94 protein-coding genes and 5 pseudogenes (1 of these 99 running past the window's edge) are annotated in these 115,343 nt (G+C 36.2%); 54 read left to right on the top strand and 45 right to left on the bottom strand.

Features of this window, described 5'->3' with window-relative positions; genetic code table 11:
* The 6 genes from F6K15_RS09975 to F6K15_RS09950 form a co-directional block, all read left to right on the top strand.
* A protein-coding gene (locus F6K15_RS09975) for a phycobilisome rod-core linker polypeptide (protein ID WP_293060352.1) crosses the window boundary here: on the top strand, positions 1-76 show its final stretch. Its footprint begins 686 nt before the window's first position; only the last 76 of its 762 coding nucleotides appear in the window; its start codon lies off the left edge, out of view; the stop codon is at positions 74-76.
* Between the two features lie 241 nt (positions 77-317).
* A complete protein-coding gene (locus tag F6K15_RS09970) occupies positions 318-860 on the top strand; it encodes a phycobiliprotein lyase (RefSeq protein ID WP_293060351.1) in 543 nt (180 codons plus the stop codon).
* Positions 861-1,462: 602 nt separating this feature from the next.
* Positions 1,463-2,083 carry a chromophore lyase CpcT/CpeT gene (locus F6K15_RS09965; RefSeq protein WP_293060350.1) on the top strand — a complete coding sequence of 207 codons (621 nt, stop codon included), beginning with the start codon at positions 1,463-1,465 and terminating at the stop codon, positions 2,081-2,083.
* A gap of 44 nt (positions 2,084-2,127) precedes the next feature.
* A complete protein-coding gene (locus F6K15_RS09960; RefSeq protein ID WP_293060349.1) occupies positions 2,128-2,433 on the top strand; it encodes a CpeR family transcriptional regulator in 306 nt (101 codons plus the stop codon).
* 898 nt (positions 2,434-3,331) lie between these two features.
* Positions 3,332-4,786, top strand: a complete 1,455-nt coding sequence (locus F6K15_RS09955; protein ID WP_293060348.1) for a hypothetical protein — start codon at positions 3,332-3,334, stop codon at positions 4,784-4,786.
* 1,309 nt (positions 4,787-6,095) lie between these two features.
* Complete coding sequence (locus F6K15_RS09950; protein ID WP_293060347.1) at positions 6,096-7,301, top strand: glycine betaine/L-proline ABC transporter ATP-binding protein; 1,206 nt, start codon at positions 6,096-6,098, stop codon at positions 7,299-7,301.
* A gap of 1,081 nt (positions 7,302-8,382) precedes the next feature.
* Here the strand turns inward: F6K15_RS09950 and F6K15_RS09945 are convergent.
* The gene (locus F6K15_RS09945; protein WP_293060346.1) at positions 8,383-9,744 is read right to left on the bottom strand and encodes an NB-ARC domain-containing protein; all 1,362 of its coding nucleotides are present in this window, start codon (positions 9,742-9,744) and stop codon (positions 8,383-8,385) included.
* 298 nt (positions 9,745-10,042) lie between these two features.
* On the opposite strand from F6K15_RS09945, the gene F6K15_RS38230 reads away from it, so the two are divergent.
* The 7 genes from F6K15_RS38230 (at position 10,043) to proX (ending at position 14,927) form a co-directional block, all read left to right on the top strand.
* Entirely contained in the window at positions 10,043-10,423 is a 381-nt protein-coding gene (locus tag F6K15_RS38230; RefSeq protein ID WP_363267640.1) for a helix-turn-helix domain-containing protein, read from the top strand.
* A gap of 122 nt (positions 10,424-10,545) precedes the next feature.
* Positions 10,546-10,818 carry a transposase gene (locus F6K15_RS38225; protein ID WP_363267638.1) on the top strand — a complete coding sequence of 91 codons (273 nt, stop codon included), beginning with the start codon at positions 10,546-10,548 and terminating at the stop codon, positions 10,816-10,818.
* Positions 10,799-11,230 (top strand): RNA-guided endonuclease TnpB family protein, encoded by a 432-nt coding sequence (locus tag F6K15_RS38220; protein ID WP_363267636.1) that lies wholly within the window; start codon positions 10,799-10,801, stop codon positions 11,228-11,230. Before F6K15_RS38225 ends, F6K15_RS38220 begins: the two co-directional genes overlap by 20 nt.
* 46 nt (positions 11,231-11,276) lie before the next feature.
* Positions 11,277-11,795: a GTPase family protein gene (locus tag F6K15_RS09935; RefSeq protein WP_293060344.1), complete on the top strand. Its 519-nt coding sequence runs from the start codon at positions 11,277-11,279 to the stop codon at positions 11,793-11,795.
* Positions 11,796-11,990: 195 nt separating this feature from the next.
* Positions 11,991-12,419, top strand: coding sequence for a hypothetical protein (locus tag F6K15_RS09930; protein ID WP_293060343.1), 429 nt, complete (start codon positions 11,991-11,993; stop codon positions 12,417-12,419).
* Between the two features lie 349 nt (positions 12,420-12,768).
* Entirely contained in the window at positions 12,769-12,909 is a 141-nt protein-coding gene (locus F6K15_RS09925) for a hypothetical protein (RefSeq protein WP_293060342.1), read from the top strand.
* Between the two features lie 29 nt (positions 12,910-12,938).
* Positions 12,939-14,927 carry a glycine betaine/L-proline ABC transporter substrate-binding protein ProX gene (gene proX, locus F6K15_RS09920; protein ID WP_293060341.1) on the top strand — a complete coding sequence of 663 codons (1,989 nt, stop codon included), beginning with the start codon at positions 12,939-12,941 and terminating at the stop codon, positions 14,925-14,927.
* A 168-nt stretch (positions 14,928-15,095) separates the two neighbouring features.
* Here proX and F6K15_RS09915 read toward each other — a convergent pair whose 3' ends face one another.
* Both F6K15_RS09915 and F6K15_RS09910 read right to left on the bottom strand, forming a co-directional pair.
* Entirely contained in the window at positions 15,096-16,274 is a 1,179-nt protein-coding gene (locus F6K15_RS09915) for an RRXRR domain-containing protein (RefSeq protein WP_293060340.1), read from the bottom strand.
* A 171-nt stretch (positions 16,275-16,445) separates the two neighbouring features.
* On the bottom strand, positions 16,446-17,039 hold the full coding sequence (locus F6K15_RS09910) for a phycobiliprotein lyase (RefSeq protein WP_293060339.1): 594 nt from the start codon (positions 17,037-17,039) through the stop codon (positions 16,446-16,448).
* Positions 17,040-17,208: 169 nt separating this feature from the next.
* Between F6K15_RS09910 and F6K15_RS09905 the strand changes: the two genes are divergently transcribed.
* From F6K15_RS09905 to F6K15_RS09890, 5 genes are all read left to right on the top strand, one after another.
* Positions 17,209-17,598, top strand: a complete 390-nt coding sequence (locus F6K15_RS09905; RefSeq protein WP_363267632.1) for a helix-turn-helix domain-containing protein — start codon at positions 17,209-17,211, stop codon at positions 17,596-17,598.
* A 200-nt stretch (positions 17,599-17,798) separates the two neighbouring features.
* A complete protein-coding gene (locus F6K15_RS09900; protein WP_293060338.1) occupies positions 17,799-17,951 on the top strand; it encodes a hypothetical protein in 153 nt (50 codons plus the stop codon).
* A 309-nt stretch (positions 17,952-18,260) separates the two neighbouring features.
* Positions 18,261-18,398, top strand: a complete 138-nt coding sequence (locus F6K15_RS38215) for a zinc ribbon domain-containing protein (RefSeq protein WP_363267630.1) — start codon at positions 18,261-18,263, stop codon at positions 18,396-18,398.
* 646 nt (positions 18,399-19,044) lie between these two features.
* Positions 19,045-19,449, top strand: a complete 405-nt coding sequence (locus tag F6K15_RS09895) for a nuclear transport factor 2 family protein (protein ID WP_293060337.1) — start codon at positions 19,045-19,047, stop codon at positions 19,447-19,449.
* Between the two features lie 262 nt (positions 19,450-19,711).
* Positions 19,712-19,921, top strand: a complete 210-nt coding sequence (locus F6K15_RS09890; RefSeq protein WP_293060335.1) for a hypothetical protein — start codon at positions 19,712-19,714, stop codon at positions 19,919-19,921.
* A gap of 283 nt (positions 19,922-20,204) precedes the next feature.
* On the opposite strand, the gene F6K15_RS09885 is transcribed toward F6K15_RS09890, so the two are convergent.
* A complete protein-coding gene (locus tag F6K15_RS09885) occupies positions 20,205-20,573 on the bottom strand; it encodes a hypothetical protein (protein WP_293060334.1) in 369 nt (122 codons plus the stop codon).
* Positions 20,574-21,381: 808 nt separating this feature from the next.
* Positions 21,382-22,461, bottom strand: coding sequence for an HlyD family efflux transporter periplasmic adaptor subunit (locus F6K15_RS09880; protein WP_293060333.1), 1,080 nt, complete (start codon positions 22,459-22,461; stop codon positions 21,382-21,384).
* 893 nt (positions 22,462-23,354) lie between these two features.
* On the opposite strand from F6K15_RS09880, the gene F6K15_RS09875 reads away from it, so the two are divergent.
* The 3 genes from F6K15_RS09875 (at position 23,355) to F6K15_RS09865 (ending at position 24,762) form a co-directional block, all read left to right on the top strand.
* Positions 23,355-23,570, top strand: a complete 216-nt coding sequence (locus F6K15_RS09875) for a hypothetical protein (protein WP_293060332.1) — start codon at positions 23,355-23,357, stop codon at positions 23,568-23,570.
* Between the two features lie 588 nt (positions 23,571-24,158).
* A complete protein-coding gene (locus F6K15_RS09870; RefSeq protein ID WP_293060331.1) occupies positions 24,159-24,347 on the top strand; it encodes a hypothetical protein in 189 nt (62 codons plus the stop codon).
* A 196-nt stretch (positions 24,348-24,543) separates the two neighbouring features.
* Positions 24,544-24,762 (top strand): hypothetical protein, encoded by a 219-nt coding sequence (locus tag F6K15_RS09865; protein WP_293060330.1) that lies wholly within the window; start codon positions 24,544-24,546, stop codon positions 24,760-24,762.
* A gap of 638 nt (positions 24,763-25,400) precedes the next feature.
* Here the strand turns inward: F6K15_RS09865 and F6K15_RS09860 are convergent.
* Positions 25,401-25,598 carry a hypothetical protein gene (locus F6K15_RS09860; RefSeq protein WP_293060329.1) on the bottom strand — a complete coding sequence of 66 codons (198 nt, stop codon included), beginning with the start codon at positions 25,596-25,598 and terminating at the stop codon, positions 25,401-25,403.
* Positions 25,599-26,137: 539 nt separating this feature from the next.
* The gene (locus F6K15_RS09855) at positions 26,138-28,696 is read right to left on the bottom strand and encodes a glycogen/starch/alpha-glucan phosphorylase (protein ID WP_293060328.1); all 2,559 of its coding nucleotides are present in this window, start codon (positions 28,694-28,696) and stop codon (positions 26,138-26,140) included.
* Between the two features lie 898 nt (positions 28,697-29,594).
* Here F6K15_RS09855 and F6K15_RS09850 point away from each other — a divergent pair.
* Positions 29,595-30,635, top strand: a complete 1,041-nt coding sequence (locus F6K15_RS09850; RefSeq protein WP_293060326.1) for an ATP-binding protein — start codon at positions 29,595-29,597, stop codon at positions 30,633-30,635.
* Positions 30,628-33,156, top strand: coding sequence for a S8 family peptidase (locus F6K15_RS09845; RefSeq protein ID WP_293060325.1), 2,529 nt, complete (start codon positions 30,628-30,630; stop codon positions 33,154-33,156). Before F6K15_RS09850 ends, F6K15_RS09845 begins: the two co-directional genes overlap by 8 nt.
* Before the next feature lie 317 nt (positions 33,157-33,473).
* Here F6K15_RS09845 and acnB read toward each other — a convergent pair whose 3' ends face one another.
* A complete protein-coding gene (gene acnB, locus F6K15_RS09840; protein ID WP_293060324.1) occupies positions 33,474-36,083 on the bottom strand; it encodes a bifunctional aconitate hydratase 2/2-methylisocitrate dehydratase in 2,610 nt (869 codons plus the stop codon).
* 1,328 nt (positions 36,084-37,411) lie between these two features.
* On the opposite strand from acnB, the gene F6K15_RS09835 reads away from it, so the two are divergent.
* Entirely contained in the window at positions 37,412-41,548 is a 4,137-nt protein-coding gene (locus F6K15_RS09835) for a PAS domain S-box protein (RefSeq protein ID WP_293060322.1), read from the top strand.
* Positions 41,549-42,009: 461 nt separating this feature from the next.
* Complete coding sequence (locus F6K15_RS09830) at positions 42,010-42,705, top strand: diacylglycerol/polyprenol kinase family protein (RefSeq protein WP_293060827.1); 696 nt, start codon at positions 42,010-42,012, stop codon at positions 42,703-42,705.
* Between the two features lie 674 nt (positions 42,706-43,379).
* On the opposite strand, the gene F6K15_RS09825 is transcribed toward F6K15_RS09830, so the two are convergent.
* Positions 43,380-43,529, bottom strand: a complete 150-nt coding sequence (locus F6K15_RS09825) for a hypothetical protein (protein ID WP_293060321.1) — start codon at positions 43,527-43,529, stop codon at positions 43,380-43,382.
* A 693-nt stretch (positions 43,530-44,222) separates the two neighbouring features.
* Here F6K15_RS09825 and F6K15_RS09820 point away from each other — a divergent pair.
* The 6 genes from F6K15_RS09820 (at position 44,223) to F6K15_RS09795 (ending at position 49,389) form a co-directional block, all read left to right on the top strand.
* Positions 44,223-45,596, top strand: coding sequence for a nicotinate phosphoribosyltransferase (locus tag F6K15_RS09820; protein WP_293060320.1), 1,374 nt, complete (start codon positions 44,223-44,225; stop codon positions 45,594-45,596).
* 168 nt (positions 45,597-45,764) lie between these two features.
* Complete coding sequence (locus tag F6K15_RS09815) at positions 45,765-45,926, top strand: hypothetical protein (protein WP_293060319.1); 162 nt, start codon at positions 45,765-45,767, stop codon at positions 45,924-45,926.
* A 381-nt stretch (positions 45,927-46,307) separates the two neighbouring features.
* The gene (locus F6K15_RS09810; RefSeq protein WP_293060318.1) at positions 46,308-47,246 is read left to right on the top strand and encodes an ADP-ribosylglycohydrolase family protein; all 939 of its coding nucleotides are present in this window, start codon (positions 46,308-46,310) and stop codon (positions 47,244-47,246) included.
* A 525-nt stretch (positions 47,247-47,771) separates the two neighbouring features.
* Positions 47,772-47,912, top strand: a complete 141-nt coding sequence (locus tag F6K15_RS09805) for a hypothetical protein (protein WP_293060317.1) — start codon at positions 47,772-47,774, stop codon at positions 47,910-47,912.
* A 182-nt stretch (positions 47,913-48,094) separates the two neighbouring features.
* Positions 48,095-48,685, top strand: coding sequence for a nicotinate-nucleotide adenylyltransferase (locus tag F6K15_RS09800; protein WP_293060312.1), 591 nt, complete (start codon positions 48,095-48,097; stop codon positions 48,683-48,685).
* Positions 48,655-49,389 carry an NUDIX domain-containing protein gene (locus tag F6K15_RS09795; RefSeq protein ID WP_293060311.1) on the top strand — a complete coding sequence of 245 codons (735 nt, stop codon included), beginning with the start codon at positions 48,655-48,657 and terminating at the stop codon, positions 49,387-49,389. Before F6K15_RS09800 ends, F6K15_RS09795 begins: the two co-directional genes overlap by 31 nt.
* Positions 49,390-49,468: 79 nt before the next feature.
* Here F6K15_RS09795 and F6K15_RS09790 read toward each other — a convergent pair whose 3' ends face one another.
* The 4 genes from F6K15_RS09790 to F6K15_RS09775 all read right to left on the bottom strand — a co-directional run bounded on the left by F6K15_RS09790 (position 49,469) and on the right by F6K15_RS09775 (position 54,268).
* The gene (locus F6K15_RS09790) at positions 49,469-50,473 is read right to left on the bottom strand and encodes a hypothetical protein (RefSeq protein ID WP_293060310.1); all 1,005 of its coding nucleotides are present in this window, start codon (positions 50,471-50,473) and stop codon (positions 49,469-49,471) included.
* A gap of 278 nt (positions 50,474-50,751) precedes the next feature.
* The gene (locus tag F6K15_RS09785; RefSeq protein ID WP_124145563.1) at positions 50,752-51,057 is read right to left on the bottom strand and encodes a CD225/dispanin family protein; all 306 of its coding nucleotides are present in this window, start codon (positions 51,055-51,057) and stop codon (positions 50,752-50,754) included.
* A gap of 18 nt (positions 51,058-51,075) precedes the next feature.
* Entirely contained in the window at positions 51,076-53,049 is a 1,974-nt protein-coding gene (locus F6K15_RS09780; protein ID WP_293060309.1) for a hypothetical protein, read from the bottom strand.
* Between the two features lie 13 nt (positions 53,050-53,062).
* Positions 53,063-54,268, bottom strand: coding sequence for a hypothetical protein (locus tag F6K15_RS09775; protein ID WP_293060308.1), 1,206 nt, complete (start codon positions 54,266-54,268; stop codon positions 53,063-53,065).
* Positions 54,269-54,835: 567 nt separating this feature from the next.
* Between F6K15_RS09775 and F6K15_RS09770 the strand changes: the two genes are divergently transcribed.
* Entirely contained in the window at positions 54,836-55,714 is an 879-nt protein-coding gene (locus tag F6K15_RS09770) for a phosphodiester glycosidase family protein (protein ID WP_293060307.1), read from the top strand.
* Between the two features lie 263 nt (positions 55,715-55,977).
* On the opposite strand, the gene F6K15_RS09765 is transcribed toward F6K15_RS09770, so the two are convergent.
* From F6K15_RS09765 to F6K15_RS09710, 13 genes and pseudogenes are all read right to left on the bottom strand, one after another.
* A complete protein-coding gene (locus tag F6K15_RS09765; RefSeq protein WP_293060305.1) occupies positions 55,978-56,940 on the bottom strand; it encodes a transposase in 963 nt (320 codons plus the stop codon).
* A 183-nt stretch (positions 56,941-57,123) separates the two neighbouring features.
* Positions 57,124-57,381: a DUF5615 family PIN-like protein gene (locus F6K15_RS09760; protein ID WP_293060303.1), complete on the bottom strand. Its 258-nt coding sequence runs from the start codon at positions 57,379-57,381 to the stop codon at positions 57,124-57,126.
* Positions 57,378-57,608, bottom strand: a pseudogene (locus F6K15_RS09755) (DUF433 domain-containing protein). The gene F6K15_RS09760 and the pseudogene F6K15_RS09755 overlap by 4 nt, the downstream one beginning before the upstream one ends.
* Before the next feature lie 169 nt (positions 57,609-57,777).
* Complete coding sequence (locus F6K15_RS09750; RefSeq protein WP_363267620.1) at positions 57,778-58,254, bottom strand: DUF29 family protein; 477 nt, start codon at positions 58,252-58,254, stop codon at positions 57,778-57,780.
* A 239-nt stretch (positions 58,255-58,493) separates the two neighbouring features.
* Complete coding sequence (locus F6K15_RS09745) at positions 58,494-58,706, bottom strand: hypothetical protein (protein WP_293060301.1); 213 nt, start codon at positions 58,704-58,706, stop codon at positions 58,494-58,496.
* 3 nt (positions 58,707-58,709) lie between these two features.
* Positions 58,710-58,982: a BrnT family toxin gene (locus F6K15_RS09740; protein WP_293060300.1), complete on the bottom strand. Its 273-nt coding sequence runs from the start codon at positions 58,980-58,982 to the stop codon at positions 58,710-58,712.
* A 181-nt stretch (positions 58,983-59,163) separates the two neighbouring features.
* Entirely contained in the window at positions 59,164-60,531 is a 1,368-nt protein-coding gene (locus tag F6K15_RS09735; RefSeq protein WP_293060299.1) for a UDP-glucose/GDP-mannose dehydrogenase family protein, read from the bottom strand.
* Between the two features lie 528 nt (positions 60,532-61,059).
* Positions 61,060-61,491 (bottom strand): annotated as a pseudogene (locus F6K15_RS39050) (GDP-mannose 4,6-dehydratase); the annotation flags it as partial.
* Between the two features lie 3 nt (positions 61,492-61,494).
* Positions 61,495-62,769: pseudogene (locus tag F6K15_RS09730) on the bottom strand (NAD-dependent dehydratase); the annotation flags it as partial.
* Positions 62,770-63,288 (bottom strand): annotated as a pseudogene (locus F6K15_RS09725) (GDP-mannose 4,6-dehydratase); the annotation flags it as partial.
* Between the two features lie 138 nt (positions 63,289-63,426).
* Positions 63,427-64,209 carry a transposase gene (locus F6K15_RS09720; protein ID WP_293060823.1) on the bottom strand — a complete coding sequence of 261 codons (783 nt, stop codon included), beginning with the start codon at positions 64,207-64,209 and terminating at the stop codon, positions 63,427-63,429.
* Between the two features lie 85 nt (positions 64,210-64,294).
* Complete coding sequence (locus F6K15_RS09715) at positions 64,295-64,663, bottom strand: transposase (RefSeq protein WP_293060298.1); 369 nt, start codon at positions 64,661-64,663, stop codon at positions 64,295-64,297.
* Positions 64,664-64,872: 209 nt separating this feature from the next.
* On the bottom strand, positions 64,873-65,037 hold the full coding sequence (locus F6K15_RS09710; RefSeq protein WP_293060297.1) for a hypothetical protein: 165 nt from the start codon (positions 65,035-65,037) through the stop codon (positions 64,873-64,875).
* A gap of 123 nt (positions 65,038-65,160) precedes the next feature.
* Between F6K15_RS09710 and F6K15_RS09705 the strand changes: the two genes are divergently transcribed.
* The 3 genes from F6K15_RS09705 (at position 65,161) to F6K15_RS09695 (ending at position 69,140) form a co-directional block, all read left to right on the top strand.
* The gene (locus F6K15_RS09705) at positions 65,161-65,466 is read left to right on the top strand and encodes a hypothetical protein (protein ID WP_293060295.1); all 306 of its coding nucleotides are present in this window, start codon (positions 65,161-65,163) and stop codon (positions 65,464-65,466) included.
* A 64-nt stretch (positions 65,467-65,530) separates the two neighbouring features.
* Positions 65,531-67,879 (top strand): NB-ARC domain-containing protein, encoded by a 2,349-nt coding sequence (locus F6K15_RS09700; protein ID WP_293060294.1) that lies wholly within the window; start codon positions 65,531-65,533, stop codon positions 67,877-67,879.
* Between the two features lies 1 nt (position 67,880).
* Entirely contained in the window at positions 67,881-69,140 is a 1,260-nt protein-coding gene (locus F6K15_RS09695) for a tetratricopeptide repeat protein (protein WP_293060293.1), read from the top strand.
* Between the two features lie 22 nt (positions 69,141-69,162).
* Here the strand turns inward: F6K15_RS09695 and F6K15_RS09690 are convergent, their stop codons facing one another.
* Both F6K15_RS09690 and lepA read right to left on the bottom strand, forming a co-directional pair.
* Positions 69,163-70,257, bottom strand: a complete 1,095-nt coding sequence (locus F6K15_RS09690; protein WP_293060292.1) for a hypothetical protein — start codon at positions 70,255-70,257, stop codon at positions 69,163-69,165.
* A 336-nt stretch (positions 70,258-70,593) separates the two neighbouring features.
* Complete coding sequence (gene lepA / locus F6K15_RS09685; protein ID WP_293060291.1) at positions 70,594-72,399, bottom strand: translation elongation factor 4; 1,806 nt, start codon at positions 72,397-72,399, stop codon at positions 70,594-70,596.
* A 777-nt stretch (positions 72,400-73,176) separates the two neighbouring features.
* Between lepA and F6K15_RS09680 the strand changes: the two genes are divergently transcribed.
* From F6K15_RS09680 to F6K15_RS09665, 4 genes are all read left to right on the top strand, one after another.
* Positions 73,177-73,326 carry a zinc ribbon domain-containing protein gene (locus F6K15_RS09680; RefSeq protein WP_293060290.1) on the top strand — a complete coding sequence of 50 codons (150 nt, stop codon included), beginning with the start codon at positions 73,177-73,179 and terminating at the stop codon, positions 73,324-73,326.
* Positions 73,327-73,701: 375 nt separating this feature from the next.
* Complete coding sequence (locus tag F6K15_RS09675) at positions 73,702-73,929, top strand: hypothetical protein (protein ID WP_124145555.1); 228 nt, start codon at positions 73,702-73,704, stop codon at positions 73,927-73,929.
* A 103-nt stretch (positions 73,930-74,032) separates the two neighbouring features.
* Positions 74,033-74,506, top strand: a complete 474-nt coding sequence (locus F6K15_RS09670) for a J domain-containing protein (RefSeq protein WP_293060289.1) — start codon at positions 74,033-74,035, stop codon at positions 74,504-74,506.
* A 185-nt stretch (positions 74,507-74,691) separates the two neighbouring features.
* A complete protein-coding gene (locus F6K15_RS09665; protein ID WP_293060288.1) occupies positions 74,692-74,964 on the top strand; it encodes a DUF3143 domain-containing protein in 273 nt (90 codons plus the stop codon).
* An 80-nt stretch (positions 74,965-75,044) separates the two neighbouring features.
* Here F6K15_RS09665 and F6K15_RS09660 read toward each other — a convergent pair whose 3' ends face one another.
* From F6K15_RS09660 to lysA, 3 genes are all read right to left on the bottom strand, one after another.
* On the bottom strand, positions 75,045-75,791 hold the full coding sequence (locus F6K15_RS09660) for an isoprenyl transferase (protein WP_293060287.1): 747 nt from the start codon (positions 75,789-75,791) through the stop codon (positions 75,045-75,047).
* Positions 75,788-76,705 carry a diadenylate cyclase CdaA gene (gene cdaA / locus F6K15_RS09655; RefSeq protein ID WP_293060286.1) on the bottom strand — a complete coding sequence of 306 codons (918 nt, stop codon included), beginning with the start codon at positions 76,703-76,705 and terminating at the stop codon, positions 75,788-75,790. The genes F6K15_RS09660 and cdaA overlap by 4 nt, the downstream gene beginning before the upstream one ends.
* Positions 76,706-77,468: 763 nt before the next feature.
* Positions 77,469-78,875, bottom strand: coding sequence for a diaminopimelate decarboxylase (lysA, locus tag F6K15_RS09650; protein ID WP_293060285.1), 1,407 nt, complete (start codon positions 78,873-78,875; stop codon positions 77,469-77,471).
* Positions 78,876-78,983: 108 nt separating this feature from the next.
* On the opposite strand from lysA, the gene rimI reads away from it, so the two are divergent.
* From rimI to F6K15_RS09635, 3 genes are all read left to right on the top strand, one after another.
* Positions 78,984-79,610: a ribosomal protein S18-alanine N-acetyltransferase gene (rimI, locus tag F6K15_RS09645; RefSeq protein WP_293060284.1), complete on the top strand. Its 627-nt coding sequence runs from the start codon at positions 78,984-78,986 to the stop codon at positions 79,608-79,610.
* 351 nt (positions 79,611-79,961) lie between these two features.
* A complete protein-coding gene (locus tag F6K15_RS09640; RefSeq protein ID WP_363267743.1) occupies positions 79,962-80,450 on the top strand; it encodes an IS200/IS605 family accessory protein TnpB-related protein in 489 nt (162 codons plus the stop codon).
* Positions 80,451-80,660: 210 nt separating this feature from the next.
* Positions 80,661-83,129 carry an ATP-dependent Clp protease ATP-binding subunit gene (locus tag F6K15_RS09635; RefSeq protein WP_293060283.1) on the top strand — a complete coding sequence of 823 codons (2,469 nt, stop codon included), beginning with the start codon at positions 80,661-80,663 and terminating at the stop codon, positions 83,127-83,129.
* Between the two features lie 139 nt (positions 83,130-83,268).
* Here F6K15_RS09635 and F6K15_RS09630 read toward each other — a convergent pair whose 3' ends face one another.
* From F6K15_RS09630 to F6K15_RS09605, 6 genes are all read right to left on the bottom strand, one after another.
* Entirely contained in the window at positions 83,269-84,615 is a 1,347-nt protein-coding gene (locus tag F6K15_RS09630) for an arylsulfotransferase family protein (RefSeq protein ID WP_293060282.1), read from the bottom strand.
* 366 nt (positions 84,616-84,981) lie between these two features.
* Positions 84,982-86,403 (bottom strand): arylsulfotransferase family protein, encoded by a 1,422-nt coding sequence (locus tag F6K15_RS09625; RefSeq protein WP_293060281.1) that lies wholly within the window; start codon positions 86,401-86,403, stop codon positions 84,982-84,984.
* Positions 86,404-86,477: 74 nt separating this feature from the next.
* On the bottom strand, positions 86,478-87,974 hold the full coding sequence (locus F6K15_RS09620; RefSeq protein ID WP_293060279.1) for a sulfotransferase: 1,497 nt from the start codon (positions 87,972-87,974) through the stop codon (positions 86,478-86,480).
* Positions 87,971-88,228 (bottom strand): hypothetical protein, encoded by a 258-nt coding sequence (locus tag F6K15_RS09615; RefSeq protein ID WP_293060278.1) that lies wholly within the window; start codon positions 88,226-88,228, stop codon positions 87,971-87,973. The genes F6K15_RS09620 and F6K15_RS09615 overlap by 4 nt, the downstream gene beginning before the upstream one ends.
* 140 nt (positions 88,229-88,368) lie before the next feature.
* Positions 88,369-89,763 carry an arylsulfotransferase family protein gene (locus F6K15_RS09610; protein WP_293060277.1) on the bottom strand — a complete coding sequence of 465 codons (1,395 nt, stop codon included), beginning with the start codon at positions 89,761-89,763 and terminating at the stop codon, positions 88,369-88,371.
* Positions 89,764-89,856: 93 nt separating this feature from the next.
* Positions 89,857-90,588 carry a 4'-phosphopantetheinyl transferase superfamily protein gene (locus F6K15_RS09605; protein ID WP_293060276.1) on the bottom strand — a complete coding sequence of 244 codons (732 nt, stop codon included), beginning with the start codon at positions 90,586-90,588 and terminating at the stop codon, positions 89,857-89,859.
* A 653-nt stretch (positions 90,589-91,241) separates the two neighbouring features.
* On the opposite strand from F6K15_RS09605, the gene F6K15_RS09600 reads away from it, so the two are divergent.
* From F6K15_RS09600 to F6K15_RS09585, 4 genes are all read left to right on the top strand, one after another.
* Positions 91,242-91,940, top strand: a complete 699-nt coding sequence (locus tag F6K15_RS09600; RefSeq protein WP_293060275.1) for a lipoate--protein ligase family protein — start codon at positions 91,242-91,244, stop codon at positions 91,938-91,940.
* A gap of 854 nt (positions 91,941-92,794) precedes the next feature.
* On the top strand, positions 92,795-93,313 hold the full coding sequence (locus F6K15_RS09595) for a hypothetical protein (protein ID WP_293060274.1): 519 nt from the start codon (positions 92,795-92,797) through the stop codon (positions 93,311-93,313).
* A 221-nt stretch (positions 93,314-93,534) separates the two neighbouring features.
* Positions 93,535-94,131: a Uma2 family endonuclease gene (locus F6K15_RS09590; protein WP_293060273.1), complete on the top strand. Its 597-nt coding sequence runs from the start codon at positions 93,535-93,537 to the stop codon at positions 94,129-94,131.
* A 1,265-nt stretch (positions 94,132-95,396) separates the two neighbouring features.
* Positions 95,397-95,999: a hypothetical protein gene (locus F6K15_RS09585; protein ID WP_293060272.1), complete on the top strand. Its 603-nt coding sequence runs from the start codon at positions 95,397-95,399 to the stop codon at positions 95,997-95,999.
* 218 nt (positions 96,000-96,217) lie between these two features.
* On the opposite strand, the gene F6K15_RS09580 is transcribed toward F6K15_RS09585, so the two are convergent.
* From F6K15_RS09580 to F6K15_RS09565, 3 genes and pseudogenes are all read right to left on the bottom strand, one after another.
* The gene (locus tag F6K15_RS09580) at positions 96,218-97,435 is read right to left on the bottom strand and encodes a glutathione S-transferase family protein (protein WP_293060270.1); all 1,218 of its coding nucleotides are present in this window, start codon (positions 97,433-97,435) and stop codon (positions 96,218-96,220) included.
* Positions 97,374-97,559, bottom strand: a complete 186-nt coding sequence (locus tag F6K15_RS09575) for a hypothetical protein (RefSeq protein ID WP_293060269.1) — start codon at positions 97,557-97,559, stop codon at positions 97,374-97,376. The genes F6K15_RS09580 and F6K15_RS09575 overlap by 62 nt, the downstream gene beginning before the upstream one ends.
* Positions 97,552-98,687: pseudogene (locus tag F6K15_RS09565) on the bottom strand (RNA-guided endonuclease InsQ/TnpB family protein). The gene F6K15_RS09575 and the pseudogene F6K15_RS09565 overlap by 8 nt, the downstream one beginning before the upstream one ends.
* A 303-nt stretch (positions 98,688-98,990) precedes the next feature.
* Here F6K15_RS09565 and F6K15_RS09560 point away from each other — a divergent pair.
* Positions 98,991-100,178, top strand: coding sequence for a hypothetical protein (locus F6K15_RS09560; RefSeq protein WP_293060267.1), 1,188 nt, complete (start codon positions 98,991-98,993; stop codon positions 100,176-100,178).
* A 1,567-nt stretch (positions 100,179-101,745) separates the two neighbouring features.
* Here F6K15_RS09560 and F6K15_RS09555 read toward each other — a convergent pair.
* Positions 101,746-102,684, bottom strand: a complete 939-nt coding sequence (locus F6K15_RS09555) for a glycosyltransferase family 2 protein (protein WP_293060266.1) — start codon at positions 102,682-102,684, stop codon at positions 101,746-101,748.
* 396 nt (positions 102,685-103,080) lie between these two features.
* Here F6K15_RS09555 and F6K15_RS38210 point away from each other — a divergent pair, with 396 nt between their 5' ends.
* Both F6K15_RS38210 and F6K15_RS09545 read left to right on the top strand, forming a co-directional pair.
* Positions 103,081-104,073, top strand: coding sequence for a TenA family protein (locus tag F6K15_RS38210; RefSeq protein ID WP_363267607.1), 993 nt, complete (start codon positions 103,081-103,083; stop codon positions 104,071-104,073).
* Between the two features lie 431 nt (positions 104,074-104,504).
* Positions 104,505-104,921: a hypothetical protein gene (locus F6K15_RS09545; RefSeq protein WP_293060265.1), complete on the top strand. Its 417-nt coding sequence runs from the start codon at positions 104,505-104,507 to the stop codon at positions 104,919-104,921.
* Positions 104,922-105,464: 543 nt separating this feature from the next.
* Here the strand turns inward: F6K15_RS09545 and F6K15_RS09540 are convergent.
* On the bottom strand, positions 105,465-106,772 hold the full coding sequence (locus tag F6K15_RS09540) for a pentapeptide repeat-containing protein (RefSeq protein WP_293060264.1): 1,308 nt from the start codon (positions 106,770-106,772) through the stop codon (positions 105,465-105,467).
* A gap of 640 nt (positions 106,773-107,412) precedes the next feature.
* On the opposite strand from F6K15_RS09540, the gene def reads away from it, so the two are divergent.
* The 4 genes from def (at position 107,413) to F6K15_RS09520 (ending at position 110,342) form a co-directional block, all read left to right on the top strand.
* The gene (gene def / locus F6K15_RS09535; protein ID WP_293060262.1) at positions 107,413-107,979 is read left to right on the top strand and encodes a peptide deformylase; all 567 of its coding nucleotides are present in this window, start codon (positions 107,413-107,415) and stop codon (positions 107,977-107,979) included.
* A gap of 115 nt (positions 107,980-108,094) precedes the next feature.
* Positions 108,095-108,295: a hypothetical protein gene (locus F6K15_RS09530; protein ID WP_202221930.1), complete on the top strand. Its 201-nt coding sequence runs from the start codon at positions 108,095-108,097 to the stop codon at positions 108,293-108,295.
* A 469-nt stretch (positions 108,296-108,764) separates the two neighbouring features.
* Positions 108,765-110,129, top strand: a complete 1,365-nt coding sequence (locus tag F6K15_RS09525; RefSeq protein WP_293060259.1) for a PrsW family glutamic-type intramembrane protease — start codon at positions 108,765-108,767, stop codon at positions 110,127-110,129.
* A 24-nt stretch (positions 110,130-110,153) separates the two neighbouring features.
* Positions 110,154-110,342, top strand: a complete 189-nt coding sequence (locus F6K15_RS09520; RefSeq protein ID WP_293060258.1) for a hypothetical protein — start codon at positions 110,154-110,156, stop codon at positions 110,340-110,342.
* A gap of 328 nt (positions 110,343-110,670) precedes the next feature.
* On the opposite strand, the gene F6K15_RS09515 is transcribed toward F6K15_RS09520, so the two are convergent.
* Positions 110,671-111,084, bottom strand: coding sequence for an NUDIX domain-containing protein (locus tag F6K15_RS09515; protein ID WP_293060256.1), 414 nt, complete (start codon positions 111,082-111,084; stop codon positions 110,671-110,673).
* A gap of 883 nt (positions 111,085-111,967) precedes the next feature.
* Between F6K15_RS09515 and F6K15_RS09510 the strand changes: the two genes are divergently transcribed.
* Entirely contained in the window at positions 111,968-112,114 is a 147-nt protein-coding gene (locus F6K15_RS09510) for a hypothetical protein (protein WP_293060254.1), read from the top strand.
* 376 nt (positions 112,115-112,490) lie between these two features.
* On the opposite strand, the gene F6K15_RS09505 is transcribed toward F6K15_RS09510, so the two are convergent.
* Entirely contained in the window at positions 112,491-112,682 is a 192-nt protein-coding gene (locus F6K15_RS09505) for a hypothetical protein (protein WP_293060252.1), read from the bottom strand.
* Between the two features lie 13 nt (positions 112,683-112,695).
* On the bottom strand, positions 112,696-114,864 hold the full coding sequence (locus F6K15_RS09500) for a hypothetical protein (RefSeq protein ID WP_293060250.1): 2,169 nt from the start codon (positions 114,862-114,864) through the stop codon (positions 112,696-112,698).
* Positions 114,865-115,343 lie beyond the last annotated feature (479 nt).

Genomic DNA, 115,343 nt, shown 5'->3' with positions numbered 1-115,343 from the left:
CGAGCAGCTAACTTCAAAAATCAACAGTATTCAGAGAACAGGTGGTAAAATCCTGAAAATTACTGAAGTTGGTTAACAAGCTATCAGCTATCAGCTATCAGCTAAAATCGGCAGGTTAGGCGTCCCCCACACTTATTTGAAAAAGCGCGTGGTGTTCGTTTTCTGGTGGTTTGTAGACGCGGAGCGTCTACTCTTAAGTATATCCCATAATACGCCTTGAGAGCTGACCGCTGACCGCTGACTGCTAACTGCTATTTTCAGAGGGACCTGTTTTAAACTAACAGGTTCCTGATTAAATATTATTCAAGATAGGAAGAATGGATGTTGTAGAATTTGTTGAACGCTCTATAGGATGCTGGCGATCGCAACGTAGTGGCCATAATTTAGCATTTAGTCATTTTGAGGAAGTCCGGTCCACGATAGATATTGTCTCTTTACCAAAAACGGCTCCAGAAGTTATAGAATTGTGTAAGTCTAGTGAAGTAGATATTGCTCAAGCTGTTTCTCCTTTTCAGATGAGTTGGCAAGGAGAATCTGACTGGGATGATGATGAAGTTATTGAAGGTAGTTGTGTATTAGTGCCAATACCCGAGCTGGATAATCTCAAAAAAGGAAAGTTATTACGTTCTCAAGGTTATGCAGAAACTATTGCTGCGGTGGGAGAATATCAAATTACTGAAGATGGTACTTTTATTCTACATACAGAATATGACCGTGCTGCTGCAGAAGAAAAAATTTGGTTTGGTACTCCCAATCTCAGGTTTCGAGTATCTTTGATTAAAACGAGTGATGGTAATGGTGTGTTAACTGCCTCTTTTTCATCAGAAATTCGTTCTTTGTCAACTCAGGAAAAATCATGAGTCTTGTCTATCACGGTTAATATCATATCCGGTTGAATACTTATAAATAAACGACTGAGGAGTCAGTAGTCAGGAGGGAAGAAACAAGAGTCGGAAAAGGAGAAAGTTTTTTGGTCGTGTAAGCGGAACGGAGTTCTATCACACTCTTATCCGGACATGATATAAGTGGCTAAAAACCAGAATAAGGTAGGTTAGCAAAATAGATTTAACCAAAATTCACCTAAGTTTTTAAGGTTTTCCCAAAAGTCATTTTTCATTAATTGATAATTGATAATTACCTCTGGTTAAAACCGTTACGGAATTGAATATAAGGAAATATTATTTCTTTTTTTCCCTTAAAAGGGGAGGATTTAAACCAGAATTATTTAATTATTCGGTAATTAAATTTGCCCAGATACTTAATATTTAATATCTATAATCTTATTTTGTTCAGATAAGGTACAAAATATGAAATTATATAGAACAGGTAGTCTAAAAATTTCATCATTTACCTAACCTAGCCTAGATTATACATACTTTAAAAAAATATAATTTTACTCAGTTAGCCAGAATTGGCGGTCGAATAAAAAAAGAATTATGAAGAAAAAAAGGGAAGGTAAAATATGATTATTTCCCATACAGAAAATCAGACAAAATCAAACAATATTATTACTCTAGCTAGTTGGATGGCAGGAGGCTTTAGTAATCAAAAACAAGCTTCTACAAATCGAGTTCTTTATGCTCATATTCATGTTTATTTCCGACCTTTGCCATATCAATTTTTTTCTGGCATAGGTTTTTATTCAGAGCAAGTTTATGATTATGACCTTTGGAGTCCATATCGTCAAGGAGTTCATAAACTTATAGATAAAGGCGACCATATTTATATAGAAAATTATCGCCTCAAAGACCCTATTCTCTATGCAGGTGCAGCAAGAGAGCTGGAGATTTTACATACTATTACTCCAGAAAATATAGAACGTCGTTATCATTGCTCAATGGTTTTTAAACGAGATGGAGAAAAATTTTTAGGGAGTGTTGAACCTGGAAATAAATGTTTAATTAATAAGAGAGGATGTGAGACTTATCTAGTTAGTGAAGTAGAATTAACTGAGCAAACATGGGAAAGTTTAGATAAAGGGATGGATGTTAATAAACACAAACAGGTTTGGGGGTCTAAAGCAGGAAAGTTAAAGTTTGAAAAAAAAATAAGTTTTGCTGATGAATTACCCATAAAAAATTGAAGGCAACAAATTATGAAACAGTCTTGAGGGAGGACTAATAAAAAATGTTGCCACCAGTAGCAGAAAAAAAAATGCAAAGCTGGATTAGAAGCAGACATTTAATCTGTTCAGGAAACTTTTTCTTGTTTGAGACAGTAGAATATTCTACAGTTGATAGGTTCGCAGAATGTGTTCAAACATTGGGCGGAAGTTTGATATCTGTCAAACCTATTAAGAAAATTTGGATTGGTAATCATAGAAAAGTAGTTCTTTATCAAGCAAAAGCAAGTCTCCATACACCCCACCACGATTTGAAACAATACTGGGTCAAGAACGGCGGTTTTTATACAAGGTTTGATGAACGGGGTTAGATTCAACAATTAATAATTAATAATTAATAATTAATAATTAATTATTAACAATTAACAATTACCTTTCTTTTAAAACAGATAGGATTAACTCAAAGGAAAATTTTTCTTTTCTTGGTCGATGGTCGGCCAGCGCAGGTTTCGGAGCCATCCCACCCTACTAGCGCGTCAAGCTTGAAATAGTGTTTTAGGAAAATTCTCCAAACCTTAGTCATAGCAAGAATTATACTCAAAAATTTAATACACCATTTTCAGCTTGACACGCCACTACGGGAAGCTCTGCCTTTTCTTACGGAATACTGCGCAAAAATGACGGCGACTTCCATTAGCGGAACTTTGCCCTAGCAAAACGATCGCTTTTTATCCTCTCGTTGACGATCCATAATGGGACTTAAACAAAATAGAGCCAGAAAACAGGCTCAAATATAGACGGGCAAAGGCTTTTACGTCAAAAAGGTATAAATCCTGAATAAGCACGGGTTCTAGCCATTTTTAGAGCATCGACGTAATTCCCTTGTCTAGAGTGGCTTTGACGCATTTTTTCGACCAGAAAATGTTTAAGTACCAATAAGCAATTTTTCCTTCTGCCTTCTGCTTTATGACTTCTGCCTTCTGCTTTATGAGTTATGACTTCGTTAAGGGAATACCATTCAACCCACCCTACGGGAAGCTCTGCCTTTTCCTACGGAATACTGCGCAAAAATGACGGCGACTTCCATTAGCGGAACTTTGCCCTAGCAAAACGACCGCTTTTTATCCTCTCATTGACTATCCATAAGCAATTTTTCCTTCTGCCTTCTGCTTTCTGACTTATGACTTCTGCTTTCTGACTTATGACTTCGTTAAGGGAATACCATTCAACGGTATACTAGAAAAAGTATGGTGGCCAAGGAGATTTATAATGGCAAGAAAACGTAGTGGTGCCACCTCATATTCAGAAAGCAAGGTTAAAGTCGGTGTGTCTCTGACTCCTACTAGCGCTGAGAGGCTAAAGGAGGTAGCAACTGGGCTTGGTTTATCCAGGTCTGAGTTAATTGAGCGCATTGCTAGAGGAGACCTTGCAATTTTGAGAGAGGCGGCACAGATCCAAGGAAATCTGGATAATCAATCGGAGACAGTAAATAATGCTCTGAAGACAAATGAAGTATCTGATGAAAAATTGGATATAGTGACAGTTCCAGAACCATTAGTTGAGTCTGTAGAAACACAAAATCAGTTATCGGAAAGTTATCAAGCTTTACAACAAGAGTTGGCATCTCAGATGGCACAGGTTAAACATTTGGAAGACCAAATGACTACTATGGTGTCAAGAGAAAGTTATGAAACTTTGCACAAACAATTAGAAGAAGACAAAAAAGCAATCTTAGAGTCTCAAGCACAACTAGCTCAACTCAAGCAACTAGAAGAGCAAGTAGCTTTGATGGTATCTCAGGAAAGTTATCAAAGTATCCAGCAAGAATCTCAAGCACAACTAGCTCAACTAAAACAACTAGAAGAGCAAATAGCTTTGATGGTATCTAGGGAAGTATATGATTCTTTGCAAGACCAATCACAGGAGCAAATAGATCGTCTTGGGAAACTAGAATCTCAGATAGCCTCCATGGTATCTCAGGAAGTTTATGGGAATCTTCAGCAAGAGTCACAAGAGCAAATTGCTCAATTAAAAGAGCAAATAGCTTTGATGGTATCTAGGGAAGTATATGATTCTTTGCAAGACCAATCACAGGAGCAAATAGATCGTCTTGGGCAACTAGAATCTCAGATAGCCTCCATGGTGTCAAAGGAAGTTTATGATACTATCCAGCAAGAGTCACAAGAGCAGCAAACTCAACTTCAAAAACTAGAATCTCAAATAGCTTCAATGGTCTTGCTGGAAAGTTATGAAACCCTGCAAAATCAGTCACAAGAACAGCAAAATAAGTTGCAACATCTAGAAGCACAAATTACCACAATGGTTTCTAGAGAAGCTTATGAGACTTTGCAAAATCAGTCACAAGAACAGCAAAATAAGTTGCAAAGTTTTGAAGAACAGACTGATTTAATGGTGTCAAAAGAAAATTATGAAGCTTTGCAGCACCAGTTAAAGGAGCAACTCAATAAGTTGCAATATCTTGAATCTATAGTTGGTTCAATGGTATCACAGGAAACTTATGAAGCCTTAGAAAAACAGTCAGAATTGCAAAAAGAAATAATTGCAGATTACCAAAATAAACTGACTAAATTGCAACAAGAATTTCACGATCAAGTAGAGACAATACAGGCTTCAAGAAAGCAAATTTATGAGTTACAAACTACATCTATGATGGCAGAAAATCACATCCTTAATAGATGGCAAAATCGTACTTTTTCTAGATAATATCAAAGAAATATTATTCTTTTGATCGACTCCAAAATTTGAAATTTTAAGTTGGGAAAATTAAGAATAAATCAGGGAGAAGAAGGTAATTATTTATTTCCCAAGCGACAAATACTCTCCGCCAATTATTAATTGTAATTGATGAATGTAGAGATTAAATCTTTAATATTCTACAAGAAAGAGCGGAGAGAACCTAAGTCGCATCCATAATGGTTTATAAATATCTGGTGCAAAAGGAGAAATATTTTAGTTATCTAGGCGATTAGTTATACCATTTCTCAAAAATTTTTCTACATTTTATTGAGCAGGAGACCCATCCCCAACCCCTCCCAGGAGCTATCCCTGATAAGGAACTCCTGAAACCCTTGTAGGAGGGTGGGGAAGAGGGGGAAGAGGGGGAAGAGGGGGGAGTAAGAATTTTGTCTACAGTCCTCACACTTGCGTGTATTTTTCAATACAATTTTCTCCCGAAAAAGCCGCTTCCAGACTAACCCATAACTTGTCTGTTTTGTCAAGTTTTATGTTAAGAAAGATGTTTATAAAGCATAGTCCCAGGAGGGGGAGTAGGTAGGGACGTTGCATGCAACGTCCGTACAGGGATAAAGGGATAATTCATTAATGGATAATGGATAATTGATAATTGATAATTACCTCGGGTTTTAACCGTTACGGAATTGAATATCAGGAGATATTATTTCTTCTCTTGGTTGATTGGATATGGCGAGGGGACCTCGCCATCCCTCAACCGCTTTTTTCCCCTTAAAAGGGGAGGCTTCAAGGCGCGAATTATTTAATTATTAATTATTAATTATTAATTATTCATTCGGTAAAAATAATAATAATTAATGCACTCCTAGAGTACTAATTATCAAAAAGCTGATAAGGCTAGTGTTAATTAATTAATAATTGAAGTGCTATCTAAGTTAAGCATTAATGCATTTGTAATTGGTATTATCTAGGAGAGAAGTAAAAATTTTGCTTTGTCTGAGTTTTAAGCTTTTGATATGTCTGCGTCCTTTGCTTCGACTTATATAAAATAGTGAAATATTTAAAATGAAAAAAAGGTATCAAACTATATATCTAATATTAGATAAAGTTTGCTCAACTAATTATCTAGATGCCTAAATCATCTATGGACAGAAATATTGACTTTCGTTTTTGAATATTATTTTAGTAAAGTTATTTTTTTTAAAGTAGCAAATATACAAAAATTATTTTGAATTGCTTTTTGATCTACAAAACCATTGGAAAGTACTAAAATATAACTAATTAATTTATGTTAACTTAGAATCAATGATTACATAAAAATATGCAACCCAAAATAATTATAAAAAATCTAATCAAAATTTATGGCAAAAAACATCTTGCTGCTCTTAAATTGTTTCGAGAAGGTAAAACAAGAGATTATATACTGCAATCTACAGGTAATGTATTAGGATTGGCCGATATATCTCTTGAGATTAATCAAGGGGAAATATTTGTGCTAATGGGGTTATCCGGTTCAGGAAAATCTACCCTGGCTCGATGTATTAATCGTTTGATTCATCCCACTAGCGGACATATTTATATTGATGATGAAGATGTTGCTCATGCTGATGAGACACGAATGCGAGACATACGACTCAATAAAGTCTCAATGGTGTTTCAACGCTTTGGGTTGTTTCCTCATAAAACAGTCGCGGAAAATGTAGAGTATGGACTAAAGGTGCGGGGAGCTGAACGAATTAATCGCCGCCAGAAAGCACTAGAAACATTAGAGGTTGTGGGTTTAGCTAAATGGGCAGATTATAAACCAACCTCTTTGAGTGGGGGAATGCAGCAACGAGTGGGTTTGGCCCGTGCTTTAGCTACTGATGCAGAAATTTTATTAATGGACGAAGCTTTTAGTGCCCTTGACCCATTGACTAGAGGAGAGATGCAGGATGAGTTATTGCGACTCCAGAAAGAATTACACAAAACTATTGTGTTTATTAGTCACGATATTCAAGAGGCTTTGAAACTGGGCGATCGAATTGCTGTAATGAAAGCAGGGGCAATTGTTCAGTTGGGGACACCAGAAGAATTACTCACTCAACCAAAAAATGATTATATTACTGCTTTTATCCAAGAGGTAAATCCTGCCCAATTTATTACAGTGGGTTCTATTATTAATAAAACTGTTTCTCTGAGTATTGGCCAAGATTCTGTTGGTTCTGGGCTGAAAAAAATGTTAGACCATAATCTCCAAGTTATGTATGTGGTCGATAGACAGAATAAACCTGTTGGTTTGGTCAAAAAAGAACATTTAGAAACGAGTCTCAAGCAGGAAAAGGAAGATATTATGGCAATTATAGAAACTGATTTTCCTATAATCGATGCTTCTGTTCATCTAGAAAATATTTTTCACCTTTACAAACAAGGATTTCCTGTAGCGGTAGTTGATGAAGAAAAAGAGTTTAAAGGTATGGTAGAAGCTTCTGATGTAGTTACAAGTTTGAGGAGAAAAATTACTCTAGAAAAATCAACTACTCCTTAACAAATTTCTTGAAAGCTCTTCAAGAAAAAGAAAGGGTAGTCTTGCATCCGTAATGTTGAAGAACAAAATTTGGTATTTATCCAAATATTTCTTCTCCCAGATATTCAACAGTTTTTTGAGAGTAAGTCGTGAAAAAATTATAGCTCTCCCTAACTTTTACTATTACTATGTACAACCACAAAAGAGTATTAAAGAATATTGTAGGGGCGAATGGCCATTCGCCCTGATGCATTGTATGATGATCGATGCAATTATATTACTCCGAAGCCAACGGATTTGATATGATGCCAAAATACTATCCAAAGTAAATTGAGAAATTAGGCAAAAACACTATATCTAGTAAATAAAAACTATAACGTTTTATATATGTAGCGTTGAGAACTCAAAAAATCATCTGTTTTCAGAACTGATGCCAAAATACTATCCAAAGTAAATGGAGAAATTAGGCAAAAACACTATATCTAGTAAATAAAAACTATAACGTTTTATATATGTAGCGTTGAGAACTCAAAAAATCATCTGTTTTCAGAACTGATGCCAAAATACTATCCAAAGTAATATGGAGAAATTAGGGAAAAACACTATATCTAGTAAATAAAAACTATAACGTCTTATATATGTAGCGTTGAGAACTCAAAAAATCATCTGTTTTCAGAACTGATGCCAAAATACGATCCAAAGTAAATGGAGAAATTAGGGAAAAACACTATATCTAGTAAATAAAAACTATAACGTCTTATATATGTAGCGTTGAGAACTCAAAAAATCATCTGTTTTCAGAACTGATGCCAAAATACGATCCAAAGTAAATGGAGAAATTAGGGAAAAACACTATATCTAGTAAATAAAAACTATAACGTCTTATATATGTAGCGTTGAAAACTCAAAAAATCATCTGTTTTCAGAACTGATGCCAAAATACGATCCAAAGTAAATGGAGAAATTAGGCAAAAACACTATATCTAGTAAATAAAAACTATAACGTCTTATATATGTACTGTAATGTCTTTTTTCTCGTCAAACATTATCTAGATAGATGAGAGTCCTCACCCTCGCAAGAACCCTGCCTATTTTTTTATTGTTAACTAACCAAAAATTTTATGGCATATTCTCGAACAATAGGAGATAAATTAAATAAAATTTCATTTGTTTCAGTTTTTTGGAGTAAATAGCGTCTTGCCAAGGATCTTAATCCATTAATTAAATCTATTGATGATAATGATAAACTTTGTTTTAAATATTCTCTTGATACAGGTTCATTATGTTTGCTTATTTCTCGAATAATCTCTTGTTCAATAGGTGATAATCTAGAGAATCTTTCGGCGACTTTTAACCTTATTTCTTCTATCAAAAGTAAACCTTCCTCAGTTAAAAAATTAGATACATTACCTCGAAACATATCTTTGATTACACCAACAATAGATTCTAAATAAACCGGATTACCCTCATATAAATTAATCAGCTTTGACCATGATTCTTCATTTTGCAAGCCATACTTTTTGAGGTTAATATTTTCTATTCCTGATAATTCTAAACATTTAATAGGATATAATTCTTCGTCTAAGCACAGCATTTCTTGGCATTTTTCTTGACTAATTAAAATTAAGCTGCTTTGATGTTCAATTTCTACTAGCTTTTGGAAAAAATGTTTATAGTTTTGATATTGCTGTTGGTACTGTCCGGCAAATTCTCCTCTAATAAATAATTCTTGTACATCATCAAGGATAATTAAGCATCTTTTCTGCTGTAAGAGATTAAAAAATTCAGTTAACTGATTTTCAGTTTTAATAGTAATACTTTGATAGACCTTAATATTTGTTAAAATCTCAGCGATCGCTTGATATAAAAATGGAGAAATTTTGATACTTTTCCAGAGAATTATATCAAATAGGTGTTGATTTAGATAGATAAAATGTCTGACTAGGGTACTTTTTCCTATTCCACTTATTCCTAATACTGAGATGAGACGAATATTTTGATTAGTTAACCAATTAGATAGAGTTTGAATTTCTGTTTCGCGACTATAAAAATTGATGATTTTAGGAGCTAGGGTTAAATCTTGATAGGTTGTATTTTCGGTCTTTTTTTCTTCGTGATCTACTGGTTCAGCTTCAGTTAATTGACGATTATTTGAACACCAAGTAATCTCAGTGTTTATTAACCCAACAAACTGAGGAGAACTTATAACTCTTTCTATTGTCCAACAAAAATTATATTTATTAACATTTTCTCCCTCTAATTGTGCAGATAAAATTTTATATAATTTGCGACTCACATCTCCAATATAGTTTGAATTTTTATACCCAGATTCCTCCGCAATTTTACTGTAAGTCTTACCTTCCCACAATCCTTTAACGACAGATTTTTCTAAGTCATCCAGATGTTTTCCAGTTTGTTTCTCCACTAATCTATCTACTAATTGTAAAACTTCTGTAATAATCATATAATTTAGATAAACTAATAGTCTTAATTATTATAACTTTAGGGTAAGGCAATAAAATCAGAGTTTTTCAGGTTTTGAATTAATATTTTGTTACCAAAAATTCCATAAAATCAGTTTTTTTCAGTTGGCATTCTTGAGAAAAGGTGACTTATCCTCTAACAGAGATGCAACTTTAAGAAGCAGAAAAAATATGGATTCACCAAAAAAGTGGGTCTAAAGTCTTGCCCTTCTAGGGCGACTTTTTATAGATGAAAATAGTAACAAGTATGCTATCATATTATTAGTTTAGATCGGAATTATGAAAGCTAGATTTAGGTATCGTATTTATCCCACAACGGGACAAAAACACCAATTAGCCAAGCTATTTGGTTGTGTCCGTGTGGTTTGGAATGATAGTCTAACTTGCTGCCGAGAAAAGTATAAATCAGGAGAAAAGAAACCCATTAATTCTGAGCTACAAAAGCTTTTTATTACATCTGCTAAAAAAACTGAAAATAGAGAGTGGTTATCAGAGGTTTCTGCTATACCATTGCAGCAATCTTTGAATGATTTAAACCAGGCTTATCAAAACTTTTTTAAATCAACTAAAGGCCAGAGAAAAGGTAGACCTATTAAACCTCCTATATTCAAAAGTAAAAAATCAAAGCAAACTGCTAGGTTTACACTCGTGAGGGTTTAAAATTGGTCAACATAAAGTTTATTTAGCTAAGATTGGAAAGCTGAAAATAGTATCGCCTGTGAGAGTTACCTGCTCCTCCATCATCAGTAACAGTAATTAAAGATTCAGCCCATAGATACTTCTTGAGTTTTGTAGTAGAAATACAACCAGAAATTTTACCTAAAACTGATAATTCAGTAGGTATAGATTTAGGTATTAAAACCTTTGCTACACTTAGTGACGGTACAAAGGTTGATGCTCCTAAACCACTTAAGAAACGAATTAAGAAGTTAAGAAAGTTAAGTAAGTCATTATCTCATAAAACTAAAGGCTCTAAAAGGTATGAAAAAGCAAGGGTTAGAGTAGCTAAATTCCATGCCAAGCTGAAAGATACGCTTGACAGATTTTCTACATAAATTATCTACTGAAATAATTCGTGAAAACCAAACAATTGTTTTAGAAGATTTAAACGTTTCTGGTATGGTGAAAAACCGTAAATTATCCAAGGCAATTTCAGATTTAGGATGGAGACAATTCAGAACATTCCTAGATGGAATTGCTGAAAAATATGGTCGTGATTTTAGAGTAATTAGTCGTTGGGAGCCTACTTCTCAAATTTGCTCAAATTGTGGCTTTAAAGGTGGAAAATTAGACCTTCAGGTGCGAGAATGGGAGTGTCTAAACTGTGGCAGCAAACACGATAGAGACGAAAACGCAGCGATAAACATATTAGTCGCCGGAGGGCATTCGGAGACGAAAAACGGACGTGGAGGCAAGCGTAAGACTAGCGTCAAGATAGCAGCAGTCTGTGAAACGTCAACCCACTGAAGAACTACGGTTCAGTAGGAATCTCCGCGCCTTCAGGCCGGAGAGGATGTCAAGAGGCTTAGTTCAAAGTTTAGCAACAGACCTTCTGGGCGACCAGAAAATGTCAGATGAGGATTTTGAGAAAATCTACAATATCATTGAAGAAAAAGTTGATAATGAACCACCTCCTCGTTTTGCTTTTATTGGTGAAACAGGAGTAGGAAAATCCTCTACCCTCAATGCACTTTTTAATGCAGGTTTTGATGTTAGCCATACTGAAGCTTGTACTCAGGAGGCGAGAGGAGTGGAAATCTCGTTGAGTGAAGTTGAAGGTGTTAATGGAGCTTTAGTAGCTTATGATATGCCGGGATTAGGTGAGAGTCAATTAAAACAAAGAGAGCATATTGCACTTTACGAAAAAGTCTTAAAAGATGTCGATGTTGCTTTGTGGATTTTAGACGCACAAAATCGGGCGATCGCTTCTGTGCAGCAATATTTAGAAAGAGAATTGAGGGAAATTCATCTTTGGGGTCGAATTGCAGTGCCTGGTTTTCAGATCTTCACGCTCAAAAAGTTAGTATTTTAGGCGCATAGTTGGGCAGAAAAATCACTCTTACAATTCTTACTCCTAACCTCCTCGCTCATTCCCTTTTCTCCTGTCTCCTGTCTTCCCCTCCTGGGAGGGGTTAGGGGTGGGTTGTCTCCTACCCTCACCCATAAGACTTTTTCAGCAAACCCTATGTAGAGGTCAAGTTTTTGATTTTTATTCACACCAAGAATTATGAGTGAATGGATAGCATTTCTCTTTCCTAAATGCCCTAGTTGTGGTAAACAATGGGGTAAAAATTATCATAGAGGTTGTACTTTTAACGGTCAATTATTAGTTGAACCCTATAAAAGACAAGTTAAATGTGAATCTTGCAGGGATAACTGGCATATTCTTGATAGTAAATTCTACTGTTCTTGTGGGTATCAATTTTATGCCTCAGAAGTAGAAGATGCTCTCTCAACTACTCAATTATTAAGACAACGCTTACTACAAAAAATAAACGAAATGGATAGTTTTGAAAGAACTATTGCCTCTAAATCTCAAAATTCATTTCAGCAATGGGTTCATAATATTAGTTATGATATTGCAAAAGCCTTGAGTACAACAGTATCAAAAGCTCAAGAAGTAATTAAAAACTTTTTTGATAAGTGGTCATTTTAGCTAGTATCTCCACATAAAAATTCTGATGAAACAAATAGTAAATATTTAGGGTTTGCTGAAAAAGTCTTATGGGTGAGGGTAGGAGACAGGAGACAACCCCACCCTCGCCCCTCCCCCTCCCAACCCACCCCTAACCCCTCCCAGGAGGGGAGGGGAAGACAGGAGAAATGGGAATGAGCGAAGAGGTAGGAGTTAAGAATTGTCTCTCAATTTTTCTGCCATAATCATCCTAAGATACTAGCTTTTTGAGCTTTTTCTACCGAAAACAGGCGCACTTTTTTCAACTCTAAAACGCTAAAACCAATATCAGTAAATACTTTTAGAATTAATCAGCAAACCCTATTTATACTTGCCTAGAAAATATTTTTACTTTGACAAACAAGAATTTCCCCTAGCAGTGGTTAAGCACAAAAAAAAAGAATTTCAAGTTATGGTAGAAGCAGTTGATGTACTTACAAGTTTGGGGCAACCAAATCAAAATTTGGATTAAACCAAACATTACTAGGAGCATAGTCAATTGTGTTGATTTTGAATTATTTGCCTCACTACTTCATAGCTGAAACTCAAGGAGACTTAGAAAAAGTATTAAATCCTTTCCAGTTTTACACTTTACCCCTAGACGAATGGGTTAACAATACTGTTAATTTTATAGTTGATAACTTTCGTCCCCTCTTTCAAACTATCAGCTTACCCATAAAAAATACTCTGGAAATAGTTAAATCTGGTTTTATTGCTATTCCCCCCTTGATTTTTCTCATAATTATTGCCCTTCTAGTCTGGCAACTAGCAGGAAGAAAAATAGCCATTTACAGCATTATCGCTCTTTGTATAATTGGTTTTTGTGGTGCTTGGGAAGCAGCAATGGTTTCCCTGGCCCTGGTTCTAACAGCCGTAATATTTTGTATGCTGGTAGGTATTCCTTTAGGTATTATTAGTGCCATTAGCGATCGCTTCAACAAAATATTACGTCCCCTCCTAGATGCGATGCAAACTCTTCCCAGTTTCGTCTACCTAGTACCTGTAGTAATGTTATTTGGGATTGGAGAAGTTTCCGGCATTATTGCCACATTTGTTTTTGCAGTCCCCCCTCTAATTCGTCTGACAAATCTGGGCATTAGGCAAGTATCTCCAGAAGCAGTAGAAGCAGCTTTAGCTTTTGGCTCAACTCCCCAACAAGTTTTATTAGAAGTACAAATTCCTTTAGCTTTGCCTACTATTTTGGCTGGCACAAATCAAGCAATTTTGTTGGCCTTATCAATGTCAGTTGTCACCTCAATGATTGGGGTAGAGGGATTAGGACAAATGGTATTGCAAGGTCTCGGTCGTTTAAATGTCGGACTAGCTGCTGTAGGTGGTTTGGGTATTGTTTTAATTGCGGTGATGCTCGACCGTATCACTCAAGCTATTAGTCAGGGAAATGTTCTTTCTTGGCAAGAGCGAGGTTTAATTGGATGGTGCCGGTCTCGTGGCTTTTCCAAAAAAAAAGGCACAACTCTAGGGATAAGTATTTTGGTTGCTTTGCTGGTTGGTGTTACTAGCTGGCAATTAATGTCCCAAACTACTATAAACTCAAAAAATGAAGCATTGCCAGGGAATGGAGTAATTGTCCGTTCTACTTCTGGTCTGGAAACATCCGGTATATTTGTGACAGAGATTGTGAATATTGGGCTGGAGAAATTAGGCTATCAGGTGAAAAGACCAAAACAATTGAATGTTCCGGCAATGCACATTGCTGTTAGTAATAATGATGTGGACTTTACTGGTGTCCATTGGCAAGTTGCCCACAAAGAATTTTTTGACAAGAATGGTGGGGAAGATAAGTTAGAACGGGTTGGAACACTTATTTCTGATTGTCAAGCGGGGTATCAGATAGATAAACAAACGGCTGAGAAATATAATATTACTGATTTATCACAACTCAAAGATCCAAAAATTGCTAAACTTTTTGATTCAGATGGTGATGGTAAGGCAAATTTAATAGGTTGTACTGCTGGTTGGATATGTGAAAGAGTAATAAATCATCATCTACAGGTTTACGGACTTGAAGATACTGTTGAGCAGATTGAAGGAGATTATTCTTCTTTAATGGTAGATACTTTGACCCGTTATCGGCAAGGTAAACCTATTCTTTATTTTACTTGGACTCCTCATTGGTTAGCTTCAATTTTAAAAGTTGAGGAGGATGTGGAATGGTTGGGTGTTCCTTTTACATCCTTATTAGAAAGTCAGGGAGACTTGACTGAAAAAGATACTTCAGTGAATGGAAAAAATCTTGGTGTTCCAGTCGATAGAGTCGGGATATTAGCAAATAAGAATTTTTTGCAGGATAATCCAGTTGCGAAAAGTTTATTTGAACAGATCCAAATTCCGCTTCAGGATGTCAACCTCCAACAAGAAAAAGTTAAAAATGGGGAGAATAAACCTGTAGATATTCGCCGTCATGCTGAAGAATGGGTTGTCAATCATCAAGAATTATTTAATAGTTGGTTATCAGTAGCTTTGAAATAAGTAAGGTTAAGGTTATAACACGATGATCGATATTAATTGGATATACTGGATTATTTCAGAATATTAACTTAAATTTCTTGCAACATTCTTGTCAACAATCCGGGATACTGGGAATCCCTATCCCTTGAGTGCAAGTCCGAAAAGCAGCTGGTGTGGCTTGAGTTGCCCTTACGCTACACATAACTTGTTCGACCTCCGAATGAGCCTTACTTTACTTGGTGCGTATTGTCCTAACCGTTTCGAGTTGTGGTCATACACACTGATATTTTTGGACTTGGCTGTCTGGGTATAACCACCTACCCAGCCAATCACTGTTTCACCAGACTTGGTAGCCATGACTCGATCGCCACAGCGCACATCAAATGGGGTAATGGTTCCACCCTTACGCTTGCGTTTTCCTCCCTTGTCAGCCTTGTCAAAATGCAATGCTCTACGAAAGTATTCAGGTCTAGCGATCGTCCTGAATGGTGCAGAGGTAATGGTGACAGACCCAATCCATGTATGCAAGTCGTAGCCAATCTTGGGTACCAGTCCAAACCTAATGAACTCTGTAGCAGCTAGGGCTATCCCATCTACTGCATGAGACTCTGGTGTTTGAGCCTTCTTGTCTTTGATTTTTGTCAGTTCCAAATGCTTGCGGATTTGACTTGTACCATTACCATTTTTCTGCCAGCCTAAGACGGTCTTAACTGTTGCAATAGACTGCAATTGCTTTATCGCCCATTTCTGCCCGACCATCACAGGAGAGAACCCTTTGCCAGAACGCGCTCCCCTCCTACCGCTAGTTAAATCTACATCGGCTTTGATGACCTCATAAACGATGCTGCCTACTGGATAGATTTTGGATAGCTCACTCACTATCCTGAGATCCATCTCCCTTGCAGCTCGAATTGATGGAGCTATCTTGCCATCACGCCTACGGTTATCAAACCGCTTCTGGCGGTGGGCACGTTGCTCGAAAGGGATTTTCCGATTAATCCGTTGGCCACGCCTCACTCGACGATGAAGGGCACGACCACGAGCATTTTTGATAACTTTTCCGTTCTTGATCGTGGCTGCACCTATCCGTTCTTTTACCCGCTGAAACGGCAGAACCAGGTGAGCTAAATAAAGGGTGGCTTTGGCCGACTGTACGGCAATATTTGTGTAGGACTTGCCTGGGTCTACCCCTATTGTTACCTTCTGAACCTTGCGACCTGATGGCTCAACGACTAAGCGGACGTAGTAAATGCCAGCATCATTCCAGTGTCCTGTGGCTTTGCCATCTCTTACCCAACGACGTGCCCGTGATGCTTTGGTGGACATCGCTGGCGTACCGTCTGGGTTTTGTACAGGAACTCTAGTCATTTTGGAGATAATCCTAAATTAGTTGTATGTCCCTATGACCCCCTAATACGTTGTGTCTCGCAGCTACGCGATGCCTCTACCCAAAGAAGCCCACAGGTAATCCAGACTAGGGAAATATCTGGAGGTGTGCGTATTAGGCTTGGTCTAACCACCTCTTCGTTGGGTATTGGGTTACCCAAGCTCCGTCGCTTTAGCGCGGAGAAGGTGACTCATTGCTTCTAATTGTTTGCGAGTAATACAACGACGTTCGGAACAATAGGCCATCAAATTAACACCATTCATCATTCGCACTGTACTAACTCTGACTCGAAAATCATCTGTCAGAAACCAACAACGTTCTTGTCCTTGATTTCTTTCATATTCTGTATCAATTGTCAAGACTCCATCTTTAGCAAAATGATATCTACCCACTACAGGAATACCTTCAACATAACCACGATTACGCAAAAATTTTCCAGTTAAGCCTGTTTCCGAATCAGGAATATCTACTAAAATAGCAGCATAATTTGGATTAGGTTCATCATTATCTAAATTATCTTGCCAGTTAAAACTTGCACCACCTGTTGCTAAAGCTGGATTGACATTTTGTTGTTCACAAACTTCCAAAATTTTCGGGTCATCTTTTGTTAAAACTTTGACGATAAAATTAGATTTTCCTGACTCATCTTGAACAGAATCAAAATGATGGACAGTACGTTGAGAAAACCATATTCCCTCACTTTTGAGAAAAAAATCCATCATTGTCATTGGTGGTGTAAATTTCATTTTTTTTACCTCTAAAGTTTTGTTAAAATCTAAGATATTTTTAGCTAAATTGGCAGCAAATTGAATAAGTCAGATGCCCATTCAATTTGCATACCATCCCAGCAGAAGCTTTCGCCCTGGTTAAAAAACCTGTATTATGATATTGCAATAACCCCGGAAATTTTCCACAATGCGCACTGCCTACCAATATAAATTAAGGTCCAAAAAAGAACAAATAGCCACAATAGAAATGTGGTTGGAATTGTTGCGTCGGCAGTACAACTATCGGTTAAGCGAGCGGTTCTCGTGGTGGTCAGAAAACCGTTGTCCAATTAACGCTTGCCTCTTAGTGATGCCTATTCCTCAACTCAGAGATCATCCAGATTATTACTCTCAAAAACGAGATTTGGTCAATACCAAAGATAAGTTTCCTGAGTATAAGCTAATTCATTCTCAGGTTTTGCAAGACTGCGTAAAACGGGTACAACTGGCCTTTGATAGATGGTTTAAAGCAGACAAAAATGGACATAAATTAGGGAAACCAAGGTTTAATGGAATTGGACGTTACCTTAATAATTAATAATTAATAATTAATAATTAAATAATTCGCGCCTTGAAGCCTCCCCTTTTAATAGGAAAAAAGCGGTATCCGGATGGCTAGGAAACCTGCGCTGTCCTCCAATTGACCAAGAGAAAATAAAGTTTAATATTTCAATTCACGTATGCTTTCCTGCGGAATGCTGCGCAAACAGGCAGAGGTACTGATAACTGATAACTGAAATGACTTTATCCCTAGAAGAAAAATCAGTTCCAGCTTTAACAAGTAAAGTTGAACCTACATTAAAAAACACTCTGGGAATTGATATGGGGCTGAATAAATTCTTAGTAACAAGTGAAGGAGAGTCTATCCCCATCCCTCAATACTATCGCTAATCTCAGAAACGATTAAATACTCTACAAAAACGTTGATCTCGAAATAAAAAAGGTAGTAAAAGATGGTTAAAAGCTCTTCTAGTTGTTGCTAAACAACATAAAAAGGTAGCCGATCGACGTAAAGATTTCCACTTTAAAACAGCAAATGAGTTGTTATCAAAAACTGAAGTTATCGCCCATGTAGACGCGGAGCAGCGTGCCGGAGGCAAACTTAAATATAAAAGGGCAAGCATTGACTCGTTTGAGTAAGTCAATTAATGATGCGTTTGGGGAGACAATTTCTAACTATTTTAACTGTCAAAGCCGGAAATGCTGGAGGTGAAAACCATAGCAGTGAACCCCAGAAATACTAGCCAAGATTGCTCAAATTGTGGAAAAAAAGTACCTAAAGAATTAAACATACGAACCTCACGGGGTGACAAGCGCCTCAAAAGCATTGTGGGGTAAGAGTTTAAAAGATATAATCCCTTTAAAAAATTAAATGTTTTTCTCATAATAATTATTCTCATAAAGGGTTCGCGATCGCGAAACNAGTAAATCTCGGAAGGCAGGTGCTATGTTAGCGCAGCTCCTCTGTCAAGAGGAAACAGAAAACCCCTAACAGTGATGCTCGGGAATCCCGCGCTGTCTCGTGAGAGCAGCGTCGGGAGGATGTCAATAAAGGAAGCAGAAGTCATAGTTTCAAACTTTTTATCTATTTTGAAACTTTTCACAAATCAATTAAATTATTAAATATCATAAATTAGACAAAATCAGGTTATTAGACATCTGGTAAAAATCCAAAATAAAATCAATTCTCACACATAAATTATCAATTATTTCTCCCTACTGCCTACTTCCTACTGCCTACTCCCTCTTTTGAAAGAGATGTCTATTAAAGATATTTTATAGGATGTAAAATTCAACCCTCACCTCATCTCCCCTCAACCCTGTCTCCCCCTCTACATAAAAGGATGCTCTATAACCGAATTTAGGACTATATTCTTAATCTGCGTATCTGGCCATGAAAAAAATTTGATAGTAACTAATTATCTCAACTTGGTATCATAAATTATGATTTAGACGACAAACACCGATTCAAAAAAACTCGAAAATGACAAAAGAAACTATCCAAACAGTGGTCAATTCTTATTTTACAAATATGGCAGCGATGAATGCCGAAGCATGGGCAGAAAACTTTGCTGAAGACGGTGTTATCTATGACCCTGTAGGTAAACCACCCAGTAATGTACAGTCAGATTATCAGAAATTCTTTGGGCTATTATCAATGATTTTTGCCAAACTAGAATTGACACCAAATAATATATTTATTGTAGATAATGGGGCTGCAGTTAAATGGACGATGCAGGGAGTGGGAAAAAATGGTAATCAGGGAGTTGCAGAAGGAATTAGTATATTTGAAATTAATGAAAATGGTAAAATTAAACAAGTATCTTCTTATTGGGATGATGCTGCAATGATGGCTCAAATCAAAGGTGATTCAACAATTAATAATTAACAATTACCTCTCCTGGAAAACGGATAGGATTGACGCACTACCGAAAATTTTTTCTTTTGTCTTGGTCGATTTGAGGCCAGCGAGGAGACCTAGCCATCCCTCGACCACTTTTCTCCTTTAAAGGAGAGGCTTTAAACCTTAATTATTCGGTAAGAAGGTATTAGGTTTTAGGTGGTTATTTTAAGAATCTGTGTTTAGCTGGCGCACAACGAAGGTTACCAGTGACTGTTGGCTTGAATTTGGTATTATCTATAACAATATTATGGCGATCAAGAACGCGATCGCGAAAAACGTCAGCAGCTTTCTTGATACTCTAGCCAGCATTGCCGTGAATGATCGAGTTTACATTGATGAGTCGGGAATAGACCAGCCAGACGATGATGGATATGGTGGGTGTGAATTAGGTGAACACTTTCATGCTCTCAAGTCCGGTCAACGTCGAGGGCGAGTCAATATGCTGGCAGGTTTATGAGTTCCTCCGAGACGCAATGGAAGCTGTTCAATGAGAAGCTGTGCTGCAACCTTAGTGACTACTGCTATAGTAGGATTCAATAACGTTTTGAGCGATTATTAGCCAGTAAATGTATATTATTCTTATGTTTACTACTCCCCCACTCCCCTAATCCCCCACTCCCCCGCTCAAGAAAACCTCGATCAAAAATGAGGAACTGATTTTCTCAGTTCCCCATCTGTTATTTCTATTTGAATCTATAATTTGCAAAGTATTCCCAAAAAGTTGAGTAAATCAATTATTTCTAAATTCCTAATTCTAGTTTGAATCCTTCTTCTCGTTTATCCCCTTCTAGGGTATTTTCGAGAGGGTTTTCTGATTTAGGCCGATCTGAGTTTACAGGAATTGAGACTCCTGGTATCACTTCTACGTTTTGTTGTTGACGACGCAGTTCATAAGGTTTAATTCCATTTGTAGGAGAGTTACTAGATTTTGGATCATCAGTATATGTGCTGTAATTATCTTTATTAATGGATCTGCCTTCTACCGTTTTCAGAGAGTCTCCAGAAAGAGTTGTTTCCCCAATTTGAGGATTATTTGATTGTGCTCTAGTAGTAGGAGTATAAGATAGCAAGATTGCACCAATACCTAAGATAGTAATGATTGTCTTCATTATCAATTTTCTTTTATTGTTGTGTAGGGTTTATATTCTTTATTGTACTATCTAATTCTTGAAAATACTAGGAAAATTTTTTCTAAATGTAGAAATAATATTTCAGTATAACTACTAAACTTATTTTAATTTTAATGTAAAAAATAATCTACGCACAAATGCTTATAGTTATTGATCAAGACTATTTTATCGTCAAAAAGTTATATTTTTTTAGATAAATTAGTCACTTATTACTTTCTTTAAGAAAAACATTAAATTAAACTTAAAATATTTAACAAAAACAACTGTTGAAGTTACAACTTTACTTTGTACGATACCTAATTAGTATTTCAGGAATGGGAGATAATAATTATAGTAAAGAATTTAATTTTAAATCCAGATGAAAAATTATTTGTCAAGTTACTTCTGAACTTTACTGATAAATTTATCAAACATAAATGTTAAAAAAATAGTAGGTATTAGAGAAGTATTTTTAACAATTCTTTATGGCAAAAAGTAGGAAAAGGTGTAAAGTAGTAACGAGAGTGATTAATCTATAAAATTACTAGATAAATTGATATTAATTATACCAAAAATTTTCAGATTATTCGCTAGTAATATTTATGATATCAAATTCGCTTAATTTGGTATCAAAAAATGTTCCATCTGAGCGCCATTGCCAAATCTTTCTTGATCTCCCCATCTTTCCATCTCCCTATCACCCCATCACCCCATCACCCCACCCTCTTTATCTAATTACACCAATGCTACCGGATTTGATATGACTCCTCATCCTCCTCTCTCTACCCAACAGAAAGGAAATAAAAACTTAAAAATCGCTTAACAGTCTAATCTTTCTGAGAACAAAAGTTAACACCGTTTCTTGCGAAGTAATTATATCAGCTCGACTTTCCATTCCTGGTTGGATTGGATATTGACGATCGCTCCTAACTAGGTAAGGTTTTTCAGGTTCTATAGTCACTTCATAATAAGCTTCACGAAATGCTTCTGAGGTGATAGCATCTGGAGAAATTGAATTGACAGTTCCTTTGAGAATACCATAGTCCGGAAAAGGATATGCTGAAATCCTCATTTGCACAGGTTGACCGACTTTTACCCTAGCAATATCTGCTGCTGTTACTTTGCCTTTAAATACTAAAGGTGCATTACTAGGAACAATCTGAGCGATCGCTGCTCCTGATTCTACAGTTTGCCCAGGATTACGCAAAGATAGCTGAAAGATAGTACCATCTACAGGGACTCGAATTACACTATTATCAAGTTTAATATCTACTTTTTCTAGTTCTCTGGTACCTGCAGTCAAATCTTTAATTAATTTTGTCCGCTTCACAATGAGGTCTCGTCGATCCTTAGCAAATTGTTGAGCAACTGTAGGTAAAGATCGAGATAAATCTAAAATGGCTGACTCAACAACTCTATTATCTATTTTATTGTTTGCTGTTGTACTTGATTTAGATTTCTGAAAAGTCTGAGGTTTTGCGGTACCTAAAATTTGAACTTCTAGAGCAGAAATTTGTTGATTTATCTGTTCTAATTCTACCTCACACTGTTTGATTTTTTCCTGTAGTTGATTTTTTTGGCGATTAAGTGCAGATTCATCTATGCGGGCGATCGCCTCTCCCATTTCAACAGCTTGATTTTCATTTACTTCTATACTTTCAACTTTACCTTCTGTAAGCGTCTGAACAATTCTTACGTCTCCTGTTGGTCGAGCAATTGCTTCAGTTCTTACAGTAGGATTGTATTTTACTACACTCATTAGAGCAATAGCTACACCAAATGTTCCTACTAAAAACATTCCTCCTATTTTGCTCCAAGGGTTTAGAGGAGGGAGAAATTCATCACTTTCTAGAGGTTGTAGTTCTACATAATCAGAATTATTTAACATAATTGATATTCACTTACTAAATTGAAAAAGGTGGTAGGTTTTAGATGAAAAAGCTGACCGCATCGCCTAATATCTAATAGGCAAGGGAAGTCTAGCAACGATAATTATTTTTAAGCTAAATTGACAGATGAGCTACTTTTGTTAACGACCTTAATAATATTCCTGTTAACAACTTGACTTTCTGGTTAAAGTTCAATATTCTGTAGCAATTTTATCTATAGCAAGGAACGAGTTGGTGTTTGACTTATGTTGATGATGAACCGTAAGACAGAGAAATACTTTCCCACTGTTGTCTTTTCCCTGCTATAGTTACAGCGGTTTCCTTTGCTATGAGTTACAGTCCAATCTTTTTAGCTTTTGACTTCTGACTTCTGCCTTAAAACAAGGTGTACCTCATTACACCGAGAAGTGCTGTAAATGTCTATTAGTATTCCTGGGTATAGTTGGATAAAAAATCCCTTAAAAAAAGGGAAATAGGTTGCAAGAGTTTCAGATTGTTTATTTTACTGGGAATTTCTGACAAATTATTTAGAGAATTGCTATATCAGGTTAGGGTAATAAGTAATATAGAGTTTTACATACGAATCCTCTACAATAAATGTAGATAGTATTGTTTTTTGAATTTGGTATGACAAATTATTGATAACTGCCATATATAATTTATTCTCTAATAATTTTTGCAGATTTGTTTCAACTTCATCCGGATAGAATGAAAACTTGAAGAAATTATGATTAAAGTCAACACTTAACAATAACCCGATCGTCGAAGTATACAAAACTCCGGACACTGCAGATTATTTTGGAATTATCAAGTACAATTCCTTCATAAATTCAATAACTCAGCAAAAATTACTACTATTTCATTAAAATTATTAACCATGAGGAAGTTAATTATGCAAGAACTTCAAAAAAAGCAACTTTTTACAGAACTGAATTATGAAGAATCTACCCAAATAAATGGTGGTTACAATGAAAATTATCAATATCGCCGTAATTTTTTAGGTTTTCAACTTTGTCCTCGCAGTTATTATGGTGATAACCGCTACTCTTCTGACTACCAACGTTATAATTCTAATTACTATAAAGGGAATATAAAAGGCTACTACTAAAGTATTTTTTTGTGTCTATACCTCTATGAGTTAAAGCACAATTAATTTTAACTTTATAGTAACTATCGAGTAGTGAAGTACTATTCTATAGTGCTGATTATTCTGCTGCCAAAAAATATTTACCTCCAATACCTCCATTGCACTTTTAAATATGTATAACCCTTATGGGAGCTATTAAGCATCTCCTCCAAAAGAGAGAATAGCAAATTTCCACCTTTTTACCTTCTCGAGCTGCTGAGTGATGAGTTCTGACTCTGGCAGCCAAAAACCTGTACCTTTGCAAAGATACCAAATGGTTTCTATATAGCATTTTTAATATTTGCTTATATCAAGTCTCATTAATTAGTGATAATAAAAATGTTTTCCCTGATAAATTTATCCCTATTCCCTATTCCCTGTTTCCTGTTCCCTAAATTTTTTATTGTAGGTATTCAAAGAGACATTATATTAATCATTTTTGATTGGAATTAACTAAGATAAATAGTGATCCGGATATTACAAACTTATGAAGAATACTTAACTGTAATTCCTGCTATACATAGGAATTATTAAACATGACGAATGTAATTAAAATTGAGGAAAATCTTCATGCAAGAAACAAAAAATAATCAACTCTTTACTGAAATTTCTTCAGAAGAGTCTGCCACTATTAATGGTGGTCATGGCTACTATAGTCGTCGGCATTATAGTTATGGCCATCGTAATTATTACCGTAGTCGGCCTGTACGTTACTACCCCCGTCGTCGCTACTATAGGTCTGGGTATAACTGCTACTAATTTCAACTTATGAGTTGAATTCAAAAGCATTTTTAAAGTGCTTTTTAGCAAGCTCTAAGGAGTCGCTAATCAAAAAAAAATATCCTGATGCTGGAGTTCAGCAACGAAAAATACAATTAGAAACAACAAGATAGTTAAATAAATATCGATGATTTTTAACCATCTTGTAAACACAATTAATCAAGAGGATAATCTTATGCAAGAAACTCAAAACACTGAATTATTTTCTGAGCTTTCTTCCGAAGAATCTGCCACTATTAATGGCGGTCATTATTTCGATGATTGTTACGGTTATGGTCGTTCTCGACGTTATTATCGTCGCCCTGTTAGTTATCACTACCGTAGTTACCACTATAGTCGTCCTGTACGTTACAGCTACGGTTATCGCAGTTATGGACGTTACGATTGCGACTAAAAATTAGCTCTCTAATTCCAACTTTTTAAGTCTAATTTATAGTTAAATTAAATTTAGCACCTATAGTTTTATAGGTGCTTTTTTATAACAATTGAATTCTGAGTACTGGAATTTAGACTAAATAGTTGAATAGATTTTCAAAGAAAAGAGGTACAAAGTTTTATTGCTCTAGGGAACACCGGATCTGGGAACAGGAAACAGGAAATACAGGAATAAATAGTCTTATAACTGTACCTCACTATCTTCAAAAGTGCTGTAAGCGCCTGGGCAACTGCTATACCTACTTCCCCTCTTAATTGCGGATGTCGCAATAGTCATTTCATTTTCTCAAGCACTAATTATCAGGTGTGTGGAGAGAAAATATTTACTTTCCCTCTCTGTTGCAGATGTCGCAATAGTCATTTCATTTCGTTAAGTACCGGTGTGGAGGGGAAATATTTACTTTCCCTCTCTGTTGCGGATGTCGCAATAGTCATTTCATTTCGTTGAGCACCAGAGGAAAAATATTTACTTTCCCTCTCTGTTGCGAATGTCGCAATAGTCATTTCATTTTCTCAAGCACCAATGATCAGGTGTGTGGAGAGAAAATATTTACTTTCCCTCTCTGTTGCGAATGTCGCAATAGTCATTTCATTTTCTCAAGCACCAGAGGAAAAATATCTACTTCCCCTCTCTGTTGCGAATGTCGCAATAGTCATTTCATTTCGTTGAGCACCGGAGAAGAAATATTTACTTTCCCTCTCTGTTGCGAATGTCGCAATAGTCATTTCATTTCGTTGAGCACCGGAGAAGAAATATTTACTTTCCCTCTCTGTTGCAGATGTCGCAATAGTCATTTCATTTCGTTAAGTACCGGTGTGGAGGGGAAATATTTACTTTCCCTCTCTGTTGCGAATGTCGCAATAGTCATTTCATTTTCTCAAGCACCGGAGGAGAAATATTTACTTTCCCTCTCTGTTGCGAATGTCGCAATAGTCATTTCATTTTCTCAAGCACCGGAGGAGAAATATTTACTTTCCCTCTCTGTTGCAGATGTCGCAATAGTCATTTCATTTTCTCAAGCACCGGTGTGGAGGGGAAATATTTACTTTCCCTCTCTGTTGCGGATGTCGCAATAGTCATTTCATTTTCTCAAGCACCGGAGGAGAAATATTTACTTTCCCTCTCTGTTGCGAATGTCGCAATAGTCATTTCATTTTCTCAAGCACCAAGGAGCGGGTGTGTGGAGGAAAAATATCTACTTCCCTTCTTTGTTGCGGATATCGCAATAGTCATTTCATTTCGTTAAGCACCGATGTGTGGAGGGGAAATGATGTAACAAACCCATACTGACACTTATGTTTTCAATCTAGGTTTGTTATATCTATTGAAGACGTTAAATTTGACAATAACGTTGTAAACCTGCTGTTTCCTGACTATATGCTTCCATATCAATTTTCACAGGTTCGACATTCCAAATTTCCTGACAATATTCATTGATAGTACGGTCAGCAGAAAATTTGCCCATATTAATAGAGTTAATAATCGACATCCGAGTCCAATATTCAGGGTTACGATAAGCCTGATTAACTCTTTCCTGACAATCAATATAAGTCTGATAATCAGCAAACAACATATATTCATCTTTTCCTAGTAAAGATTCTACAATTGGATGGAATAAATGTGGTTTGCCTGGTGAGAAATAACCAGAAGCAATACGGTCAATAACCTGCCGTAATTCTTGGTTAGAAGTATAGTATTGCTCTGGATTATATCCCTGATATTTTAATGCTTTAACCTCTTCAACATTCAATCCAAATAGGAAGAAATTTTCAGCACCAACAGCTTCGCGAATCTCAATATTTGCCCCATCAAGAGTACCAATAGTTAAAGCACCATTTAGGGAAAATTTCATATTGCCAGTACCAGAAGCTTCCTTTCCTGCAGTAGAAATTTGCTCAGAAAGATCGGCTGCTGGATAAATTCGCTGACCAATAGATACAGAGAAATTAGGTACAAAAACTACCTTGAGGCGATCGCGTACATCTGGGTCATTATTTACTATTTCCCCTACAGCATTAATCAATTTAATGATTAATTTTGCCATATAATAACCTGGTGCTGCCTTCGCGCCAAAAATGAAAGTGCGATGCAAAATATCCACATCTGGATTCTGTTTAATCCGATTATAAAGGGTAATAATATGCAGCACACTCAACAGTTGACGTTTATATTCATGGAGTCGTTTTACCTGAATATCAAACAGAGAATTAGGATTAACTACAATTCCTATTTCTTGGTAAATATAAGCAGCCAAATCTTGTTTATTTTCATGTTTAATCTGACTCCAATTATTGCGAAATTCAGGGTCATCAATAAACCGCTCAAGCTGCTTAATTTCCTCTAAATTTTTAATCCAATTTTTGCCAATTTTATCTGTAATTAGTAATGCCAATTTCGGGTTACTAATTAACAACCAACGACGAGGAGTAATACCATTAGTTTTATTTGTAAATTTCTCCGGCCAAAATTCGTAGAAATCTCTCAAAACATCTGTTTTCAACAGTTGAGTATGCAATGCTGCCACACCATTTATAGCATGAGCGCCAGCACAAGCTAAATGAGCCATTCGCACGCGTTTTTCAGGAAATTCTTCGATCAGTGACATCCGTGCCAACCGCCCATCATCTCCCGGATAACGTTTCTTAACTTTTTCTAGGAAACGAAAATTAATTTCATAGATAATTTCGAGATGTCGTGGTAGCAGAGTTGCGAACATACTGACAGGCCAACGCTCTAGAGCTTCTGACAGAAGTGTATGGTTAGTATAGCCAAAGGTATTTTGAGTAATATTCCAAGCTTTTTCCCACTCAATATTATGCTCGTCTATTAACAGGCGCATTAATTCAGCGACCCCTATAGAAGGGTGAGTATCATTGAGCTGAATGGCTGCTTTTTCGTGAAAATTGTCTAAATTTTGATTCCGTGACAAGTGAGTACGAATGATATCTTGCAGAGAACAACTAACGAAGAAATACTGTTGCTCTAAGCGCAACATTTTGCCTTGAAATATATTATCGTTGGGGTAGAGAACTTTAGAAATATTTTCAGAGAAAGTTTTGTCTTCGACGGCGCGGTTATAGTCACCGGAGTCAAAAATTTGCAGGTCAAATTCATTACTTGCTTTGGCACTCCAGAGGCGTAGAGTATTAACTGTGTTGGTATTGTACCCAGGCACAAGAGTATCGTAGGGCATTCCAATAACTGTGCGTGCAGGTATCCATCTAACCCGATAGTTGCCTTGCTTGTCTGGGTATGCTTCTGTGTAACCGCCGAATTTAATTTCTACTTGGTCTTCATGGCGAGGAATTTCCCAAGGGTTGCCCAGACTTAACCATTTATCTGGCTGTTCAACTTGATAGCCGTTTTGAATTTGTTGTTTGAAAATGCCAAATTCATAACGAATACCGTAGCCTACTGCCGGAATTTCTAGGGTGGCGAGGGAGTCGAGGAAACAAGCGGCTAGACGACCTAAACCGCCATTACCTAAACCGGGTTCTGGTTCTTTTTCGATTAAGTCATCAAGTTTAAGACATGATTCTTCGAGAGCTTGACTCGCAACTTCCCAACAACCTACATTGACTAGGTTTTTAGCTAGTTGGCGACCCATCAGAAATTCAGCCGAGAGATAGCATACTGTTTTGACGTTTTGATGGAAGTATGTTTTTGTGGTTTTGAGCCAACGGTGCAACAAGCGATCGCGCACTGTATATGCTAAGGCCATATAATAATTATAGGTGGTAGCAAATTCTATATCTTTCCCCTGTAAATAATATAAGTTATCGGCGATCGCTCGTTTGATGGTATCGAGACTAGTGCCTGTACGATCATCTTCTACTTGAATTTTTACTTTTTCTGTGTAGGATGTACTCTGATTTTGGTGTACTTCTTGCATAATTCTATAATTTGGTAATCTGACAATTTATTTACAACATTCAAAGCAAATTTACAGGGCTTTTTAAGAATTAGTTCAGTCCCCATATTCTGGTGAAAAGCTCTATTTTTAGTTAACTTTTCATTTAGTATCTGGTAGTTTTTTTATGTTTTAATAATACACCCATTTGATTACCTTTCATAGAGATTAAGTTTCGTTATTTTAATTTCTTTTTATATTAAATCAAAAAGATTTTAGTATAATGTAATAATTTTTCCAGAAAATTTAGTCTGATTTGATTTATTGACAAATTTTTAATTTTTGTAAACTTTAAAGAAAAGATAAAATATTAGATAAATTTAAAGATAATAGAGTATTCTAGCGAGATTTTAAATTAAAAAAAAGAAAACAGAGAATCAAAAATAGAATAACTGAATAGTTAGTACCTTTTTACCTATAAGTAATATGACTTATCGTTCAGTTGATCCTATAGAATTAGTAGAAATAGCACAATTAAATTAAAATGATATCGGGAGAAATGATTGATTTTTTCTACTATTAAATATTTCCATAAAAGATGGAACAGGGAACACAGTAACGCACATCATTAATATCAGATACAAAAATTACTTATAGTGGAATTTTTTTGTTGCCTTTTATCGCTGACAGCATCAGTATAAATAGACTTAATTCAAATTAGATGATAGGATTATTGTCAATATAATTTAAGGATAATATCGATAAAAATTCAGAAACTAGAGTATCGCGATCGCGAATATGATTTGCATCTTGAAAATGTATAATTTATTTTTTTTATATAAAAATAGTTGATGATTAATTCAAGGGATGTTATAATAACTATTATATAATTAAAAATTTTAGTGACTTGATTGATTACTAAATACTTGGATTAAAACAAATGGCAAGAGGTGACATCATAAGAAAACTATTTAGGAGCTTCTCACAAGAGAATAGAGAAGAATTTTATGCTGTTGCTAAACAACTGATTCAAGAAGAAAAAGATAAACACCATATTTTACTAGCTCAGGATTTAGAAAGAATACTCCAATCAAATTATCCTAGAAAATTGGTATCTAATACTTCACCTTGGAATGTCTATCCTGAAGTGCCCAAAGATAAAGATACAGGTTTACCTCTAATAGTTATTTCTAGATATGAACTAGGATGGGAAAATGTAGTTTTATATCCTGAAAATCAGGAAATATTAGAAAGAATAATTCAAGAAAATAGAAAGCGAGAAATTATCTATTCTCACGGTTTAAAACCTAGTTCAAAATTATTATTTTGTGGTCCCCCTGGCTGTGGAAAAACTTTAACAGCAAAAGTTTTATCAAGTATGCTTAATCTACCACTGGTTTATGTAAGTCTTCCGGCTGTATTTTCATCTTATCTGGGAGAAACAGGGGTGAATTTAAAAAAAATATTTGATTATGTTCATAATGGAGAATGGGTTGTTTTATTGGATGAATTTGACGCAATTGCTAAGGATAGAAATTCGCCCAATGAACATGGAGAAATACAACGTCTAGTTAATAGTCTTCTGCAATTAATAGATCAATCTAATGAGCAAAGTATTTTCATTGCCGCAACAAATCATCAATCACTTTTAGACCCTGCTATATGGAGGAGATTTGATGAGGTACTTTTTTTTGATAAACCTAATTCTGAGCTAAGGTATTTATTATTAAAAAAAAACTTGTCTAGTATTCAGTATAAAGATATAGACTTAGAAAAATTTGCTGCAAGTCTCAAAGGTTGTGCAGGAGCAGATATAGAAAGAATTTGTGCAAATGCGATAAAATCTGTGATTTTACGGAGTGAGCGTTATCTAACAGAAAAAGATATGGAAATAGCAGTTAGCCATTATTTAGAAAGAAAAGGTATAGTGGAAAAGTCGATAAAATTTATGGAATTAGACATGAAAGGAGAAAATGAATAGTCAATTTGAGCATCTACAACTACCAAGAACTAATATAGAATTACCGAAACGTATCAAAGGTGGTGGAGGTGGAAATAAAAGAGATAACCGTGATATTCACGGTAGAAAGCTATTAGCTGAAGTATCAACAATTATCGAAAGACCTGTTAAAGAATATGCTCCTTTTGGTATTAATCCAAAACTTATATTTAAGCTCAAACTAAGAAGTGAATATAGTTTGCAAGATAAACAGGTGACTGGTTCAGGACTTAATATCCTAGAAAAAGGTAGCAAGTCAGATGAAGCTATTGTTGTTTTTTCTTCAGATGATAATTTAACTGAATTTAGGCGAAGATTAGAATCTTATAGTGGCTTAATTAATGATAGTCCTGAATATGGATATTTAGATGCTATTGAAGAATTAGTACGTCTAGAACCACAGGATAGAATCGGACCTTTGTTAAAATTAGAACCATTAGAACATGGTGAATTAGTACCTCTTGACCTTGAACTATGGCATACGGGTATACTAAAAGAAATGCAAGATTATATAAATAATTTGAATGAATTTTTAAGCAGTTTTGAAGAATATCCAGGCATGAGAGTTACTGATAGATATATTGGTGAATATATGTGTATAGCTCGTATGAAAATTCGACAGGAAGTTTTAGAGATTCTGTTAGCAGAAGACGCAGTTAAGGAAATAGATAGAAGACCAAAACCAGCATTTGAAAATTCCAGTCAACTTAGCATCTCCATATCAGAATTTCCAGAAGTTATTTCTCCTCCTCTAGATGTAGATGCTTGTGGGATATTAGTCATAGATTCAGGTGTGCAAAGAGGGCATCCATTAATTGCTCAAGCTTTGGGTGATACAGAAGTTTTTTCTGACTCTAATCATAGTTTTATTACTGGAGGCCCTGATGATGGAGATATCAAAAATGGTGGGCATGGTACAGGAGTTTTTGGAGTTGCTCTTTATGGCGATCTTTTCAAATGTCTTGAAGAGAAAAATTTTCAACCTCAAGTTTGGTTATTTTCAGCTCGTGTGACTAATGAAAATAACGAGTATGATCCAGATTTATTACTAGAAAACCAATTAGAAAAAGCAGTTGCATATTTCATTGATAACTATCCTAATTGTAAAGTTATTAATATTTCCTTGGGAAATAGAGATTCAGTTTATCGAGATGGTCATAAACAATTTCTTCTAGCTGCTAAAATTGATGAAATTGCCTATCGTTTACAACATAAAAATATTTTATTTGTTATTTCTGCTGGTAATTTTTATTATCAACCAGAATCTGACGAACTTCTACGACAAAAATATCCAAGTTATCTCTTCAGTGAAAATTCACAAATTATAGAACCTGCTACTGCGGCGATCGCTTTAACAGTAGGTTCTTTATCTATGGGAAAAGGCAGCTTAGAGTATGCAGAAGATGCAAGTAGAAATGCTATTGCTAAGGTAGAAGGATATCCCTCACCATTCACAAGAATTGGATTTGGTGTAGATGGGATGGTTAAACCTGAATTAGTTGATTTTGGAGGAGATTTTGTTTTAGATAGAAGTCGAATTATTGACAATGAGAAAGGCGTTTCAATTTTGACATTAAACAAAAATTTTCAAGGTTCACAATCACTTTTTAGAGTATATTGTGGAACCAGTTTTGCTGCTCCTCGTGTGGCTAATTTAGCAGCTCGGTTGTTTACAAAATTTCCCAATGCTTCCTCTAACTTAATCAGAGCATTAATTGCTGATTCAGCAGATATTCCTGAAGAAATTCCTGATGATTTTCAGGATGATGAAAAACAACAATTAAAGGTATATGGATATGGGCAGCCAAATTTTGAAAAAGCTGCATATTCAACTGAAAATGGAGTAGTTTTATTAGAAGATAATAGACAAATACCTGTGGGTAAGTTTCATATTTATGAGATACCTCCCCTTCCTGAAGTGTTAATAGAGAGTAAATCTTTTTCCAACTCTTTTGTAAAACAGTCAAAATCAATAGGAGATTTACTCGAATCTATACCTGAAAGATTTGCTGTTGGTCCTGTTATTGAAGTTACCGCCATTAAAATTGATGGTGATTTTGTTACCTTAAGACCACCAGGAGATAAACCTAGTATATATATATCCAAGTATTTCGAGGGTGGCAGTTGTCCGTATCTAAAAATTTATGATTATACCAAAAACACCTGGTTTGATTTAGGAACAGTTTTGTATAACAGACACAATAAAGATTTACAGGGAGAAGAAATTCATATTCTTGGCAATAGCAATATTACTAAACTTAGACTTGAAGAAAGAGAAAAGGAAATAACGTTTATTGATTCAATTACTATTAAATATGTAGATACTCACGATGGCATGGAACACGAGGTAAATTTAAACGAACCTAATTTGAATTCCACAGATGGTGTCTATATGCAGCTTTTTGAAGGAGATTCATTTGAGATTGACTTAACTACTCTCATTCCATCTGAGTCTTCCGATATTAGGCTTAAAATAAATGGGTATTATCAACCTACAATTTAGTAAGATTATTAAGATACCTCTTTATGTTGAGTTGTCAAAAAATGCTACTTAATTATACTGCTTCAATATCAAAATAAAGGGCGGGAGTTAACCCACCCTCAACTTACTTAATTTACAGAATAATTAAGATTTAAAGCCTCTCCTTTAAAGGAGAAAAAAAGTCAATCTTCTCCTCGAAAACAAGAGGTATAGTCATTTAACTTTAGATTGATACAAAGCTTTCTTGTTCTGAGGAAGTTTCAGACGAAAAAACGTCTCATTTTTAAGTTAAACAACTATAATTATTCATTATTCATTATTCATTATTCATTGTTGAACTACTTCCCAACACCTACTGGCATTCCCAAAATATCCTCAATCTTCGGCATCTCCTCCAACGGAATAACCCGACCTTCATCCTCAAAACCAGCAATTTGATCGAAATTCAAATACCGATACAAATCTGCCGCAAACGGATCGACTTTCTCTTTCATAATCTCCAAATACTCATCCACACTAGGTATCCGACCCAACAGCGCACAAACCGCCGCCAACTCAGCAGAACCCAAATAAACACGAGCGCCTTTACCCATACGATTATTAAAATTCCTGGTGGAAGTCGAGAACACCGTCACCCCATTTTCAACCCGTGCTTGATTTCCCATACACAAAGAACATCCAGGCATTTCCGTCCGCGCACCAGCAGCAGCAAACACCCCATACATTCCTTCCTCGCGCAACTGTTTCTCATCCATCCGAGTTGGCGGACAAATCCACAATACACCTTTGACTCGCCCTGCACCTTCCAATACTTTCGCAGCAGCGCGATAATGACCAATATTCGTCATGCAGGAACCAATAAACACTTCATCAATTTTATCCCCCGCACATTCCGACATCAATTTAATATTATCGGGGTCATTGGGTGCCGCCACAATAGGTTCCTTAATTTCGTTCAAATCTACCTCAATAATTTCCGCATATTCTGCATCTGCATCCCCAGACATTAATTCTGGGTTTGCCAACCATTGCTCCATCTTAGCAACTCGACGCATAATAGTCCGTGCATCTGGATAACCCCGCGCCACCATATTTTTCAACAACGTAATATTAGAACGCAGATACTCAGAAACAGTCTCCGTACCCAACTTAATTGTCGAACCAGCACAAGAACGTTCCGCAGTAGCATCAGTCAATTCAAAAGCTTGCTCAACCTTCAAATCTGGCAAACCTTCCATTTCCATAATTCGTCCGGAGAACACATTTTTCTTGTTCTCTAGCGCAACAGTTAACAACCCTTTTTGAATTGCTACATAGGGAATAGCATTCACAATATCCCGCAATGTTACGCCCGGTTGTAACTTACCCTTAAACCTGACCAAAACAGATTCTGGCATATCCAACGGCATTAAACCCAGAGCTGCTGCAAAAGCTACCAAACCAGAACCAGCAGGAAAAGAAATTCCCAGAGGAAAACGGGTATGAGAGTCGCCACCAGTTCCCACCGTATCCGGTAATAACATCCGGTTTAACCAAGAGTGAATAATTCCATCTCCCGGACGCAACGCTACTCCACCGCGAGCAGAAAAGAAATCTGGTAACTCTTTATGAGTCTTAATATCAACTGGTTTGGGATAAGCAGCAGTATGACAGAAACTCTGCATTACTAAGTCGGAGCTGAAGCCTAAACAGGCGAGTTCTTTCATTTCATCCCTGGTCATAGGTCCGGTGGTATCTTGAGAACCCACTGTTGTCATCAATGGTTCGCAAGCTGTTCCCGGACGAACTCCTGGTAAACCACAAGCTTTACCGACCATTTTTTGTGCTAAGGTAAAGCCTTTACCTGTATCTTCAGGCATTTGGGGACGGGTAAATGCAGTACTGGTCTCTAATCCCAGAGCGTTGCGAGTTTTGTCGGTGAGGGTACGCCCAATTAATAAGGGAATACGCCCACCAGCTTGCACTTCGTCAAAGATAGTTTCTGGTTTGAGAGTGAATGTGGAAATTATTTCTCCTGCTTCGTTGGTTATTTCGCCTTTGTAGGGATGAATAGTTATTACCATTCCTGTTTCCATTTTGGTAACATCACATTCGATGGGTAATGCGCCAGAGTCTTCAGCAGTATTGAAGAAAATAGGAGCAATTTTACCACCGAGAATATATCCACCAGAGTGCTTATTGGGAATATGGGGAATGTCTTCTCCAATATGCCATAACACTGAGTTACAGGCAGATTTTCGGGATGAACCAGTACCGACAACATCTCCAACGTAGGCGACTGGATGACCTTTTTGTTTTAATTCCGCAATAGTTTTCAACCCTTCCGGCATTTTTGACTCTAGCATAGCTAATGCGTGGAGTGGGATGTCAGGACGGGTGGTAGCATGGGGGGCCGGTGAAAGGTCGTCGGTGTTGGTTTCCCCAGGAACTTTGAAGACAGTGACTTTTATTGTTTCTGGGAGTTGGGGGCGAGTGGTAAACCATTCTGCTGCTGCCCAAGAATCTACTACTTGTTTGGCGTAGGGGTTGGTTTGTGCCAATTCTATAACATCGTTGAAGGCATCGTAGACTAGCAGAATTTTGCTTAAAGCTTTAGCTGCTGTATTTGCTAGTTCAGAATTTTCTGATTTGAGTAGCTCAATCAGAGATTGGACGTTATAACCGCCAACCATTGTTCCTAATAGTTCCACTGCGTAGGTGGGGGAAATTAGGGGACTGGTAATTTCTCCTTTGGCAATACCTGTGAGAAATCCTGCTTTGACATAAGCTGCTTCATCTACTCCAGGGGGGACGCGATCGCGCAGTAATGCCATTAACTTTTCTTCTTTTCCCGTAGGTGGATTTTTCAGCAGTTCACATAATTCTGATGTTTGTTGGGCATCTAGTGGCAGTGGTGGAATTCCTAAATCTGCCCGTTGTTTAACGTGATTGTCATAGTTGTCTAACATTGTTCAGGTGTCCTCCTGGTTTACATTGTCATTTTAGATATTTTTTTCAGGGATTTAGTATGATGCAATATCCCACCAATACAATATAGAATGGTAACGCAACTAAAAAAACAGTGGATTTTAATACTTCATCATTGCTTTTCCAGTTGTCTTTTTTATAGAAACTATTGTCTATAAGATTATTGTCGCTACGCTCCAGAGATTCTTCTTGTAGAAGACCTTGGTTAGAATCTTTACAATTAGTAGGGCTTAAATCCGAGGGCGAATATTAAACCATTACCTAAAATCTATTTACCTTCTTCATCAAAACTTTATAGAACCCCCGATCGTATCTTCATAAATACACACGTTTTTTTAGCAAGGAGACAGGAGACAGGAGACAGGAGACAGGAGACAGGAGACAGGAGACAGGAGGTAACCCACCCCTAACCCCTCCCAGGAGGGGAAGAGGGAAGATGTGGGGAGAAATAATACAAAAAACACTCCTTCAGATGATTTTCGGTCAAAATTGATGCGCGAAAAGACTTGACTACCATAATTATATAGCTATCAAATGGGTTCTATATAAATAGAGTTTGCTGAATAAAATTGTAATCAATATCTGTAAAGACTTCCAGGGTTTTTTATTATCAAAAAGTGCAAGGTTTTTGGCTCAATTTGTCTCAAAATGCTAATATTTTTCCCCTGACAATGCCAAAAATTTGGCCGTAGCAGATAGTCTAAACTGTTGCCTTTCGGAGCTGTTGCCTGTTGCCTATCATCACCATTAGACTAGTGAAGCGCAAACCCTAAATAGTTGATCTAGACTATATTTGTGTGCTGTGAATCTATTTACTTTCTTCATCAAAACTTTATATGAATAGTTGTTCTAGACAATATTTGTGTGCTATGGCTAATTTTCGATTGCTACCGATATGAAATTATTTGTGTGAGTAATTGCCTTTTTTGTGGCCGTGGCTTACATAGCTAATCTTGTCATATTATTTACCTACTTTAATATTCACAAATCTTTATCAAACATATTAAAAAAAATTTACAAATTACTTTAAAATTTAATTATAAAGATTAAAATAAGTTGGTACTGAAATACTGACAATATATTACAAGATTATTGTCAGGTATCAATTGGGGTGTGATAATTTTTTCAGGTGCTATTTGATTTGAAAATGTAATAAATGCAACTTTATAGAATTAGGGAACGCTAATTATTTCAGATCAATAGTATAACAGAGTTAGCAAAGAAATCAGAAAAGACAATCAACATAAAATAGTCATAATACAAATTTATAAATAAATTCAAAAGTTAAAATATAGGTTTTAAGTAAGATATGAAAAAAAGAGAAAATGAAGAATTGTGGAAGGATATTGCTGAAGTAATGCCAGTAGCAATAGTAATTAGCCATGCAGTTGATGGTTTGATACTTTTCCATAACAAACTCTTTGAATTCACCTTTGGAGTTCCTGGTAAAAAATTAATCGGTCGTCCCAAATCAGATTTTTACTGTAATCCCCAAGAATGTGAATTGTTGTTCGCAAATCTGCATCAAGGAGGTGTAGTGCGAGACCGCGAAGTGTACTTAAAAAAAGCAGATGGCACACCATTTTGGGCTCAGACATCAATGCATTCCATCAAGTTTAATGGGGAAACGGCAATACTGTCAATATTTTTGGACATCTCGGAAAGCAAATTTGCCCAACAGTCACTAAAAAGACAAGCTTTAACTTTTGAGAATATCTATGATGGGGTAATTCTTACGGATATTCATGGTCATATTATTGATTGGAACCCAGCAGCAACTAGAATGTTTGGCTATAGCAAAACTGAAGTTTTGGGTAAGACTCCAGCTTTTTTACACAAACCACAAGAAGCTGCTGTATTAACTCAGCAAATTCTTAAAAAGATGAAGGAAGATGGTCGCTGGGTAGGAGAAATAAACTTTATTCGCAAAGATGGCAGTGAAGGCGTATGTGAAACTATAGTTGTGCCGATGCTAGATAAATCTCATCGGATAGTTGCAACTATAGGAGTTAACCGAGATCTTACAGAGCAAAAGCAAGCGCAAGTAAATGAAGATCTACTCTTAGATTGCCTCAAATCTCGCGAACGTCAACAAGCAGCAGTAGCATTGTTAGGGCAAAAAGCTATAGCAACATCAGATTATCATACACTGCTTGATACAGCAGCCACTATAGTTGCCAAAACTTTAAATGTAAAATTTAGCAAAGTTCTAGAGTTGTTACCAGGAAATAATGCTCTGCTCCTCCGTGCTGGAGTAGGTTGGAAAAAAGGATTGGTTGGTAAAGCTACAATTACTGCTGCCAGAGAAAAGTCTCAAGCTGGTTATACTCTTTTTGTTAACAAACCAGTTATTATCAAAGACTTGCCTGTGGAAACTAGCTTTTCAGGTTGTCCTCTCCTACATAACCATCACATAGTTAGTGGTGCTACTCTGATCATACCTAACTTGAAAATTAAAGCATATAAAACAACCGATGCCGATCCTACTCACAAAGCTTGGGGTATTTTGGGGGTTCATAGTTGTGAACATCGAGAATTTACCCAGGATGAAATATACTTTCTCGAAGCGATCGCCAATATTTTAGCAACTGCCATTGAGCGTCATGCGAATGAGGAACACTTGGAACTGATGAAGCGGGCTCTTGATAGTAGTAACAATGGCATCGTGATCACTGATGCTACTCAGCCAGATAATCCCATTATTTATGTTAATCCTAGTTTCCAACGGATCACAGGTTATAAAACTGAAGAACTAATTGGAAAAAATTGTCGATTTTTGCAGGGAAAATCAACAAATCAGCTAGCAATTTCTAAGTTAAGAAATGCGATTTTACATGGTCAAGAATGTCATGTGATTTTGCAAAATTCACGGAAAGATGGCACAAATTTTTGGAATGAACTCTTCGTTGCACCAGTTTACAACTCTCAACAGCATTTAACACATTTTATTGGTATTCAAACAGATGTTACGGAAAGATTCCGTTGGGAAGCAGAATTATTTATTAAGTCCCAAGCTTTAGAAAAATTTAGTTCTAGTCTCAAGCAACTACATAGAATTGCTACTTGTAATTACAATAATATAGAAGAACTCTTTGCTGATTATCTCCAAGCTGGTTGTGAAATTTTCGGCACGGATACTGGCGTTATTGGTGAAGTAAAGGAGGAATTATATATGATCACAGCTGTACAATCAAAACAGGATTATTTTGTACCAGGAAGAAAATTTAATTTATGCGATACCTTCTGTAATAGAGTACTTAAAGAACAAAGAACAATCTCTATTGATGAGTTAGAACCCTCAGAAGCAAAAAGTATGCCAATAAAAGTATATATTTGTACTCCAATATTTGTAAATCATCAAATCTATGGTACTTTATGTTTCTTATCTCCCCAAGCAAGAATAAAAGAATTTGAATACTACGAAGAAGAAATTATTGAATTAATGGCTCAAGGCATTGGCAAATTTATTACAGCTCATCAAATAGAGTTGGAACGTCAGCAAGCTGAAGTGTTACTCCGAGAAAGCGAAAAACGTTACCGTCGTTTAGTAGAATATTCACCAGAAGCGATATCAGTAGTTTGGATGGAAAAAATTGTCTATATCAATACTGCTGGCGCTCATTTACTTGGAGCAAAATCTCCAACAGAAATTATCGGTCAATTGATCTGGAAATTTATTCACCCAGACTACATAGAAGTAGAGAAACAGAGACTGCAAAAAGTTCAGCACCAAAGACAACAAACACATTTAGAAGAAGAAAAGTTAATCACCCTGAATGGAGAAATTATAGATGTCGAAATAACTGGAATACCCTATACTTATTATGACGATGCAGCAGTGCAGATAATTATTAGAGATATCACTCAACGCAAACAAGCACAGCAAAAACTGCTCCATGATGCCCTTCATGATGCACTGACAGGTTTACCAAACCGTACCTTATTATTTGATAGATTAGAACAAGCACTGCGTAGGTCTAGACAACATTTAGATTATGAGTTTGTTGTTCTGTTTCTAGATTTAGATCGGTTTAAAGTAATTAACGACAGCTTAGGACATTATATAGGAGATCAACTATTAATAGCGATCGCCAAGATACTCCAGAGTTGTATTAAAGCATCTGACACTCTGGCGAGATTAGGAGGAGACGAATTCACAATATTATTAGAATATCCACCGGACATTAGCTATGCTGCCAGAGTAGCTCATAAAATTAATCAAAAACTTGCCAAACCTGTTTATATTGAAGGACATGAAATTTTTACTACAGCTAGTATTGGCATTGTTCACAGTCGTGGAAATTTTGCTAATCATACCGATGAAAATCATCCCCCTATTTGTCCTATCTACAACAACCCAGAAGACTTACTACGAGATGCAGACATTGCTATGTATAGGGCTAAAGCTTCTGGTAAAGCAAGACATGAAGTATTTGATTTGATCATGCACGACCAAGCTATATCCTTGCTGGAGCTAGAAAATGACCTCCGACGAGCTGTAGAAATGATTAAACAAGATCCAGCTAATTCTCAATTTGTCTTAAATTACCAGCCAATTATTTGTTTATCTACAGGTAAAATTACAGGTTTTGAAGCTTTGATACGTTGGCATCATCCAAATAAAGGCTTGATTTCTCCAGGACAGTTTATTCCTCTGGCAGAAGAAACTGGTTTAATTGTTCCTCTAGGAATGTGGGTATTACGAGCTGCTTGTAATCAATTAACTATTTGGCAGCAAGAGTTCTTTGGGCATAAGCATCAAGAAAACAATTGTCAGTTTATAGTTAATAACACTCAAGAAATATCCTCAACATCTAACTGTTTATCCCAAGTTAACAATGGCAATGGTAATGGCAATGGCAAATGTTATACTAATTGCCCTGCGTTTAATTCTACTTGTGAATTTCCTAACGACAATTTGACCATGAGTGTTAATCTTTCTAGTAATCAAATTTCACAACCAAATTTAGTAGAAGAAATTGAGGAAATTTTGCAAGCAACAGACTGTAAACCTAATTGTTTGAAACTTGAAATTACCGAAACAGTGATTATGGAAAATGTGATTTTAGCAACCACAGTATTGAATCAATTGAAAAATCGAAATATTAAATTATCAATTGACGACTTTGGTACAGGTTATTCATCATTAAGTTATCTACACCAATTCCCAATTAATAGTCTAAAAATTGATCGCTCTTTTGTTAGTCCATTAGACTCGGATGTTACTGGTCAGTCATTAAAAATTGTCAGTGCCATTACTGCACTAGCTCATAATTTAGGTTTAGACATAGTTGCAGAAGGAATAGAAACTCAAGAGCAAATGCAACAACTAAAGCAGCTTAAATGTGAAAAAGGACAAGGATATTTATTTTCAAAGCCAGTAGATAGTTACCAAGCAACTAAACTACTTCATAATTTTAACTATCATCAAATATTGCATTTGTAAGCATTTCCTGCGGAATGCTGCGCAAACAGCGGTCAGCAGTCAGCTATCAGCTATCAGCTCTTAGAAGTAATTATTGATTAGAAATAGGCGTGGAAATTAAAAATAAAATCAATTATTATCCATAAATTGTCAATTATTTCTCCCTGTTTCCTGTTCCCTCTTTTATCAAAATAACATGGGTCGCGCAACCCCGCCTTTTAAGGCGCAATATTTTTGGAGAGTTGCTCACGCATCCCCTACTTCCCCTCCCAGGAGGGGAGGGGTTAGGGGTTAGGGGTGGGTTAACTTCTGTACGGGCGAATGGCCATTCGCCCCTTCTGACTTGGGGACTTCTGACTTCGTTAAGGAGATGTCTACTACTCACATTGCTGATAGCTGAATGTTTACGATATTTTGCATAAGTCCTGATATTATTTGGTAATATTATTTCTGATGAATTAAGTTAATAATTTATATAATTAATAGTGGCAATAATCAGTACATTTCCCAATATTTTTATCCAAGTTTTTCTAGTCGGAGCATGGTTAGGAATTATTTTAATTTTTGCTGAAGTACTTAACCGCTTTGCCAAAGTAGACCCAGAAATATCACGAAAAGTAGTTCATATTGGCACAGGTAATGTAATTCTATTAGCTTGGTGGTTACAAATTCCTGCCTGGATAGGTATTATGGCTGGAATTCTTTCAGCAGCGATCGCTTTAATTTCCTACCGACTTCCCATTCTTCCTAGTGTTAATAGTGTGGGACGCAAAAGTTTAGGCACATTTTTCTATGCAGTTAGCATTGGCATTCTTATCGGTTGCTTTTGGTTGATCGAACAACCTCAATATGCCGCTCTGGGTATTTTAATTATGGCTTGGGGCGATGGTTTAGCTGCTGTTATTGGTCAAAATTTTGGCAAACATCCTTATCAAGTTTGGGGAATGAAGAAAAGTTGGGAGGGTTCCCTAACTATGTGTTTGGTTAGTTATACTATTTGTAGTTTGATTCTTTTGGCAGTACAAGGCAATATTTGGCAAACCTGGGTAGTTGCTATTCCTGTGGCGTTAGGTGCTACTGCTTTGGAGACTCTATCAAAAATTGGCATTGATAATTTAACTGTGCCACTGGGTAGTGCTGCTCTATGCTTTGTGCTAAATCAATTTTTATGGAGGTAGGGAATAGTTCAACAATTAATAATTAATAATTAATAATTAACAATGACCTCTCCTTGAAAAGAAGAGGATTGACTCAAAGAAAAATTTTTTCTCTCTTGGTCGATTGGATATGGTTAGGAAACCCATCCATCCCACCCTACGGGAAGCTGCGCTTTATATGTTGCGTAGCAAAACGACCGCTTGTTTCTCCTTTAAAGGAGAGGCTTTAAACATTCTTAGGTAGCGCGGTGGTAGGTGTAAATTTCAGAAGAAACACTGGAACTGGCGGAAATTTGAGATATTTCTTCAACTAATTTCTCAAAATGTTATTGAATTCTGCTAATTACTTAATTGTTGAAGTTTTGCATAAATTATAGAATTTGGGGATTTAAACCCAAGCTTTTCCTGACGGAATGCTCCGTAAACAGATACCTAATTATATGGGCAAATTTTTAGGCTGATAGCTGTTAACGTAGTTCCTCCGGAGGAGGCTAGCTGATAGCTAGTAGCTAGTTAAAACTAATAAAATCAAGCCTCATTAAATAACCATAATCAATTTTGTTTCCGGTGAAACTTGAGGGATGTTGTATACAAAGTCCCTACATTATGGTTAATTAGTTGTGACTTGATATTATTAGTTCTGACAAAATTTATTTTTTTTCTACTAAGCTAAAAATTTTACTGAACCTTTTGTATTAATCTGCCCAATTAGGTCCGTGATAAGGGTCTCCTTCAAAAGGATTTACACCAGTCATTGGATACATATCATCGCTAGGACCAAAAATGCGACTAATTGCTTCTGATATGTAAACAACAGCCTTTTCAATAGATTGGAAAATACTCATAATTGTTACCCCTTTTTTGTCAATCAAACTTTGATTTCCTCAACACTTTTATTCTAGCTGCTTCTTCTCTGATTTGATGATCGTTATAACATTTGTTTAAAGGTTGTATTATTTCGCAACTACTTCCGACAGGGATCGAGATAAAATGTAAATAATTTAGGTATTATCTTTAGAATAATTTACTTTAAACTTGTATTATCTTAGGTAAAAAAACTCACACAATTACCCATGTTATCCTTAAACTGTAGTATAACATTTTGACTCCAAAAATATTAAATGCGCTACCGATTATAATTAAAGTTACTATATTTATCGCCAATAAATTTTGATATACAGCCTTATCTGGCTAGAAATAACTTTATGAAGTGAAATAAGTAGAAGATTTACTAATAGTTTTACAGACAATTATCAAAATCACCTGGACAGATATAGTAATTTTTACTATAATTAACTAGCTATCAGCTATCAGCATTTTCCGTACCGGAATGCTCCGCAAACAGTTAGCCTCTTGTAGAGGAACTGCGTTAACAGCTTTTTGACCTTGGGTTTATACCCCGGCAACTAATGTGCCAGATGGTTGAGTCGGGGTTGAAATCTCCGACGAGGGCGTAAAAAACAGTCAATCATGCTGACCGCTGACCGCTGACTGCTGACTGCTATTTAAAATCAAGAGTTTAGTTAGGAAGTTGTCCAATGACACAAGAAGACCGAGAACTTTCTCTCTCACCAGAAGATTACAGTTTGTTAACAGACCTCTACCAACTAACAATGGCAGCTTGTTATATTGGGGAGGAAATAGACCAACGGCAAGCTAATTTTGAAGTATTTGTGCGAAGACTCCCGGTAGGTTTTGGCTATCTCATTGCCATGGGTTTAGCACAAGTATTAGACTATTTAGAAAAATTTCGATTTAACCCCGCACAAATTAAGGCTTTAAAGTCAACTGGGATATTTGCCAATGTGCCCGATAAATTTTGGTCGGTTTTGGCAGAAGCTAAATTTACTGGAGATGTATGGGCAGTACCAGAAGGAACAGCCATATTTCCGAACCAACCTCTATTGCGGATAGAAGCTCCACTTTGGCAAGGACAGTTAGTGGAAACATATCTATTGAATACTCTCAACTACCAAACTTTAATTGCCACCAAAGCAGCTAGAATGCGGGATATTGCAGGTAATGATGCAAAGTTATTTGAATTTGGCACTAGACGCGCATTTAGTCCCCAAGCTAGTGTTTGGGCGGCTCGTGCTGCTTTAGCAGGTGGGATGGATGCTACTTCTAATGTTTTGGCAGCTTTGAAATTAGGTCGCAAACCTGTAGGTACAATGGCTCATGCTTTGGTGATGGCAATATCTGCTGTTGAGGGTACGGAGGAGGATGCTTTTCATGCTTTTCAACGATATTTTCCTGAAGCACCCCTATTGATTGATACTTACGATACATCGGCAGCTACCCGCTTATTAGCACAACGAGTTAAGCAAGGTGATATGCAGGTGAGTGGGGTAAGGTTAGATTCAGGAAATTTAGGCCAATTATCTCAGGAGGTACGATCGCTACTACCAGAAGTGACAATTTTTGCTAGTGGAGATATAGATGAGTGGGAAATAGCTAGACTTCAGCGGGAGAATGCTTGTATAGATGGGTATGGTATTGGTACTAAGTTGGTAACTGGTGTTCCTGTCAATGGAGTTTATAAATTGGTAGAAATAGATGGCATCCCGGTGATGAAAAATTCTACGGGGAAAGTCAGTTATCCTGGTCGAAAACAAATATATAGATATCTGGAAAATGGTCAATTGAAACAGGATTATTTGGGATTAATGGACGAAGATGTATCGAATCAAACAGAACATCAGACTGATTCTTTCATAAAATTAATGGTACAAGTAGTTCATAATGGAAAAATAGTGCAAAAATCAGAAAATCTAGAAGCGATCGCTAAACGTACCGCTGCTTCTGTTGCTAGTTTACCTCCAGAAATTCGTAGTCTAGAAAATCCTAATTTGTTACCAATGAAAATTTCTGATAATTTACAAGAACTTACGCAAAAAACTCGGCGTTGCTGAAGCGCGTGTATAACATTAATCTTAACTACTTAGGAGTCAGGAGTCAGGAGGAAAGAAAGAATAAGTAAAGAGTAGTGGAAGGAGAAAGTTTTTTTTTAGCTGGCGCACAACGCACATTAACGCTATGCGACAGGTCAAGGGCAGCATTCCGCATCGAAAACACGGAGTGTGGAACGGAGTTCTATTCCGCTCTTATCCAGACATAATATCATAACCTCAAATCACCAACGCCAAAAACTCAAGCTAATATCATGTCCGGTAGCATTGGTATTGTATAGCGAAAGTAAGGAAGAAGGAAGAAGGAAGAGGGAAGAAGGCTTAAAAGCTTGAAAAAACTTAAATTTCCTGTAGATATTCACCCTTGGTTTTACACAAACAATAAAGTGCAGATATGATATAAAATACTTAAAAAATAAATATTAAGAGAAAATGAGGAAAATGTTCTATTGAAGCGATATACCAAATTCCTACTCCGTTTCTAGTGTTCGAGCTTGAATTTATACCTACCACCTAAGAACTTTACGACTACTAATTAAACAAACATGATATTAAAAATAATCACTAACTACTAAATATCTCCAAAAATCAAAAATAAAATCAATTATTATCCATAAATTATCAATTATTTCCCCGACTCCCGACTCCCGACTCCCTCTTTAATATCTAATGAAAAGCACTGTAAAACAATTTAACTTCAATTGATATAAAACTATGAATAATTCCCAAGTATTATCAGGTTTAATGGGCGTGTGTATTGGAGATGCTTTAGGCGTACCTGTCGAATTTTCCAGTCGCAACGAAAGAACAATTAAACCTGTTACAGAAATGATTGGTTATGGCGCACATAATCAACCACCGGGTACCTGGTCAGATGATAGTTCAATGACATTGTGTTTAGCTGAATGTCTATGTGAAGGATTTGATTTAGAAGCGATCGCTCGCTCTTTTTATCGGTGGCGTTATGAAGATTATTGGACTCCTCATGGTAAAGTTTTTGATATTGGAGGTACCACTGCTGGAGCTATTTCTCGGATTAAAAAAGGTGTCTCACCAATAGAAGCTGGAGGTAAAGAAGATAGGAATAATGGCAATGGTTCGCTAATGAGAATTTTACCCCTAGTGTATAACTATAAAAACGTTGAATTTCCAGAGTTAATTCAGCAAGTTCATGATTGTTCTTGTATAACTCATGGTCATTTAAGGTCACAAATGGCTTGCGGTATTTATATCAGTATAGCTATTTGTTTATTACAAGGTTTAGAAGTAAAGAAAGCATATTTACAAGGAATTGAAAATATTAAACAAATATACTCACAAGAAAAGTATGCAGGAGAGATATCTCGTTTCCGAAAAGTATTGGATGGAGAAATTGAATCTCTACCTGTAACCAGAATTCATGCAGGTGGTTATGTATTGGATACATTGGAAGCTTCTTTATGGTGTTTATTAACTACAAATTCTTTTGCCGAAGCCGTTCTCAAAGCAGTAAATTTAGGAGAAGATACAGATACAACTGGAGCCGTAACAGGAGGTTTAGCAGGAATTTATTATGGTATAGAAAATATGCCAAATGAATGGATAGAAGTTATTGCTAGAAAAGATGATATAGTCAATTTAGCGACTCGTTTAGAAACTGCTATAGCAATGTAAGCATTCAGCGGTCAGCTATCAGCTATCAGCTAAGGAAGAAGGAAGAAGGAAAAAACTGATTTAATAGCAAATACATAACTTATAACTTCTCTGTTTAGTCAAGTTTTATCTTAAGAAAGATGTTTATAAAGCATAGTTTTAAGAGCAGAGTTTTATTGCGTTCGAGCTGACAGCTAATAGCTATTTGCGCAGCATTCCGCAGTAAATACTTACATAGCCATCAGGAATCAGATGTGAGAATTGAGGTGTTAAGATATAGCAGTTATCTGATTCATATATTCTTTTCTTCCCTCCATACCTATTCCCTATTTCTTATTCCCTAAAATAGCTGTTATAAAAACAGTAAATTTAGGAGAAGATACAGATACAAATGGAGCCTTCATTAATTGATAATGGATAATTATTTCTGGTTAAAACTGTTCTTGATTTAATATAAGGAAATATCCTAGCACTTTTTTCCCCTTGAAAAGGGAGGCTAATAAAGCTGAATTATTTAATTAATAATTATTAATTATTAATTATTCGATGACAGGAGGTTTAGCAGGAATTTATTATGGTATAGAAAATATGCCAAATGAGTGGATAGAAATTATTGCTAGAAAAGATGATATAGTCAATTTAGCGACTCGTTTAGAAACTGCTATAGCCATCAGGAATCAGATGTGAGAATTGAGGTGTTGCTTGAAAGTATAGAATAGAGCAGTTATCTTATTCTTATGTATTCGTTTCTTCCCTATTCCCTATTCCCTATTCCCTAAAACAAAAGTCTCCAGTATCTCACAACTAAAATCATATTGCTATATATTAGAAAAATGTCCGACTTAGGAACTTATATAAAATCAAAAAAAATGACTCAAATTGCTTTATTTGGTACCAGTGCCGATCCACCAACATCCGGACATGAAACAATTATTAAATGGCTTTCCCAAAACTTCGACAAAGTAATAGTTTGGGCATCAGATAATCCCTTTAAATCACATCAAACACCCCTCAAACAACGTTCGGCAATGTTATCAATTTTGATTGAAAATATTGACTCTAATAAAAACAATATTTCTCTCAATTCAGAATTAAGTAGTCGTCGTACTATAGAAACTGTTGAACGTGCTAGAAAAAAATGGCATAATGCTGAATTTACTTTAGTAGTAGGTTCAGATTTAGTTAAACAATTACCAAGTTGGTATAAAATAGAAGAACTTTTGCAGAAAGTAGGATTATTAGTTGTACCTCGAAAAGGTATTACAATAGAAGAGGCAGATTTGCAAAAGTTAAGAGAACTAAATACAGGAGTAAAAATAGCTTCTTTAGAAGTTCCTAATGTTTCCTCATCTGCATATCGCGAGGAAGGAGACCCAGCAATTATTACGCCTCCCATTAAAGATTATATATATCGGGAGCATTTGTACAAATGCCAGGACGCGACTATAGAAAAAGTGTAAATGATCAAAATAATAAAGCAGATTTTAAAGTAGGAGTAGATAACGTAATTTTTTCCGTCGATACTCAACAAAACCGTCTATTGGTTTTATTAGTAATGCGACAAAAAGAACCATTTATTAACTACTGGAGTTTGCCAGGTACATTAGTAATACAAGGAGAATCTCTAGAAGCAGCAGCTTACAGAATTTTAGCGGAAAAAATTAAGGTAAAAAATCTATATTTAGAGCAATTATATACTTTTGGCGGTCCTGGTCGTGACCCCAGAGAATCTATTTATAATTGTCGATATTTATCAGTTAGTTATTTTGCTCTAGTTAGATTTGAAGAAGCAGAATTAATTGCCGATGGAGTCACAGGTATTGCTTGGTATCCTCTGGAACAAATTCCTCAGTTAGCATTTGACCATCAACAAATTATTGAATATGGATATCTTAGATTAAGAAATAAACTTGAATATAGTCCTGTTGCTTTTGATGTTTTACCAGAGCAGTTTACTTTGGGGGAATTATATCAACTTTATACAACTATTTTAGGAGACAATTTTTCAGATTATTCTAATTTTCGTGCCAGACTATTAAAGTTAGGTTTCTTATCTGATACTGGGGTAAAAACATCACGGGGTGCAGGTAGACCTGCTAGTCTTTATCGGTTTGATTCAAAAGCATTTGCTTTGGTAAAAGATAAACCTTTAATGTTTATTTGATGGAGGTAGGAAATTTAGAAAAAATTGAGACCTCGAAGCAATCTCTTCAACTTTAGGATAGGATATCTATGGGATTGTTTCAGGAATTTCTTTGACATTCCTTTTTATTTATAATTTTTGCGCTGATATTAATGTACTTAACAATTTCCTGGTTGCTAAGTTGAGCGATCGCTAAATCAAGTGGATGTTCTTCTAGCTTTAAGATATTTCCATAGAGGTTAATGGTATACTTTTCCAAGTCATTGAGTTTTTCTCTTTTTATCAAATATTGCCATTGTTCGTTGGATTTTAGTTCTAATTTAGCATCAAGGAGTATTGTTGCATCTGGGTACTCTTTTTGTAGATTATTGAGAACATCATCTATATTATTTTTACTCTCTAATCTTATATTTTTATACTCAATAGTGGTGCAGTCATATACTATCTTTGTTCCCCAAATTTCACTTCTGTATATCCACCCAAAAGCAACCATTACTGCCAAAATTATAGTAAGAAAAACAACATAATTAACGTTATTACCCCAAGATTTAATAAATCCTACGCTTTTTTTTTCCTGATTGTGGTTAGAGATTGGATATTCAACCTGAAATAGTTCTATTTCTTCAAGTTCTAAGGGTCTACTAGAACCATCCATACTTAAAGATAATTTATCAGAAGGAATGGCTGGATGTGGGTCGCGATGCTCCCAAAATTCTGTGTACCCTCCTGTCAATTTTTGATGAATTTCTTCTATATTTTTCTGGGAAATCAAAACATTTTTTTGAGTTTTAATTTCCTGAATAACCACTCCTTCAATTAGAAGTATTTCTCTCCCAAATTGGTCTTTAAGAATCTCATCTCCTACTTGATAATTTAGGTCTTTTTGTGTAGCTTTTAAGATTCGATAAACTATGGTGAAATCTCCTACTTTTGAACCAAAAATTTGTCTAATAAATCCCTTTCCTGGTTCTGTTAAATCTCCTGTCGTAACTCTTGCCAATAAGTTACCAGTCTTAGCTTCACAGATGAAATCAGGAGCTACTACTGTTCTGTAGTCAAGATAGCGGTTACGACTTACTAAAAAAGGCCAAACTTCAATACTCATAGTGATAATTTAATAAATCTAGATTCGGAGTTTTATAAGAAACCGGGTTTATGGGAGATATATGTGATTTATTTTATATAAACCGAGTTTCTCTGCTTTATTTATACCTACACTACCGGATTTAATATCACGGAAGGCAAAAGTTAAAAATAAGATTTGATAAATAGAAAAATTTGAGAATACAGTAATTTCAGGAGTTATAAGTTTCCCAATATTTATGACATTTTTAAAGTGAGTTAGTATAACCATTCTATGTTTAAGTTATTGTTAGGACTAAATTAATTAATACTATTAGTATTAGGTTCGGGTTGCATAGGAGCAATGTAGGTGTAATGTACATATACAACCATCATTATTATCGCTACTATTAAACCAAACCAAAACCATTTCTTAGCTTTTTTTGATGCTGTAGTTGCTCCTAGTTCGTCTGTCAATTCAAGTCGTGTCTTGACTTCAGTTCCATAAACAATTGTGACAATTCCGAATGGCAAATAAAAAACTGCCCATCCTCCAAGTACCAAACAGCATAGAAAAGTTAGTAAAATTGCTCGCATTCGATAGTTACGAATATTATTAGTTGTCATATTTACTTAAGCTATATTTTATACAATTCGCCAAATTTTAATCGTTTTGTCATCACTGCCACTAGCTAAGGTCTGATTATCTGGACTAAAAGCTAGGGTGGTGATAATACCAGTGTGCCCAGTTAAAGTAGTTTTTAAAGTTCCGGTTGATAAATTCCACACCTTGATTGTGCAATCATTACTTCCACTGGCAAGGATGCGGTGATCTGGACTAATCGCCAGAGACCAAATTGCTCCGGTGTGTCCTTCCAAATTATACCTGAGATTCCAGGTTTTCGTATCCCACACATAGATAGTTTTGTCTCCACAACCACTAACCAACATTTTACCATCTGAACTAAAGGCTAAAGCTTTGATAAAACTAGGATGCTTGAGGGCAAGAAATTTCAGAAATTTATCATTTTTAATGGGCAGTTCCCAAATCAGCATTTTCTTGTCCGTACCAGCAGTAGCTAAAGTTTGCCCATTGGGAGAAACAGCAAGAGCATAAACATAGCCTTGATGTTCGCTTAAACTGTGTATGACTCTACCGCCATTAGTTTCTAATTGCCAGATTTTGACAGTTCGATCTCGACTACCACTAATCAGTGTGCTCCCGTCAGGACTAACAACAAACCCATCGATCGGCTCGGAATGTCCCTTCAACGGTTTATACAAGAGTTTTCCTGTATTGGCATCCCATACCTTAATGCTTTTATCTGCGCTGGCAGTAAACAGGAGTTTATTGTCTTGACTAATATTTGCTAGTACCCAATCTGATTTTTCCTGCACAATTTTTTTCTGTAAATTTCCCCGTGCAACATCCCAAAACAGAACGGTTCTGTCATCACTGGAACTGAAAAGAGTTTTACCATCACATGTGAAACCAACCGAACAGACTACTTTTTCATGTTTTGTCAAATTATGGATGGGTTCAGGAGCAAAAAGAACTTCTCCTCCTAAATTAGCTTCGGGAAATCTCTCCTCAAAATCTTTGAGATGTTTCAAGAAAATAATAACTAAGTGCTTAAGTGCTGTTTCCCAATCTCTCACTTCTTGTAAAGATTTTTCTTGATATGGATGAGCTAGTTCGTTTAAAACAAACTGATGAATTAGGGAATCTAAAGAAGGAAAAGAATTTTTAAGTAAATCCCACACGGGAATTTTTTCTGAGGATGCTTTTGAGGCTTTAATATCAGTTTTTACCCCATCAATTAATACATACGCAATAGGAATTTCTAACTGGAAAGGTTTAGGAACTGCGCCTGGTTTCTTTTTCATCGAACCATCATCCTGGAGGGTTGCAAAGTCCATACCAATAGAACTTACAGGAATTAGACGTACTGGACAACCAGCTTCGATTCTACTATGAACTACATTCTTAAAGTCATCAACTTTTTCTACCAGACATTCTGTTATTTCTGAGAGCTGATAATTATCTTTAAGCAAATCCCACTTACTGATAATAATATGAACGGGGGTGTCTCTTTTACAGAGATTTACCAATTGCATAATGTGAGGTAAATCTCTTAGCAATAATTGTCTAACTGCTTCATTATCTAGGTTTTTTCCTTGCATTAATTTCAATAATTTTAGACCATCAATCATCACTAACACTGCATCTGCTTTAGAGACTTCTTGTTGAAAATCCAAAATCTCGTATTCACCTTCTAATATATCTGTAAGTATAGATCCTGGATAGTCAATATAGGTAAACTGACAAACTGGAAACTTTTCAAGAGCAAGATTTGTGACGCAACAAGTAAATATTGTCTCTGTTATATCTGTTGTTCCAAGAGGCCAAGGTATATTTGCATCGTCTATTTTTGAATAAATTTCATTCAGTTTAATACGTTGCTGAAAATTGGGGACTTCCAGGAAAAATCTTTCGCTGGTTGGAGTAGATAATTGCCTAAAAAAACTAGCTAAAAATACTGTTTTGCCCGCTCCACCTGCTCCTAAAGTAATAATATTGTAATTTTTCATACTTATGTCTGGAATTTTAACTTTCATAATTATTATATTATTACTTTAGTTTATCTACGATAATTTCAGAGTCAGGAAAATCTTGGTTCAGTTTATTACTAATATATAAAAAACTTGTAATAGCACTTCTAAGGGCTGTTGTTTTATCTTTAATTTCCATAATATATTCATTTTTTATTTGCTGGAACTCAGCTAATTTTTTTTCATCTGCTGCAACTCTTCTTCTGATTCCTGCCAAGCCCCAATTATCAATTCTTTTGAGGATTTCTTGTGCAATTATAATATTTAACTCATTTGGCTCACTATCATTAAAGATTATTGGTATCAAAAAATATTCAACAATAATATTAACAACTAGATCGATCAACGGACGGAAACTTAATACACCCTTGAAGAACTTATTTAATAATTTATTAAATCCACTATTTTCAGCAATAGATGCGTCGCTAATAGTAGTTAGTCGTTTAAGGTTTACCTGAATCTCTTTCTCTAAAAGATCGGGTATAACACAAGATACAGGAACTTCCATGTGAAAAGGACGTGGAATTGAACCTGCAATCTTTTTCATACTTCCATCAGGTTGAGGTGTTGCAAAACCAGAACCGATTGAACTTACTGGAATTAAGCGTACTGGAGAACCTTCTTTATTTCGACTCACAACTAACTCTTTAAACTTAGGAATGTCTAGGAGGCGATCGCTTATTTCTTTTAAATCAAAATTATCATTTTCCAGCAAATCCCATTTACTAATTACAAATTGAATAGGTGTTTGACAATAGGACATCCATTTCATTATTGGTGGTAAATCTTTATTTAAAAAATCATCAATCTTTTGTTCATTACTATTATTTATTAATGCCTGAATTTTTTGACCATCTAAAAGACCCAAAATTGCATCAGCTTGTTTAATTATTTCTTGTAACTTATCATCTTTTTTATTCATTTCTGTTAACTGTCCGCCAGCATAATCAAAATAAATAAACTGACAAATTGGAAAGTTTTCCAGATCGGGATTCTGGATACAACAAGTAAACTTCCACTCAGATATCTCTCTGGTTCCTAGAGGCCATTCTCCAATAATCAACTTTTCGTAAATATTATTCAGTAGCCTCTGTGATTTGAAATCCTCAGCTTTAAGATAGAAACCATATTCTCCTTGGGTTAATAACGACCTAAACATACTGGCCAGGAATACAGTTTTGCCTGCACCAGATGCTCCTAAAGTTAATATTTTGTAACTTTTCATTGCCTACATTTCCTCTGAAAATATAACGATGCCAAGCGTAATACTACTAGAGCAATTTCAACAGTTTTTTTGGATATTCTGAGTCTAGCATTACTTTTTAAGCTGAGGTGAGAAACTGCCTTTCAATAATTGATAATTGATAATTGATCATTGGTAATTACCTCTCCCTAAAAGGAAGAAGATTGAAAAAAAGGAAAATTTTTTCTCTCTTGGTCGATTGGATATGGCGAGGAGACCTCGCCATCCCTCGACCGCTTGTTTCTCCTTTAAAGGAGAGACTTTAAGCCTTAATTATTCGGTAAGTCTTGCTTGAAGATAATTTTAGGGAAAGTTATATTGAAATAATTGAAATAGGGATACTTAAGTAAAAATATATTAAATTTTTCAAACTTTTTTTGATTTGGATAAATTTAGATGTTTTGAAGAAGGATATTTACAAGGAATTGAGATTTTAGCCTTTTACAACAGTTTTCAAGTCAATGAACCACATAAAAAAATGATAATTATGTAGGGACATTGCATTCAACCTCCCTACCATTTGTCAAAAATATTTATCAAATTGGTATAATGAATAGAAAAAGTCTGACTTTAGCAGGATTATTTTTAACAACCTTCCTCCTAATAACAATAAACTTATTTTCTGCCGAGAATGCCGAAAGTAAATCACAAAACCCTCTATCTCTTGGTTTCCAAATTATTAACAATTCTCAGGAAACAACTCTTTATCAAAAAGATTTAGATTATGTACAAGTTATTGATTTAACTCAAGGTGCGAAAATTAATTTTATCTATGGAAATATCACAGACTTAGGTACTAAAAAAGGAGCTTACGGCGGTAACGATCCACAATTTGAACGTCAGAAAATATCACAAGTATGGTCTAACTTATCTTCAGAAAATTCAAGTTTATTTTGCATCACTAACGGTCAATTTTTTAGAAATGATAAAAATACCTCCACAGGATTAGCATTTCCTGTTAAGTCAGATGGAATTATAGTTAGTGACGGTTATGCCGGAGAAATAGAATTTCCCGATGAAAAGTTAATTCTAGAAGTCTGGAATGATAGAGCATTAATTACTAAATTTGAGCCAAAAAATCTCCAATTATCAACAGCACCTAATCTTATTGTTGGTTTACAGGAAAATGCAGATAAAGGAGTAGAAGATCAAACAGGTAGAACATTTATTGGAGTTAAAGACAAAGATAGCGATCGCCTCAATGAAACAATTTTAATTTTTACATCTAAACAAGCAACTCAACCCCATGTGGCTCAAGTTTTAAAAAGTTTCGGTGCCACTCAAGTAATAATGTTAGATGGTGGAGGTTCTACACAATTAATTTGTCAGGGAAATAATTATATAACTTCACCAAGAACTATACCTCAAATGATTGTTATAGCGCTGCGCGCAGGTAACAGGAAACAGACAACAGACAACAGGCAATAGGGGGAATAAAAAGCTGTTTGCGTAGCATTCCGTCAGGAATAATATAAAAAAATTAGCTATTGGACAATTCCTGCAATTTGTAAATATGCCAGCGTACATTGCTATATATTAGGGTAGTTTTATGAATACTTGGTAAAGTTATTGATACTTTTTAGATGTTTATTTAAAGATTCGGTGTTGTAGTAATTTTTTTAATTTGTAGGAGTTAACGGCCGTTAACCCCTACGATCTATGATATAGCGTCTCTGAGTAATTCCTGTTTACTAATTTTCCCCAGAATAATTGTCTGAAATTAACTCCTCAAATTCTGCCACAGAATTAACACTAAATGTTTCTAATAGCAGTTGTTTTAACCGAGCTAAATCTTCAATATTATTCAAAGTTTCTACCAGAGTGTCTGGCACTGATAAAAATCGCATTTGCAGTAGGTCAAGAATATTTTGTCGGCAATTTTCTTTAGCTCCTATTTGTTCACCTCTTTCCATAGCACGTTCTTCCATTGTACTTAAAAATTCCATTTTCTGTTCCTCCTCATATTGATTGATTTTACTTTCAAGGTTCTGTTGTAATTCTGGGGGCAATGTCATCATTTTATCTATGAATTTAAACAAGTTAATAATATCAAGCTTGCTTAACCCTCTTTCATATAAACTTCTGACTAATTCCCATTTCCACCGTTCTCTTTCTGTTAAATTACTTGTGGTACTCTTGGTTTTTAAGTGTGCCATTACCATCATTGCAAAAACATTGTTATTTGCTGATAATTCCTCCCATTCATAATCTAAGAGTTTCACAATAGAAAAATCTAATCTCATCCAACTTTTTTCTAACCCGTATTCATAGAAACTGGGTCGCCAAGATGGTGTTTCATCTCCCAGTATAGCCAAACTAATTACAGGTTTATTGTACAGGTCGAATGCTCGATAATTATAGATAAACATTCGTTGGCTAAATTCTCGGTCGTATTGACTTTGAATTTCTATATGAATTAAAATCCAGATTTCTTGGTCGTCTAATAACCAAGCTTGAAATAATTTATCGGCATAACGTTTTTCTGTTGTGGCTGAAGCTGTAATTTGTTCTAGTTCTTTGTCTAGAGAAACTGGCGGTTTTTTCCAATTAATAGAGTTGTGAATTTCTGGATAGAAAAAGCTGAGGAAAGAAGGCAAATATTCTCCAATTGCTGCTTTCCATGGCTCATCATAATTAGCCGTTGTTTCTGTCATTAGTTAGAAGTTAAAAGCCTGATTTTACTAATTTTTTCGAGAGGAATTGTCTGGAATTAATTCCTAAAATTATGCCACAGATTCCATCCGGATCTTTCTATTTCACTAATCACTAATTTCCACGATCGCTTCTCCCGTTTCTAGCATTCGTAATGCTGCCACAAAAGTATTGTTCAAGGTATGTCACAGGTTTCTGTTAGTAACATTCCCACAAGTTAGCCAAAGAATTTGAGGAGGAGTTCCTAAACGAGTAACTAACTCCACAAAATCGCTGTCTTTACTAACAATAACCGTACCAGGGTTCCTGGCAGCATTGAAAATATCTATATCTTCAGCATTTCCTAGCCCCAAATCTCTAATAGCTGTAGCATTAACATTAAAAGTTTCGACCAACCAATTAGCTAAATTTGGAGGAAGTTGGGCATCAATCCAAAAATTCATACTGTTAATTTAGGGATATTAGTTCGTCGGGAAGCAAACAACAAACAAGCTTGAATATCCTCCACTTCCAAGTCTGGAAAATCTTCTAAAATTTCTCCACTACTAACATTTTCTGCCAGCATCTCTAAAATATCAGAAACCCGAATTCGCATCCCTCGAATGCAAGGTCTCCCTCCACATTATTTGGGGTTATAAGTAATTCGATTAAGCAAACTATTTGTAGTCATTTTAGTTAAATTTATTGCTACAATTAAACAATTTTAACAGGAATTATCATAAATTATCAATTACTTCCCCCCTCCATGCCTGTTCCTTGTTCTCTGTTCCCTCTTTTCTGGAGATATTTAATATTTACTTCTTCCTCCTTCTTCCATCTTCCTTCTTTCTTATCGCCAACTATTTAAAATTCCAATCCTCACCACCAGGCAATTTACAAAACTCATCATTAATCACATCTCGCAAACCTTCTCTTGAATAATTGTACGTCAAACTTATCAATCTATTAGCTATATCTATAATTTTCACTTTATCCACAATTTGACGTAATTGAATAGGCTTATAAATACCTGCTTTTACTTCCACGCTAGCCTCAAAAATAGCATCTTTAAAAGCATTCTCTAAATCCCTTTCCCAATCATCTATATTAATATAATAAGATGTTTTATTCGCCTTAATATTCAAACGTTGAATCTTCAGTACTGAATCTCTAATTGATGCTGCCCAAGAATTAGTTAAACGTTCTTCAACTTGATTTTTAATTAAATGTACTAATAACCTAGCTAAAAAACTTTCAATTTTTTGTAAAATTTGTTCTTTACTCATCCACTCCCATTCATGTACTATTGCTAAGGCATCATCATATCGACCTTCCATAATACTTCGTTTTAAATCAATTAATTCTTGACTCATAAGATTAAATATTGTTTGATTAAAGAAGCGTTCAGCAGTCAGCAGTCAGCAGTCAGCAAGATTATTTTTTTAAAGTTTGGAAAGAATTTTAACCCAATCTCAAAAAGCTGTTAACGCAGTTCCTCCGTTTGCGCAGCATTCCGCAGGAAAGGAGGCTAGCTGTTTGCGGAGCATTCCGGTACGGAAATGCTAAAAGCTGATAGCTAGTTAATAAAATTACTATTATTTAGTTTACTTTCTTTTGTGACTCTAATTAAAAATCGCAGTGCTTCATTCACTGCCTCTGCATTAGGAAAAATTTCTGCAACATCGGGATCTAACTTAATTATTGTCTCCCCAAAACTTTTACGTTTAGCACCCATTTTTCTGATTTTTAAACTTTTTAAGTCATATTCTGATCGTAATTCATCTTCCATTTTTTAACTCTCCTCGTATGCTTTTCTTTCTTTATTTGTAGCCTTTCTCGCACTAATAATCCTAATTATGTTATTTCTTTCAGTGTAAGAAACTAATAACAAACGACCCTGTACTGATTCTCCTATTATAATGTAACGATGTTCATTGTAGGAATGATCTGGATCGTAAAAATCAACATATAAAGGGTCTTCAAAAACAGTTTTTGCTTCTGCAAATGAGACTCCATGTTTAGATAGATTAGACTCAGCTTTTTGTTCATTCCATTCAAATTCCATATAAATTTGCTGATAATATCATGTCCGGATAATTAGATACCTCCAGAAAAGACGAAGGTAGGGACGTTGCATGCAACGTCCCTACAAAGTAGGGAGTAGGGGAAAAATTTAGGAGCGCTCAATAGAACACTCCTACATAATATTTTCTTGAAAATTATGCTAGCTGATAGCTGATAGCTATTTAATGCCCAATTCCTACATATTGAAAACCAGCAGCTTCCAACTCTTTACGATCGCAGAAATTACGTCCATCAACAAATAAATTATGCTCCATAGACTTCACCATCTTAGCATAATCTAATTTCTCAAACTGTTTCCAGTCAGTCACCAAAACCAAAGCGTCACAACCATCAGCAAGTCTTTCTGGGTCTGTTTCCACTACTACTCCAGTCAAACCATGACGCATACCAGACTGAGAAATAATCGGATCGTAAGCCTTCACCTTTGCACCCAACCTGTTCAACTCTTGAATCAAATCTAGAGAAGGAGCATCCCTCATATCATCAGTATCAGGCTTAAACGTCAAACCCAATAACCCAATAGTCTTACCCTTAAGAATTTTCAGTGCTTGCTGTAACTTATCTATTGCAATCATGCGTTGACGCTTATTCACCTCAATTGCAGATTTTAACAACTGTGCCTCACAACCATAGTCATCAGCAGTATGCACCAAAGCAGAAACATCCTTCGGGAAACAAGAGCCTCCCCAACCAATACCAGCTTGTAAAAACTTATTACCAATGCGAGAGTCTAAACCAATACCCTTAGACACCTGAGTCACATCTGCACCGACGCGATCGCAAATATTAGCAATCTCATTCACAAAACTAATCTTAGTTGCCAAGAAAGAATTAGCAGCATACTTAATCATCTCTGCAGAACTCAAATCAGTTGTTACCACTGGTACTGGTGGCAGTGACTGGTCATCACCATACTTGCGTTCAACCAGAGGAGTATAAAGCTCCAACATCATGTCTAGTGCCTTTTGACTATTACTACCCAATACTATGCGGTCTGGATTAAAAGTATCAAATATAGCGGAACCTTCGCGCAAAAACTCTGGGTTACTAACCACATCAAATTCAGCTTCAATATCTGTACCGGAGCCACCTTCTTCTTTTTTCCGTTCATCAACCCCATCTAAAACAATTCTTCGTACCCAGTCACCAGAACCAATAGGTACAGTTGATTTATTGACAATTACCTTATAACCTGTAGTCAAGTGAGCACCTATTCCCTTCGCCACTGCCTCAACATAACGAGTATCACTTTCCCCTGTAGGGAGTGGGGGAGTACCAACAGCAATAAATAAGATATCGCCATGATTAACTCCAGCTTTCAAGTCAGATGTAAACTCTAGGGTTCCTGCTTTGGTGCAACCTTGCATCAGTTCAGATAACCCTGGTTCGTAGATTGGAGACTGTCCTGATTTTAAGAGTTTAACTTTTTCCTCGTTGTTGTCTACGCAAATTACATGATGTCCTGTATGAGATAAACAAACCCCTGTAACTAAACCAACGTAGCCAGTACCAATGACACAAACACGCATCTTTATATATCCTCAAAGTTTTTAACACGAAAAGTTTCAGTGGGGATTAAGTTTTGACATTTTCAGGACTTACGCAAATCCACCTTTAAAGCGCCATATGTAGGGGCGTTTTGCTCCGCAACATATAAAGCGGAGCTTTGCGTTAGCAAATGGCATTCACCCTCACTGGATTTAGTGTCCATGCGTAAGTCCTGATTTTAACTTTATCTTTACCCCCGCACCCTTTCAACGTAAGCATTATAGGTGTGAGTTAGCCTCCTCTGGAGGAGCTGTCTCTTTCAGAGGAGCTTTGCTAACGCTAACGTTAACAGCCATCAGTTATTAAGTTAATTGTCCTTTTTCAAGGAATTCAGAGTTGAAAGATTTAACAGCATTAAAAGTCTGAAATAAATTAGCTAATTGCTCGCGACTTAATAATTACTCAAATCCTCAAACTACTAAAATTCCTGTTAACGTATTTCCTCCGGAGGAGGAAAGCTAACTGCCCTCTGGCTGTTTGCGCAGCATTCCGCAGGAAATGCTTACCTTTCAACTTTTTGGCGGTTCATTTTTGAGCCGCTCTCGAAAATCTTCTATTGTCAATTTTAACCCGTCTTGGAGAGGAACAGTAGGTTCCCAACCTAAATATTTTTTAGCACGAGTAATATCTGGTTGTCGTTGTTTCGGATCATCTTGTGGCAGAGGTTTATATGTTATTTCTGCATCTGGATTAACCATTTGTTGAATTTTTTGAGCTAATTCAAGTATGGTATATTCTCCTGGGTTGCCGATGTTAACTGGTCCAATAAAGTCTTGATTCATTAATCGAATAAACCCTTCGACCAAGTCTGATACATAACAGAAACTTCTGGTTTGAGAGCCATCTCCATATACTGTTAGTGGTATTCCTTTTAAGGCTTGTGCAATAAAGTTACTTACTACTCGACCATCATTTTCTAACATTCTTGGTCCGTAGGTATTATGAGCAAAAATTCCGTAACTTCCTCCAATGAAATTTTCATAATTTGGTACTGAGAAATCGTACACATAATCATCTATTTCAAATTCCTCAATACTTTCTATTTTTGCCCAGACAATATCACCAGTACTTTTTGCTGATATTTTCTGCTGAATTTTAGACAAATTCTCAATATTGTTATCTTCTAACCCCTCTACTATTATCCGGTAAATTTTATTATCCTTTACCTCTATTTCTGAGACATTTGCTATTAGCCCAAACTTAGCTAAAATTAATACTAATTTTTCAGCGATCGCCTGACTATTACTCTTAAATTCAATCTTTGAATTTAGTTGATTTTCTACTACATTATTTCCTTCATTCAATCCCTGTAAAAAACTAATTAATTGTTTTTGAGGAAGTTGTAAAACCCAATTAGGAATCTCTTTTTCTGTCTTGCCAAAATTCAATCCTTCTCCAATTAAATCGACCAGAATTTTTGACTTAACACTGATAGTTCCTTCTACTTTAATTTCACATTGACAGTCAAATATTCTTTCTACTACTTCTATTAATTTTGCTAATTTCTCAGATCCTCCTTTAAACAACAATTCATTGTCTATCAAACTGCCTTGAGCGACATAAAACCCTAATAACCACAAAAATTCTTCTATATTCCCTATCCAATTTTTAATTGCCTTTGAAGATAAATAGCAAATTTTTTCTTTTTTAGATAGAGGAAGTTCTAAATATTCCCATAGATGCAAAGGAATTTGATTTTTTGCCTCGTAGCTTTTTAGTATTGAATAAAGTTGTTCGGGATTAACACCTTTTGCCAATAAATACTCACGAATTTTATCTCCATATTTTTCTATATAGGAGATTGTCTCTTCACTTTCTACAGATATTTCTTCTTGAATAGAAATCTTATCTGTAATGTGGAATGGTTGTAAAGGTTGCTCCAAAAAACTAATATAACTAGGAACTCCTATTTCATCTCCCACCTTTAAATCATTTCCAAAAACTGCTTGAGGTTTATCGTTATTATCCCTAGTAAATAAACTATGGTCTTCTGTAATTTTTATCTGCTTACCCCAGACAGTTTTTATTTGATAACCCTTCTTCTTGACATGATGTTTCCAAATTGCTGAAATTGCTTTAATTACTGTCTTAGAATTTTCATCAAAACAAGGCACCGATACATTAGAAATATCTCCATTAATCCTGTCATAACATTCAGCAAAAGTTTCATAATAGAGTTCTTCACCAATGTAATAAAGTACCTTTTGGTCTCCAGTCAAACTGTTAAAAATTCTGACTACTCGAATATCAACATTATTTTGACGATGGTAATCAAATGCCAAAGTTTCTGCTACTCGCTTCCCCTCATCATAACAGCTACGAATACCAATACAATTAACATTACCTCTATATTCCTCTGTTTGAGGATGTACATCTGGGTCTCCATATACCTCAGATGTAGAAGCCAAAAAGAACCTTGCCTTTACCCTTTTAGCTAACCCCAACATATTCAATGTCCCCATCACATTAGTTTTAATTGTCTTGACAGGGTTGTATTGATAGTGTATCGGACTAGCAGGACAAGCCAGATGATAAATTTGATCTGCTTCTAATCTAATAGGTTCAGTAATATCGTGGCGAATTAACTCAAAATAAGGATGATTCAACCACTTTAAAATATTGCGCTTAGTTCCTGTGTAAAAATTATCCAGACAGATGACTTCATGGCCTTGTTCCATTAATCTATCAATGAGATGAGAACCAAGAAAACCCGCGCCACCTGTTACTAATATTCTCATTACTTCTACTTCCGAGCAATTTAATTTGTTGTGATTTTCAACAGAAAATTGAAGAACCACATCAAGCTCCATCATACACTAACAAAGTATGGGTCTGAAAGATATTAGTACCGCTCAACTAAACTTACTCAAACTTACTCAAAAATCTGAAAGCTTAGTTGCTCGTAGTGGATCGAGCACTACAGGATTAAACGGCAAACCCTTTATTCCTTGGTCAAAGACATCAGGAATTACTTTCTTTATTATATTCAATGACCCATTTACATCTGCATTTAATAATTTATTTTCCCTGGTTTTATACAACCCTCTTGTTACTCTTTTTCCACTAAATTTCGGTTTTTTCTCTCCATATTTTGGTAAATCATCCCCGTCTAAACAGCTTGATTGAGATGTATAAGATTCTTCTGTTATTATTACTTTTATTCCTCTTAATTCGGCTTTATATCTTAACATCTCTATTAATCTATAATGAGGGATATTCACAAATTGTTGATTATTCTTTTTCCCTAATTTTATTTCTTGTTTCCAAGTCTGATTATGTCCAATGATTAAGATTCCTATTTCATGGTTTTCACACCAATCTATTACTCTTTTACTTGCTGTATGGAGATAGTTTTCTACTCGACAATTTCGCTTGTGAGTTAATTTTTTTAACCGATGATAATGACTTTTATTCTGGTTGGTTTTTAATTGAGATTGTAAAATAGAGCGTTGTTTATTATAAAAGGTGTTAATCGCTTTTAATGGTCTGCCTTTAATCAAAAGAGGTGATATTCCTGTTTGATTTGTAGTTACAGCCATTAAATTATTTACTCCTAAATCTACTCCTGCTATTTGTTGATTATTTGTTATTTCCTCCTGTTTTTCATAGACTATTTCTATTATATAACAGCTACTTTTAGGGATAATCCTTGCCTCTATTATTTCTGTCTGTGAAGTGGGGATTTTTATGTCACTTATCCATGAGTGACAAATCCCCTTTTTTAAGGCTTTTTTGTAAATTGATTCATCTGGATAGGGCAGAATATTTCGACATGCATGTTTTATGTTTATATTTGGGAATTTTTGGTTTACCTAAAAATTTATTTGGCTGTTTTTGCCATGTTTTTAAAGCGGCAAAATAACTACTCCAAGCTGAGTCTAATCTTCTGATTATTTGCTTGCTAACTTTAGTTGGTAAAGCTTGATAATCATCCGTCTTAGATACTAGATGATACAGTTGATTAAAGCTGAGTTTCTTTTTGTTTTCAAAGAAGTATTGACGATAATAATAGTTAGCTAAATTGAACAGATTTTTTGACAAAAAAGCCTTCTGGTCACAAGCTGACCATAAATAATGTGATTTGGTAATAACATGACGTTCAACTAGCTTCATACCTTGATTGTAGCTGATAACGACTCAATGGATAAACAACTGATAAAACTTATCCATTTTAGTTTTATAGCTATAGTTATGAGTAAGTTTGAGGAGTTTTAGACAAATTTTCGCTTTCTGTATTTACCCCTTTTATTTTTCTCAAAGCATTAGTATTAATTCGGTTTTATAGGAGTAATATATCAAAAATTACATATAGTTTATATTGTTTAATCTCTTAGCATAGCTTGCACAGAATCAAAGTTTCCGTCGTTAGGAGCGGGTTTTAAGTTCAAAACTTTGGCCATCAGATTATATACTTCTATATTCTGAAAAGATTCTACTAGCAAACCTTCTTTAAAAGATGGACCACTGGCGATGAAAATTCCATGCATTGAGGGAAGTTGATAATCATAACCATGAGTTCCTCTGACAAACTGAAATTTTAAACTATTAACTAAGCCATGACTAGAGATTGACCATCCTTCTTCAGCAATGCCAATAATGGGGGTAATACGATGATGATTACGAAAATGGAGGCTAGAACAGAAAAAATAAGAAAGACTGGATTATTAAGAATTAATCCTCAGGCTATCAACAGTAATGGTGATGTAATTTTTGTCCATGGTCTAATGGGTCATCGGATTAAAACATGGCATCCAAATGAAGAAGACAATGAGGAATGTTGGCCTTATTGGTTAGCAAAAGAATCTCAGTATAAAAATATTGGTATCTGGTCTTTTGGTTATGAAGCAGAGGCTTTTGCTTGGTTAGGCAATTCTCAGACTCTATTTGATCAAGGAAAAAATTTATTAAATTCTTGAGAAAATTGGTCAACAACCTCTAATTTTTATTACTCATAGTTTAGGTGGTCTTGTTGTTAAAGAGATGCTTTACTCTGGAAGTAATTATCCAAATATTTCCAGAAAGGATGCAATTATTCAAAATACTAAAGGTGTGGTTTTTCTTGCAACTCCTCACATTGGTTCAGATTTAACCAAAACTCCTCTAGTGAGAATTATGCAGTTTTTGGGACAGGAAAATGTTGCAGCAAAAGAGTTAGAACCTCATTCTAGTCAACTACGTCGGCTTGATGAATGGTATAGACAATTTACTTATAATACCCAAAGAATATCTACAAAAGCTTATTACGAAGGTAAAAAGACTCAACGTAAAGGTATTTCTATAGGAATAGTTGTAGATTCAGATAGTGCCGATCCCAAAATACCAAATGTGCAAGCCATTCCTGCAACAGATGCAGATCATATCACTATTGCCAAACCAATTAACATAGAAGATGAGGTTTATGAAGGTGTCAATCTGTTTATTGAAGACTGTTTTCAATCATTACAAACATCGCAAATTCTTCCTGATTTAAGTATTCTTAATAAACCACAAAAATTAGAAGAAAAAGAAACTGAAAACCCTATTTCAGCTCTTCTGAAGACTAATGCCACATCAGAAGGGCTTGACAAAATTTGGGAGTCAATGGTGAGAATTATTGATTCTAATGGCAATACTGTAGGTTCTGGTTTTATGATTCATCCTGACGGTTACTTTGTTACTTGTCATCACATTATTTATTCTCTGAACTTGCTAAAAGTGCAGTATCAAGATAAAGATTATCAAGCTCAATGGTGCGAGAAATTTTCAAATCCAGAAGTTGATATTTCTATTCTCAAAATAGATGTAAAAAATGCTAAACCTATTCCAACTACGATTCCTAAAGACCAAATAGTTTCAACTTTGGTTTGCGGTTTTTCACATAATCAATTTCCTAGATTTTCAAAAAGCTTTGATGTCTATGGTACTTTGAGAGAAACTGTCAAAGTTAATACAATTTCTGCTTACCACCAAAAAAAAGATGTAAATTTCATAAATTTATGGAATAAAAAGCCACAAGATGAATCTACTTTTTCGGCTTACAAAATCAAAAAAGAAGATAATGAAAAAATAAATGAAGGGGTTTTTGGAGGATTAGTTTTAGATAAAAATTCAGGTTGTGCTATTGGAGTTATTCAGTCATCTGATAATAAAGAAACTTATGTAATTAGTTGGGAAAATATTATTGACCGTTTAAAGCTACTAGAAATAGATCCTAGACGGCAAGAAGCATTTTCTACAGTAACAATAAGACATTTATCACCTTCTAAAACTAAAACTTCATCTGACATTTATATTCCAGATCCAGGATATCTAAAACTTCTAGGTAGAGAAGCTAAAATTGAAAGGATTAAAGAAGTTTTGAGTGATACTCTAGGAAGAAAAATTGTTGGAGTACATGGTATGGGTGGAGTTGGTAAAACAGCTCTAGTAAGAGAAATTATTAAGTCCTATTCAGATGTTGGCTTTTCCAAAGTTTTATGGCAAACAGCATCAACTACAGATAATTCTCAGCAGATGACTTTTGAAACAGTAGTTAATGGAATTGTACAGCAACTAAATAGACCTGAGTTGTTTAAAATTAAAGAAGAAGAAAGAGAAATTAAAATCAGAGAATTGCTTCAGGAGCGACCTATATTAATAGTTTTAGATAATATGGAAACTTCAGCAGAATCACAAGATAAGATTATCCAAAAACTTTTACCTATTCTTGGTTCTAGCAAAGCACTTTTAACTAGCAGACATAGATTTACTGAAACTTTTGAAGATAATGTTTTTCCTTTGAATTTGCGTGGATTGAATAAAGAAGCAGCTATCGATTTAATCAAAGATACTGCTACTCAAAAAAATATGCTTGAGTATTTTGATGCTGTAGAAAATCATAAATTAGAAGAAATGATTGAAACCATAGGAGATGAATCTTTTGGTTATATACCTATGGCTTTAAAATTTGTATTGGGGCAGCTTCAGAAGTTCGACCCAGAAGTTATTATCGACGGGTTAAAAGATGTACGTTTAACAGATAAAGATGGCGAAGTAAGTGACGAAGATGATTTTAAACAATTCTGGAAATCTATATTTTTAACTTCTTTAAAATTACTTTCTCATCTCGATAGAAAGTTTATGAGTGGAATGACTCTTTTTGAGCCTAATATAGGTAGTAAGCATGATGTAATTATGTCTACTTTTTCCTTAAGTAATGAAGAATTTAGGCAAGCAGTAAAAGCAACCTGGAAAGTCTCTTTTTTAGAAATAAGTCAGATGGAATCCAGCAAGACATACTATCTACATAGACTAAGCCATATCTTTTTCTCTGCAATTATCGCACAATTAATCAAAAAAAGAAGTTTGTAAAATGAAAATAGATATTACTGATTTACTGACTTTAGAGGAATTAGAGGATACTTCAGGGTTTTTAACTCCAGAAGAAGTAGGAGAACTAGAAAAAGGTTTTGAGGAAATTATTTCTATTTACCAAGAATTAATTCTTCGTTTTATTAAGACATACTTAGATGAAGCTAACTTCAAAGATGATTATCTTAATCCTAGACTTAGAAGCAAACTTGCTAATAAATTGAATAGACTAGAAGAAGAGTTAGAAAGAGAAGGTTTAAGTTTTTTTCAAGCAGAGCTTCCTAATATTAAAAGAGCAATAAAAAAAGCCAACTCAATCAAACAGTGGTCATCAATTATTGATATATGTAATAGTCTGATTACCTTTTACAATGTTCGTACTTACTGGGAAGATTTAGAAGAAACTTTAAACACCGCATTAACTGCTGCTAAAAATGATAAAAATCAGCTTGCTGAAGCTCGTATTTATAACAATTTTGCTAATACTTTTCGACTACTTGGTCGTGCAACAGAGGGAATAGATTATGGCTTAAATAGTTATAATATTTTTTGCTCTCTAAAAAATCCAGAGGGGGAAGCGGAATCTTCTTATACTCTCGGATACCTTTATCGTTCAGTTGGTAATTGGGAAGAATCTATCAAAGCTTTTAAACATTGTTTATCCCTATTTGAATTGCGTGAAGATTTTGTGGGTGAAGTTGGAGCATTAGATGGTTTAGGTCAAGTTTATACAAAACAAGGAAACCTAGATAAAGCTGAAAAAGTTTTACAGGATAGCCTCAGAATTAAAGAGAAAAAAATAGGCGATCGCTTTCAAATTAGCATAACTTTAAATAACCTGGGTAAAGTTTATAAAACGAAAGGTAATTTAAAGGAAGCTAAAAAATTGTTTGAGAGAAGTTTAGAAATTAAACAAGAAATTGAAGATAATCAAGGTCAAGGAGTCTGTTACAATGAACTAGGTATGACTTACCGTTTAATGAAAGACTATAAGCAAGCTCTAGATTATTTTGAAAAAAGCTTAGATATCAAAAAAGAAGTTTCTTCATCTGGTACTGGAAAAGCTACTGATAATCATGGTGAAGGACTAACTTTTATGGAAATAGGTACTTTATATCAAGATAGAGGTGAATATGAAAAAGCATTGATTAACTGGAATAATGCTTTAGAAAAGTTAAATAACTACTCACCAGAATTTACACGAGTAACTAATTATATAAAATCTTTAGAAGCTCGAATAAATGGAGCAAAAAGCTACTAGAAAAAGTTACAACTAATGTTGATTAAAAAAGTCTCTCAAGAATAACTTTTGGTGCTTCTTCTGCAATTTGCTCTGCTACTAACTTATAGTTATGAGAGTTTGCTATTGGAGGTTGGATAGCTCTCAACCAACCTCCGCTTTTTTCTGAAACAGCTGAATGATAAACTCTTCCATCATCTTCTAACTTAAGTGTTTCTGTATGAGTTCCATAAAAAGCTATAATTGCTGATGGATTTGTACATTCTTCAACTAAATGAAGACAACTACTACCATGTAAAATTCCTATATTCGGCAAACCTGTTTTTTCAGACCATTTATTTAGTGCATGAAAAAAGCCAACTTGTCTAGCAAAATCTCTGTTCCAATCTATATCTAATGAAGTAGGAATAGGGTTTAAGTTATGTTGTTTACTAAGTTGAAAAATATTGCGATGAATCTCTTCGAGTGAACCGTATTGAATAGCAACTGGAATGACTATAATATTGTGTTTTTTTAATTCTTCTTGAATCTTGCCAATAGCAGGGATACTATCTTCAAAAGGAAAAGACATAAATGTGGCAATCTGTTCTTTTTCGCTCAGTTTTTTTCCATAGTCTGTGCCAAAAGATTTTAAACCTGAAAAAGGAAGAAAAATGACTTTAGCCTCTCGATCATCAGTATTATTTTTTGCAGATTCAGCAACAGATCTAAGTCTATCTATCACCTGTTCAACAGTTTTTTTTGAAGCAAAAAGACTAGGTTTGTTTGGCATCGGATGAGCTACGCCATAATTATCAAAAATAATTGGGTAATTCTCTTTTAAATTCTGACGTAAAAAATCCATAGCGCGAGAATCTGTAACAATATTATACTCAGAAGTATAGTATTTTTTTGCAATAATCTTTATCCTCTCTTTATCTAAAGTTTTATCCTCATAAGCTTCAAAATAAACCTTAGCATTTGTTTGTGAAAAAGTTTCTTCTAAGATTTCCTGAAAAACCAGAGGTGCCAAAACAATAACCGATATCTTTTGTTGTTTTTGTTGAATAAGATAATCCAGATAATCCTTTTGTGTACGTATCCCGCGTATTGCAAAACCAACAGAATTTATGATAGGAATTATTTGATATTCTTTCATTTGATTTTTGTTAGTAATTTTACTTTCCTTTCCCAATATTCTAATTTAGTTATCTAGGGTTTCATCGGGTTACGGATTCTTCTTTTATTGCTTCTTTTAGCGGAGTCATAATTTACCAATGAAAGAAATTTATTAAAAATAAATGCCAACATTTAGATAACCACATCAAATCCCGTCATACACCAACAAAATATACGACTGAAATAAATATATTATAGCGCTACTTGAATAGGGAATAGTAAACTGTTAAAGAGTTTAGAAATATCCTCACCTTAATGCGTAGCGCTATAGTACAGAAAGCGTATCAAATCTTGAAAAAATAGCTTAGTTTGGGTATTAATCTAATCGCAAAACTGCCATAAAAGCCTCTTGTGGCACATCAACTGTACCTAATGACTTCATTCGTTTTTTACCTTTTGCCTGTTTTTGCAATAATTTTTTCTTACGACTAATATCCCCACCATAACACTTAGCTAAAACATCTTTCCGTAAAGCAGGAATATGTTCGCTAGCAATAACTTTAGAACCAATAGATGCTTGAATTGGTACTTTAAATTGATGGCGAGGAATTAATTCTTTCAACTTTTCTGCCAAAGCACGACCTACTCCATAAGCTTTATCCTTATGTACAATTACAGCTAAAGCATCCACTGGTTCAGCATTAATCATAATATCCAGCTTCACCAAAGGATTTTCACGATAACCTATAAGATGATATTCCATACTCGCATAACCACGAGACCGAGACTTCATTTGGTCAAAAAAGTCCGTCACTACCTCTGCCAAAGGAATTTCATATATTAAAGTAGTTCTACCCCTAGCCAGATACTTCATATCCTTAAATATCCCACGTCGTGATTGACCCAACTCCATTAATGTCCCTACATATTCTTCTGGAGTAATCATTTCTACCTGGACATAAGGTTCTTCAATTTTTTCTCGGTAATTAGGGTCTGGTAATAAATTTGGATTATCAACCATAATTACTTCCTCTTTGCTAGTAGTTACTTGATAAACTACCGATGGAGAAGTAACAATTAAATCTAAATTATATTCTCGCTCTAACCTTTCCTGGACAATTTCCATGTGTAGCAACCCTAAAAAGCCACATCGAAACCCAAAACCCATTGCACTTGATGTTTCTGCCTCATAAGATAAAGCTGCATCATTCAGTTTTAGTCGGTCAAGAGCTTCTCGTAAATCAGGAAACTGGTCCGCATCAGTAGGAAATAAACCACAAAAAACCATAGGTTTAGCTTCCGTATAACCAGGTAAAGGAGCCTCTGCTTGTTTCTTAGCTAAAGTAATTGTATCCCCCACCCTTGCATCCTCCACAGCTTTGATAGCTGCCCCCAAATAACCTACCTCTCCTGCGTGAAGCTCTTGTACTGGTTTTTGAGTAGGAGAGAGAACTCCCAATTCATCTATTTCATACTCTTTTCCCGATGCCATAAGTCGGATACGATCGCCCTTAGCAATAGTCCCATCCATGACCCGGAAATATACAATTACCCCTCGATATGGGTCATAATAACTATCAAATATCAGAGCGCGTAATTTTTCATCAATAGTATCTTGTGGTGGCGGTACTAATTTAACAATTGATTCAAGAATTTCTGGAATCCCAATTCCTTCTTTGGCCGATGCTAAAATTGCCCCCGAACAGTCTAGGCCAATTATTTCTTCTATCTCTTGTTTAACTCTATCTGGTTCTGCTCCTGGAAGGTCAATTTTATTTAAGACCGGAATAATTTCTAGGTTATGCTCCAAAGCTAAGTAGACATTAGCTAAAGTCTGAGCTTCTACCCCTTGGGAAGCATCTACCACCAATAAAGCACCTTCACAAGCGGCCAGAGAGCGCGACACTTCATAAGAAAAGTCCACATGGCCAGGAGTATCTATGAGATTTAATACATATTCTTCTCCATTTTCAGCATGATAATTCATTCGAGCAGCTTGTAGCTTGATTGTAATACCACGCTCCCTTTCTAAGTCCATTGTGTCTAGGAATTGCTCCTTCATCTCACGGTCTTCCACAGTGCCAGTTGCTTGTAAGAGGCGATCGGCTAAAGTGGATTTTCCATGATCTATATGGGCAATAATTGAAAAGTTACGAATGCGAGATACAGGAACTTTTGTCATACTTTTGTTAATAATGTGAAATACCTTATTTTTGTTATTCTCTTACGATTTAGATAACATTAATAATTTAGAGTAAAGTAGTTAATATTCAGATTGCTCCAAATATTCAGATTGCTCCAAATATTCCGAATTACTCCGGGTTATCGACTACTCTTGGCACAATCCAATCTATCTATTATTTCTTAACATATTTTAATCCTGAAGATTTTTGTAGCTCTAATCTGACTTAATTTCAGGGTAGTCCTGCATAGTAATGGTACACAGCAAAGAGGAATACCTGGCACGGGAGCAAGATGCTCCCACTGTTCTGGTAACAAACATTGCCGGATAATGGATGACCATGACAATGTAACACGATCAATTTCAGTTCTAGTCTAAATTCTTTCCCGATTAAAAAAGAAATTTCTATTCCTTGGACTACTTTGTGCTAAAGTTAAATTTATTGAAATACCCAGACATCAAGGGAAAAACAATAAACCGATAACCTACGGAAATTAAGACTCTGTTTGTGGTGGCGAAAACACAGTAAAAAGCAACTGAGTAAATTAATTTTCCCAAAGACCCTATAGATTTTAAGATTTAGCTGAATCGCCGAGAAGCCTCACGCTATAATATGCAGATTTGGTGGATGAATCGGCAGCAAATTGAATAAGTCAGATGCCGATTCAATTTGCATACCATCCCAGCAGAAGCTTTCCTCCTAGTAGAAAAACTTGTATGATTATCTTGCTATTTTAACTGTCAAAGCCGTTAGCGCAGCTCCTCCGGAGGAGGCAAATGCTGGAGGTGAAGACTATAGCAGTGAACCCCAAAAATACCAGCCAAGATTGCTCAAACTGTGGGGAAAAAGTCCCCAAAGAATTAAACATACGAACTCATTCTTGTCCGCATTGCGGTATTGTAATAGACCGCGACTTGTTTGCGTAGCATGACAAACGGAAATGCGGCGATAAATATCAAAAATAGGGCGGCGGGGCCCAGACGTCCTTAAAGCACGCGCTTGTCCGATGCAGTGGCAGGACTGCGAAACGAGAAGCCCACACAATGCGCGCCAGCGAGCGTGTGGGAGTATGTCACATTAAAAAAAATAGTAGCGGAGGACATCCCCTAACTAAGCCTAACCACCTGAACTACTGTGGACAGAACGATCTCTGATTAGCTGTTGCAATAGCTAGAGATAGTTACATGGACTGGGTGAAGCAGTAATTTCTATGAGTGAGCTGGAAAAAATTCACTTCAGAGAGTGGATTATGTCAACATGATAATATACAGTAGCTTTTCTAGATTTGAGATTGTCTTACTATGAATCAGCCTGAAGTTAATCAGTCGAAATTGCCAGAAAAAGTAGAATTATCTATCAACATAGATTCTAGATTATTAGACCAAGTTCAACATTTGACAAATGACCCTAGTAAGGTCATTGAAAGTGCCCTTCGTCAGTGGTTAAGAGGAGGACTTCCAGAAGATGAGTTGGCCCTAACACTCCAAAGAAACCCTCCTATCCCACCAAGAGGGGAATGGAATGATTAAAATACTATTTACTTCAGATTGTGTGAACAGCTTATATGAAGTCAATATAGTTATTGACAACAATTAATTTAGTTTGGAAACTACAAACAACAAAAATTAAAGAATGTCAAAATACACTCCTTTTGGCGTGAATTATTATTCTTTGCTTGGACTCCATCCCCAAGCATCTAATCAGGAAATTAGAAGAGCATATCGAGAACTAAGTAAGCGCTATCATCCAGATACTACAGACTTGCCTGAGGCGATCGCTAAGGCAAAATTTCAGCAAATTAATGAAGCTTATGCTACTCTCGTAAACTCAGAAAAAAGATTAGAGTACGACCAAAAAATTAGGCGCTTATATATAGATGATTTGAGTCAAAGAGTTAGTTTTTATAATAGAAATTCATCTAGCTACTTAGACTCTCAAGACAGACCATTATCTGCTGGTGAATTATTTGCTTTATTGATTATTGGTATAACTTTAATTTGTTGTTTATTGATAGCTATTACTATTGGCCTCATACGCCCAGAGTTAACTATCCAACCTATTCAACCACCAGGAAATCAATTCATAGAAATCAAACATTCACTATAGCTTTATTGGTTTGACCGACAGAGTTATAAATAAATATTTAATATTTGATTAATTTCTATGATATTATTTAAATAATAACTGGAAAAAGTCAATATATGTTAGTGAAATTAAATTATTGGAAGTCTTTGTAAGTTATTAAAATTATTATCAAATCTAGATATTTTTTGTTTGTAAGCACAAAAAAAATGGATACTCCCAAACCAGATACTCCTTTATATAACCACCCTCTGCCCAAAATTGAACAATGGCTCCAAGAAAATGGTTGCCAACAAAATTCTGATAAATTACATTGTTGGTGGGTTGAAAAACCTACCTGGAAAGCAGAATTATCACTTGACATTGACCAACTTACCGTGCGCTATGTAGATGCTAGCGCGAATGGCAATGATATTCAACGCTCCTTCAAATATTCTTTGAGTCGCCAAGACCTCGAAAAAGCAATTTTTGGCGGGCCTTAGCAAAATCAACTAAAGGCCACAAAACTTAACTGACAAATCAGAAATATTAGCTTTCTGTATTATTGCAATATATCTTCATGTTATATTTTTCCAAACCTACGTTGACGTTTCTGATAAGCAAATAAGGCACGATGAAATTCAGAACGGTTAAAGTCAGGCCAAAATGTTTCAGTAACATAAATTTCTGAATAAGCCATTTGCCATAATAAAAAATTACTAATTCGCATTTCCCCACTGGTACGAATTAACAAATCTGGGTGAGAAATTCCAGCCGTATAAAGATATTGCTCAAATAACCCTTCATTAATTTCTTCTGGTTTGAGTAAACCTTTTTGTACCTGAGAAGCGATCGCTTGACAAGCATGTACAATCTCCTGACGTCCTCCATAATTAGTAGCTACAGTAAACTTAATTCCTTGATTTTGCTGAGTCATTTCCATTGAATGTTTAATCTCAGCTTGTAAAGATAGAGGTAAAGAACTTAGATTACCAACAAATCTAATTTGAACATCTTCTGCCACCATCTCCTGTAGCTCTTGACGCAAAATTCTTTCGAATAAAGTCATCAAAAAATTAACTTCCTCTAGTGGCCTGCCCCAATTTTCACTAGAAAACGCGTAAGCAGTTAATGCTTCTATGCCCCAATCTTTACTACACCGTAGTATAGCTTTCAGCGCTTCCACCCCACGTCTATGACCCATAATTCGAGGTAAACCTCGGTGTCTAGCCCAGCGGCCATTGCCATCCATAATTACAGCTACGTGGCGAGGCAACTTTTCTGGTTCGAGGTCAACAGGTAAATCTTGTAAGCAAGTTCCTTGATTCATCTTTTCTTTCGAGGAGCTGATGGACTTTGACGAAGCACCGATGACATTAATCTCGATCCTTTTGTTCCTATTTGAAGTCCAAGATTAACTATGGTGAATGGTTTTGTATTTTTTTCACTACCTGATAGAAATAGGCGTTTCTCTAATAATTCCTTGAGTTTATTACTGGTTAAGGGTCGATTTAAAGTTCCTTTTTCGGCCAGAGAAATAGAACCAGTTTCTTCAGACACCACTACGCAGATGCACTTTTCTACTTGTTCTGTAATTCCCATAGCCGCTCTATGACGAGTCCCTAATTGCCTGGAAGCTATTCTCTCAGACAGTGGTAGAATCACACCAGCTGATATAATTTTATGTTCTCGAATTAGGACAGCGCCATCGTGTAATAAAGTTTTTGGCTGAAATATGGTTTGTAATAGTTCCCTAGAAAGTTCAGCATTTAACTTTACCCCAGGTACAGAAAAATCCCTCTCATCTATAGGCCCATCTGTTTCTATGATTAACAAAGCGCCTATACGATTTTGAGACAGTTGTTTGATTGATTCTACTATTTCATCAATAATGCTATCTGATTCGGGTAAAGCTCTGCGATTATGTCCAAACATTTGCAGAATTTCTCCCTGTCCCAACTGCTCAAGAAACCTACGGAATTCTGATTGTAATATTACTGCCATTGAAACAGCAGATCCTATCACTAAGCTGTTGAGGGCAAAACTTAAAAGTCTTAATCCAGCCCAATGACTTAAAGCTGAAGCCAACATTAAGACTATAAAGCCTCTTACCATCCATAATGTGCGACGTTCCCCTATGATGACAAGCACCATATATATCAAGGCTAAAACCAGTCCAATATCAATACTATGTACTAATAAGGACCCGATCAAGCCTGGGTCATTACTAAGACCCGATTTCATTGAACTTTAATTATTAATTTAACGTCAACTTTTGATGTGTTTTTTTATTTAACATTGGTGTCATCACCAGCAAAGAGCGTTTACTCTCTTGCATAATGTAAATAATTAATTATCAATATCATTGACACTCCGCAGGATAAATCAGTACGGATTTTTAAGGGTAACAAATTTGCCGGACTAAAATCATGTCAAATTTCACCCTTAATGGCATAGCCAAAGATGCCTTAGCGTCTGTCCGGGGTAAACCCATTCAGGTTACTTTTGACCCCAATATTTGCAGCACCATTACCGAAAATATTATAATGTGCGTAAATACGGGTTAGAGCCAATAGCATAGTTTCCATCCAGCGGTTTAAAACGGGCTGTTTTCCCACTTACCGAAAGTTGATGATGAACAATAAGTTTGATCCTAAACTGTTCATTGGACATTTTTTGGTGTTAGTAGGTTGACGGAATCAGATGGAATAATATATGTGCTGTACTTCTCCACATTTATAGTATAAGCATCAAGATGCAAATTCTAGTTCACTAACTATAGTTAAATCTGTTTAGTCCTAACTATTTTGTATAGTATCATTTTTGCTTAGTAACAAATTATTTCAACACCATAATTTGTTTTTGAGCTATCAGTTATACATGGGACTTACTGCAAAATTAGTCTAAAAATCAAATTTATATATCTGTAGTACTAAAGTATAAGACATACAACAGTTTAATTTTTTTCATCTTGCTATTATTAGCTTTTTTGCATTGGAATCAAATACTATGGTTGTTCCATAGCTATTCGTTCTGGTAAAACATCGTGACTGAGTAAATCTTGGTAAGTTTCCCTTTGTAATATGACATTTACTTCGTTATTGTTAACTAAAACTCCTGCTGGACGTGGTAGACGATTGTAGTTGGAAGCCATGCTATAGTTGTACGCACCAGTAGCCATTACTACTAAGCAATCTCCTGGTTGAGTTACAGGCAACATGGCATTTTTAACTAGAATGTCACCAGACTCACAATGTTTACCAGCAACGGTAACTGTTTCTGTGAGAGGTTCAGATAATTTATTAGCTACAACCATTCTATAAAGAGATTGATAGGTGATTGGACGAGGATTATCTGACATTCCCCCATCTACTGATATATAAGTCCTAATTTCTGGTACTTGTTTTTGAGACCCAATTGTATAAGCTGTTATACAAGCTGGACTAATAATTGAGCGTCCAGGTTCACATAATAGTTTTGGTAAAGGTAATTGTCTGGCTTGACAAGCATCTACCATTGCCTTACTAATATTATGAACCCAAGTTTCAATACTAGGAGGGTCATCTGCTTCAGTATAACGAATTCCTAGACCACCACCCATATTAATTTCTTTGACTGATAGATTATGTGTCATGGCAGTTGTCATTGCATCTACCATTACAGTTGCTAAATCTTGATGGGGCTGAACTTCAAAAATTTGGGAACCTATATGAGCATGAATTCCTATAAATGATAGTTTTTGTTGTTGACTTATGAAGCTAAAAACATCATTTAATTGGTTAGGGTCGAATCCAAACTTACTATCTAGATGGCCTGTACGAATGTATTCGTGGGTATGACATTCAATACCAGGTGTAAATCTCACCATTATTTTTGTGGGATTCTCTAGTCCCTCTGTTTGTTCGTTTTTTAAATCTGCTAATGTTTTTAATTCCAGCCAATTATCGATAACAATTACACAATCTGTTTCGACCGCTAAACTTAATTCTGCAAGAGATTTATTATTGCCATGTAAGTATATTTTCTCTGGATTAATACCTGCTTGGATAGCTGTGTATAATTCACCTCCAGATACAACGTCTATACCTAAACCTTCAGAGCCACAAATAGCACATACTGCCAGACAGCTCCAAGCTTTAGAAGCATAAAGAACCAAAGATTCTCCAGGATAGTACTGTTTAAGTGCATCTCGATATTGACGACAAGCTGTTCTGAGAGTATATTCGTCCAATATATATAGAGGTGAGCCAAATTTTTCGACCAGTGCTGGGACATCCCAACCACCGATTTCTAAGTGGTCTAGTTTGTTAACTTTGGCAGTTAGTGGTAAAAGTTCCTGATTTGGTGAACTTTCCATTTTTGGCAAATACTGAAGTCCAGAATTTGCAGATATTACAGATTGAGTTGATACCATGAGTGTTGTACAGAATCATACTCTAGTAGTCTAATCTAATAAATGGAAGTTATGTCAGTTTGTAAATTTTTGATTAATTTTTTATCTAGAATTTAGGCTTTTGCAATTATGGCAATTATTACAATTCAACCAATGAGTCCAAAGCATATTTCTAGTGTGGTTGAATTGGATCGACTTTGCTTTGGTGGACTCTGGAATTTTCAAGGTTATCAGCGAGAGTTAGAAAGTCCTAACAGCGATCTGCTAATTTTAGTAATTAGCCAAAAGAATGAGGATATGAAAGAGGGAGTAGCTTTTAAATCTTCTAACTCTAAATCAGAGCTTACCAATTATCAGTCCATAATTGGCATAGGTTGTTTATGGGCTATTTTAGAGGAAGCACACATTACTATTCTCGGAATTCATCCCCAATACCAACGTCTGGGTTTAGGTCAGTTATTATTATATTCCTTAATGAGGTCTGCTTGGGACAGAGGGTTAGAGAGAGCCACCTTAGAAGTTGCAGCTTTAAATACATCTGCATTGTCCCTTTATCACAAGTTTGGGTTTCAAGATGTGGGCCGTCGTCGAGGATATTATCAGCAAACTGGTGAGGATGCTCTTATTCTCTGGCGTGGTCATCTACATGACCCAGAATTTGAACAGACTTTGTCACAATGGCATAAACAAGCGATCGCTCGTTTGAATGGTTATGAAGTGAGATGGGAAAAGTTTGAGTCGGTTATTGGTAATTAGCGATCGCTCAACTCAAATAGCTTTATTATTTTGAGTTAAATTTTTTTAATAGACTCTTTTGCCTGCATTTTAAATTGATTGTATGGGAGTATAGGTATAATCTGTAACAAATTTCAAAATACATAAAAATTCTAAAAATCTCATCCAAGTATTGCATTTTTTTTAGATATTTTTTTATACAATCCAAATAGAAAAACTACATTATTACCAAAGATGAAATGAGTAATTGTTACTGATAAAACTTTATAATTTCTTAAAATAAATAAGCAGATTGAATCATCTCTGTATAAAAACCTGAGCTATACTTTAGAAACTCAAATTATATTGTTGGCTAGAAAAATGTAACGTTTAATACCATCTCAACTCCTGGAAAATCGATCAAGCCAGAGACTGAGAAAACTTTCTAATAAAAGAGAATTTAAGATCAATGATTATCTTCATAAATCATCTCGTTTGATTATTGATACTCTAACTAATCAGAAAATAGGAACATTGATAATAGGGCACAATGAAGACTGGAAGCAGAAGATAAATCTAGGGAAGAGAAATAATCAAAATTTTGTATCTGTCCCCTATAACAAGTTAATAGAAATGTTATCTTATAAAGCCAAGATGGTAGGGATAGATGTAATAATTACAGAAGAATCTTATACCTCAAAAGCAAGTTTTATAGATAATGATTTTCTTCCTTTGTACAAGAAAGGTCAGAAAAATCAAGTCACTTTTTCAGGAAAAAGAATAAAGCGATGCAGCGCGGTCTTGGGGGTTTCCCCCATGAGCGACTGCATCAAGACAAAGAGGTTTGTATTGCACCGCCACCAAAGAATTAATCAATGCTGATGTGAACGGTTCTCTGAATATAATGAGAAAAGCAGTCCCAAATGTCTTTAACTATGGGATAGAGGGTGTTGTAGTTCACCCAGTTAGGGTAACACCTGCAAAATAAGGATATGTCTTAATATGACTATATTTTTATGAACTATGTCACTATAAATGTCACGCTAGAATAAGCGTAAGGGCAACTTTATAAATAATAGGAATTAATTAATTATGTTTGAACGCTTCACCGAAAAAGCAATCAAAGTGATAATGTTGGCCCAAGAAGAGGCTCGGCGCTTGGGACATAACTTTGTGGGGACGGAACAAATTCTCCTGGGTCTAATTGGAGAAGGCACAGGTGTTGCGGCCAAAGTTCTCAAATCTATGGGTGTTAATCTCAAGGACGCTAGGATTGAAGTAGAAAAAATAATTGGCCGTGGATCTGGATTTGTGGCTGTAGAAATTCCATTTACTCCTAGAGCTAAAAGGGTTTTAGAATTATCCTTGGAGGAAGCACGGCAATTAGGACATAACTACATTGGTACTGAGCATCTACTTCTGGGTTTAATTCGAGAAGGGGAAGGAGTTGCAGCAAGAGTTCTAGAAAACTTGGGGGTAGACCTCTCGAAGGTACGGACTCAGGTAATTCGGATGTTGGGTGAAACCGCAGAAGTCACTGCTGGTGGAGGCGGTGGACGGACTAAAACTCCTACTCTGGATGAGTTTGGTTCTAATCTGACTCAAATGGCATCTGAAGGTAAGTTGGACCCAGTAGTGGGAAGGCAAAAGGAAATTGAACGGGTTATTCAAATTCTAGGCCGTAGAACGAAAAATAATCCTGTACTTATTGGAGAACCAGGGGTTGGAAAAACAGCGATCGCTGAAGGTCTGGCACAACGTATTGCTAATAATGATATACCAGATATTCTGGAAGAAAAGCGGGTAGTTACTCTGGACATTGGTCTATTGGTGGCTGGCACAAAATACCGAGGTGAGTTTGAGGAACGTCTCAAGAAAATTATGGATGAAATTCGCTCTGCGGGTAATGTCATCCTAGTTATAGATGAGGTTCATACTCTAATTGGAGCTGGTGCAGCAGAAGGGGCAATTGATGCAGCTAATATTTTGAAGCCTGCTTTGGCTCGTGGGGAGCTACAGTGCATAGGGGCAACTACTCTGGATGAGTATCGCAAACACATTGAACGAGATGCAGCACTCGAACGTCGTTTCCAACCAGTAATGGTGGGCGAACCTTCCGTTGATGAAACAATTGAAATCTTATACGGTTTAAGGGAACGTTACGAACAACATCATAAGTTAAAAATTTTGGATACAGCTCTAGAAGCTGCTGCTAAATTGTCAGACCGCTATATTAGTGATCGCTATTTACCGGATAAAGCTATTGACTTGATTGATGAGGCAGGTTCCCGGGTTCGTTTGATTAATTCTCAACTTCCTCCCGCAGCTAAAGAGTTAGATAAAGAGTTGCGTCAAATTCTCAAAGAAAAGGATGAGGCAGTACGCTCCCAAGATTTTGACAAGGCAGGAGAGTTGCGCGACCGGGAAATGGAAATTAAATCTGAAATTCGCTCCCTCGCTCAGAATAAAAAGACAGATTCTACTTCTGAAAATGATTCTCCGGTAGTTAACGAAGAAGATATTGCTCATATTGTTGCAAGTTGGACAGGTGTTCCAGTTAGTAAACTCACAGAATCTGAATCTGAGAAATTGCTACACATGGAAGATACTCTGCACCAACGTTTGATTGGTCAGGAAGAAGCTGTCAGAGCAGTATCTCGTGCTATTCGTCGGGCAAGGGTAGGATTGAAAAACCCCAACCGACCAATTGCTAGCTTTATTTTCTCTGGACCTACTGGGGTTGGTAAGACAGAATTAACTAAGGCTTTGGCTACATATTTCTTCGGGTCTGAAGAGGCAATGATTCGGTTGGATATGTCCGAATATATGGAACGTCACACTGTTTCTAAGTTGATTGGTTCTCCTCCTGGTTATGTAGGTTATAACGAAGGTGGTCAGTTAACTGAGGCAGTTCGTCGTCGCCCTTACACTGTGGTGCTATTTGATGAAATTGAAAAAGCTCACCCTGATGTCTTCAATATGTTGTTGCAAATTTTGGAAGACGGACGCTTGACTGATGCTAAGGGTCGCACAGTAGATTTCAAGAATACCTTGATTATTATGACCTCCAATATCGGTTCTAAGGTAATCGAAAAAGGAGGCGGTGGTCTTGGTTTTGAGTTCTCCGATAATGAAGCTGATGCTCAATACAACCGAATTCGCAACTTGGTGAATGAAGAACTGAAACAATATTTCCGCCCAGAATTCCTCAACCGTCTAGATGAGATTATCGTCTTCCGTCAGTTGAATAAGGAAGAGGTGAAGGAAATTGCTGTGATTATGTTGAAAGAAGTCTTTAGTCGTTTGACAGAAAAAGGCATCAAGTTAGAAATTACCGATCGCTTCCAAGAGCGGTTGGTTGAGGAAGGTTATAATCCCAGTTATGGAGCGCGTCCTTTGCGTCGAGCAATTATGCGTTTACTTGAGGATGTTTTAGCTGAGGAAATTCTTTCTGGCGCGGTTCGCGAGGGCGATACTGCTGTGGTTGATGTTGGGGAAGATGGTCAGGTTAAGGTTAGTCAAGGTGAAAAACGAGAGTTGTTGCCTCAAGGAGCTGAGTAGGATTTAGTTTCTTTAGGGAACGGAAGTGAATATTTAATTGTAAAGCGGCAGGAAGTTTAAACTTTCTGCCGTTTTTTGATTTTATTAACGTGACCTTGACGGAATTTGAATTGCTAATACTAAATACTGCCTACATCCCTTAGTTTTTTTTGCTTTCCTTTTCACGGCCAAATAGTTTTGTATATTCAATAGGAAGACGTGTTACTTCTGAGATATTTGCAACAATTCCTTTTTCTTGGTCAACATAGTTAATATATTGCCAAACTATATCCCCTTGCTGATTAATCTCAAAGCCTCTTCCAGAACGAGATTCCGTAATTAGTAAATTCCCGTTAGGTAACCATTGACTCTTACCCATGATTTGAGTGTAGAAAGGCTTGTCTAAACTGCCTTCAAAGAAAATTTTACTTGTGTTGTCTTTTAAGGAAATAAGCCAAATACGACTTGCAAAATTATCTTGATTTAGATCGTTAACTACATTATTATCAAAGACAGAGATAGTATTACCATCTACAAAATCTGGATCGTGTTGGTGTATAAATTTACCTGTGATGAGAGTCTTAATCTTCTCAGTATCTGTGTTGAAAACAAAAACGGTGTTAATATGACGCACAGAGAGCATAACATCGCCTTTCTCAAATATACCTTCCTGCATTTTTAATGGGAACGGTTCCACATCATTTAGATGCAAAATATCTCTACTATTTCTTTGCGGGACTTTCAAAGACAAAAATCTAACATAAGTTGAATACAAGAGTCCAGTATAACCGTTCTTTCGTAAAATCTTGGGAACAGACCACTCTCTTAAAATTTTACCCTCTGGTGATACCTCTAAAACTGTATCTTCATAAAATGGAGGAGTCAGATGTGGTAATTCTGGTGTATTTTCTGTATGATATATCCGCCCGGATACCCATAAGTTTCCATCATCATGCAGATGGAGTGAGTGATGTGTCAGATAAGGTAAACGCCAAACAACTTGGCCTTCCAGATTGATACGAATTAACCCGAAATATTCAAAGTTAAAAACTAAGTCTCCATTTTCCATCACAACAGCCCCATGAATCTGAGTACCAGGCTCTTCTTTAGGCAGAATTTCCTTGGGCACATGATCGGGTTTAGGCCACATTTCAAACCAGTTTATGTCCCACTCATGAATTATATTGCTTTGAGAGTCAACAATTTCTGCAGCTATATAACGTGTATTATTCTTATATCCTAGCTTAGTAACTAAATTTAAGCCTTCATAGGGCTGGAAGTTATCGTTACTAATCTCAGGGAATGGCTTGTCTAAGCGGTTAAATTGTTCGGGTGGTTTTCCAGAAATTTGGTTACGCAGTTTTTTGTAACCCTGCATTGCTTTTGCATAATAATTATAGGGAAAAAGCTTAAAGTCTCTGACCAAAAAACCGCCAAAAAAGACAAAAATTGTACAGGCAGTCATAAAACCTGCGAAACTAAGTTTATCTGAATTAATTTTAACCATCTTTACTTTGCGATAATTCTTTGTATAAATCTCTAGTTAACTGATTTATCTTTCAACTGAGCGTAAACAAAGTTTACTTCTTCCAATAGCGAGCTAGATATCGTACTGGTATCAATTTCTTTGGGTCTTGGATAATGTTTTCCTACCCCCGATAACAGTAGTCTCTTTGCTCTTTTCTACTAGACTGAATTTGAATTGCTAATACTAAATACTAGACTTGTCGCTTTATAACTTAAAAAAATCCCAAAAACCTTGTTATGTAAGGATTGTAGCCATTGGAGAGTAAAAAAACTTGGAATTATTGCTCTGTCTAGGTTAGAGTGATTTTTTCCCTTTATTTAGCGACAACTCTACTGCCTACATCCGTTAGTTTTTTTTGCTTTCCTTTTCACTGCCAAATAGTTTTGTATATTCAATAGGAAGACGTGTTACTTCTGAGATATTTGCAACAATTCCTTTTTCTTGGTCAACATAGTTAATATATTGCCAAACTATATCCCCTTGCTGATTAATCTCAAAGCCTCTTCCAGAACGAGATTCCGTAATTAGTAAATTCCCGTTAGGTAACCATTGATTCTTACCCATGATGTTAGTGTAGAAAGGCTTGTCTAAACTGCCTTCAAAGAAAATTTTACTTGTGTTGTCTTTTAGGGAAATAAGCCAAATACGACTTTTAAAATTATCTGGATCTAGATCATTACCTTGGTTGTTATCAAATACAGAGATAGTATTACCATCTACAAAATCTGGATCGTGTTGATTTATAAACTTACCTGTGATGAGAGTCTTAATCTTCTCAGTATCTGTATTGAAGACAAAAACGGTGTTAATATTACGCACAGAGACCACGACATCACCTCTCTCAAATATACCTTCCTGCATTTTTAAGGAAAACGGTTCGACATCATTGAGATGCAAGATATCTTTACTACGATCTCTGTTGAGTTTCAATTGAAAATTACCAATAGCCTTTGGGTGTAAAAGTCCAGTATAACCGTTCTTTCGTAAAATCTTGGGAACAGACCACTCTCTTAAAATTTTACCCTCTGGTGATACCTCTAAAATTGTATCTTCATAAAATGGAGGAGTCAGATGTGGCAATTCTGGTGTGTTTTCTGTATGATATATCCGCCCGGATACCCATAAGTTTCCATCATCATGCAGATGGAGTGAGTGATGTGTCAGATAAGGTAAACGCCAAACAACTTGGCCTTCCAGATTGATACGAATTAACCCGAAATATTCAAAGTTAAAAACTAAGTCTCCATTTTCCATCACAACAGCCCCATGAATCTGGGCACCAGGTTCTTCTTTAGGCAGAAGTTCCTTGGCCACATGATCGGGGTTAGGCCACATTTTAAACCAGTTTATGTCCCACTCATGAATTATATTGCTTTGAGAGTCAACAATTTCTGCAGCTGCATAACGTGTATTATTCTTATATCCTAGCTTAGTAACTAAATTTAAGCCTTCATAGGGCTGGAAGTTATCATTACTAATCTCAGGGAATGGCTTGTCTAAGCGTGTAAGTTGTTTGGGTAGTTTTCCAGAAACTTGGTTACGCAGTTTTTTGTAACCCTGCATTGCTTTTGCATAATAATTATAGGGAAAAAGCTTAAAGTCTCTGACCAAAAAACCGCCAAAAAAGACAATAATTGTACAGGCAGTAAGAAAACCTGCTAAACTAAGTTTATCTGAATTAATTTTAACCATCTTTCTTTGCGATAATTCTTTGTATAAATCTCTAGGGCGTTGCTGATTTTGGGTATGATTTGTATTTGTTAGCAATTGCTAAACTATTGAATAACAAATATTTGAAATTATTCAGTTTTTATTTTCATACCTTGATTCAGCAACACCCTCTAGTTCAGTGATTTCTCTTTCAACTGAGCATAAACAAAGTTTACTTCTTCCAATAACGAGCTAGATACTGCACTGGTGTCAATTTCTTTGGGTCTTGGATGATGTATGCGAGTTGCTGATTCCATCAATGCCTCTGGATTAGAGCTATCCACAATATCTGCTAATATTCTCAGGCCATTTTCAGGATTTTCACAGAAAGCATCGTAGTTCAGAAAGTTCAGAAAATTACTCTCCTTTGCTAAAAGGTGTTTATAACTGGCAACCCAGTATTCTAACCAGAAAGCTAGAGAATCAGCATCTTTTGACTGCCGTTGGTCAAACCAAGCATCAAAATCAACAGGACGAAGATTTTGTCCGAAATCATAGTGACCAATTGCTCGCATATAGTCTGACGCAAAGCTATCTTCTTGATGAATACGAAGAAAGTTACAATGTTGCTTCAGTAGGGAGGCGGTATGATTTAATGGATCTCGGAAAGGAATGATCGTAATTGAATCAGGAAATAGTTGATTCAGCATCATTGTTCGCGCAATATTGAGGTTATTTTTCGATACATAGCGCACATCTTCTGCACCTTGCTGTTTGCGTAGCAGAATAATCTTACGCATATGACTGGAGAAAAATTCCTCAAATTCTTGGTCTCTTTCATTATCCCAAGGAATAATACGATCTTTGTGATAATGTCGTTTCCAAAATGTTTTCCATACCACTTCTTCTAATGCTTCTGGACTATCTGGCGTAACTTGCATCCCATCACCATGTGCCCTTTCTTGAGATTCAACTGTCTTCTGAAAAGATTTTGAGAAACGATCCCATAGACAAGGAATTAAAACAAATGGCATATCACGATAACAATGAGTTGCAAATTCTGGCGTACTGGCGAAACATTCAAGTAATAATGTTGTTCCTGCTCGCGGCAGTGCAGTTATAAAAATTGACCTCTCAGTGCTACAGGAGGACAATTCCTCAGAAAACATTGAATCTTCCATATCTGCCAATGCTATCTGGGCAGTAGAAGTATTAAAGGCCAGATAGTATAGTGTTCGATCAAGCCCAGAAAAATTACTGGCTTGAACCCGACCTGATGCTTCCCCACCAGACTGTTGCTGAGTCGTTTGGGCTTGGCGAGGTTTAAGAAACAACACAATCACAGCAAGGACAGTGCTGATAATTAGAAATACCGGAGAAAGAAGGGTTTTAAAGACAGCATCTAGAGAGAGCCAACCCAACTTTTCACCTAGCCATAGTAGCCCTAGAGGTAGCACAACAGATGCAATTCCACCAAAAGCAAGAATAAAAAATAATCCAAACAGATCTTTAGCGTTTTTTTGCAGTAAGGATTCTTTTTCCTCTTCACTAAGCTGAGAAGAACGAATTACGTCTAAACAACTACTACCTATGGCAGTAGTCTCTTTGCTCTTTTCGACTAGCTGTAAACGCTGCACTAATATGAGGAAACCGACAACAAATAAAGTAGCACCTATCCAGTGGCTCATTGTGCCTCCTTTTGACCATCATTTTGACCATCATTTTCTTCTTTAGATTGCTTACGTTTCCGCAGAAGTCGCTTAATGGGATACCACAAAAAGCCAAATAAGGCTGCGAGAATGCCTGCAAGAAGGGCAAAAAAAGCACCAATGGCAGCTAGACCAGCACCCGGTCCCACATAGGCCATAGCAGGTTGAGAAATAATAAGGACTATGAATAGGGAGGCCAGAAATAATTGTACAAAGGTTAATAACTGTTTCATTTTTTTGAAATTATTACTTAATGAGATTTACATTTTTTTCAGTATTAGCTTAACATAAGTTTCAAAGTCCAAAATTATTTATATCTGTGAAAAAACGATAAAATAGGAGATGAAACGTTAACTTCATCCAAGTCCTCAATCTATTCAGCAACGCCAACAAAAGATAAACTCTTAGGTGCAAACCTCTGTGCTCTGATCACAACACCAACCCTATCATCGTTCAATTTATTCACATATTCCCAAACAATCTCTTTGTCACGATTGACTTCTAATATCCGTCCACCTGTTGACTCAGTAATCAGAATATTGCCATTGGGTAAAGGTTGTTGACTGCCGCGAAATATAGCATGCAAGGGACGCTCTTTTGTGCCAGCATACTCCCAAACAATCTCTTGCGTTTTTGGATCGAGTTCTATAATTCTTGTAGCTCCTACTTCAGAGTTCACTTTTCCCCAATTATCGAAAATGAGGATATTACCATTAGAAAGTAGGTCAGGATCGTGTTGTTGCGAAAACAAGTCTCTAGTCAACCACTTAACAAGCTTTGTTTGCCGGTCTATAATTGCTATCGCGTTAATGTTGCGTACTGAAACCATCAAGTCTCCAGACTCAACTTTGGGATGATATTTCGCCCATTGTTCTGTAATTAGTTCAACATCATTCAAATGAGTCGGATCAAAATCGCCAGATGCGTGTTTTGGACTTCTGAAACTTTTATTAAAGCTCCAACTATAGTCCGATTTAGCAAATGCATCCAAAAGTGGAATTTCCTCTAAAAACTCTCCATCTGGAGATGTAACGATCACCACATCCTTGAGGATTGGTTTCTTCCAAAATGTAACTGATGCTGGTAAGTCAGGAAAAGTGACAGGTGTTAGATATCGTTGTATACCATTATCTTTACCTTTTTCTTGCAATAAGTACATACCCGGAACATAGAAAAGACCATCATTGCCAAGATGTACATCGTGATGTGTACACTTTGGCAATGACCAGACAACATTGGAGTTTAGATCCAACTTCACAAGTCCACCACAATATGGTCTACCATTATCTATAAATGTAGCTACAAGCTCTCCATTCGGCAGTAATTGAGTTCCTTGCCAACAAGTCCATTCATCACCAAGTTGCTTGTCTAAGAAAGGCGCTTTCTTTCCCCATACATCGCTGTACTTAATGTACCACTCTTGGATAAGATTACCCTCCATATCAATAAGGAGGTTTGTACATTTTTGACCATCATAAGCTGTAAAAAGCGTATAACCCTGATAGGATTTCTTTCTATCAAAAACTGTTACTCCACCATTTTTATCTTTTAAATTACTTCTTAAAGGAAATGTATGTAAACTTTTTGGATCGGGGGTAGATGATTGTTGGTTAACTAATGCCTCTACTCCTTGTCTTGCCTTCTTAAAAAAGGAATAAGGGAAAATTTTATATTCAACTATAATAACGCCACATAAGAAGGCTATAAATGCAGTTCCCATTACAAAGGAAAAGATGGGAATGTTATCTTGGGGAACATTTTCTTTCACAGGAAAAAAACCAAACAAGGATTAGTCAATAAAATGATTTTAACTGAAAAGTTAACTAATCACAAGGAGGCATTGATTTTTTTGCTGAAAATGCTAAAGTTCTGTTGTCTGCCAAAAACTCAAGTTTTGATTTTTCCCTGCTATTACTACAGCAGCAATATAATTATATTCAGGAATAAACTGATATAAATACCAACGGGAAGCTTCTTGAAAATCTCCATTAATATTAATAAATTGTATTGGTTGTTCGGGTTTTAAACAAATTTCTACTTTTTCCAATCCTCCTGCTAACCCATCTCCAGTAGCTTTTAAATAGGCTTCTTTACAAGTCCATATTTTGAAGAAAATTTCTTGCTGTTGTTGAGGAGGAAGCTGACTAATAAGGTTATATTCTTGAGCAGTAAAGAAACGTTTTGCCAAACCTTCAGCATCATTCATTGGGCGAATATATTCTAAGTCAATACCAATTGAATTAACTGTGGTAATAGCATATAAAGCTAAATCTTGAGAGTGAGATAAATTAAATAATATAGAGGTATCTGGTAAATAGGGTTTGCCTCGTTCACTATAAGTGAATTGTAATTTTTTAGGTTCAATATTTAAGTAATGGCTAAGGATTTTTCTGAGTGTTCCTCTGGCAATAATAAAACGATTTTTATCTCGTTCAAAATGAAATTTGTTGGCTCTATCTATTTCGTCTGAGGATAAGATTTTTGATAATTTATTAATGGCAGATGGAGGTAATTTTAGATTTGTACTCCAAATATGAACATAATTTGGTGATAATTCTAATTTTTGACCTAGAGGTAGAGGTGAAAAAAACATTGATTACAGATTTATCGGATATTTTACTGGAAATATGGAAGGTTTCTAAAGGATTTTTATGGGTTGCAAAAAAAAATATTTTAATATGATAAGTATAGTAGAAAAAATGTACTTATATTATGTATTATGTATGGAAATAAAATAGAAGTCAGGAGTCAGGAGTCAGGAGTCAGGAGGAAAAAAGAAAGAAGAGGAAAAGAAAGTTTTTTATCACCCTATTAAACAGATATAGTATTATATCTACTCAAAGAAATGAGGCAATAAAAATAACTTCAGAGAATTAGTCAGGACTTACGCATGAGGTACGAAAAACTAGGATTTGAGATTGCTTTCCGTTCCGGACTGCTCCGCAAACCCTGTGGGTCGCTTCGGAGGAAAATAGGTTGTATTGCGTAAGTCCTATTAGTAATAGCTGCCTTGTAATACCTAAAGTTAAAGCTCTAAAAGTAGGAAATGGAAATAAAATAGGTCAGCTATAGTGGTCTGCTGAAATATAGCAGTCGCCATTACTGTATTTGACATATCAAAAGCTTAAAACTCAGACAACGCTAAATTTTTCCTTCTTCTTTCTTCCATCTTCCATCTTCCTTCTTCCTTCTTACATGATGTTTTGGCGACTTATTCCTTTACTAACAACAACCGGAAAGTTACAAATGGCAATAGATGAATGGTTGCTACACCAACATCTGCAAGGAAATATTCCACCAACTCTCCGCTTTTACACCTGGCAACCTGTGGCCATTTCTCTGGGTTATCATCAACGACGTTATCCTGAATATTGGCAAAACCTGACTTGGCAAGGCCAACCGATAGATATTGTCCGTCGTCCTACTGGTGGGAGGGCGGTTTTGCATCAGGGAGATTTAACTTATAGTGTGATAACTTCTGGTTTTCCTGGTAGTCGCATTCAGTCTTATCAAGCTATTTGTGAATTTTTAATACTGGGGTGGCGATCGCTCGGTGTTGACTTAGTTTATGGCAGTGCGGGAAGAGGTTATATCCACAACCCTAACTGTTTTGGCACTTCTACTGGTGCAGATTTAATATTACCTAATGGTGGAAAATTAATTGGTAGTGCCCAGTTGAGAAAAGGTAAGGGAATATTACAACATGGTTCTATGATTTTAACACCTGATGTTGAATTTTTTAGTTATGTTTTTAACTCTCAACCTTCTCCCGGAGTTTCTGATATTTCTACATCTGTTTTATCTCCTACGGATAGGAGAGAAGTTATGATTAATCAGGTTATTGAAGCATTACTTAGAGCAGCTATGGAATGTTTTAAAATTCAGTTAATTACAGAGCCTTTGTCTGAGAGAGAATGGATAGAAATTAAGAGTTTTTCTGTTTAGCTAAAGCTAGCTATCAATAGGTAGAGGGAAGGCAAAAGGCAGAAGGGAATTTTATTTTTGGAGATGTCTATTCAGACTTCTAAAGTTATGTTGAAAAATAGAAAGCATAGTTGTGTCTCCTTCCCACTACCCTATTCCCTATTCCTTGTTCCCTTAAATTATTATGAATCACAAACAATTACCCCCAGAAAAAAGAGAGAAAAGAAGCTGATAAAAATACTTCTGTAGCACAAGGAATAAAAAGTATAAGATTTCCCATTAAAGATCGAAGTATTCCTACCTCAATAGATGAGTTTATTTATCTAATTAGGGTTTGCACTTCACTAGTCTTTTAGTAGGGGTAGGAGACAGCTATACTGGAGACAACCCACCCGCGGGGCCCTCCCAGGAGGGGAAGACAGTATTGAATATCAGGAGATATTATTTCTTTTCTTGGTCGATTGGATATGGCGCAGGTTTCGGAGCCATCCCACCCTACGGGAAGCTCCGAAGAGCGACCGCTTTTTTTCCCCTTAAAAGAGTCGGCTTCAAGGCGCGAATTATTTAATAATTAATAATTAATAATTAATAATTCGGTAAGCAGTTTAAAGAATTTATTTGTTTGAGTTATACTATATTGGAAAAATATTTGCTAGCTCAACAAGTAACCTATCTAAATCTGATTTAGTATGGAGTTAAATCTAGTTTGATTAAATAGGACTTGCTGATTGAATCTAAAAGTACTGATGAATTTAATATTNAACCCTAAACGTTCGATTCCCAGTAGCAAGTTGAGAGACTGGCTAAGTAGCACCCTCTTTCAGCGGATGCACAGAGCAGGTATTTGACATTTCCAAAAGATGAGGATCTTAAATATGCCACAGATTTTATTTACTATAGACCAGTCCAGTATCTTTGCGGGTAACCAGGATGGTATGATAAATTTGCAGCCTACTTTAAACAATCATGGTCGGTTATACGTTATATGGAGTGCCAATCATCCACGCCCAGTTTATGTGGGTAAGAGTAGACACGTTCAAAATAGGTTTAATGGTAGGGTTCAGGCATTAAATCATGTAGGTGTCACGGATCAATCGCTAGAAAATAATTTTGTATTTACCATCAGGATAACAATAAATGGTCATTATTCTCAAGTAGGTGATGATGGATTGGCTGGTGGCATTAATGTTGAACACCTATTGATTAGGATCTATATTAACTATTATCAGTTTTTGCTAAGAAATGTCGACTTATGGAATCTTCCTTTCAACAATGGAGATCATAACGGCTTGTATGTTAGGTATATTGATCCAAACAACCGTGTTAATGGTTTTGCCCCAATTGACAATGCAGGGAACTTTGTGCAGTTATTGGCTGGTGTAGGAAATTATTAAGGGTCTTCAGGGTTCAGTGTCACGCCAGTAGGGTGCTTTAGTAGAGGAGCAACCTATCAATATATAGATAATCTCTGCTCCTGCGTAACGCACCAAAGCCTTTTGCCGAACCAACCGCCCTGTGCTGAACCGAACAGCTTGGCGATCGTTATCCCCATGAAATTACTTTTTGATGAAAATCTATCGCCTAAAATATAAACATATTTTTTGGATAATATACCATGACACAAGCTACTACCAGAGTTCTCCCCCGCTTAACACCACAGGAATATTTGGAATGGGAAGTCCAGCAACCACTACGCTACGAATATTTTAATGGGGAAGTGTTTGCGATGGCAGGGGGAACGTTGCCCCATGCAGACATTGCCCTAAATTTGGCAACCCTGTTACGAGAACCGTTACGGGGGCGCTGCAAGGTGCGTAACTCTGATGCCAAGGTGGGCATTACTGACGAGGGACCGTTTACCTATCCAGACCTTAGTATTAGCTGCGACGAGCGCGATCGTACCGCCCGACAATTCATCCGCTATCCCTGTGTCATTATTGAGGTGCTTTCTCCGAGTACGGAGGCTTACGACCGGGGTGGTAAGTTCGCCCTGTACCGTCGTCTCTCAACGCTACAAGAATATGTTTTAGTGAGTTCTGAAACCAAAACGGTTGAGATTTTTCGGCGGGATGCTGTTGGAGAGTGGCGATTCATTCCTTACAGTGAAGGTGATACGATTGAGTTGATGAGTTTGGGAATCACGTTATCGCTAAATGCTATTTATGAAGATGTTGTTTTAGAGTTGGAGGATGAAGGAGGTGAAAAAAGGTAGCACTGCTGATCAGCATAAATCTATTGGGGGGTGAAGGTAGTGTGATGACACTACAGCGTTTCAGTATTCAAAGGTAAGAGTCTATATTGTAGGGGCGAATGGCATTTGCTAGCGCAAAGCTCCGCTAACGCCCTTAAGCATTGTACGACGACGACAGAATTATATTACTCCGAAGCCAACGGATTTGATATAACTATTGTCCAATAGATCAATAGAACATCAATCTCAACAGAGCGATCGCCAATTACCAAAGCAATAACTATTGTCCAATAGAACATCAATCTCAACAGAGTGATCGCCAATTAGCACAGCAATAACTATTGTCCAATAGAACATCAATCTCAACAGAGCGATCGCCAATTACCAAAGCAATAACTATTGTCCAATAGAACATCAATCTCCACAGAGCGATCGTGAATTACCAGAGCAATAACTATTGTCCAATAGAACATCAATCTCCACAGAGCGATCGTGAATTACCAGAGCAATAACTATTGTCCAATAGTTCATCAATCTCCACAGAGCGATCGTGAATTACCAGAGCAATAACTATTGTCCAATAGTTCATCAATCTCCACAGAGCGATCGTGAATTACCAGAGCAATAACTATTGTCCAATAGAACATCAATCTCCACAGAGCGATCGCCAATTACCAAAGCAATAACTATTGTCCAATAGAACATCAATCTCAACAGAGCGATCGCCAATTACCAAAGCAATAACTATTGTCCAATAGAACATCAATCTCAACAGAGCGATCGCGAATTAGCACAGCAATAACTATTGTCCAATAGAACATCAATCTCAACAGAGCGATCGCCAATTACCAAAGCAATAACTATTGTCCAATAGATCATCAATCTCAACAGAGCGATCGCCAATTACCAAAGCAATAACTATTGTCCAATAGAACATCAATCTCAACAGAGCGATATAACTGCGGAATGGATGTTCTATGCTACTGTCATGCAACAAAGCCATTAGGGAGTCGTAGGGGCGTTAACGATAGTTATGCGAAGCAAATGGCATTTGCTAACGCAAAGCTGCGCTTTATATGTTGCGCAGCAAAACGCCCGTATAGGAGTTAGAGCGGAGAAGAGGAATAAAAATAGGGTATTACAAGGAAAAATTTTTTTATCCCTAATTAAGCGGACATGATATTATGCAAATTATGAAATAATACGCTATCTGTAGAGGGCAAATGCCATTTGCCCCTACCAAATATGGTGGTTCTGCCTAAGTCCTGATAAAATAGGAGTTATTCATGGCTTTTAGTGATTATAAAACTATTGCTCAAGTTCAACAAGAGTATAATATTAAGTATTTGGAAGCAGACTTTATTGAAATTACCGATTTAAAACCTTCCGATCTGTTTGTTAAGGAATTGAAATTCAGCGAACAGAATATGGATATATACACATCTGAATCATCAAGATGCGAAAGTATTATTTATCCAATTTTAAGAGAAGTTTATAAAGATTTTACTGATAAATATACTCTTTGGAGCCACAAGTTCATAACATACAATACTAAACTAAATGGAACCCCTGATTACTTGTTCTCAACAAAATCCGAATTAGGTAAAACCGTTTTGGGTTTTCCAATTGTCGTTGTTGTTGAAGCAAAAAAGAATGATTTTAGTGAGGGATGGGGGCAATGTCTAGCTGAGTTGATTGCCGTGCAAAAATTAAATAAAGCCGAGCAACTTCCTGTGTATGGGATAGTAACAGATGGAGAATTATGGCAATTTGGAAAATTAGTATCCGATGAATTCACAAAAAGCAAGTTGAGAATTACTATTACCGATTTAGATAAAATTTTCGGAACGATAAGTTTTTTATTATCAAGCAAAAGGGAAGCAGATTGAAATTAAATTCGGTTTTTTCTTGCCTTCAACACCAAAGTTTAATAGCACTTACGCAAAGAAACCCGGTTTCTACAGTAAATCATTGTTTTTGACAATAAACATCTACGAGAAACAGGGTTTCTGGGTTCGCCAATAACTGATAACTGATAACTGATAACTGATAACTGAATAGCCCCTCTGCAATCAAAGATTTGAAGAGGGGAGTTCTCACTCCATTGTTAAATTTGGGTGAAATTAGCTGGATTTTGATCGCGCCGATCGCGCACCGGAATAGGTATTCCTTGACGATCGCCAGATAGAGCTGCCGTGGTTTCTAATGCTTCTCTCAGTCGTTTGGCGGCATAGATGGACATATCTCTCGGTACACTAATACGATCGCGCAGGTAGCGCAGGGCTGGATCGGAACCAGATGGTGGCGGACACAGTTCTCCTGTCATCATGTAAGTCAGAGCGCAACGCAAAGCTTCATCAAAAAGGCGATCGTCGGCTGGATTAACGCGAATGATATTATGACGATGCTTTACCACCCGGTGCAGAGCTTCTGTTCGAGACGTTTCGGGTTCTGGGTACATCACATCTGGTAATCCAAACCAAGGACCGCAATCGACTCGTTTTTGATTAATCTCAGTTTGAGATTCTTGGTTAGGATAGCATCCGCCCATTTGCGGTGGTAAATCGTGAGCATGAGTATGAAAATCACTTTGTGTCCCTCGATAGGTGGTTCTGGTTTCCATAGCATCAAACCAATCAGAAAACTTGGGATTTTCTTCCCGCAATGAATAGCCTTTGTAGTAGTAGAGACTAGCATTCATCCGCTCCACATAAGGAGTAAAAACCAAATCAACTATACCAAATTCTTCCAGAAAATAAGGTCCTGGAGTACTGGCTAGAGCAGCTTCAACTTGAGCCACGATGGTGGTAAATTGATCTCGACTGCGTTGTTCGTCCCTTTGCGACCGCGTGGGGTAGCACAACCAACTACACCAGCCACGAAAAAGTAGACGTTCTAGCTGGCGCAGAGGCAGCGCTCGGCGATCGCCCATTCCTACCTGATTTAATGGGCCAAATGCGTTTTCTAATGCTAATAAGATATCATCACTTTCTGTAATTAACTGACCGTCAAGTTCTAGTGCAGGAAGCATTCCTGATCGCACCTTTTGCTTATACCACTTTTCTTTCGTTCCATAACAGAACATAGTGATCTTCTCGATACGGTACGGAATCTGCTTTTCCTCTAACCACAGCCACACTTTTTGGCAATAAGGACACCAAGCATGATGATCGCGATAAAGAGTAACTCGCACATCTGATTCGGCTTGTCCAAACAGGCGCAGTCTCGCTTGGGAATTGGTTGGTCCGTTAATGGTATCTCGCTCAAATGTGGCGAGTTGTTGTAGTTCTTCCCAACTCAAAGGTAAAGATTTGGTCGATCTCATAAGTTACTGCTCCATAAAACTGATACAAAGCGTCACATAACGTAACAACTTGATAGCGTAGCTCCTCCGTAGGAGGCTGTTTACTTCCTGCTTCTTGTGAGGCCGTCGGCGGTTTCTCATCCACAGGCATTCACAGTCGAGCCGACTGCATCTCTCAAATTAATACTGGCGTTTAAATCTCTATCTATTGACAACCCACAATCTGGGCAATCATAAGTCCTTACATTTAAGGGCATATCTTGAACATGACCGCAGTTTGAGCAAGTCTTTGATGATGGAAAGAATCTATCTACTACTACTAAATCACAACCGTACCATTGGCATTTATATTTCAGCTGTCTGGTGAAATTCATAAAATCACTATCTGCTATCTGATTTGGCTAGCTTATGATTGCGTAACATTCCACTCACATTCAAATCTTCACCCACCCCTCTTGCTCCCCTCCCAGGAGGGGATGGGGGTGGGTTGTGGTTCAAGGCTTGCGTATGTTGTCAGTTTATGAAGTGCATCTTTACGGATGTTTGCTACTTTTCTATGCAATCTGGCTATCTTTAGTTTTGCCGCCCGACCGTTAGCAGAGCCTACCTCTTTATGACGATTTAGGTATTGCTCTGTTGACAACTTGGCTTCAAATTTCTGGTACGATCTGACACTTTCAAATACTTTCCCATCACTTAATATCACTAAGGTTTTTACTCCTAAATCTACACCGATAACATCCGTTTTTTTCGGTGTAGTTGTGCCATTCCATTCATAGCTACAGCTCAGATACCAATCACCTGCTTGTCTACTAATTGTTATTTTTTTAGTTGTTGCTTCAATTGGTTCATAAGTTTTAATCATACCAATAAAAGGTAATTTATGATTCCATCCATTTAGTTCTATTGGTTTTCCACAATTATCTATTGTGAATGAATCACGTTTACCTTTCTTTTTAAACTTTGGGTATTTTCCTAATCCTTTAAAGAACCTCTTAAATGCTTCACCTAAGTTGATGTTTGCGCAGCATTCCGTAGGAAAAGCATATTGGTAAACTTTAGATGACAATTTTTTCATCCAAGGATATAAAGGCTTTGTGTGGTTGGTAAAAACTTCTCTAAGTATAGGAGCATTGGGTTTATAACCATCTTTATAAGCTTGATTCCATAAGCCTAAACCCCAATTGTAGCACCAGCGTGAGTAGCCCGCGTGTTGAGCCATCAGAGTTTTTTGCTGATTATTGAGTTTGAGCTTGGTTCTAATGGATTTCATGTATGTGTGTTTCATGTGCGCAGCAAACACAGTCTATCTAATAGTTTGCTTCGTAAGGTATTATATCGTTATTTTTTGATTAAGTCAATGCTTCAGAAAATAATGTTCAATTTTATCACAACTTCATTTCTCCGACTCGGAGTCTGACGGTTAGCAGCTTGAGGACTATAGGAAACCTTGCGTTGGAAGAAGACTTTATTGAAATTACCGCTCTAAAACCTTCTGATTTTTTTGTTAAGGAATTAAGGCTGCACTCAGAAAAATTGTAAAATATAAGCCCTAATAAAATCAGAGGCACTATAAATGTCTAAATCTAGTCAAGTTTTAATTGATGCTTTTCTCGCTGAACGTAATACACCAAATCCTCTCGGTGACCGTAGTCCTACCTGGGGTCGTCATGTAGACGATCTTTCTCTGGTCGATCCTGGAGAAATTGCAGAAAGTGTTGTAGTGATTGAACCCTGGGAGCATGTTGGCGAACGACCGAAGGATAAGGTTGGGGTCATTGCATCAGAGAACGTGGCCTATATTGTCGATCAAATCCTGGGTTTACCTACCCTTATTGTGCCCGCTTGGAAGCATGGTATTTCTGACCTAAAGCGCTTTGCTTCCCTGGCAAGCGTAGCCAAACTTATAGTATTGGAAGGGGGTGAACCGGATGTTCATGTAAAAGATACTTTTTCGCCAGCATTTCCTCGTTCAGATGCTACGCAACTGATTGTTGAATTCCTCTTAAAACAGGTACCTTTCATTGGCATTTGTCTCTCTCATCAGCTTACGGCGCAGGCCCATGTAGAATTAATCCGTGAATCTGTGGATCGTCTAGAAAAATCACAACAACCAGCGTTTGTTGCTGTCAGTCGTCGCATTGCCGAGGTAGCAAATCGCCTGAAGGTCGAAAAGAGTTATGGTACTGTCGCCCAATCTTGGAATGATGAATCGTTTGCCGTTGCTAAGAATGAAGAAATTAGCCATTCTAATACACGGTTATACCCCTACCGGGATATCGATATTCCTCATGTTCCGACTGAAATTACCGAGGCATATCGTGTAGTAGCAAAACGTTTTGATGCCATCATTGATGTAGCACTCCAGTACGAAAACAATCTGCACATTCAGGCATTTCATGGCAACGAAGTATCAGAAGAATCAATGCGGTTCGTATGTTGGGCTTATCAGCAAATTAACCATGCGATAACTGCTTACAGCCTTGAAGCAGCCTCGATACTTGACCTACAAAGCCTCATGGATGCACCCATTGGTGTCGAAATTTTAGCTTCAACACATACTCAAAGTGGCGATCCGCTATGTGAGGTGGCAGCAACCGGTATTTATTGGGATAACGGTCGGAAAGCACTAACTACCCAGTTTCACCCAGAACTTGATGAATCTTTAATAACAGCATCTGAAGGTTGGGCACTTTCCTGGGAAGATATGAAAAATTCTGATGGAATTCGTTTGTTAGCACGTATACTTCAGTCAGTCATCTAAAAATGAGTGACAAACCGCTTCCCTCTCACCACTTATATCAAATCCGGTTGAATACTTATTATATGAGATGGGGAGATGGGGGGATGGGGAGATTTAAGGTGAGAAAGTGTGGATAGAGTTATAAACATATACTGTATAACCGGATTGTATATTATCCTAAACACAATAATTTTCTTCAATTGCGATCGTCCGATTTTGTAGTAATGAGCGATCGCTGATCGTTTAGGGTGAGCTAGCAGGAGAGCAATCTATCAAATAAATGGATGCTCTCCGTCGCCATTCCCTTGAGGAGTTAAAAGTCAAAAGTCAAAAGTAAGATTTGAGAGGTTTCAAACCTCAAACGAGCTGATAACTGATATAGAATCCGGTTATATAGTATATGTTGATAATTCTATAATTACTTCAATATTTAATCTCCCTCACTCCCCCACTCCCCCACTCCTCCACTCCTCCACTCCCCTACTGCAAACTATACAATAACTATTCAATCGGATTCTATATGAGTCAGGTACAATTTTCATAGCTCCCCTGTAATTATTGACAACTGATAACTGATAACTGAAATGACCTTTGCTCTTCTCGTTCGGTTCTAACTTCTGCAACCAGATCGCCCGAATAAATGCCATGAGTTTGTTAGATTTCTGCTCGGAGAGAATTTAAACATTATAAAGCTTTTTGAGCTTGGCGATCGCCTTCAGCAGAGATTCTATCGCTTCTTTGTTTAAGAGTTTCTAATCCCAGACGTACTATTTCCACAGCAACTTCAGAGAGTGTCTGATGTTTTTGAGCGCTAACGGTCGTAGGATGTCGTACTGTTCTGGTTTGAAAACCCGTGGGGATATGGATATTTTGTCATCTCATTCTCTGAACATCAATGTTTTGGGAATACTGCCTATTATATGATTATTTTGAGTAAATTGAGAAACGCTCACTCACTTGCCTTATCTTTGCAGGGCGGTCACTTGGAGCAAAAATATAATGCTGACTTGAGATTTATCAAAAACTTTCAACTCTATTCCTATTTAGGGCTTGCTGATTAATTCTCGTGCGTATTGACTGCTATTGACTTGAGCATTTTTTTGTTGAAAAAAGTACCAGCTTTTCAGTGGCAAGAGCTGCATAAAGCTAGTATTTTGGGATGATTATGGCAGACAAATTTAGGGACAATTTTTCCGACTATCTCCTCTAAATTCCCCATTCCTCCTGTCTTCCCCTCCCCTCCTGGGAGGGGTTAGGGGTGGGTTGGGAGGGGGAGGGGCGAGGGGTGGGTTGTCTCCTGTCTCCTACCCTTCCCTTACCCATAAGGCTTTTTCAGCAAACCCTATTTATCAAAATAGTATGTTATTCTGTAAGCATGGGAAAAAATGCGCGCAGATAGGGTCGCTTTTCAAACTATAAAAACTATGTCGAGAACAATAATATGACTAATATATCCGTTCAATATGAACCACCACTTCCAGTTTCTTTCCTCCTGACTCCTGTAGGGGCGAACGGCCGTTCGCCCCTACTGCTCCTAAGTAATTAAGATTAATATCATACACACGCTTTACCAACGCCAAATATGGTATTAATTCTTATCCTCAAATCCTGCTACTTCAGATAAAGTATAAAGAGGTCTACCTTTGACTTCTTCATAAATACGTCCGATATATTCTCCTAAAATTCCAATACTTACTAATTGTACTGCTCCTAAAAAGAATATTGCCATGATAATTGTTGCCAAACCAGTTAATGGTGAATCTGGATAAAAAATCCGCCAATATAAAACTAAACAAGCCATCAATAAAGCCACACAAGCAGCAAATAATCCTACATAAGTAGACAGTCGTAAAGGTACTTTAGAAAAAGAGACTAAACCATTAATTGCTAAAGCTAAAGACTTGGCAAAAGTATATTGAATATCACCAGCAAAACGAGGTTCGCGCTCAAATTTAATTGCCGTTTGTTTAAAACCAACCCATGCTCTTAAACCTCGAATATAACGATTAGTTTCTGGCATTTTATTCAACACATCTACCACACATCTATCCATTAAACAAAAATCTCCCGTATCAATGGGAATTTCCACATCTGCTAAATGTTTTAAAATCCGATAATAGAGAAAAGCAGGCAACTTTTTAAACCAACTTTCTTGATGTCTTTTTGTGCGTTGAGCATAAACAACTTGATAACCCTGTCGCCACTTTTCAATTAAGTCTGGAATTAACTCTGGTGGGTCTTGCAAATCTCCATCTAAAACTACAATAGCTTTCCCCCTAGCAAAATTTAAACCAGCAGTAACAGCAATTTGATGTCCGAAATTACGGGCAAAACTTAAGTAACAAATTCGAGAGTCTTGTTGATGTAATTCTCGGAGTATTTGTAGAGAGCGATCGCGACTCCCATCATTAATTAAAATTAATTCTACATCTCCATCCATTCTATTCAGAATGGCACTCATACGCCGATATAATTCTGGGAGATTTTTCTCTTCATTATAAATAGGAATTACTATAGAATATTTCATAGAAGAAGCAAGAGGGAAGAAGGAAGAAGGAAGAGGGAAAATTGAAGAAACAAAAACTTCCTAAAAAAAGGAAGGAGGAAGAAGGAAGAAACAATAATTTTCTACTAAAATAGATTTTTCCATAAATCATCAGCACATTTCATATTATTCAGGTATACCAGTCGCGGGCAAGATGCCCGCACTTGCATTCACTTTACCATTTATATTTGTACCTCATCTCTCTGCAATCTGCTGTATCTACATTTCAGAAATTGCTTGAATAATCTTAAACTAAGACATAATATAATACCACTGAATGAATTTATGGAAAATATGATAAGCTAAGAATACTTTAGATTCTATATTCCCTATTCCCTATTCCCTATTCCCTATTCCCTTTGACAAAAATTTAGATATATGGTTTCAATGCAAAACAGCTTATCAAATAATTTATGGAAAATAAATCAACAATTAGCAACAGTCTATTTATCCCATCCTTTTGTGCAAGGAATTGCTAACGGTACACTGCATCATAAAAGTTTTGCCTATTATGTTGGACAAGATGCTTTTTTTCTCAGAGCATTTGCTCGTGCTTACAGTATTGCTGCTGCTAAGTCCCCAGACTGGAAAATATTTGAACTGTTTCATGCTCTCGCAGGTGGGGTAAAAGAGGAATTGCAACTTCATCAAAGCTATGCTGCTAAATGGGGAGTGAATCTAGAAAATGTTACCCCAGGATTTTCTACACGGCGTTACACAGATTTTCTGCTAGCAACAGCTTGGAGTAATAATATTGGAGCGATCGCTGCAGCAATGACTCCTTGTATGCGACTTTATGCTTTTTTGGGACAACAGTTAGCTACACCAGAAATCCCAGAGCATCAATATTCTGAATGGATTCGTACTTACAGCAGTCAGGATTTTGAACATTTGACGCAAAAGCTGGAGAAAGTGATAGACAGTTACGCAGATAATACTCAAGAAGCAGAATCAACCTACTGTTATGCCATGCTCTGCGAACGAGATTTCTTTCAAGCAGCTTGGGAAATGGGAAAAGAGGAAGTGGAGAGCATACCCGTGGTAGCTGCAACTGAACGCAAGATTGCTAGCGGTTCCACAACTCCAGGTGAGACATCGTGGGTTGACTACCCACCAGATGGGATCTATGTGGATATCGATACCAGTAAGGCAGGCTTTACCGAAACTCCACTTTACTTCACTTCGATTGGTGGCCAAATCCATCATTGGATGACTTACGGCGCTACTTCAATCTACAATGCATCACCAACAGGATTCCGTGTGTACATATACAAACAGTCTGTCATTTCCAATCATCCCGACATTGTTCTGACTCCCCAGAAGGCTAACAGCTTTTTGTGGCATATTAACTGGATGGCGATCGGTAGGTAGGGCTTGCTGATTAAACCTATAGCTCTGCGCGCAGGCAACAGGCAACAGGGAAAATAAAAAACCGATAATATAAAACTTTTAGCTATTGGGGGGTGGGTCAATATTTGGCTTTTGACTTTTAGTTTTTTACTTTTTACTTAGTTAAATTCCCACTAAGCTAGATTAAATAACTTGCTCAAACTGCCATTGCAAGAATGATGTCCTGACGACGACTGGAAAGGGCTTCATATCTCTGGCCAGCAAGCAGCAGCAAAATAAGTTAGAAAAGTTTGTCATAAATCTCCTCCCCATATTGTCTATTCTATAGGGCGACTAAAAGTAACAATGGACTTCTAGCCGTCTTGATCGTCTACATCTAGACGATCATAGGGATAATAACTGCCTCTGGCAGTCATCCAAAGTCGATCAAATTAGTTAAGGACAAGAAAGACATGAACATCAAAAAGATATTCGGTACGTTAATAGCGCTATGCGCTGTGTTGTGCATTACATTGGCATGGCCAGTCAATGCTGTAGCTGGGGAACTGGAGAGCATTCCCCTGGTGGCCCCAACTGAATACAAGATTGCTAGCGGTTCGACGACTCCATGCGAGACACCATGGGAGAACTACAACCAAAATGGGATATATTTGGATATCGATACCAGTGGAGCAGGCTTTACCGAAACTCCACTTTACTTCACTTCCCTAGGTGGCAATGGTAACCACTGGACGACGATGGGCGCTACTTCAATCTACAAGCCATCGCCTAAAGGATTCCGCGTATACATATACAAGAATGGGGATCTGACTCCCGATTATGCTAACGATCGCTGTTGGTATATTAACTGGATGGCGATCGGCAAGTAAGACTCAGAGTGCGACGGCACACTGACACTAGCAGATAGACTTCCCAAATATCCCGATAATCCTCCTAAAGCTCAGACTTCAGGAGGGATTTAATATTTTCAAGACTTATGCAGAACCACCATATCTAGTAGGGGTGAATAGCATTCGCCCCCATACGGATAGTGTATTGTCTAAAAATTTGCGTAAGTCCTGATTGTAATCTCCTGTAAAAAGATAGATACAGCAGTTTTCAGGTCAATGAACCAGAAAAAAGTGATAACCCTTTAAGGACGTTGCACGCAACGTCCCTACATTATGCTCTACTCAAATTACATTAATGTCAGAGAGTTTAACTCAATTAATCAAGACTGTACAGAACTCTTAAAACTCCTGAAAACTATTGTCAAATTAGCCAAATCAAATAATTATCACAGGACTTACGCAAAATGTGAAATTATACACCAATTGTAGTGGGCGAATGCCATTCGCCCCTACTAGATATGGTGGTTCTGCGTAAGTCCTGTATCAATTATTAATTATTAATTATTCATTATTCATTATTAACTAACGTCCCAACTTATTCGGAATACCTTCACAACCACCTGGTATCTTTCTTCTACTTTTTTCTCCAGACCAAGCACAACAATAATAACGTTGTTCGTCAGACAACCGTTTGACTCCATTAAAGTCAACATTTTCTACCACTGCACCAGTACAAACACCTGTTTGATAGTTAGGTACATGAGTACGACTGCGAGGAGTAGCAGTTTCTGCATTACCATAGAAAAATCTCGCTCCCCTCAAGTCAGCACCTACCAGACTTGCTTCATACAAAATAGTACGAGAAAAATTTGCTTTGACTAAGTCACAATCACTAAGATTAGCTCTAACAAGATTAGCATCACTTAATTCTGTCCACCGCAAATCTGTTTTTGTCAGGTCAGCTCCTGCTAACATTACTCCTAAGTCAATCACACGAATACCATATTCCCTGTCTTCCGCATAACCCCCATTACCATCCAAAATAGGCCGACCAAGTTGGCGATCGCGCTTAATCGGTGTTATTAGTCTAGACTGAGATAAAAATCTGAGAATTTTCGCTTTACCTTCTGCATCTACACTTTTAATAATAGCTGCTGTACGTCCTTCAGCGATCGCTCGTTCCTGTGGCCAATCTTCCAACAAACCTTTTTCATCCATTGCCAGATCGGAAACTCCTTGAAAGTAAGCATCAATGGTTTGTTGTTGAGTAATGCGGTTTTGCTGAATGGTCAAATCTTTGGAAATAACATATTGTCGCCAAGCTACATATACAGCAATAATTGCAATTAAGATTTGACCCAAAGCTCCGATGAGTTCGCCCACCGCTCCAATAGCGTCCCAGTTAATCTGAATATTACGAGTACCTGGTTCTTGGTTTGCTCCACTTAACATCAGTAAACCAACAATAGCCGCCAATATCCCAAAGCAAGCAATAATCAGGTTACGCCAAACTGGAGGAATGAGGGTTTTCCAGACTTTACCCCAACTAGGCCAAATCATTCTGACGGAAGCTACCATTGCTACAACTGCACTGCTATAACCAAGCAGTACATTATCTATGGCTAACCCCAGAATCATTAACGCAATTGCTGCTAGGGAGACAATGGACGCAATTCGATTCTTTGGCCCTTCATCTCCTTGATTGTTCGCCAAACCATTGAGCTGTGTGGGAGAGGAGGGTAGCATTTTTTCTATTTCGTTGTCTACCAAGTTTAATTGCTCTATTGATGTTTTTACAGGAGCGATCGCTGCTTTTGTGCCATTAGAATTTTCTGAGGTAGGACTGGTGTTTGGAGAATTAGCTGGAGAAGAGTTTGAATCATTATTCATAGAATTTTTAATTTTGATTTTTTTGACAGACAATTAATTAGTTAAGTTTTTGTAATATCTATAAAAAACTGAAAACATTAGAAAAGAGAAGTTATGCCCATAATTTTACGGGTAAGTTTAGCTAGAGGTTAGGTTTTATATCAATTATATTGGGACTAAACTTGCCAAGACAGTCATAAGTCATAAGTCATAAGTCATAAGTCATAAGTCATAAGTTATTAAGTTAGAAGTTAGAAGCAAAAAAATATTAATCTAGGACTCAGGCCGAATTTAGAAGTCAAAAGTCAAAAGTTAAAAGTTAGAAGTTAGAGGCAAAAAAATATTAATTTAGGACTCAGGCCAAATTTAGAAGTCAAAAGTTAGAAGTTAGAAGTTAGAAGTTAGAAGTTAAAAGTCAAAAGTCAAAAGTTAGAAGTTAGAAGTCAAAAGTTAGAAGTTACAAGCAAAAGAATATTAATTTAGGATTCAGGGGGGTTTTGATTAATTGATATAAGGACTTTGACTTTGAGTAGGATATAAGTTGGCTTGACTATTCATGACTCAAAGGCCGTGTATATTTTATTAGGTATTAGGATAGATAGAAAGAGGTACAGTAAATACCTTTGTTTCAAATTTAGCCATTTTTTGTAAGTGTAAAATTATGACAACTTCTGAAATTTTAGTTAAGAAGGAAAAATTAGAGAACCCACCTTTGGAAATACATTATTTGGGCGATCGCTCTTTGCGTCAGTCAGCGAAGCGTGTGACTAAGGTAGATGATGATATTCGGAAACTGATACGAGAAATGCTCCAAACTATGTATAGTGCTGATGGTATTGGTCTGGCTGCACCTCAGGTAGCTGTCCAAAAACAAGTAATTGTTATAGACTGCGAGCTAGATAATCCTGCTACGCCCCCTCTAGTTTTGATTAATCCTACGATCAAAAGGTATGGTAAAGAAATTTGTCTTTTCCAAGAAGGGTGTCTGAGTATTCCTGGGGTTTATTTAGATGTTAAACGTCCCTCAATAATTGAAGTTGCCTACAAAGATGAAAATGGTCGTCCGAAAACTCTTCAGGCTAAAGAATTATTATCTAGAGCAATTCAGCATGAAATGGACCATCTTCATGGGGTGCTGTTTGTAGACCGAGTAGAAAATAAGTTGGCACTAAATGAAGAGTTGACTAAGCATAAGTTCTCTCCTAAAGCTGTTAAATCTGTTACTTAAAGTCTCACGAAATTAATACAAAAGCAATAGTCCAAAAGTTTAAGATTTATCAGTTCTTAACTTTAGTGCATATCATAAAAAATCAAAACAGTCAATATTTTTGGAGAAGAAAGTTATGGTAGGAACTCCTAAATCAACATTGCTTTTGGGTGGGTGTTGTATAGCAGCGATCGCAGCAGTTGGTTCTATTTTTGAGTTGTCCTCTGGGGAACCAGAATTAGGTGGTCTAGTAACAGGGATAATTTTAAGTCTGAGCATTCCTCTAGCCACTTTACTCTTTTATTTAGCAATTCAAGACGCTAAGGCGAATCAGTAGAAATTGAAGAAGCACTCAGCACTCAGCAAGATTATTTTTTTGAACGTGCCAGAAGGGGATACGGAACTCCTCCTAAAATTAAACGACAAGCTAGTGCCACTACGCGGAAGTCAAAAGTCAAAATTAAAAAGTCAATCATTTTTGATTGGTAAGGCTTTTAGGATTTTGTAACTGGTTAGTTATTTCTGCCATCCTGTACTAGAAGTCGGGGGTTTAAACCCAAGCTTTTAGCGCGCTGAAAGCTGAGTGCTGTTTGCAGAGCATTCCAGTACGGAAAATGCTGATAGCTAGTTAAGCAATGAACAATGAACAATTTTTAATTGACAATTAATTGTTCATTGCATATAGCAGAAGGAAGAAGGAAAAATCTTACTTTGTCTGAGCTTTAAGCTTTTGATCTGTCCTAACCTTTCCTTCAACTGCTATATCAATAATTATTTTGACTACAAATTTTAAAGATATCTAAAAAATGGCATTTCTGCGACAACTGTCTACAAGAGGGGTATATGAGGAAAAACTCATAAAAGAGTATCTATCTGAGACAGAGGAGGTAGTGCTAGGACGCGATCCCAGGTGTCAAATTGTCCTAGAGACAAAATTGTATAGAACGGTTTCTCGCCGTCATGCAATGATTCGTATTCAGACTAAACAGGCCAAAACTACTGGTTTAGTATGGGAAATCTGCGACCTCAATAGTTCTAATGGTACTTATATTAATGGACGAAGAATACAGGGAAGTCAAATTTTACAGGTGGGCGATCGTATTAGTCTGGGTTACAAAGGGCCGGAATTCATTTTCGATAATTTATCCCACCAAAAATCAACCTCATTAGTATCACCTCCAGTAAACCCTACTTCACATCCTGTCAATTCTGTTGGTAGTGCTAAAGTTGAAGATGTTGAAGATACTGATTCGATAACTTTGACCCAGTTATTTCCTATTGCCTCTACAGGAAAGCAATTAGCTAAAAAAGCCTATCTTTATCCAGGTATTATCACTGTATTTTTTGTGATTTTAATGTTTTTAACAGTGGGTAAAGCAATAGCTTTCAATTTTTTATTAGCAGCTTATATTGCTAGTGCAGCTTATTATTTTGTTTATCAACTTTGTGGTAAACAAAAACCTTGGTGGGTATTATTTGGAGCATCTTTAACTACTGTATTAATTTTATTAAGTCCTATTTTAACATTGTTTATTGGAGTATTTCGTTTTATACTTCCTGGTGATATATCAGTAAATCCTCAGCAAGTTGGCTTTCTTGATTTCCTGATTAGAATGTTTTTTGGCGCGGGATTAATGGAAGAGTTATTAAAAGCATTACCTGTATTTTTAGTACTATTTATAGGTCGTAATTTACCTTATCCCTGGCGAAATAAAATTGGTGTTTGGGAACCTTTAGATGGAATTTTATTAGGAACAGCTTCTGCAGTAGGATTTACTTTATTAGAAACTCTTGGACAATATGTTCCGAGTATTGTGGATAGTGCGAGTTTACAATTGGGAGTAGATGCGGGTCAATTGGTAGGATTACAATTGTTAATTCCCAGAATTTTAGGTTCAGTAGCTGGACACATGGCTTATAGTGGTTATTTTGGTTATTTTATCGGATTAAGTGTTTTAAAGCGTCGTAATAGTTGGTTGATTTTAGGCGTTGGTTATTTTACTGCATCTATTCTTCATGCTTTATGGAATGCTTCTGGAGTTTTAAATATATTTCTTTTGGCTTTTGTGGGAGTGATTTCTTATGCTTTTTTGGGGGCGGCTATTTTAAAAGCTAGGGTGCTTTCTCCTACAAGAAATGAAAATTTTGCTACTCAGGTTTTAACGAAGTAAAAAAAATAGTATTAACAATATTCGATGGATTTGATAACAACTATTAAAGCAGATTTATGTGACTATAGATTGTATAAGTATGAGGAAAAATTGCAGTCCCTATCCAATAGATTTGTTTTCATCGCAGAAGCTACAGAAAAAACTTTGGATGAAGGTGAAAATATGTCCCCCAACAGAAATTGGATGAAGCTAATTGCAATTATTCAACCATAAAACCCCAGTAGATTAAGGGGGTAAATGTTCTGGCTACAAATAATATAGATTACTATACCTAAAAAATAATCTAATGGCATTCATCAATCCATATTGTTTTTCAAGTGCTTATAGACTATAACAGAGTAGACAAGAAATAAAGGCTGGCACAAAAAAACTGTAATTATTTTCGCTACTTCAGAAAAACTTGCTGCTATGTGAGATAAGGTAAAAGTTAAAATTGCTCCGGTAAGAAGAAATAGAAATATTCTTATTTCATTATCTTTTGTTAGCTGCACGGTTTGAACAAAGCTATCCCCAGTACCTCGTTTTTCAATTGATTAATAATCTACCTACCAAATTTAGGCCATAACACTTGAATAAAAAAATCATTCAACACTTGATTACATTGAAATGCCAATTGATTTTGGTCTAATTCATCTTTACTAAAATAAGCTAAACGCTGACCTTCATTAAGTTGAATTTGCTTTAAATCTAAATCTATTTGCTTCCAGAAAACGTAATGTTCTCTATCATAAATATTGTACTTTTGAAAAAAGTTAATATCTGTTAATTCAATTTCGATTTCTTCCATTATTTCTCTGCATATACATTCTTCAGGAAGTTCACCATTTTCAATAAATCCTCCTAATAAATTCCAAGTATTAGGAAAAGGAATAGAATCTTTATTATCTCTAAGCACGAGTAAAATTTGCTTGGAGCTATTAAACAAAATAATTACACAACCTTGTAATTTGTTCATGTTGATCTCCTGTTAGAACATTTTCATTTGGGATATTAATAGATGGGATAAATATAGCGATCGCCTAATTCCTTTATTTTGCTCTAAATTATTCTTATATTATTTACTAACTATCCGGAAAAAATTAAGCGGCTTTTTACAAATTAAGTTCGGTTCACGTTTACTAAAGCAAACATCACGATAGTACATCTGTGCTGTACCTATAAGGAAAAGTTTCAGTAATTTTGTTCAGTCAGTTTTTCTACAAGAAAACGTCTAAATACCAATAGTAAAGGTAGGGGTCTGGTGACTAAACCCCTACATAAGACTAGCTATATTGACACAATGCTCTTGTATGGAAGCCATTTTGTATCTTTGTCTGGGATTAAATTTTTGAGTTACGAGTTGGGAGTGGAATAGAGGTAACACAGGAAAAAGATTTAAAAATTCTCACTTGCTCCCCTACTCCTCTACTCTCCTACTTTTAAAATTAGAATCAGATTTTTCCGGTCATTAAATCTTTCGTAAGCATTTCCTACGGAATGCTGCGCAAACAGCTATTAGCTGTCAGCTATCAGCAACAAGATTCTCTCTTATGGGAAAGTGTTTAAATTAATATAGACTTTCAGGCAAAGGGAAGCAACTTTTGTAGTAAGACAATTAAATATTGCTTTGATCCTCAACTAAAAGCAATAGCTGAAGTTCGCAGTTCCGACCATAGGAGGCTAGCTGATGGCTGACTGCTGAATGCTTACAATCTTTCCATTCATCACTCCTGAGTGGAAAATCACAACATTTTCATTTTCGTAAGCTCAGAAAAAATCGCGCCTCAAAGGATTTTCGGTTGCATCCTCACAATTTTTGTGATATTCTCAAGCTTAAATGGGGTTATTTGACTATACAAATGACTTTTTATTCAACTAAAATTCCCGACTCAGAAACAACCAAGTATTTAGGAATTTTTCCAGCAAGCAAGAGTAATGCAGAAATATTTTCATTTTCTGGAGCTTATAAGAAATGTTTGTCTTCTCTTGTCAAAGTTTCCCATTGATCACTCCTGAGTGGAAAACCACTAACATTTTCATTCTCTTAAGCTCCAGAAAAAAACGCGCCTCAAAGGATTTTGGGTTGCAGCCTCAAAATTTTTGTGATATTCTCAAGCTTAGATGGAGTTGCTCGCCCCCACACATGACTTTTTATTCAACAAAAATACGCTAAACGCTAAAAAAGTATAAATATCGAAAGATAAAAAGTTAAATTAGAAGCAACTCCAAGCAAATAATTATCAGTGTGATCTCAAGAAAATTTTCTCTAGTCATCAACAATAAGATTATTGATTACCCATCCACATTGATCCGTTAATTCATCCCTATCAATAGTCATATTTTCCAGAAGTAAATAAACCAAACCGAATTTTTACTAACTAGCTAGAAATTAAAGTCAGACAAAATTCCAGGAAAATAATTATTGGCGGTTGTCTCCAGAAAATTCACTCCATCAGTTAACTTATAACTATAAATATTCGGATTTTCCCGAAGTAGATAAACAGAACTTTTACCCTGAAGATAAAAAGTCAAACTATCACCAAACCCAGGCGAATAATTATAGGCGGTTATCACCAGAAAATTTTATCTAGTCATCAACAACTAGATTATTGATTACCCATCCACATTGATCCGTTAATTCATCCCTATCAATAGTCATATTTTCCAGAAGTAAATAAACATAATTTTTACCAGCGAGTGAAAAATTCAAGTCAGACAAATCTCCAGGAAAATAATTATTGGCAGTTGTATCAAGCAAATTTCCTTGCTCATCCAAAGAAGAAAATGTAAGAGACAAACCATCACATTCTTGATTCAGAAAATTTAGTTGACCAGTAATTTTTACTGATTCGGATATTTGCCCTAAATAGAGAAAATATTTAGAGGTTTGTTTAGTAGCATCCGCAGGGTCTGTCATTAATTTATAACCATTTTCAGAAGTTTCAATAACTGCCGAATAATTATAAGTAATATAAGGAGATTGATTTAAACTCATCCAGTCCAACTGTCTACCTGGACGTTGAGGAATTTGTTTTTGTACTGCTGATAAAGTTTGTACAGCAGTCGCTACAGAAGTAGGGCGAAATCTTTGATAAAAACTGACAGTAATTCCACCATTTAAAATAAATTCTTCTGGCAATTTTCGGAAATCTTGAGCAATGGGAAAATTTTGAGTAAAAGCATTATAGACAAACTTCACTAAGTCTTGTTGTCCTGGTTTTAAGACTTGTTCATCAGTTAATAATACTTTCTGAAATGGGTGAGCAATAACTATATATTGTGCTTCTAATAATTCTGGCAATGGGTAAGTATCGCGGGTGTCTATATGTGGTTTACTTATTGCTCTTAAATTTGACCAACTTTCAGGATTAATTATCCGATTAGCATTTCTAATAATATTGGCATTAAATAGATTTGAGGAAGCAGCTACATATACTAACTCTTGATTTTTGGCTAATTTACTTAGATAATCGCTCAAACGTAAAACTTCATCATAGTCGGAACGAATTAATGGAGAAAAGTTAGTGGCAAATAATGGTCGTAGAGAATTATTAAATTTGCCAATTGTAGTTATGCCAAAGATAAAATTTCCGAGTAACAATATTCCGGTGAGACTTAAAATGATTAATCTAGTTTTGTTTTTGTCTCGGAAAGTATTAATGGTCGTCCAGATAAATGAAGCTAATCCTAAAACTATTATTGGCGTAAAATGTAGAGAGTAATGAATATTGCCATAACGCAGTAAAATCAACCATTCACCTAGAGAAAAAATTCCGAATAATAAGAGAAAAATAGTAGTGGATGGAATTAAAGATTTTGTCAGAAGACCCACAAAAAATCCCATAGCTACTAACAGTAAAGTTATTAATCCATAAAAACAGGCATAACGCCAAAAGATATCAGGTATTGATAAACTCCAAGCAGCATAGAGAGTTCGATAATTTTCTGTCAAAGAACTTTGGATAAAACCCCAAGCAAAAATTGATATAGTCAGGAAACTACTGATAGAAATTAGACTAATTTTTATGGCACTTTCTAAAAGTCTTTTCCAGGAATTATTGACAGAGTTGAAAGTAGTCAAAAAGTTAATCATAGTTTGGCAACTAACAGCAGCAAGAAAAGCTATTGCGCTATAAGCAAAATGTCTTCTGAAAACAATAGATATTCCCAAACATAATCCAATGACAGGAATTTTCCACCAAGCATTCAATCTAATATTTTGTAAGTAAATTAAAATTGCCAATAAAATAAATAAAGTCGCTCCAATATCAGGATATCCTCTCAAACTAGGACTCCAACTCATAGGTATTAGTAGAGCGATCGCTACTGTTGACCAAAATATCCATCGAGAAGGAACTGGAATTAATTTTGTCGCGATAGAACCTAGCAGTAAACTAAATGGTAATAAATAGACCAGATTAATACTCAAAATATAAACAATTCTGTGATTACCAAACAGATAAAGAAATGGAATTAATGGCAGGACTACCAAATAATTTTTCTGTTGAGATAAAGAACCTAAAATATCATTAATAGCTCTTTGAGGTGATGCTCGAAATAAATTTGTTAAATTATTTGCTGCATTCTGATATCCCACAAAGTCCCACCAATAAATTGTATGTTCATTGGATACATATATTGATGTTATGACAGTAATTATCAAAACTACAATTAAGAAAATAATGCTATTAATTTGAAAGCTAGACTGTGATTTAAGTTTAGTATTTAATGATTGAAAAAAAGAGTGATTTTTCATATTTATCCCGAAATTAGATATAGCGCTAGGGAATAGGGAATAGGGAATAGGGTTTTAGGATTGAAAAATGTCCTAACCAATTCTTGTAGTGCTATAGCTGTGGTCTTGCCATATAATTCTCATATAATTCTATTAAGCTAATCTCAAGCTTTTCTGAATTTTACCGTCTTATTCTATCCTGGAAAATATTATTTACAGAAAAAATTTCTTATCCGGTGTGTCACTTTGCCAAAATAGCCAAAATTAATTGATGGATAATTTTCCCTGATAAGTGGTAATTTTTTACCTTTTCAGTAGTGGAGTTGTTTGGCAAAATGCTACAGAATTTTCCCGAATGACCAATAAAAATTCCCCCCTTTCAGCAGTAAAGCTGTTCGGCAAAATGCCAGATAATTTTGTCGCAGAAAAAATCTCTTATCCTGTTTATCACTTGACCAAAATAGCGAGAATTAATTAATGGCAGATTTTCCTTAATGACC

Source organism: Okeania sp. SIO2B3 (assembly GCF_010672525.1).
GTDB lineage: Bacteria > Cyanobacteriota > Cyanobacteriia > Cyanobacteriales > Microcoleaceae > Okeania.
This window is presented reverse-complemented; position numbering and strand designations above follow the sequence as displayed.

Bases quoted from the DNA above. Each gene is read 5' to 3' on its own strand.
- F6K15_RS09785 (WP_124145563.1), bottom strand. From the start codon at position 51,057: ATGACAACTAATAATATTCGTAACTATCGAATGCGAGCAATTTTACTA.
- F6K15_RS09510 (WP_293060254.1), top strand. From the start codon at position 111,968: ATGACTTTTTATTCAACTAAAATTCCCGACTCAGAAACAACCAAGTAT.
- F6K15_RS09520 (WP_293060258.1), top strand. From the start codon at position 110,154: ATGGATTTGATAACAACTATTAAAGCAGATTTATGTGACTATAGATTG.
- F6K15_RS09970 (WP_293060351.1), top strand. From the start codon at position 318: ATGGATGTTGTAGAATTTGTTGAACGCTCTATAGGATGCTGGCGATCG.
- F6K15_RS09860 (WP_293060329.1), bottom strand. From the start codon at position 25,598: ATGACTATTGCGACATCTGCAACAGAGAGGGAAAGTAAATATTTCTTC.
- F6K15_RS09660 (WP_293060287.1), bottom strand. From the start codon at position 75,791: ATGAATCAAGGAACTTGCTTACAAGATTTACCTGTTGACCTCGAACCA.
- F6K15_RS09525 (WP_293060259.1), top strand. From the start codon at position 108,765: ATGGCATTTCTGCGACAACTGTCTACAAGAGGGGTATATGAGGAAAAA.
- F6K15_RS09715 (WP_293060298.1), bottom strand. From the start codon at position 64,663: ATGAAGCTAGTTGAACGTCATGTTATTACCAAATCACATTATTTATGG.
- F6K15_RS09500 (WP_293060250.1), bottom strand. From the start codon at position 114,864: ATGAAAAATCACTCTTTTTTTCAATCATTAAATACTAAACTTAAATCA.
- F6K15_RS09675 (WP_124145555.1), top strand. From the start codon at position 73,702: ATGAATCAGCCTGAAGTTAATCAGTCGAAATTGCCAGAAAAAGTAGAA.
- F6K15_RS09770 (WP_293060307.1), top strand. From the start codon at position 54,836: ATGAATAGAAAAAGTCTGACTTTAGCAGGATTATTTTTAACAACCTTC.
- F6K15_RS09540 (WP_293060264.1), bottom strand. From the start codon at position 106,772: ATGAATAATGATTCAAACTCTTCTCCAGCTAATTCTCCAAACACCAGT.
- F6K15_RS09905 (WP_363267632.1), top strand. From the start codon at position 17,209: ATGCGCACTGCCTACCAATATAAATTAAGGTCCAAAAAAGAACAAATA.
- F6K15_RS09910 (WP_293060339.1), bottom strand. From the start codon at position 17,039: ATGAAATTTACACCACCAATGACAATGATGGATTTTTTTCTCAAAAGT.
- F6K15_RS09680 (WP_293060290.1), top strand. From the start codon at position 73,177: ATGCTGGAGGTGAAGACTATAGCAGTGAACCCCAAAAATACCAGCCAA.
- F6K15_RS09870 (WP_293060331.1), top strand. From the start codon at position 24,159: ATGCAAGAAACAAAAAATAATCAACTCTTTACTGAAATTTCTTCAGAA.
- F6K15_RS09580 (WP_293060270.1), bottom strand. From the start codon at position 97,435: ATGAGATCGACCAAATCTTTACCTTTGAGTTGGGAAGAACTACAACAA.
- F6K15_RS09705 (WP_293060295.1), top strand. From the start codon at position 65,161: ATGATGATTACGAAAATGGAGGCTAGAACAGAAAAAATAAGAAAGACT.
- F6K15_RS09855 (WP_293060328.1), bottom strand. From the start codon at position 28,696: ATGCAAGAAGTACACCAAAATCAGAGTACATCCTACACAGAAAAAGTA.
- F6K15_RS09890 (WP_293060335.1), top strand. From the start codon at position 19,712: ATGGCGATCAAGAACGCGATCGCGAAAAACGTCAGCAGCTTTCTTGAT.
- F6K15_RS09620 (WP_293060279.1), bottom strand. From the start codon at position 87,974: ATGAGCCACTGGATAGGTGCTACTTTATTTGTTGTCGGTTTCCTCATA.
- F6K15_RS09865 (WP_293060330.1), top strand. From the start codon at position 24,544: ATGCAAGAAACTCAAAACACTGAATTATTTTCTGAGCTTTCTTCCGAA.
- F6K15_RS09945 (WP_293060346.1), bottom strand. From the start codon at position 9,744: ATGATTATTACAGAAGTTTTACAATTAGTAGATAGATTAGTGGAGAAA.
- F6K15_RS09955 (WP_293060348.1), top strand. From the start codon at position 3,332: ATGGCAAGAAAACGTAGTGGTGCCACCTCATATTCAGAAAGCAAGGTT.
- F6K15_RS38230 (WP_363267640.1), top strand. From the start codon at position 10,043: ATGAAAGCTAGATTTAGGTATCGTATTTATCCCACAACGGGACAAAAA.
- F6K15_RS09635 (WP_293060283.1), top strand. From the start codon at position 80,661: ATGTTTGAACGCTTCACCGAAAAAGCAATCAAAGTGATAATGTTGGCC.
- F6K15_RS09545 (WP_293060265.1), top strand. From the start codon at position 104,505: ATGAACATCAAAAAGATATTCGGTACGTTAATAGCGCTATGCGCTGTG.
- F6K15_RS09560 (WP_293060267.1), top strand. From the start codon at position 98,991: ATGTCTAAATCTAGTCAAGTTTTAATTGATGCTTTTCTCGCTGAACGT.
- F6K15_RS09800 (WP_293060312.1), top strand. From the start codon at position 48,095: ATGACTCAAATTGCTTTATTTGGTACCAGTGCCGATCCACCAACATCC.
- F6K15_RS09950 (WP_293060347.1), top strand. From the start codon at position 6,096: ATGCAACCCAAAATAATTATAAAAAATCTAATCAAAATTTATGGCAAA.
- F6K15_RS09695 (WP_293060293.1), top strand. From the start codon at position 67,881: ATGAAAATAGATATTACTGATTTACTGACTTTAGAGGAATTAGAGGAT.
- F6K15_RS09670 (WP_293060289.1), top strand. From the start codon at position 74,033: ATGTCAAAATACACTCCTTTTGGCGTGAATTATTATTCTTTGCTTGGA.
- F6K15_RS09900 (WP_293060338.1), top strand. From the start codon at position 17,799: ATGACTTTATCCCTAGAAGAAAAATCAGTTCCAGCTTTAACAAGTAAA.
- F6K15_RS09515 (WP_293060256.1), bottom strand. From the start codon at position 111,084: ATGAACAAATTACAAGGTTGTGTAATTATTTTGTTTAATAGCTCCAAG.
- F6K15_RS09935 (WP_293060344.1), top strand. From the start codon at position 11,277: ATGTCAAGAGGCTTAGTTCAAAGTTTAGCAACAGACCTTCTGGGCGAC.
- lysA (WP_293060285.1), bottom strand. From the start codon at position 78,875: ATGGTATCAACTCAATCTGTAATATCTGCAAATTCTGGACTTCAGTAT.
- F6K15_RS09780 (WP_293060309.1), bottom strand. From the start codon at position 53,049: ATGAAAGTTAAAATTCCAGACATAAGTATGAAAAATTACAATATTATT.
- acnB (WP_293060324.1), bottom strand. From the start codon at position 36,083: ATGTTAGACAACTATGACAATCACGTTAAACAACGGGCAGATTTAGGA.
- F6K15_RS09605 (WP_293060276.1), bottom strand. From the start codon at position 90,588: ATGTTTTTTTCACCTCTACCTCTAGGTCAAAAATTAGAATTATCACCA.
- F6K15_RS09760 (WP_293060303.1), bottom strand. From the start codon at position 57,381: ATGAATTTTTGGATTGATGCCCAACTTCCTCCAAATTTAGCTAATTGG.
- F6K15_RS09885 (WP_293060334.1), bottom strand. From the start codon at position 20,573: ATGAAGACAATCATTACTATCTTAGGTATTGGTGCAATCTTGCTATCT.
- F6K15_RS09820 (WP_293060320.1), top strand. From the start codon at position 44,223: ATGACACAAGAAGACCGAGAACTTTCTCTCTCACCAGAAGATTACAGT.
- F6K15_RS09790 (WP_293060310.1), bottom strand. From the start codon at position 50,473: ATGAGTATTGAAGTTTGGCCTTTTTTAGTAAGTCGTAACCGCTATCTT.
- F6K15_RS09845 (WP_293060325.1), top strand. From the start codon at position 30,628: ATGAATAGTCAATTTGAGCATCTACAACTACCAAGAACTAATATAGAA.
- F6K15_RS38210 (WP_363267607.1), top strand. From the start codon at position 103,081: ATGGTTTCAATGCAAAACAGCTTATCAAATAATTTATGGAAAATAAAT.
- F6K15_RS09740 (WP_293060300.1), bottom strand. From the start codon at position 58,982: ATGGAATTTGAATGGAATGAACAAAAAGCTGAGTCTAATCTATCTAAA.
- F6K15_RS09555 (WP_293060266.1), bottom strand. From the start codon at position 102,684: ATGAAATATTCTATAGTAATTCCTATTTATAATGAAGAGAAAAATCTC.
- F6K15_RS09850 (WP_293060326.1), top strand. From the start codon at position 29,595: ATGGCAAGAGGTGACATCATAAGAAAACTATTTAGGAGCTTCTCACAA.
- F6K15_RS09735 (WP_293060299.1), bottom strand. From the start codon at position 60,531: ATGCGTGTTTGTGTCATTGGTACTGGCTACGTTGGTTTAGTTACAGGG.
- rimI (WP_293060284.1), top strand. From the start codon at position 78,984: ATGGCAATTATTACAATTCAACCAATGAGTCCAAAGCATATTTCTAGT.
- def (WP_293060262.1), top strand. From the start codon at position 107,413: ATGACAACTTCTGAAATTTTAGTTAAGAAGGAAAAATTAGAGAACCCA.
- F6K15_RS09915 (WP_293060340.1), bottom strand. From the start codon at position 16,274: ATGACTAGAGTTCCTGTACAAAACCCAGACGGTACGCCAGCGATGTCC.
- F6K15_RS09665 (WP_293060288.1), top strand. From the start codon at position 74,692: ATGGATACTCCCAAACCAGATACTCCTTTATATAACCACCCTCTGCCC.
- F6K15_RS09775 (WP_293060308.1), bottom strand. From the start codon at position 54,268: ATGAAAAGTTACAAAATATTAACTTTAGGAGCATCTGGTGCAGGCAAA.
- F6K15_RS09630 (WP_293060282.1), bottom strand. From the start codon at position 84,615: ATGGTTAAAATTAATTCAGATAAACTTAGTTTCGCAGGTTTTATGACT.
- F6K15_RS09805 (WP_293060317.1), top strand. From the start codon at position 47,772: ATGACAGGAGGTTTAGCAGGAATTTATTATGGTATAGAAAATATGCCA.
- F6K15_RS09585 (WP_293060272.1), top strand. From the start codon at position 95,397: ATGGCTTTTAGTGATTATAAAACTATTGCTCAAGTTCAACAAGAGTAT.
- F6K15_RS09690 (WP_293060292.1), bottom strand. From the start codon at position 70,257: ATGAAAGAATATCAAATAATTCCTATCATAAATTCTGTTGGTTTTGCA.
- F6K15_RS09600 (WP_293060275.1), top strand. From the start codon at position 91,242: ATGGCAATAGATGAATGGTTGCTACACCAACATCTGCAAGGAAATATT.
- F6K15_RS09745 (WP_293060301.1), bottom strand. From the start codon at position 58,706: ATGGAAGATGAATTACGATCAGAATATGACTTAAAAAGTTTAAAAATC.
- F6K15_RS09710 (WP_293060297.1), bottom strand. From the start codon at position 65,037: ATGCATGGAATTTTCATCGCCAGTGGTCCATCTTTTAAAGAAGGTTTG.
- F6K15_RS09590 (WP_293060273.1), top strand. From the start codon at position 93,535: ATGACACAAGCTACTACCAGAGTTCTCCCCCGCTTAACACCACAGGAA.
- F6K15_RS09880 (WP_293060333.1), bottom strand. From the start codon at position 22,461: ATGTTAAATAATTCTGATTATGTAGAACTACAACCTCTAGAAAGTGAT.
- lepA (WP_293060291.1), bottom strand. From the start codon at position 72,399: ATGACAAAAGTTCCTGTATCTCGCATTCGTAACTTTTCAATTATTGCC.
- F6K15_RS09875 (WP_293060332.1), top strand. From the start codon at position 23,355: ATGCAAGAACTTCAAAAAAAGCAACTTTTTACAGAACTGAATTATGAA.
- F6K15_RS09965 (WP_293060350.1), top strand. From the start codon at position 1,463: ATGATTATTTCCCATACAGAAAATCAGACAAAATCAAACAATATTATT.
- F6K15_RS09765 (WP_293060305.1), bottom strand. From the start codon at position 56,940: ATGACAGAAACAACGGCTAATTATGATGAGCCATGGAAAGCAGCAATT.
- F6K15_RS09960 (WP_293060349.1), top strand. From the start codon at position 2,128: ATGTTGCCACCAGTAGCAGAAAAAAAAATGCAAAGCTGGATTAGAAGC.
- F6K15_RS09930 (WP_293060343.1), top strand. From the start codon at position 11,991: ATGAGTGAATGGATAGCATTTCTCTTTCCTAAATGCCCTAGTTGTGGT.
- F6K15_RS09595 (WP_293060274.1), top strand. From the start codon at position 92,795: ATGCCACAGATTTTATTTACTATAGACCAGTCCAGTATCTTTGCGGGT.
- F6K15_RS09835 (WP_293060322.1), top strand. From the start codon at position 37,412: ATGAAAAAAAGAGAAAATGAAGAATTGTGGAAGGATATTGCTGAAGTA.
- cdaA (WP_293060286.1), bottom strand. From the start codon at position 76,705: ATGAAATCGGGTCTTAGTAATGACCCAGGCTTGATCGGGTCCTTATTA.
- F6K15_RS09825 (WP_293060321.1), bottom strand. From the start codon at position 43,529: ATGAGTATTTTCCAATCTATTGAAAAGGCTGTTGTTTACATATCAGAA.
- F6K15_RS09895 (WP_293060337.1), top strand. From the start codon at position 19,045: ATGACAAAAGAAACTATCCAAACAGTGGTCAATTCTTATTTTACAAAT.
- F6K15_RS09700 (WP_293060294.1), top strand. From the start codon at position 65,531: ATGCTTTACTCTGGAAGTAATTATCCAAATATTTCCAGAAAGGATGCA.
- F6K15_RS09750 (WP_363267620.1), bottom strand. From the start codon at position 58,254: ATGGAAGGTCGATATGATGATGCCTTAGCAATAGTACATGAATGGGAG.
- F6K15_RS09810 (WP_293060318.1), top strand. From the start codon at position 46,308: ATGAATAATTCCCAAGTATTATCAGGTTTAATGGGCGTGTGTATTGGA.
- F6K15_RS09615 (WP_293060278.1), bottom strand. From the start codon at position 88,228: ATGAAACAGTTATTAACCTTTGTACAATTATTTCTGGCCTCCCTATTC.
- F6K15_RS38215 (WP_363267630.1), top strand. From the start codon at position 18,261: ATGCTGGAGGTGAAAACCATAGCAGTGAACCCCAGAAATACTAGCCAA.
- F6K15_RS09795 (WP_293060311.1), top strand. From the start codon at position 48,655: ATGCCAGGACGCGACTATAGAAAAAGTGTAAATGATCAAAATAATAAA.
- F6K15_RS09530 (WP_202221930.1), top strand. From the start codon at position 108,095: ATGGTAGGAACTCCTAAATCAACATTGCTTTTGGGTGGGTGTTGTATA.